This window comes from Amycolatopsis coloradensis, from assembly GCF_001953865.1.
Lineage (GTDB): Bacteria > Actinomycetota > Actinomycetes > Mycobacteriales > Pseudonocardiaceae > Amycolatopsis > Amycolatopsis coloradensis.
Genome location: NZ_MQUQ01000009.1, coordinates 111,508 through 226,850, shown reverse-complemented (window position 1 = coordinate 226,850; position 115,343 = coordinate 111,508). Strand labels below are relative to the sequence as shown.

General features: G+C 67.4%; 87 protein-coding genes, 1 tRNA gene and 3 pseudogenes (2 of these 91 only partly in view). 46 read left to right on the top strand and 45 right to left on the bottom strand.

The features are described from left to right. A protein-coding gene (ligD, locus tag BS329_RS18065) for a DNA ligase D (RefSeq protein WP_076162309.1) crosses the window boundary here: on the bottom strand, positions 1 to 25 show its start. It extends 2,030 nt beyond the left edge of the window; 25 of the gene's 2,055 nt are visible here — the first part of the coding sequence; it begins with the start codon at positions 23 to 25; the stop codon falls past the left edge of the window. Between the two features lie 216 nt (positions 26 to 241). Further along, positions 242 to 745 (bottom strand): annotated as a pseudogene (locus BS329_RS45655) (phage tail tube protein); the annotation flags it as partial. A 53-nt stretch (positions 746 to 798) separates the two neighbouring features. On the opposite strand from BS329_RS45655, the gene BS329_RS42640 reads away from it, so the two are divergent. Continuing rightward, positions 799 to 1,527, top strand: a complete 729-nt coding sequence (locus BS329_RS42640) for a hypothetical protein (protein ID WP_143253097.1) — start codon at positions 799 to 801, stop codon at positions 1,525 to 1,527. On the opposite strand, the gene BS329_RS18060 is transcribed toward BS329_RS42640, so the two are convergent. From BS329_RS18060 to BS329_RS18045, 3 genes are all read right to left on the bottom strand, one after another. Next, on the bottom strand, positions 1,520 to 1,909 hold the full coding sequence (locus tag BS329_RS18060; protein ID WP_076162261.1) for a phage tail termination protein: 390 nt from the start codon (positions 1,907 to 1,909) through the stop codon (positions 1,520 to 1,522). The genes BS329_RS42640 and BS329_RS18060 overlap by 8 nt on opposite strands. 1 nt (position 1,910) lies before the next feature. Next, positions 1,911 to 2,228, bottom strand: coding sequence for a hypothetical protein (locus BS329_RS18055; protein ID WP_076162259.1), 318 nt, complete (start codon positions 2,226 to 2,228; stop codon positions 1,911 to 1,913). A gap of 328 nt (positions 2,229 to 2,556) precedes the next feature. Beyond that, complete coding sequence (locus tag BS329_RS18045) at positions 2,557 to 2,772, bottom strand: hypothetical protein (protein ID WP_076162255.1); 216 nt, start codon at positions 2,770 to 2,772, stop codon at positions 2,557 to 2,559. A gap of 114 nt (positions 2,773 to 2,886) precedes the next feature. Here BS329_RS18045 and BS329_RS18040 point away from each other — a divergent pair, with 114 nt between their 5' ends. The 3 genes from BS329_RS18040 (at position 2,887) to BS329_RS43415 (ending at position 4,326) form a co-directional block, all read left to right on the top strand. Next, the gene (locus BS329_RS18040) at positions 2,887 to 3,729 is read left to right on the top strand and encodes a hypothetical protein (RefSeq protein WP_143253096.1); all 843 of its coding nucleotides are present in this window, start codon (positions 2,887 to 2,889) and stop codon (positions 3,727 to 3,729) included. 10 nt (positions 3,730 to 3,739) lie between these two features. Then, positions 3,740 to 3,907, top strand: coding sequence for a hypothetical protein (locus tag BS329_RS43895; protein ID WP_167480017.1), 168 nt, complete (start codon positions 3,740 to 3,742; stop codon positions 3,905 to 3,907). 248 nt (positions 3,908 to 4,155) lie between these two features. Further along, complete coding sequence (locus BS329_RS43415) at positions 4,156 to 4,326, top strand: hypothetical protein (RefSeq protein ID WP_158075806.1); 171 nt, start codon at positions 4,156 to 4,158, stop codon at positions 4,324 to 4,326. Between the two features lie 10 nt (positions 4,327 to 4,336). On the opposite strand, the gene BS329_RS18035 is transcribed toward BS329_RS43415, so the two are convergent. Further along, a complete protein-coding gene (locus BS329_RS18035; protein ID WP_076162251.1) occupies positions 4,337 to 4,615 on the bottom strand; it encodes a hypothetical protein in 279 nt (92 codons plus the stop codon). Between the two features lie 163 nt (positions 4,616 to 4,778). Continuing rightward, positions 4,779 to 5,249 (bottom strand): hypothetical protein, encoded by a 471-nt coding sequence (locus BS329_RS42635; protein ID WP_143253095.1) that lies wholly within the window; start codon positions 5,247 to 5,249, stop codon positions 4,779 to 4,781. Between the two features lie 206 nt (positions 5,250 to 5,455). Here BS329_RS42635 and BS329_RS18030 point away from each other — a divergent pair, with 206 nt between their 5' ends. The 5 genes from BS329_RS18030 (at position 5,456) to BS329_RS18015 (ending at position 11,775) form a co-directional block, all read left to right on the top strand. Then, positions 5,456 to 6,295 carry a DddA-like double-stranded DNA deaminase toxin gene (locus BS329_RS18030; RefSeq protein ID WP_076162249.1) on the top strand — a complete coding sequence of 280 codons (840 nt, stop codon included), beginning with the start codon at positions 5,456 to 5,458 and terminating at the stop codon, positions 6,293 to 6,295. After that, on the top strand, positions 6,283 to 6,696 hold the full coding sequence (locus BS329_RS18025) for an Imm1 family immunity protein (protein ID WP_076162247.1): 414 nt from the start codon (positions 6,283 to 6,285) through the stop codon (positions 6,694 to 6,696). The genes BS329_RS18030 and BS329_RS18025 overlap by 13 nt, the downstream gene beginning before the upstream one ends. After that, positions 6,693 to 7,031 carry a hypothetical protein gene (locus BS329_RS18020; RefSeq protein ID WP_076162245.1) on the top strand — a complete coding sequence of 113 codons (339 nt, stop codon included), beginning with the start codon at positions 6,693 to 6,695 and terminating at the stop codon, positions 7,029 to 7,031. Before BS329_RS18025 ends, BS329_RS18020 begins: the two co-directional genes overlap by 4 nt. Before the next feature lie 50 nt (positions 7,032 to 7,081). Beyond that, on the top strand, positions 7,082 to 7,573 hold the full coding sequence (locus BS329_RS42630) for a hypothetical protein (RefSeq protein ID WP_143253094.1): 492 nt from the start codon (positions 7,082 to 7,084) through the stop codon (positions 7,571 to 7,573). A 449-nt stretch (positions 7,574 to 8,022) separates the two neighbouring features. After that, positions 8,023 to 11,775, top strand: coding sequence for an nSTAND1 domain-containing NTPase (locus BS329_RS18015; RefSeq protein ID WP_084749900.1), 3,753 nt, complete (start codon positions 8,023 to 8,025; stop codon positions 11,773 to 11,775). A 1,094-nt stretch (positions 11,776 to 12,869) separates the two neighbouring features. Here the strand turns inward: BS329_RS18015 and BS329_RS18005 are convergent. Beyond that, positions 12,870 to 15,050 (bottom strand): hypothetical protein, encoded by a 2,181-nt coding sequence (locus BS329_RS18005; RefSeq protein WP_076162239.1) that lies wholly within the window; start codon positions 15,048 to 15,050, stop codon positions 12,870 to 12,872. A 490-nt stretch (positions 15,051 to 15,540) separates the two neighbouring features. On the opposite strand from BS329_RS18005, the gene BS329_RS18000 reads away from it, so the two are divergent. Continuing rightward, the gene (locus BS329_RS18000) at positions 15,541 to 15,747 is read left to right on the top strand and encodes a hypothetical protein (protein WP_076162237.1); all 207 of its coding nucleotides are present in this window, start codon (positions 15,541 to 15,543) and stop codon (positions 15,745 to 15,747) included. Between the two features lie 206 nt (positions 15,748 to 15,953). On the opposite strand, the gene BS329_RS17995 is transcribed toward BS329_RS18000, so the two are convergent. From BS329_RS17995 to BS329_RS17980, 4 genes are all read right to left on the bottom strand, one after another. After that, a complete protein-coding gene (locus tag BS329_RS17995; RefSeq protein WP_084749898.1) occupies positions 15,954 to 16,466 on the bottom strand; it encodes a DUF2690 domain-containing protein in 513 nt (170 codons plus the stop codon). Positions 16,467 to 16,572: 106 nt separating this feature from the next. Further along, positions 16,573 to 17,400 (bottom strand): helix-turn-helix transcriptional regulator, encoded by an 828-nt coding sequence (locus tag BS329_RS17990; protein WP_076162233.1) that lies wholly within the window; start codon positions 17,398 to 17,400, stop codon positions 16,573 to 16,575. Between the two features lie 518 nt (positions 17,401 to 17,918). Then, a complete protein-coding gene (locus BS329_RS17985; protein WP_143253093.1) occupies positions 17,919 to 20,234 on the bottom strand; it encodes an SGNH/GDSL hydrolase family protein in 2,316 nt (771 codons plus the stop codon). Positions 20,235 to 20,446: 212 nt separating this feature from the next. After that, entirely contained in the window at positions 20,447 to 20,743 is a 297-nt protein-coding gene (locus tag BS329_RS17980) for a hypothetical protein (RefSeq protein ID WP_143253092.1), read from the bottom strand. A gap of 223 nt (positions 20,744 to 20,966) precedes the next feature. Between BS329_RS17980 and BS329_RS17975 the strand changes: the two genes are divergently transcribed. The 3 genes from BS329_RS17975 to BS329_RS17965 are packed head-to-tail and all read left to right on the top strand — an operon-like array spanning position 20,967 to position 23,850. Next, complete coding sequence (locus tag BS329_RS17975) at positions 20,967 to 22,109, top strand: sensor histidine kinase (protein WP_076162227.1); 1,143 nt, start codon at positions 20,967 to 20,969, stop codon at positions 22,107 to 22,109. Continuing rightward, positions 22,097 to 23,218: a hypothetical protein gene (locus BS329_RS17970; protein ID WP_143253091.1), complete on the top strand. Its 1,122-nt coding sequence runs from the start codon at positions 22,097 to 22,099 to the stop codon at positions 23,216 to 23,218. The genes BS329_RS17975 and BS329_RS17970 overlap by 13 nt, the downstream gene beginning before the upstream one ends. Next, entirely contained in the window at positions 23,188 to 23,850 is a 663-nt protein-coding gene (locus BS329_RS17965; RefSeq protein ID WP_076162223.1) for a response regulator transcription factor, read from the top strand. The genes BS329_RS17970 and BS329_RS17965 overlap by 31 nt, the downstream gene beginning before the upstream one ends. 364 nt (positions 23,851 to 24,214) lie before the next feature. Here the strand turns inward: BS329_RS17965 and BS329_RS17960 are convergent, their stop codons facing one another. The 3 genes from BS329_RS17960 to BS329_RS17950 all read right to left on the bottom strand — a co-directional run bounded on the left by BS329_RS17960 (position 24,215) and on the right by BS329_RS17950 (position 27,418). Continuing rightward, on the bottom strand, positions 24,215 to 25,189 hold the full coding sequence (locus BS329_RS17960; RefSeq protein WP_244197206.1) for a sugar ABC transporter substrate-binding protein: 975 nt from the start codon (positions 25,187 to 25,189) through the stop codon (positions 24,215 to 24,217). A gap of 579 nt (positions 25,190 to 25,768) precedes the next feature. Then, positions 25,769 to 26,917 (bottom strand): hypothetical protein, encoded by a 1,149-nt coding sequence (locus BS329_RS17955; protein WP_143253090.1) that lies wholly within the window; start codon positions 26,915 to 26,917, stop codon positions 25,769 to 25,771. Positions 26,918 to 27,001: 84 nt separating this feature from the next. Next, positions 27,002 to 27,418, bottom strand: a complete 417-nt coding sequence (locus BS329_RS17950) for a DUF2690 domain-containing protein (protein ID WP_158075805.1) — start codon at positions 27,416 to 27,418, stop codon at positions 27,002 to 27,004. 268 nt (positions 27,419 to 27,686) lie between these two features. On the opposite strand from BS329_RS17950, the gene BS329_RS17945 reads away from it, so the two are divergent. From BS329_RS17945 to BS329_RS17935, 3 genes are read left to right on the top strand one after another with little or no spacing between them, the layout of a single operon-like run. Further along, positions 27,687 to 28,841: an ATP-binding protein gene (locus tag BS329_RS17945; protein WP_076162215.1), complete on the top strand. Its 1,155-nt coding sequence runs from the start codon at positions 27,687 to 27,689 to the stop codon at positions 28,839 to 28,841. Further along, positions 28,834 to 29,931 (top strand): hypothetical protein, encoded by a 1,098-nt coding sequence (locus BS329_RS17940; RefSeq protein WP_076162213.1) that lies wholly within the window; start codon positions 28,834 to 28,836, stop codon positions 29,929 to 29,931. Before BS329_RS17945 ends, BS329_RS17940 begins: the two co-directional genes overlap by 8 nt. Further along, entirely contained in the window at positions 29,901 to 30,599 is a 699-nt protein-coding gene (locus BS329_RS17935; protein ID WP_244197205.1) for a response regulator, read from the top strand. The genes BS329_RS17940 and BS329_RS17935 overlap by 31 nt, the downstream gene beginning before the upstream one ends. A gap of 335 nt (positions 30,600 to 30,934) precedes the next feature. Here the strand turns inward: BS329_RS17935 and BS329_RS17930 are convergent, their stop codons facing one another. Together BS329_RS17930 and BS329_RS17925 are read right to left on the bottom strand one after the other, a co-directional pair. Next, positions 30,935 to 31,183 (bottom strand): hypothetical protein, encoded by a 249-nt coding sequence (locus tag BS329_RS17930; protein ID WP_076162209.1) that lies wholly within the window; start codon positions 31,181 to 31,183, stop codon positions 30,935 to 30,937. 60 nt (positions 31,184 to 31,243) lie between these two features. Then, positions 31,244 to 32,473, bottom strand: a complete 1,230-nt coding sequence (locus BS329_RS17925) for a PDDEXK family nuclease (RefSeq protein ID WP_076162207.1) — start codon at positions 32,471 to 32,473, stop codon at positions 31,244 to 31,246. Between the two features lie 310 nt (positions 32,474 to 32,783). Here BS329_RS17925 and BS329_RS17920 point away from each other — a divergent pair, with 310 nt between their 5' ends. After that, positions 32,784 to 34,145 carry an FG-GAP-like repeat-containing protein gene (locus tag BS329_RS17920; protein WP_143253089.1) on the top strand — a complete coding sequence of 454 codons (1,362 nt, stop codon included), beginning with the start codon at positions 32,784 to 32,786 and terminating at the stop codon, positions 34,143 to 34,145. 89 nt (positions 34,146 to 34,234) lie between these two features. Here the strand turns inward: BS329_RS17920 and BS329_RS17915 are convergent, their stop codons facing one another. Both BS329_RS17915 and BS329_RS17910 read right to left on the bottom strand, forming a co-directional pair. Next, positions 34,235 to 34,501: a hypothetical protein gene (locus BS329_RS17915; protein ID WP_076162203.1), complete on the bottom strand. Its 267-nt coding sequence runs from the start codon at positions 34,499 to 34,501 to the stop codon at positions 34,235 to 34,237. Between the two features lie 461 nt (positions 34,502 to 34,962). After that, the gene (locus tag BS329_RS17910; protein WP_084749892.1) at positions 34,963 to 35,655 is read right to left on the bottom strand and encodes a hypothetical protein; all 693 of its coding nucleotides are present in this window, start codon (positions 35,653 to 35,655) and stop codon (positions 34,963 to 34,965) included. Between the two features lie 661 nt (positions 35,656 to 36,316). Here BS329_RS17910 and BS329_RS17905 point away from each other — a divergent pair. The 4 genes from BS329_RS17905 to BS329_RS17895 all read left to right on the top strand — a co-directional run bounded on the left by BS329_RS17905 (position 36,317) and on the right by BS329_RS17895 (position 39,767). Further along, a complete protein-coding gene (locus tag BS329_RS17905) occupies positions 36,317 to 36,844 on the top strand; it encodes a hypothetical protein (protein WP_076162201.1) in 528 nt (175 codons plus the stop codon). A gap of 349 nt (positions 36,845 to 37,193) precedes the next feature. After that, positions 37,194 to 37,814, top strand: coding sequence for a hypothetical protein (locus BS329_RS17900; RefSeq protein ID WP_076162199.1), 621 nt, complete (start codon positions 37,194 to 37,196; stop codon positions 37,812 to 37,814). Positions 37,815 to 37,960: 146 nt separating this feature from the next. Continuing rightward, on the top strand, positions 37,961 to 38,128 hold the full coding sequence (locus BS329_RS43890) for a hypothetical protein (protein ID WP_167480016.1): 168 nt from the start codon (positions 37,961 to 37,963) through the stop codon (positions 38,126 to 38,128). Positions 38,129 to 38,237: 109 nt separating this feature from the next. After that, positions 38,238 to 39,767 carry a hypothetical protein gene (locus BS329_RS17895; protein ID WP_076162197.1) on the top strand — a complete coding sequence of 510 codons (1,530 nt, stop codon included), beginning with the start codon at positions 38,238 to 38,240 and terminating at the stop codon, positions 39,765 to 39,767. Positions 39,768 to 39,832: 65 nt separating this feature from the next. Here the strand turns inward: BS329_RS17895 and BS329_RS17890 are convergent, their stop codons facing one another. The 3 genes from BS329_RS17890 to BS329_RS17880 all read right to left on the bottom strand — a co-directional run bounded on the left by BS329_RS17890 (position 39,833) and on the right by BS329_RS17880 (position 47,599). Continuing rightward, positions 39,833 to 41,071 carry a pentapeptide repeat-containing protein gene (locus BS329_RS17890; protein ID WP_158075804.1) on the bottom strand — a complete coding sequence of 413 codons (1,239 nt, stop codon included), beginning with the start codon at positions 41,069 to 41,071 and terminating at the stop codon, positions 39,833 to 39,835. A 247-nt stretch (positions 41,072 to 41,318) separates the two neighbouring features. Next, entirely contained in the window at positions 41,319 to 42,467 is a 1,149-nt protein-coding gene (locus BS329_RS17885; protein WP_076162193.1) for a hypothetical protein, read from the bottom strand. Continuing rightward, a complete protein-coding gene (locus BS329_RS17880; RefSeq protein ID WP_076162191.1) occupies positions 42,464 to 47,599 on the bottom strand; it encodes an ATP-binding protein in 5,136 nt (1,711 codons plus the stop codon). The genes BS329_RS17885 and BS329_RS17880 overlap by 4 nt, the downstream gene beginning before the upstream one ends. 1,051 nt (positions 47,600 to 48,650) lie before the next feature. On the opposite strand from BS329_RS17880, the gene BS329_RS17870 reads away from it, so the two are divergent. Together BS329_RS17870 and BS329_RS17865 are read left to right on the top strand one after the other, a co-directional pair. After that, complete coding sequence (locus BS329_RS17870; protein ID WP_076162187.1) at positions 48,651 to 48,869, top strand: helix-turn-helix transcriptional regulator; 219 nt, start codon at positions 48,651 to 48,653, stop codon at positions 48,867 to 48,869. Beyond that, on the top strand, positions 48,869 to 50,071 hold the full coding sequence (locus BS329_RS17865; protein ID WP_076162185.1) for a tyrosine-type recombinase/integrase: 1,203 nt from the start codon (positions 48,869 to 48,871) through the stop codon (positions 50,069 to 50,071). The genes BS329_RS17870 and BS329_RS17865 overlap by 1 nt, the downstream gene beginning before the upstream one ends. A gap of 537 nt (positions 50,072 to 50,608) precedes the next feature. Here the strand turns inward: BS329_RS17865 and BS329_RS17860 are convergent. The 4 genes and pseudogenes from BS329_RS17860 to BS329_RS17850 all read right to left on the bottom strand — a co-directional run bounded on the left by BS329_RS17860 (position 50,609) and on the right by BS329_RS17850 (position 53,533). After that, a tRNA-Pro gene (locus tag BS329_RS17860) sits at positions 50,609 to 50,682 on the bottom strand. Between the two features lie 139 nt (positions 50,683 to 50,821). After that, positions 50,822 to 50,986, bottom strand: a pseudogene (locus BS329_RS45525) (alginate lyase family protein); the annotation flags it as partial. Between the two features lie 58 nt (positions 50,987 to 51,044). Beyond that, positions 51,045 to 51,281, bottom strand: a pseudogene (locus tag BS329_RS17855) (beta-propeller fold lactonase family protein); the annotation flags it as partial. An 83-nt stretch (positions 51,282 to 51,364) separates the two neighbouring features. Continuing rightward, positions 51,365 to 53,533, bottom strand: coding sequence for a glycosyl hydrolase family 18 protein (locus BS329_RS17850; protein ID WP_143253105.1), 2,169 nt, complete (start codon positions 53,531 to 53,533; stop codon positions 51,365 to 51,367). 267 nt (positions 53,534 to 53,800) lie between these two features. Here BS329_RS17850 and BS329_RS17845 point away from each other — a divergent pair, with 267 nt between their 5' ends. Together BS329_RS17845 and BS329_RS17840 are read left to right on the top strand one after the other, a co-directional pair. Beyond that, positions 53,801 to 54,403 carry an RNA polymerase sigma factor gene (locus tag BS329_RS17845; protein ID WP_076162305.1) on the top strand — a complete coding sequence of 201 codons (603 nt, stop codon included), beginning with the start codon at positions 53,801 to 53,803 and terminating at the stop codon, positions 54,401 to 54,403. Beyond that, complete coding sequence (locus tag BS329_RS17840; protein WP_076162181.1) at positions 54,396 to 55,286, top strand: CU044_5270 family protein; 891 nt, start codon at positions 54,396 to 54,398, stop codon at positions 55,284 to 55,286. The genes BS329_RS17845 and BS329_RS17840 overlap by 8 nt, the downstream gene beginning before the upstream one ends. A 4-nt stretch (positions 55,287 to 55,290) precedes the next feature. Here BS329_RS17840 and BS329_RS17835 read toward each other — a convergent pair whose 3' ends face one another. Both BS329_RS17835 and BS329_RS17830 read right to left on the bottom strand, forming a co-directional pair. Further along, positions 55,291 to 56,070, bottom strand: a complete 780-nt coding sequence (locus BS329_RS17835; protein WP_076162179.1) for an enoyl-CoA hydratase/isomerase family protein — start codon at positions 56,068 to 56,070, stop codon at positions 55,291 to 55,293. 35 nt (positions 56,071 to 56,105) lie between these two features. Then, the gene (locus tag BS329_RS17830; RefSeq protein ID WP_208619226.1) at positions 56,106 to 56,996 is read right to left on the bottom strand and encodes a PaaX family transcriptional regulator; all 891 of its coding nucleotides are present in this window, start codon (positions 56,994 to 56,996) and stop codon (positions 56,106 to 56,108) included. A gap of 146 nt (positions 56,997 to 57,142) precedes the next feature. Between BS329_RS17830 and BS329_RS17825 the strand changes: the two genes are divergently transcribed. Beyond that, positions 57,143 to 58,780 carry an ABC-F family ATP-binding cassette domain-containing protein gene (locus tag BS329_RS17825; protein ID WP_076162175.1) on the top strand — a complete coding sequence of 546 codons (1,638 nt, stop codon included), beginning with the start codon at positions 57,143 to 57,145 and terminating at the stop codon, positions 58,778 to 58,780. 28 nt (positions 58,781 to 58,808) lie between these two features. Here BS329_RS17825 and BS329_RS17820 read toward each other — a convergent pair whose 3' ends face one another. From BS329_RS17820 to BS329_RS17790, 7 genes are all read right to left on the bottom strand, one after another. After that, positions 58,809 to 59,648: a carbohydrate ABC transporter permease gene (locus tag BS329_RS17820; RefSeq protein ID WP_076162173.1), complete on the bottom strand. Its 840-nt coding sequence runs from the start codon at positions 59,646 to 59,648 to the stop codon at positions 58,809 to 58,811. After that, complete coding sequence (locus BS329_RS17815; RefSeq protein WP_076162171.1) at positions 59,645 to 60,532, bottom strand: carbohydrate ABC transporter permease; 888 nt, start codon at positions 60,530 to 60,532, stop codon at positions 59,645 to 59,647. The genes BS329_RS17820 and BS329_RS17815 overlap by 4 nt, the downstream gene beginning before the upstream one ends. Before the next feature lie 7 nt (positions 60,533 to 60,539). Then, positions 60,540 to 61,817: an extracellular solute-binding protein gene (locus BS329_RS17810; protein WP_076162169.1), complete on the bottom strand. Its 1,278-nt coding sequence runs from the start codon at positions 61,815 to 61,817 to the stop codon at positions 60,540 to 60,542. A 115-nt stretch (positions 61,818 to 61,932) separates the two neighbouring features. Continuing rightward, the gene (locus BS329_RS17805; RefSeq protein ID WP_076162167.1) at positions 61,933 to 64,050 is read right to left on the bottom strand and encodes an alpha-galactosidase; all 2,118 of its coding nucleotides are present in this window, start codon (positions 64,048 to 64,050) and stop codon (positions 61,933 to 61,935) included. Positions 64,051 to 64,484: 434 nt separating this feature from the next. Next, positions 64,485 to 64,922, bottom strand: a complete 438-nt coding sequence (locus tag BS329_RS17800; RefSeq protein ID WP_076162165.1) for a PPOX class F420-dependent oxidoreductase — start codon at positions 64,920 to 64,922, stop codon at positions 64,485 to 64,487. 4 nt (positions 64,923 to 64,926) lie between these two features. Beyond that, the gene (locus BS329_RS17795) at positions 64,927 to 65,889 is read right to left on the bottom strand and encodes an RNA polymerase subunit sigma-70 (RefSeq protein ID WP_076162163.1); all 963 of its coding nucleotides are present in this window, start codon (positions 65,887 to 65,889) and stop codon (positions 64,927 to 64,929) included. A 100-nt stretch (positions 65,890 to 65,989) separates the two neighbouring features. Next, positions 65,990 to 66,937, bottom strand: a complete 948-nt coding sequence (locus tag BS329_RS17790) for a methionyl-tRNA formyltransferase (protein WP_076162162.1) — start codon at positions 66,935 to 66,937, stop codon at positions 65,990 to 65,992. A 137-nt stretch (positions 66,938 to 67,074) separates the two neighbouring features. Here BS329_RS17790 and BS329_RS17785 point away from each other — a divergent pair, with 137 nt between their 5' ends. From BS329_RS17785 to BS329_RS17775, 3 genes are read left to right on the top strand one after another with little or no spacing between them, the layout of a single operon-like run. Next, a complete protein-coding gene (locus BS329_RS17785; protein WP_076162160.1) occupies positions 67,075 to 68,418 on the top strand; it encodes a lysine N(6)-hydroxylase/L-ornithine N(5)-oxygenase family protein in 1,344 nt (447 codons plus the stop codon). A 39-nt stretch (positions 68,419 to 68,457) separates the two neighbouring features. Beyond that, positions 68,458 to 90,792 carry a non-ribosomal peptide synthetase gene (locus BS329_RS17780; protein WP_076162158.1) on the top strand — a complete coding sequence of 7,445 codons (22,335 nt, stop codon included), beginning with the start codon at positions 68,458 to 68,460 and terminating at the stop codon, positions 90,790 to 90,792. Next, positions 90,789 to 90,998 carry an MbtH family protein gene (locus BS329_RS17775; protein ID WP_076162156.1) on the top strand — a complete coding sequence of 70 codons (210 nt, stop codon included), beginning with the start codon at positions 90,789 to 90,791 and terminating at the stop codon, positions 90,996 to 90,998. Before BS329_RS17780 ends, BS329_RS17775 begins: the two co-directional genes overlap by 4 nt. Positions 90,999 to 91,217: 219 nt before the next feature. On the opposite strand, the gene BS329_RS17770 is transcribed toward BS329_RS17775, so the two are convergent. The 3 genes from BS329_RS17770 to BS329_RS17760 all read right to left on the bottom strand — a co-directional run bounded on the left by BS329_RS17770 (position 91,218) and on the right by BS329_RS17760 (position 95,846). After that, a complete protein-coding gene (locus tag BS329_RS17770; RefSeq protein WP_076162303.1) occupies positions 91,218 to 92,303 on the bottom strand; it encodes an iron-siderophore ABC transporter substrate-binding protein in 1,086 nt (361 codons plus the stop codon). A 103-nt stretch (positions 92,304 to 92,406) separates the two neighbouring features. After that, a complete protein-coding gene (locus BS329_RS17765) occupies positions 92,407 to 94,164 on the bottom strand; it encodes an ABC transporter ATP-binding protein (RefSeq protein ID WP_076162154.1) in 1,758 nt (585 codons plus the stop codon). After that, on the bottom strand, positions 94,161 to 95,846 hold the full coding sequence (locus BS329_RS17760) for an ABC transporter ATP-binding protein (protein WP_076162152.1): 1,686 nt from the start codon (positions 95,844 to 95,846) through the stop codon (positions 94,161 to 94,163). Before BS329_RS17760 ends, BS329_RS17765 begins: the two co-directional genes overlap by 4 nt. 107 nt (positions 95,847 to 95,953) lie before the next feature. Between BS329_RS17760 and BS329_RS17755 the strand changes: the two genes are divergently transcribed. Together BS329_RS17755 and BS329_RS17750 are read left to right on the top strand one after the other, a co-directional pair. After that, on the top strand, positions 95,954 to 96,997 hold the full coding sequence (locus BS329_RS17755; RefSeq protein ID WP_076162150.1) for a FecCD family ABC transporter permease: 1,044 nt from the start codon (positions 95,954 to 95,956) through the stop codon (positions 96,995 to 96,997). 23 nt (positions 96,998 to 97,020) lie between these two features. Then, on the top strand, positions 97,021 to 98,058 hold the full coding sequence (locus BS329_RS17750) for a FecCD family ABC transporter permease (RefSeq protein WP_076162301.1): 1,038 nt from the start codon (positions 97,021 to 97,023) through the stop codon (positions 98,056 to 98,058). Here BS329_RS17750 and BS329_RS17745 read toward each other — a convergent pair. Continuing rightward, positions 98,039 to 98,890, bottom strand: coding sequence for a DMT family transporter (locus tag BS329_RS17745; protein ID WP_076162148.1), 852 nt, complete (start codon positions 98,888 to 98,890; stop codon positions 98,039 to 98,041). The two genes, BS329_RS17750 and BS329_RS17745, sit on opposite strands and share 20 nt — an antisense overlap. A 92-nt stretch (positions 98,891 to 98,982) precedes the next feature. Between BS329_RS17745 and BS329_RS17740 the strand changes: the two genes are divergently transcribed. From BS329_RS17740 to BS329_RS17730, 3 genes are all read left to right on the top strand, one after another. Continuing rightward, positions 98,983 to 99,507: a DinB family protein gene (locus tag BS329_RS17740; RefSeq protein WP_076162146.1), complete on the top strand. Its 525-nt coding sequence runs from the start codon at positions 98,983 to 98,985 to the stop codon at positions 99,505 to 99,507. A 20-nt stretch (positions 99,508 to 99,527) separates the two neighbouring features. After that, positions 99,528 to 100,238: an MBL fold metallo-hydrolase gene (locus BS329_RS17735; protein WP_076162144.1), complete on the top strand. Its 711-nt coding sequence runs from the start codon at positions 99,528 to 99,530 to the stop codon at positions 100,236 to 100,238. A gap of 100 nt (positions 100,239 to 100,338) precedes the next feature. Beyond that, positions 100,339 to 101,442 carry an LLM class flavin-dependent oxidoreductase gene (locus tag BS329_RS17730; RefSeq protein WP_076162142.1) on the top strand — a complete coding sequence of 368 codons (1,104 nt, stop codon included), beginning with the start codon at positions 100,339 to 100,341 and terminating at the stop codon, positions 101,440 to 101,442. 4 nt (positions 101,443 to 101,446) lie between these two features. Here BS329_RS17730 and BS329_RS17725 read toward each other — a convergent pair whose 3' ends face one another. Further along, positions 101,447 to 102,214, bottom strand: coding sequence for an IclR family transcriptional regulator (locus tag BS329_RS17725; RefSeq protein ID WP_076162140.1), 768 nt, complete (start codon positions 102,212 to 102,214; stop codon positions 101,447 to 101,449). Positions 102,215 to 102,255: 41 nt separating this feature from the next. Here BS329_RS17725 and BS329_RS17720 point away from each other — a divergent pair, with 41 nt between their 5' ends. After that, positions 102,256 to 103,158 carry an acetaldehyde dehydrogenase (acetylating) gene (locus BS329_RS17720; RefSeq protein ID WP_076162138.1) on the top strand — a complete coding sequence of 301 codons (903 nt, stop codon included), beginning with the start codon at positions 102,256 to 102,258 and terminating at the stop codon, positions 103,156 to 103,158. Next, positions 103,155 to 104,189 (top strand): 4-hydroxy-2-oxovalerate aldolase, encoded by a 1,035-nt coding sequence (gene dmpG, locus BS329_RS17715; RefSeq protein WP_076162136.1) that lies wholly within the window; start codon positions 103,155 to 103,157, stop codon positions 104,187 to 104,189. The genes BS329_RS17720 and dmpG overlap by 4 nt, the downstream gene beginning before the upstream one ends. Here dmpG and BS329_RS17710 read toward each other — a convergent pair. Further along, positions 104,180 to 104,773 carry a TetR/AcrR family transcriptional regulator gene (locus BS329_RS17710; RefSeq protein ID WP_076162134.1) on the bottom strand — a complete coding sequence of 198 codons (594 nt, stop codon included), beginning with the start codon at positions 104,771 to 104,773 and terminating at the stop codon, positions 104,180 to 104,182. The two genes, dmpG and BS329_RS17710, sit on opposite strands and share 10 nt — an antisense overlap. A 104-nt stretch (positions 104,774 to 104,877) precedes the next feature. On the opposite strand from BS329_RS17710, the gene BS329_RS17705 reads away from it, so the two are divergent. The 10 genes from BS329_RS17705 (at position 104,878) to BS329_RS17660 (ending at position 113,172) form a co-directional block, all read left to right on the top strand. Continuing rightward, entirely contained in the window at positions 104,878 to 105,798 is a 921-nt protein-coding gene (locus BS329_RS17705) for an oxygenase MpaB family protein (RefSeq protein ID WP_076162132.1), read from the top strand. A 12-nt stretch (positions 105,799 to 105,810) separates the two neighbouring features. After that, positions 105,811 to 106,836 (top strand): LLM class F420-dependent oxidoreductase, encoded by a 1,026-nt coding sequence (locus BS329_RS17700; RefSeq protein ID WP_076162130.1) that lies wholly within the window; start codon positions 105,811 to 105,813, stop codon positions 106,834 to 106,836. 263 nt (positions 106,837 to 107,099) lie between these two features. Beyond that, the gene (locus BS329_RS17695) at positions 107,100 to 107,459 is read left to right on the top strand and encodes a neutral/alkaline non-lysosomal ceramidase C-terminal domain-containing protein (protein ID WP_244197203.1); all 360 of its coding nucleotides are present in this window, start codon (positions 107,100 to 107,102) and stop codon (positions 107,457 to 107,459) included. A 13-nt stretch (positions 107,460 to 107,472) separates the two neighbouring features. After that, positions 107,473 to 108,432, top strand: a complete 960-nt coding sequence (locus tag BS329_RS17690) for a sphingomyelin phosphodiesterase (protein WP_076162128.1) — start codon at positions 107,473 to 107,475, stop codon at positions 108,430 to 108,432. A 34-nt stretch (positions 108,433 to 108,466) separates the two neighbouring features. Then, entirely contained in the window at positions 108,467 to 109,771 is a 1,305-nt protein-coding gene (locus tag BS329_RS17685; protein WP_076162126.1) for an MFS transporter, read from the top strand. Continuing rightward, positions 109,768 to 111,168: a pyridoxal phosphate-dependent decarboxylase family protein gene (locus tag BS329_RS17680; protein ID WP_076162124.1), complete on the top strand. Its 1,401-nt coding sequence runs from the start codon at positions 109,768 to 109,770 to the stop codon at positions 111,166 to 111,168. The genes BS329_RS17685 and BS329_RS17680 overlap by 4 nt, the downstream gene beginning before the upstream one ends. A gap of 75 nt (positions 111,169 to 111,243) precedes the next feature. Beyond that, positions 111,244 to 111,675, top strand: a complete 432-nt coding sequence (locus BS329_RS17675) for an SRPBCC domain-containing protein (protein WP_076162122.1) — start codon at positions 111,244 to 111,246, stop codon at positions 111,673 to 111,675. Beyond that, complete coding sequence (locus tag BS329_RS17670) at positions 111,665 to 111,997, top strand: ArsR/SmtB family transcription factor (protein WP_076162120.1); 333 nt, start codon at positions 111,665 to 111,667, stop codon at positions 111,995 to 111,997. The genes BS329_RS17675 and BS329_RS17670 overlap by 11 nt, the downstream gene beginning before the upstream one ends. Continuing rightward, a complete protein-coding gene (locus tag BS329_RS17665) occupies positions 111,994 to 112,650 on the top strand; it encodes a DUF899 domain-containing protein (RefSeq protein WP_076162118.1) in 657 nt (218 codons plus the stop codon). Before BS329_RS17670 ends, BS329_RS17665 begins: the two co-directional genes overlap by 4 nt. Before the next feature lie 42 nt (positions 112,651 to 112,692). Next, on the top strand, positions 112,693 to 113,172 hold the full coding sequence (locus tag BS329_RS17660; protein ID WP_076162116.1) for a DinB family protein: 480 nt from the start codon (positions 112,693 to 112,695) through the stop codon (positions 113,170 to 113,172). A gap of 83 nt (positions 113,173 to 113,255) precedes the next feature. On the opposite strand, the gene BS329_RS17655 is transcribed toward BS329_RS17660, so the two are convergent. The 4 genes in view from BS329_RS17655 to mrf are tightly spaced (each overlapping or abutting the next) and all read right to left on the bottom strand, a layout consistent with a single transcriptional unit that may run on beyond the window. Beyond that, positions 113,256 to 114,329 (bottom strand): GTP-binding protein, encoded by a 1,074-nt coding sequence (locus tag BS329_RS17655; protein ID WP_076162114.1) that lies wholly within the window; start codon positions 114,327 to 114,329, stop codon positions 113,256 to 113,258. Next, the gene (gene rpmF, locus BS329_RS17650) at positions 114,326 to 114,499 is read right to left on the bottom strand and encodes a 50S ribosomal protein L32 (protein WP_076162112.1); all 174 of its coding nucleotides are present in this window, start codon (positions 114,497 to 114,499) and stop codon (positions 114,326 to 114,328) included. The genes BS329_RS17655 and rpmF overlap by 4 nt, the downstream gene beginning before the upstream one ends. Further along, entirely contained in the window at positions 114,499 to 114,756 is a 258-nt protein-coding gene (locus tag BS329_RS17645; RefSeq protein ID WP_076162110.1) for a type B 50S ribosomal protein L31, read from the bottom strand. The genes rpmF and BS329_RS17645 overlap by 1 nt, the downstream gene beginning before the upstream one ends. Beyond that, positions 114,753 to 115,343, bottom strand: the 3' end of a protein-coding gene (gene mrf / locus BS329_RS17640) for a ribosome hibernation factor-recruiting GTPase MRF (RefSeq protein WP_076162108.1). It continues 669 nt past the right edge of the window; only the last 591 of its 1,260 coding nucleotides appear in the window; the start codon falls outside the window, past its right edge — the gene reads right to left on this strand; the stop codon is at positions 114,753 to 114,755. Before mrf ends, BS329_RS17645 begins: the two co-directional genes overlap by 4 nt.

Genomic DNA, 115,343 nt, shown 5'->3' with positions numbered 1-115,343 from the left:
CGTCACGGCGTGGCTTCCGCGTCATCTCGCACCTCCCGTCGGCTCCACGACGAGGCCCATTCGCCGCATGCCCTATCGTCCCTCGAAGGGTCGCGGAGTGCATGTCGATTGTCCACATGTGACATCGGCTGAACAGCAGTGATGAGCCTTTCTGCAGGTGCGTGACGGCTGGGCGACCACGCCCTATCCCGACCGGGTCATCGGCGTCGGACCACTTCTGATCGCCGGGATCGGCGACGGTGGCTTTCGGTGCGAGCTTCGCGACGTAGATCGCGTCGGCGCCAACGCCGTCGACGAACAACCCGAAGGCGCGGAAGTAGCGCGTGCTCGGCCGGGCCGGGCGATCGAAGCGCACCTCACCAGTGGTCGCGTCCGGCGTGACAGCCGCGAGGTTCACTCCCTCGTACAGCTCCAGCGTCTTGCGTTTGGTCTCCTGCGCGGTGAACTTCAAGCCGTCGGTCTGCTTGGTGATGTCGGTCCGGGTCGGTTCGACCGCGCCCCAGGAGTCGACTTCAGAGGTGTCGACCGAGCGGCTCCAGGTCGCTCCGTCGCCCTTATCGACCCAGCCGACGTCTTCGTATCCGGGTGGCAGGGCGAGCAGTTTCCCGTCGGCGCCGGAGGTGAGCGCCGTGGGCAGGTCTGCGGAATGGTCAGCGATGAAGATGGACCCTTCGAGCGCCTTGCGGATCAGGTCGCTCTGCTTCTTCTTCAGGGCGTCGTAGGTGGTTGTGGCGGGAACAGTCACGTCGTCTCATCCTGGTCTGTTACAGATCGAGCTACTTGGCCGACTTATGCGGCATGACTGTTTATCGACGCGGGATCCCAGTAGGCAGCGAAGACAAGAAGGCGGTCCGATTAGGTTTAGGCCGTATCCTTGTCACTATCGATGACCTGGAAGCCCTTCTTGATCACATTCGCGAAGATGAAGACACGCCGTTTGTCGAATTTATTGGTGGTGAATTCAGTTCACCAGAGGATCTCCGACGATTAAAGCCCGACGAGCGCCGGAAACTTCACATAAAAACATCAAGACTTGAAGTCACCTTAAGTGGGGATATGGCGTCCGTTTTTGGCCAAAGGGAAGCCTGCAACTCTCTGGTTTCGGGGTGGGCTGCACGTCGCACCACGCGAGAATTTCCCCCCTGGAAGGAATCAAAGGCAAGGCGCGATAAAACATACTACAAGATCATGGCATTCATTGGACAAGTCATGTCTTTTATGATCCTGACCGGGATTTTGGCCATCACGGGCGTACTGGATGGCACTGGCGTCACATTGGCAGAGTGTTTTCTAGTTAGTCCGCTTGTGGCCATTATCGCCTTTCCGCTCATGATTTCGAATTGGTGGAAGTCAAAAGTTCTACAATTGGCGCCGTATATGTATTGCGTTATTGTGCCAACAACCCTGGAAGAATATTACCGAGACAGACAAGAGCATCGCCGACATCGGAACATTATAGTAGTTTCGACCGTCGGTTCGGTGATTGCCGCCGCAGGAGTTGTAGTGGCAATTATCGCACTTAAATAGGGACTGTGCGTCGCCGTGAAAAGTGAAAGTAGCCCACGACTCGCCGGACGTCTTCAGTCGTTGCGTACGGCACTTGCGTGGGCGGGTTGTCGGTGCGCGCGGTGTCGATGAGCACGCCGGCCACCCGTGTCCGGACACTGCCGAGGATCAGTTGTCGGCACTGCTCGGCGAGCTGCCAGGCGTCGGCGCGGTCGGTGCCGTAGCAGGCGATCTCCATGCGCGGGTAGTCGGTGATCTGATTGTCGGACCCGCCGACGCGCTGCACCCGGATCAGCGGCGGGGTCAGCGTGGCCGGGGTGGCGGTCACGGTGGGCGCGACCGGGTCGAGTAGCGCCATCACCACGGTCTCGGCGTCGGGGAACGGCGGCATCACCATGCCCACGTCAGCCCGCCTCCACGATGTCGATCGTGCGGGCGAGCACGTGGTGCGGGTGGTTCTGGTGATCGTTACCCCACTCCACTGCCGCAGAGTGCGGCGCCGTCGCCACGATCAGCCCGACCGGCCGATCTAGCCGTCGCCCGCCGAGTCCTCCGTCCTCGGCCTGGATTCCGGCCGCGTACTCCCCGGTCCGTCGCGGTGCGATGGTCTCGGCGAACTGCGCGCCGCCTCGGGCGCGATCCATGATCAGGCCGTGCACCTCAGTTCCGCGCAGCAGCTGCGCGAGGCCGCGGTGGTCAGGTACGAACTCAATGTCGGCCATCAGCCGGTCATCCTCTCCAACGCGATCACGCACACCCCGGAGTCCGCAGCGAAAGGGCTCGGAAAGCGCTCGGGGGTGCCGACGACCTGCCAACGGGTGCCGTCGGGCAGTGTCACGCGGTCTGCCGGCCCAACGTCGGCGCGCAGTCCTGTGTAGACGGTCATTCTGGCGGTCACTTGATCGGCTCGGTCGGTCGTTTCGCTCGAACCGCCGGGAGCGAGCACGCAGTCATCGAGGGGATGCTCGGTGGCGGGTAGTGGGTCGCCGTACCGGTTGGTGTCCGCAGGGCGGGAGATCGTGAGCCGCTGTCCGATCAGCCCTTCGGGGGTCACAGGCGGATCCGCGGTACGGGCACGACGGTGCCGATGCTGAACGCCTTCCCGCGTCCGGCAGCCTTGCGCAGCCGCATCCGCTGGTCGTGACTGAGCCCGTCGCCGGATGCTCGGCTGGCCGCGTAGGTCGCGGAGTACGGGCCGATGGTGGTCGACGTCGCGCCGCCGGGTGTTGGCACGGCCGCGTTGCCCCGCTCCAGCGCCACGGCCATGACTCCAGCCGGCGGGGCGTCTGAACCGGCCCGATCCCGAACGGGATCTCCGCCAGGCCCCATGGATCTCAGGCCGTACGGCGGATCGCGAGTACGGGCTGGCAGCCTGGAACGATGACAGACCCGGTGCTGCCCGATCTGTGGCTTGACTGGTGCGCGGTCACCGGAAATCCGGTCGACCGCCGGGACGAGGCGACGCTCGACCGCTTCTCCGAGCAGGTGGCACCGTCACGGAAGCTGCTCAACACGTTGCGTCCCGCGACCCCGGCCCCGGCCCCGGCATGGCCGTCCGTTCTTCTGGGCGACGTGACCGTGCTCAGTCGGCTTGTGCACGGCGGCACAAGCCGCATCAACGACCCGGACGTCGACTGGATCACGAGGTTGAGGCTGCGCCGGCTGGTGTTCGCCGCGGTGCTGCTGGCACCGCCAGACCAGGGAGGTCTGGGCCTCAGCCGAACCCTGGTACGAGGCCTCACACCAGAACGTCTGCAGAGTCTGCGCCCGGTCATCGGCCGGACCACCGACGAGGCGGATTGCCCGGCGTGCGCCGTGTGGTCGTGGCTCGAGGTGATCGGCACGAACAACGACTGGTCGCAGGATGCCGTCCGGGCCTTGGGCCACCAACGCGACACAGTCGCCGACGAGGAGCAGCACCGCCACGAGCGTGACGATCCGAGCCCCGGCTGGCTGGACTGGCCCGACTACCCGAACCTTCTGCCGGCGATCGACCAGTGGGGCTACCTCGACCGATATGGCTCGATGCATCCGTCGTCGCTGTCAGGTCTGGTGCACGCGATGGCGACCCTGATCGACAGTCCTGATGTTCAGCGGCGTCGTATCGAGCCTGAGCCGGTGGGCGGAAAACGCCATATCACCGCCGAGGAAGAAGCTGCGATCCTCACCCGCGCGGATGAGGTCAACGCCCGGGTCATCCGGATCCTCGAGGAGTACGGATAAAGTCACCGCCATGGGATTCGACTGGGAGAACGTCCTCGCCACAAGCGGAGCCGGGCTCGACGGCGCCCACGACGCCGCGGTGTCGGCCGTCATGTACCCAGAGTCGCCAGAGAGCGAGCCCGCTCGGCCGTTCCCGGTGGGAAGTGAGCACGACGACGCCGACGGACTAACCGTCTGAGACAGGTGTTGCGTTCTCCTGATCGGATGAGAGACTGACCTGATATCAGCTGCCAGGACAGCTCGTCTGCAACGCCGGCACTGAACACAGTGGCCGCGCACGTCGACCTGAACGATCGCGAAGTTCCGAGGGCACGAGCACGTCGACCTGCTCGGGACTGAGATCGCGACAATGATCGCCTGGCCTGAAAGACACGCTGCGCATGCCGAGTCTGTCGTGGGCCGAGGACGCTCACCCCTGCGGAGGGGATGCGGAACCCCTGCGGGCCTCGTCCCTGGCCGGACGGCCGCTACCAGGTCGTCGTCACGGACAAGATGGACGAATCCGCGACGACGACCTTCGCCGACGTCGAGGTCGAACTGTCCGGCAGGACGACGCCGCCGCCCAAGCCGAAGAGGCTCGACCGGCGTCGACCGTAGGGGGAGGCGGTCAAGCCTCGACACGAACCCAGGTGGGTTGGTCCCGCAGAGTCGAAGCCTTGATCAGCGCCTTGCGCGGCGACGCGTCAGGGGTCTTGCGGTACCAGACCTCGTTCTGGTCCTCGTCCTCGTGCTCTCCGACGACGAACCACCGCTCACCCCGGTCAGAGCCGGGTTCCTCCATCGCCACGATGTAGGCGTAGATCTTCGCTCCGGCAAGGTCAGGCTGAGCGGTCTCGGTGTCGGTCATCGTGATCATCTCCGGGTTGTGCGGGTGCAGCAGCCGCATCGTGTCACGAGGAACCGACAGTTTCGGTCAGCAGGGGTGCCACCGAGTTCGAGAAAGGTGGGGCGCCACGTGCGGCACCACCGGCGCGGTCTGGCGGACCTCAGGAGGTAGTGATTGCGACGCCCCACCCCAGGTCAGGGTGTAGGTCTACCCTTGACGACCCTTAATCACAAAATTCGTCGCCGATATACGCCACACAGGCGTCCAGCACCTCGTCATTGGGTCCTTTAAATATGAACTGAACCTTTGCTGCGCCGCCAGGAACATCGGCAGGTACGGTGAGGCTTTTTTCAGACGTCCCGCATTGGAGGCTGGTGCTTCGGGCGTCCAATTGCCGGGAGTCGGCGGTCATCGTCGCAGCCCAAACCCGTCGACAGCTGCCTGGCAGGGCGCGGAGCAGGCCATCGACTTGAACAGACCTGTTGAACCAGTGGACGTTGCCGATGAACGAGGTTGCGTAGTACGAAAGCTTGACTTGCGTAGGGTCTTCAGCCGCCGCGCTCGGTGCTCCTACCAATGCCGCGCTGCTGGCGATGGCGAGTGCGGCGACAGCTGCGGTCGCTCGCTTCGCTGTTTGTCCGGCGCCTACGGTTACCGCCGCTGTGCCTGTGTCTCGTCGTGTGAAGGTCTTCACCGTGTCGCCCTTTCCTCGCGCCTGCCTGGATCCGGCGGCTCGTCGAGAGGTACGCCACTCCGGGTTCTGCCGTTGTCACGTCGCCAGTTGTTCACTCGTTTGGCGGCGTAGAAGGTAGCGGTCACCGGGACGGGGTTCCGTGTCTTCTCGGCTGGGCACTCAACGACGGACAAGGTCGCCGAACGGTCGACTCAGGGTCGAAGCCGATGCTGGAGTACTTCGACCTGCGAGAATGCTCCCGCGAGTTGATCTCCGGTCGAGCGACGCTCTGGGGAGGGGCCGTGGGTTTGGTTGAGGAGATCGCAGCGGGGGTGCGGACTGCGGTCGTCAAGGCGAAGGCGGCTATCGCCGCTCTCAAGCTGGCTGATCAGGAGCTTGAAGAAGCTGGTGTGAAGTGGTCGGAGGTCGCGGCCGGTGTGTCTGATCCTGACTTCATCAGACTGCCGAACTTGCCCGGCGAGGTGAAGTCCTCGTCGGAGGTGGTCTCCGGCCTGATTGGCCAGTCGTCTGACCTGCTCGACGGGTATCTTCTCAGCTTGGGAGTGCCGGCGGAGTCCACTTCGGCTGGCGCTTCTGGACAGACCAGCCCTCCTGGTCCGGCCTCTTCGTCCGGTGATCGAGACGTGGACGAACAGGACGACGATGCCCTGGTCGAGCGGTTGCGGCGGGAGTTGCCGCCGGGGCCGACGCCCGGCGTTCGTGGGGTAAAGACCCAGGGACAATGGTTCTCGCCTGGTAAGGAGGCCGAGCCCATCACTAGCGGGCTGGATGACCGCACGGACCGGGTGGACGAGATTCTGAAGGAGTCGGGCTGCACGATGCGACCGGTGACGGCGGCCGCGGATGTCGAGCTGAAGCTCGCCGCCGAGATGCGCGATAGCGGTATCACGGAGGCGTCTGTGGTCATCAACAATGTCCCGTGCACGGGTAAGACGAGCTGTGACGGCCTGCTCGGGATCGTGCTGCCGGAGGGCAGCAAACTAACGGTCCACGGGACCAACGGGTTCAAGAAGATCTACGAGGGAGGCAAGACGTGGCAGTGGTGAAAGCCTGGTATGACCCAGGTCAGCGGGAGCCGTTCGATCTGGCTGACGCGGCCCAGGTGGATGCCCTGTTGGACCGGATGCTGGTCGAGGCGACGGCGGCGCCGGTGGGCGTGATCGCCGAGCTTGCCTGGGAAGGCGAGGAGCACAGGTCGATCCTCCAATTCGGTGTGCGTACCGAGCAGGTTGGGTTCGTCGGCTACATGGGCCGGGGCGAGACGAGCGTCATCAGCACGTCGGGCGCGACGTCGCCGGAGCCTGTGGCCTACGACTACCAGTCGCACGAACGCGTCGTGCAGAGCAACGCAGAGATCTCGTGGCCTGTCGTGCGCAAGGCTGTCCACGACTACGTCGCCTCGGGTGGTGCCCGGCCTGCTGGAGTGGGTTGGCGGGACGTCGAGTGAGCGGTTGGCAGATCGCGATCACCGCCGCTATCGGCGTACTGGCCCCCACAGCTGCGTTCTTCGGTGCCCGCCTGGGCTCACGGGCGAACGACCGGGCGACTGAGCAGCGGGAGCTAGCCGCACGTCGTGAGGAGTGGTGGCGGCGGTTCACCTGGGCTGCCGAGCTCGCCATGGACGAGTCGGCAGCGAAGCGTGCACTCGGCTTGAGTCTGATGATGAAACTTGCGAGGTCTGACCTTGCCCAGCAGGATGAGAACGACCTGCTTGACGTGTTCCACCAACGGGCCCTCAGTGACATACTGGAGCAAGCAGACCAGATAGGGCAGGGCAAATGACTCGATCGCGTCGCGTAACCGAGGAAGAGATCGCTGCAGCCCGGCTACGCATGATTCTTGACGAAAAGCAAGGGCGACAAACGCCGGAAATCGTCAAAGAAATTGCCAGTTCGGTACCTGGTCACGAGATCCTAAAATTCGAACCCGAAACACCGGATAAGTCAAACGCGCCAAAGGGAACCTCTGGTGGCGAACCCGATCAACGGGCGGAACTTCTGGAGTTCTTGCAGGAGCTTGCCGAAGGTCAGCCGACGATCGTGGAGGCCCTGCAGGAAGGATTCGATGCTCCGTCTCCGGTCATCGTTTTTGACCTGGCGAAACCAGGTAAGCATTTCCTCTTCGAGACAAAAGAGCTGTCGAGGTTGAGGCGCCGCGTGCGACAGGATGGCTTAATTTGGTTGCCTCATGAGATTCAGGCCGATGTTGTCGGTCCCAGCGGAGAGTCTGTGCACATCAAGACTCGTCGCGAGCAAATTGCAGAAGCTTTCGCAAAGTACTGGCTGGAGCACGAAGAGGCTGGCAAGAAGCCTGGCGAGAGATAAGGGAAGTATGGTCAAAGACCTGCACCGCTATTCCAGCCCCCAGGGCTTGTAAGCCCAGTGTGCCGGTCGTGACACGGTTTGCACAGTGGCCTGAGTCGGTGCCAGGCGTCGGGGTCGGGTATTCCGCGGGCGATGAGGGAGCGCCGGGTTTCGGGGTAGTGGTCGGCCACTGTGGCCGGTTGCGGGCATTGCGTGCAGAGTCGGTGTTCGCGGAGGTAGGCGGCGCGGTTCTTCTGTCAGTTTCGGCCGTAGCCGCGTTCGGCGGCGCTGCCTCGGGTCCCTGTTGGTGTAGCAACGCTGTTCTCGTCGGTAGGTCGGGCGGTGATGGAGCGGTTGACCTGGTGGCCGTCGTGAGTTGATGGTCATCGGCGACGGGGTGCGTTCGTGGGGTGACGTCGCGGACGTGGCGGGGCCGGTATCGCCGCCATGGTTGGACACGGTGGCTCGTAATGACAAGCCTGAAACGAATTGCCCCTGGCGAAGGACTGGTAGGTGTGGTGCGAATGTGGCCGAGGCGCCGAATGCGGCCAGTGCGGTCTTCCGGGCTCGGGTTGTTCCTACTAGGGGTCGGGATGGGGGTCCTTACGAACCTAGTGACGGCGGAACCGGAGCGCTGGCCGAGCTGGGCACAGCCGATTGTCGATTGGTCGTGGCTGATTGGCGCCGTCCTAGTCGGGGTAGTCGGTATACGCGCTGGATGGCTGCGGTGGCGTGGTCGGCTGCCGCGGCCGGAGTGGACGGGCAGGAACCCGTATCCGGGACTAGTCGCCTACAAGCGTGACCGGGCTGGGGTGTTCTTTGGTCGCAGGGATGATGTGCGCGAACTTGTTGGGCGCGCGCAGAGCCGGGAATCTAGACAGCGATTCATTCCGGTCGTGGGCCCCTCCGGCAGTGGAAAGTCCTCCCTTGTGCGGGCAGGACTGCTGCCGTTACTCGATGACGATTGGGCCGTCCTGCAAGTGATCACGCCTGGGAGTTCAGGGATCAACGAGCTTGAAAAGGTCTTCGGGACGGAGGTTCGAGGGACGGCACAAACTGTGTTGGCTGCAGTGTGGAACGGCGGCCCCGCCCCGGCGCCGGAAAAGGTGTTGCATGCGGTTGAGGCGGCGCGCGGGCCCCGGCAACGGGTGCTGCTTGTTGTTGATCAGTTCGAGGATGCCGCGATCCAGCATACCGAGCAGGAGCGGCACCTGTTCCTCGCGTTGCTGTACGCGTTGGTGGCGTGCGACGCTCGGCTGTGTGTGGTGGTGACCGTGCGGTCGGAATGGGTCGGGCTGTTCCAGCAAGGGCCTGGTGCTGAGCTATTCAAACTCCCACTCATGGTGAACGTGCTCAGCCCGCAGCAGATCCGCGAGGTCGTGGACGGTCCAGCTGCCCTGACCGACACGAGATTCGAGCCAGGACTGGTGGAGGAGATTGTGCGCGACACCGGCCGCGGTGACGCACTGCCCCTCCTCAGCTCACTGCTCTGCGAGTTGTACGACGGTCTCGATCGATACCGGTACATCCGCAGGAATGACTATCTGCATGCAGGCAAGGTAGGTGGGGCGATCACCGGCCGCGCGGAGGCTGCCATGGCCGCTATAACGCAGGACCTCGACACCGTACTGACTACACTCCTCCTATTCGTGAACCTTGACGGCGACGAGCCCACCCGTCGGTACGTGCAGGAGGATGCCCTGACGGTCAAGCAACAAGAGGTCGTCGCCGGGTTCGTGCAGGTCCACCTGCTCACCAGCGACGTCGACCAGGACGGAAGCACTACCTACGACGTGGCACACGAGGCGCTGCTGCGGCAGTGGCCGCCGCTGGCCGACTATATCGAGGCGAACCGCAGCACGTTGCGGCGAATCACCGAACTGCTGCCGCTCGCGCAGGCGTGGCTAAACTCGGGACGATCCACGAGCTACCTGGTCCCCGCCGAGCGACTCGCTGATCTGGACGCAACCAAAGTGGTGTTCCCCGATCCGCTCGCTGACTTCATGGCCGCTTCGAGGGAGGACGCCGCGATCGAGCGCCGGAGACGGGCGAGCGTGGCGGGCAACCGCGCCCTTGAAATTCTCGACAGCGATCCGGCGACGGCGATCAGCCTTTCGCTCGCCGCGTGCACCGAGCTGGCGCCCACGTCGACCGCTAGCACCGCGCTATACCGGTCGCTAGCCACATGTTTAAGGCACGTCCTCACTACTGGGGACGTAAAATGTGCTGCTCTTGCACCCGATGGCCATATCGCCACGGCCAACGCGAACACAATCCAGATCTGGGCGGAAGGCGGCGCCCTGCTGCATGTACTGACCGAACACGATGCGGACGTCCGCCAGCTCGCGTTCTCATCGGATGGCCGGCTGGCGTCGGGTGACGCTACGGGACGGGTCATCCTGTGGGGCGTTGATGGAACGATGCTCCGACAACTCAAGGGCGAGCTGGACACAATCTCCAGCCTGAGGTTCGGGGCCGATGGGCAACTTGCTGCTGCCGCCGAGTTTGCAGCATGTCTGTGGGACGCCGACGGGAATCTGCTCCGCCAGTTAGCGGGGGACGGCGAGCAGTTAGCGGGTGGATCGCGGACAATGGTCGCATTTACACCGGACAATTTCCTGGTCACAGCCGGTCCGGACGGAGTGGTTCGAGTCTGGGGCCGCAGCGGCCCTGAACTGTACTCTCTTCGTAGTAAAAGATTGGCGCCAGTCACCGCCTTGGCTGTGTCGAGGAGCGGACACATCGCCGCCGGACATCAGAACGGTACTTACTACGTCTCGAAGGGCGACCGCCCGCCGATCATGGAAAACTATCGTGCGGGCATTTCTGTGCTCGACCTCGCCTTGTCCGACTCAGGTTACCTAGCGTATGTCGAAAGCGGTGCCGTATACGTTTTTCGGCTGGACGATTACCGTAGTTTTCAGGTCGCCGGTATCCTTATTGAGGACAGAAAGCGGGTCTCGTTGGCGTATGGACCCGGCAGACTGCTGGCGCTTGCCGACTGCGGTGAGGTGCGGTTGTACGAGTCGAGTGACGAGGTTGCTCACGTCTGGACCATGAACACGAAGGATGTGCGCATCTTCGGCTTCAATGAGGGCGGTCGGCTAGTCGCAAGTGGACGCGACACACTTCATGTCTGGGACGTCGGCACACGTACGACCGAGTTCTTCTCCAATTGCGGGGTGGATGAGTATATTGCTGGGCATATTGCCGAGCTGGCGCACACGAACGATCCTGCAGGTCGAATGGGAAGATTTATAGTCAATGACCTAGGCGGACAGGTGCTCCAGTATTCGAACGGAGAAAGTTTCTGCGCGTTCGTTCCTGACGAGAGCTTCGCTACCACTGCTGATCGCGACGTGAAAATCTCGATCCAGGACGCCAAAGGTCGACTGCTCCGAACATTGACCGCGCCCAGCCAGAAGCGGTTGGAGTTAGTCACCTTCGCTGCGCACGAGCGTCTTGCCGCCGTCGATGCTGACGGCGCTATATTAATATGGGACGTCGCTGGCCAGTTGCTGCACACGCTCGTCGGACACGATGCACAGGTGCAGCAGATCGCATTCGCGCCGGACGGTCGGCTCGCGTCCGGCACCGAGACCGGCGTAGTCCGGATCTGGGGTACCGACGGCGAATTATTCCACCAGTTCAAAGGACACAAAGACGCAGTGAATGCACTCGCATTCGCCGGTGACGGGCGGCTTGCGACCGCATCGAAGGACTGCATTGCCCGAGTCTGGGACCGCGACGGGACGATGCTGTACTCCACCACCGAAGAGAAGCATCCTGCCGCGTCCCTGGCCTTCGGACCGGATGGACGCCTTATCACCAGCTCCTTTGACGGCACTGTTCGCGTGTACGGCCGGGACGGCTCGCTGCTACATGTCCTCGACATCCCTGGAGCGCCCTTGGCTCACCCGTTCGCCGTAACCACCGCTGGCCTAGTCATCGTCGGCGGTGGAGATGACGGGATCACACGGGTATGGGACTTCGACGGTCGACTGCTTTACTCATTGCCCGGCAACGACGGCCGCATCACCGGGCTCGTATTGGCCTCGGATGGCACCCTGATTACCTGCGGACGGGATGGCAAGATTATGAGGTGGCCAGCCCCACGTCCACTTCCCGATCTCATCGCGGATGCTCAACGGTGCACCCTGCCGCCGCTTACATCGGCAGTCCGCCACCGGTGGATGCTCCCGGCCGTCCCCAAAACGGGATGACGGCTGGTCGGTAGTCCTACCGATGGGGACCAGATGCCGCATGTGGTCCGTCGGAGATTACGTATTGTGGCGGTGTCGTGCTGCTGAAGTAGGGGAGCTTGGCGCCGCTCGGGGTCGTTTGATACAACGGCGGACCGCGGCTACCGTGCCGAGTCTTTGTTCGGGCTAAGGCCGCGAATGCCGCGGTCCGCACTTCGGCAGTGCGGCGCACCGCTCAATCTGCCAAGTAGGTCCGGACAATTCACCACCCACCGTCCACATCTACGGGGCGGAACGCAGTGCAGGGATGCGCTCCTACGCCAACTTCGCTCGGACCGGACACCTGAGACGATGCCCGCGCCTGGCCCACTCGGGTGAAGCGAGCACGAAGCGGTGGACGTGGCGGGTTCTGATGAGGCACACGATTAGGTCGATTTTGTGCGGCGAGCTGAAGTCGCCTCGCGCGCTGTAGCGGATGGGGTCGCGGCGCACGTTGGGACGGTCGGCTTCGGTCTGTACGCCGTCATGGTGTGCGTGGCCTAGTTGATCTTGGTCAGCGTCCGCTGCACGGTCGGACCTGCTTCGAGGCTGCGGCGCGCTCGAGGTGGGGGTCACCATCGCGTCCGTGTAGTCGAGCACGCGAAGGCCTGCGGTGTGCCCGTGCCCAAAGCACACCGCAGGCCGCTGTTACATTGCGAGGCCGGCGACCGGGTTTTCCATATCGATCACCGGGTGAGCCGTTCCTTCGATCGGTCCGAGCGCGAGGGCGACCCAGCCTTCGCACCGCCGGAGCATCTCCAGCGAGGTCGCTGTGAACACCGGTAGCACCGTGACCGCGGCCCAGTTGGCCCGCCTTTCCGGCCGTCGCCGAAGGTGTTCTCGGACCCGAGTACGTACTGCGGTCGCGTCCTGTAGCCGGCGGACGCTGCCGACGTACCGGCAATCGCCACGGGGGCCCCAGGTGACGTACACCGCGGCCGCCGGAGTCGATGACGCGCGGTCGAGACGGAGGACGGACACCGTGCACACCTCGAGGCCCCCCGCGGGAAGATCGAGTACCGGCCGCATCAGGCTGGCGGCGCCGGCGATGTGTGCCCGCATATCGGCGTCCGGTGTCACGAGATCGGGGGCGGAACGTCGCCGTCGCCGAACAGGGGACCGCCTTCCTGGCCGCCGTCATCGTCGGAGTCTTCGATGATCACCACCCGCTTCGCCGGACCGTGGCGAGCGAGCTCGTCCCGGCTCTCCTGCAGCATCGCCCGGATCGTCGCGACCTGGTCGTAGCCGCCGAAGACGGCCGCGCCTTGCTTCTGCGACAAGGTCACTAGCCCGTTCACCGCCTCGCGCACTGACTCGGCGCCCGTGAGTAGCTTCGCCCGAAGCGTGACGTCCTTGGGCTCGATACTGCCCTTGCCGGTCTTGCCGGTGTTGTTCTGCTGGGCCGTGGCGGCGTTGATCGCGTCCTGGGCCCGCTTCGGCTCAGCCGTGTAGACAACCTGCCACTCGGACACGATCTCTTGCTGCGTACCCACGGCGTCGACAACTTCGTCACCGTCGCGGAACTTGCCAGTCGGGTCATCAGCCGAGTGGAACTGCTTGGCCCACCGCTCCTCGATGTGCGCCGTCGCGAGGGAGTGCAGAGTCTTCAGTCCGCCCTTGGACTTGGCGAGCTCCTCGACTACCCGAAGGGCTCGCAACCGCAGCGGCACCGTGCGCACGGCGCCACCCGACGTCGGGTTCAGCTTGGACCCGCGGTCGCGGGTGATCAGCCCGTCGAGCATCGCCGCTGTACCACCGAGCACGCACAGCTCCGCGATCGCGGACTGGTCTCCACCCAGGGCGGCGTCAAGGATCCGGTCGAGGACCTCGACCGGCTTGTCACCCTTGGTCAGCTCGAAGGAGGTCGCCCACACCTGATCGCTGATCGGGCCACCGTCGGCGAAAGCGTTGACCGCCACGCTGTAGCCGTTCCACGACCGGTAACCAGACAACGCCGTCGACGCGATCTGCTTACCGATCACCGCCCGGGTCGCCCTGCGATTGTTGAACTCCTCCGCGAAGAGGGTCCGGATGCCGGAGCCCCATTGGTTCAGCACCGCCTTGAGCGTGACGGCGACTGCCCAGAGCCGATGCTGGGGGACCCCGAGTTTGGCGTGCATCTCTTCCGCAGTGCAGCGGCCTTCGATCACCATCCGTTCGTCGGGCGTGATCAGCCCCTGAGCAACTGCCCGGCGCAGGAGCCTGGCCATTCCCTGCTCCGCCTGTGCAACCTCGTCCCACGGCGTCGCGTCGGTGTGGATCGTTGCGATCAAATCCTCGCGCGCGGCGACCAGGTCGGTCAGCGGGCTCTGCCCGTCAGAGGCCAACCCTCCTACTAAGACCACGGACGGTACGGCGGTGGTGTGCCCAGCCCGGATCGTGGCCTCGCTGAGGACCGGCTCTTTCAGGCCCTTGTTCACGCGCTCGATACGGGACGTCAGCTGATCACGAGCGTGCTTGGCTGACGCCCGGCGCACCGACTTGCCGGTGATGATCCCGACGACCGTCTCGATGCAGGCGGTCGCTGCTTCATCGACCTTTCCGCCGGTCCTGCCCTTCCACGCCGAGACGAGGCGCGAGTTGCCGTCGATTGCGGCGAGGTAGTACTCGTCGGCGGAGCCGTCGGCGAACCGGATACGGATGGGGACCAGCAGCAGCGGTTCCTTGACGCCGGACTGCAGGATGCTGTCGGTGTAGTCGTTACCGGCGGTCGAGTTGTCCGGGCCGGTCTTGAGGAACGCCTCGCGAATCCGTGCCGCGAACTCCTGGTGGTTCTCGACTTTCAGTTCGAGCATCGCGTAAGGCCGTCCGGTCGCACCGGTCGCCGTCGTCAGCTCCGCCGCCCGCAGTTCGCCGGTGGCGGTGTCGAGCTGGTTGTGCAGCGTGTGGGCCCACCGGGCGCCAGCGAGGTCGGGGAGGATCCCGGCGTCGATGTACCGGTCGTGCTGCTGGGTGACGTACACGTCCCCTTCGCCCACCCGCTTGGCGTTGAGCAGCGACGTCTGCGCGCCGTCGTCCAGCTTGTGGACTTCGACCAGCATCTTGAACCGAGCAGGATCGGCCAGACCGCCGGTGATCACGGACGCGGCCTCGCTCGGCAGGTTCACCAGGTCGTTGCGCAGAAGCGCCGACCGAGCCGACCTGAGGCCGGTCGGAGAGGTCGGGACAGGAAGGGAGCGCGGACGGTGCTTGAGGGCGGGCATCGAGCCGCCGTCGTCAGGTTCCGGCGCCGCGGAAGAAGCGAGAATGGTGCTCACGGGTGTCCCTTTTGACACTCGCGCGCGAAGACCGAGAACACATGCCTCGACCCCGCCGCCTGACCCCGTACGCACACGGGCAGGCATCCAATCCTTCACCGTCCGGCTCTGTGGTCCGGTAGGTGTCGGGCCGGCTCGGAGTTGCCTTCTTTTCAGGGGGCAACCCCGGTCGGCCGGCTGATGCCGGGTGAACCGTCCCGCGGGACGGTGCCGGAGCCGCGCAACGCCGCAGCTCGTACGTCTGCGGCGCCCGAAGTTGAGGACCACCGAAGCGGTGCGCGATCGAGACCCGAAGACCTCGACGGTGAGGAGCATACACCTGGGTGTGGAGTGGCCGACCGGCGAAACTCGGCGCTGCCAGGGCTGCATGGCAATTGGCCGTGTTCGCCGGTGGTGAACACCCGATCCCGGTGGCCACCCATGTGGAGGGCAAACACCGGGATCAGGGTAGGGATCGCTACGCGCCGGGATCGGCCAGCTGGACGACGGGTTGACGGGCGGTGGTTGCCGCCCAGCCGACGCCGGCCGCGACGACTCCAAGGCCGGCGGACAGCTGAAGAAACTCGGCTGGCGCGCGGTCGCGGGCCACTTGGTGGACATCGCCTGGGAGGCGCTCGGCGCGAGCGGACCTGGACTCGACGACGACTACGACGCAGCGGTGTCGGGTGTCATCTATGCGGTCCAGCGGGAGGTCTGATTTGACCATCACCGCGGCCACCTTCGCCAGCCTCGCGAGTATCGGCATCTTCTCGGCGGCGCTGGGCGCGGCTCCTAGCTCGGATGACGGATCAACCCGGCTGTCACCACAGTCAGACGACTTCAGAAGAAGCCTCAGCAAGCCGCTCCCGTGCACAAGGTCCACAGGACGAGGGCCGCGCACGGGAGGGCTGCTGACATAGCGAATTACAGAGTGAAGGAGCCGCTTGCCATCCAGTTGTACTCGTTAATACCGGGTTCGTAGAGGCGCACCTCACCTTCGATGTGGGTGGCACCTGGCGCGTAGACCATCATCGTATAGCTTGAGCCATACCCGGGGTCCGATTCGTTGCTCCAGCCACCCAGATCTGAAGCGATGTACTTGTTCGCGTTGCCGCCGTAGCGGTTACCGGTGACGCGAAACCAGTTGGCCTGGCACGACCAGGAGTAGTAGATCTGAATGGTGGCAACGTTCTCGCCGGTGTAGCGGTCGTAGATGGGCCGGTTCGCGATGGGTGAGGCGTTGACGTTACAGCCGGTCACCGCCGGGTCCTTGCCGTCGTAGTAGTTGCTGCCGCCGCTGGCACCGTCCGCGTGTGCCAGGCCGCTCCCTGTCATCGCGGTGGTGAGTGCCGCGATGACCAGAGCGAAACTGCGGAAGAATTTCACCCATGGTCGTGTACGGTGTTGTTTCTCGGCGACATTCCCGTGAGCGTTCATTGCTGTGTTCCTTTCGCGTGGGGAAGTTTTTCCGGTCAGGCGAAAGTGTGCGCCGGCAGACGGCTCAGGGTAATCGGGCGAAGGACGAAATCCGAGGCAGGGGTTCTCATGCCGAGTCGTAGCCCAGTGGACGCAGCCGGGTGATGATCTCGGAGCGTTGAGCCACGTCGAGCTTCTGCATGATGTTGTAGACGTGTGTTTTCACTGTCGTGACCGAGATGGAGAGCGCGTCGGCGATCTGCTGGTTGCCCATGCGCCTGCAGATCAGGTCGGCGATCTCCTGCTCGCGCTGTGTGAGCAAGGACTGGGCCTCCAGAGCCTCGTCCTGCGGACGGGTCAGGACCGCGAAGGTCTCCTGCTGGACGCGTGTGCAGAGGGTGGCGAGCTCATCGACGTCGCTGGTGATGTCATGTCCCTCAGCGAGAGCGGTTTGCAGGCGCGTGATCGACACGCGGATCTTGTCCAGGCGATCGGACATTTCCACGACCAGATCCGTGAAAGAGCTGCCGGCAGGTTCCAGCAGCGGCTCTGCGGCGGTCAGCTCTTTTAGGGCCAGCGTGTCCTCATGTTCGCGTCGCAAGACCGCGACCAGAACACCGGCCAACCACTCGAACGCCCGAACAGCGTCGGCGTCGTAGGAAGACGGTTCGTATGACTGCATCGACGCAAGGCCGATCACGCGCGGGATCGTGTACCCACGATCGATGAGCGGGGTGATGACCGCGTCCCGGGAGACGCGTTCGGTGTCTCCGAAACGGTGGCCCATGCCGAGCAGCCGTCCGCCGTCTTGTGCGTATGTGTAGGTCTTTTTGTGCTGCAGCAGCCAGGCGCCGACTTCGTGCTTGCCGTAGGTGAGGACGCCGGGTGATTCGTATACGCCCTGGTCGTAGGTGTAGGGATAAGCCAGGACATGATTACGCCGGAAGAATCCCACATAGAAGGCCTCTCGCGGACAATTTTTCCCATCTTAGTGCGCAGAAAGTCGTAGAGCAGGTGGTAGTCGGCTTCCGGAAGGTTCCTCATTTGGCGTGCGGCATCCCGCAGGGTTTCCGCCGTTCTGTGAGAAAAGGCCATTCACCCGAGTTTACGGCGGTGTTGGCGTAAGCCCCGGCTCGCGCGTAGAGCAGATCGCCGAGGAAGTGCGCAGTGCTCGCGACCTGTTGGCGAAGGCTGTCGGGCGCTCGGTATGAGCTGCTGCTGCCTCGGCGTGGCCGACTTGGGCCGCTGGTCCGGCGGGAACAAGCGATTCTGAGTCGCTCGGCTGCTGGCCCTGGCGTCGAGGTGACTGCGGCGTCGGGGTGGGTCGCTGTCTTGTCAATTGACCGTCAGTCCTGCTGGGTTGCGACCGAGTAGACGCACTGGCCGGGGTGGTGGGAATCAGCAGGTCGGGAGTGTGGTAGTGCCTCCAGCTCGTGGTTGCTTGAGCTGGAGGTACCGGGTTGAGATGTCGGATCAGTTGCAGTTCTTGTGGTTCAGGCGGCAGTCCACGAAGACCTGCTTGTACGCCTCGGTTCCACGGTGGTTCGGGTGGTACGACATCGAGATGTTCTCCTTCACCGCGCTCGGGTGAGCGGCGTCGATGAAGAACCCGTTGAAGTACGGCGCCGCGGAGCACAGAGTATGCCCCTCGAACGGGCCTCCGGTGTAGTTGGCGCGGACGTAGTGGAACTTCGGGTCACGTCGTGCGGTGACGACGGATTCGATCTTGGCGTTCAGCTGCGTGGTGATGTTCTTCGCGATCGCTGCCTCGGACGCGTCGAAGGTCAGGGCGCCTCGGTCGGCGTCCGCGAGCACCTGTGTGGCCGACAGTCCCATCCCCGTCAGCCAGCTGGTGAGACTTGACGACCAACGGCTGTCCCTGAGTGCCGTGACGAACGCGTTCACACCCAGGTTGGCCGTGGAACACGAGGTGCTGGGTAGCACCAGCGGATATTCCATCACGTAGATGTCGGCATCTGGGCCGGCGGCGGTTTTTAGATCGTTGTAGAACGGAATCAGGCTGGTCTGCAGGTTCGGTTCGCTCAGCCGGCTGATGTTGGCGAGGGTCTGTTGCTCACGGGTCTTGCAGTTGGACACGATGCACGCGACGATCAAATCTCTGAACCCGATGTTGTTGCCGCCGGCCGACACCGCCACGACGCCGGACGGGCTGTTCAAATCCTGTGTGAAGAACTGCTGTGGCTGGTCCGCGCCGTTCCCTTGGCGGATGTCGGTGGTCGTGGCACCGGAACAGGCTGGGAACCACGTCAACGTCAGGTTGAGCCGGATATCGCCGGTGACCCGCGCAGGCCAGGCGGAGTTGCTGACGTGGCACGTGCCGCGTTCAGCGACGAAGCCGTTCTGGTTGTCGCCCTCCCCGGAGATGTAGGAGTCGCCGTATGCGGTGAACGGTCGTGCGGCGGTCACCAACGCGGCGTCCCAGAGCTTCCCCCTGGCGGCATCGACACCAATTCCGGCCACGGCGAAGGCGAACAAGACCTGCTGCCGTGTGCAGTTCGGAACCGAGTCACAAGAATTGTAGGTTGAAAGGTAGACTTGGCCGTTCCCGATGCCCAGCGTCGACGCGGATGGCGCGGCATAGGTCCCGGGGTGACCAGAATCGACCGTGTCGGCGACGACTGTCTGATGATTATTGCTTCCCGCGGCGTCGGTCACCTTGATGACCTGCACGTTGTTGCGCTGGTTCGGCTGGCCGTTGGTCACCCCGTACGAGTAGTGCCTGGCCAGCAGGATGTTTCCGGTGGTGTCGACGTCGATCAGGCGATCCTCGGCGGGAGCTGTAAGCGGCTGTTGCAAGGTGATGTACCAGGTTTGGTTACCGTCGGGCGTGTACCGGTGTACCTCGCTCTGGTAAACGTCGTATGGACTGGTGGTGCGGCGCCTGGCTGCGAAGACCACGAGTCCTCCGTCGGGCATGGCTTTGACCGCGATCTCGGCTGAGCAACCGATGTTCGCAGGCTTGTGCCACTTGCGCCCCCACGCCGCGTAGCTCTCGAGCGCGTCGAGCGTGTATCCCTCGACGCAGCCGTCTTGCGTGCCGAACTTGGCCAGTACGGCGGACCCGCTGGCGGTCACGGCGGACACGGTGGAACCGCCGTGCTCGCCGTTCAGGAACGACGACAGGTACTTGCCGTCGTAGCTGAAATAGCTCGATGAGCTGGGATGCACCAGCAAGAGCCCGCTCTGGTAAGGAAAGATACCGTGAACGGTGTTTACATGATCGTCCTGAGTGGCGAACCGCAGCGCCCCGCTTGTGTTGGTGAAGCTGACGAGCGAATTGTGCGGTACGCCGTCGTCGCCACAAGGATTAACGGTTCTGAGTGAGGCATAGATGTGCCCGTCACCGCCTACCGTCAGGTTGTCGAGGTAGCGTTCGGTGTCGCTCTGATCCGCGCAGAGCCGAGGCATGACAGCACGCCACCGCAGGACACCGGTCTTGGTATATGAGGTGACGACCGGCTGATGGTCGTAGGAGCCGGTGAAGACGAAACTGTTGCCGTCCTTGTCGACTTGCACATTCCCGCAGCCGTTCGGCGCGCCCGGTGTGCTGCCACTGGTACTGCCGTCGCGGGCATACGAGACGGTGGTGGCTGTGCCAGCACAGCCGAGTGTCACACCAGCTTTGCTGGTGAGCAAGTTTCCGCTCGTATAGGTATGCGTCCAAGCGACGGTCGTGGCTGCTTGCGCCGGTGCCGTGCCGACCAGCACGCCCAACAGCAGGATGGCGGCGACCGACATCGAGGCGCCGACGCGGTGAGATCTCGTCACGATGGTTCTCCTTTGCTGCAAGGTGGAACCGCGCCCGTAACAGGCCAGGGGCAGGCTCCGACTAGTGAGACCGGTGGGCAGATGGCCCGGTCCGGGAGGTTGGAATGTCATCCGCATTCGGAAACTCAGGACCGCACCGCGGCATCACGATCACGGGAGATGAGCGGCGAACCGGGGGCGGCCAGGTATCGGCGTGGCCGCCCCCGGACTGCTCACCGGTAGATGATCGACGCAGTGCGGGCACTGCCCCACGGGCACTTCACGTCCACGTGGCCGGGCCCCGACAGAACTGCGCTGGTGGCGTCGCCACCCCAGGTGCACGACACTTTGAGCTGCCACTGGCCGGATCCGCGGCAGTCGCCCCAGCCCCAGACACCACCCCAGGTGCCGGCGCTGCAGCTGCTCTGCGCGAACGCCGGCGTGGCGATCGCCAGCGAAACCGGGGCCGCTGCCGCCGCCGCCATCGTCACGATGGCCATTCCTTTTGCGATCTTTCGCATCTGGATCACGTCTCCTCTCCCGGGGCGGAGCCGCCGGAATCGATCGGAACATCTGGGCCGCCCACGCTAGAAGCCGCTGCCCCGCACTGGGTCGGGTCTTCGCCCGACAACTGCCTCGGCGGCCGAGATGAGGGGTGAACACCCCACAAGTCGTCCGCTGGGCACCGCCGATACTCCGGTCGGGCGGGAACGACCGGACGCAGGAATGCTGCGGCAGCGGAGGAGGAGACCGGTGGGTGGCGACGGTGAGGCGCTTCAGCGACTCACTCACCTCGGACGACGGTATGCCGCCTGGATCCGGATCTCCGCCCTGCCACCGATCACCGTGGTCGGAGTCGTAGCCGCGCCGCCCCGGCAGTTTCTCGTCACCGTGGTGACACTCGGCATCGTGGTGGCTGTCAGCCTCGCCTACGTCGTCGCCCAATTTCGTGACGGTCCTGCCTGGGTGAGCATGCTCGACGCGGCGGCGCTGGCCTCCTTCGGACTCGGCACGAAGTGGGTCGTCCCCGTCGAATGGCTGGCCGGAGGCAAGTCGTGGCTGGTGCCCTTGCTGACCGCTTCGTGCCTGGCGTACCAATATCACTTGCCGTGGCATCGAGGCGCGCTCTTCGCGGTCCTCGTCCACGGCGCTCTCGGCATCGGTCTGGCGCTCGGCATCCCGCCCGGTGCACCTCCCTTCGGTGTGATCTCCGTCGTCTGGTCACTGGCGATCTCGGTGCTGGCCCGGCTGCTTTGGAGCCTGGTCGAGTGGGGAGGGCGGAACGCGGACTCGGCCATGGCCGAAGCCGCGGCGGCGCGCACGGCGCAGCGAGTCGCGGCCGCGACCCGCGCGGACGAACGCGCCACCGCCGCAGCGTTACACGACACAGCCGCCACGACTTTGCTCATGGTGGGTCTCGACCGGTCCCTGGATGAAGAAGTCCTGCGCCGGCAAGCACGGCGGGACCTGGAAGTCCTCGGGACATTCGAGCAGCGACCACCGGAGCACCGGGACCTTCTGTCCAGCCTGCGAGACATCGCAGTCCTCGGCGACGCCACGCTGCATTTGCAGTGCCCGCCGGTCGTGCCCGTGCCCGGACAGGTCGCCGAAGCTGTGACCGGAGCGGTTCGGGAGGCGCTGACCAACGTGGGTAAACACGCCGCCGCGACAACGACCACCGTCCGGGTCGCCAGCGACGAGATGGGAACTTGCCTCGAGGTCGTCGTCACTGACGATGGCCACGGGTTCGACACGACCGCCGTTCCGCCTACGCGACATGGCCTTCGTCGCTCGATCCAGGGCCGGATGGCCGCAGTCGACGGGTACGCCGACGTGCAGTCGACGATCGGCACGGGTACGACAATCACTCTCCGGTGGTCGTCATGCCACAACTGACCGAGGAAACCTTGGAACTCACGACGCAGCGGTTCTTGCGGGGCCTGCGCATCGGGGTGCTGGTCATTTCGGTTGCCGTGTTGTCGACAGCGGCTCTGTTCCGCAACCTCGGCGCCTATCATTCGCTCGTTGCTCAGTTCGGTGCGTTTGCCGTCGCCTTCGCTTTGGTCATGGTCGAATTCGTACTACTGGTGCGGCGAAAGACCTGGCGCCGAGGCCGTTGGGCCGGGGTAACCGCGGCCTACGCGGCGGCCTGGGCATCCGGACTGACTCTCCCCCCGGGCGCTGTCACGACCGCCTTGGACTGGGTCTACGGGACGACCGGCTGGCTCGGAGCAATTCTGTTGTTGGATCTGCCCATCGGCTACCTTGTCGGATTCCTGCTCATCCACGAAGCTGACACTGTCGTGTTGATGATGCTGGGAGCGCCGACTGAGCTGTCGATCCTTAATGCCACGGTCGCGGCCGTCGGCGCGCTTGGATTCCCGTTCGGTACAGCTTTGGGGGCAACGGCCTCGCGGTCCCTCGCCCGGAAAGCCCACCAAGCCGCAGCGGACGCGGAAGCCATTCAGGCTGAGGAAGCCGTCGCCGAGGCCGTGCACGCCCGTCGTCGTGAACGGGTCGCGGATCTGGCCAATACCGCCGAACCCTTGCTGCGGGGACTCGCTGACGGGACCGCGAAGCCCGTGAACCCAGCGGTACGGCGAGCGTGTGCCATCGAAGCAGCCCGGATGCGCCGGTTGTTCGCCGAGACCGACGAGGTGGACAACCCGTTGCGACACGAACTTGAGCACTGCATAGACCTCGCCGACCAGCGCGGTGTTCTGGTCGACTTCGAGGTCCAGGGGGCCTGGACGGCCGTGCCGCTGCTAGTCCGCCGAGCGCTCACCGACGGACCGTTGCAGATCCTCGCCACCGCGAACAGCTGGGCTCGGGTCACTGTGGTCGGTAGCGCCGGACTCGTGGCGGTCGGCGCGGTCGGCGACTGCGCACCGGTGGACGTCGTCATGGACCCAGCTGTTCCTAACGTCTCTTTCCGGGCGATCTTTGATCAAAACGTGACTTGGGCGGAGGCAACGTGGCTGATCACTCCATCACAGCCGTCATAGCCGATGATCACAAGGTGGTGGCGGCAGGTGTGCAGAGCTGGTGCGCCGAAGCCGATCCGCCCATCCGCGTCATCGACGCCGGGGGATCGCCGGCCGGGCTGTGGACCGGCCCCGGCCGGGACGCCGACGTGGTGATCCTCGACCTGCAGTTGGAGCGTGGGCACCACGAGCTAGGCGAGCTGCGGCGGCTGACCGAGGTGGGCCGGAAAGTCGTCGTCTACACGCAGACAGCGGACAGCGCGACAGCCGTCCAGTGCATCGAGCTGGGCGCACTGGCCTACGTGACCAAGAAGGAGGGCAGTGAGCACCTGGTCACGGCGATCCGCGCCGCCGCGCGGGGCCAGGCCTACACACCGCCGTCCTTAGGCGGGGCACTAGCCGGCGATACCGGGCCCGACCGGCCACAGCTGACTCAGCGAGAAGCCGACGCGCTGCGCGCGTGGTTTGCGTCCTCTTCCAAGGTGCTCGCCGCCCAGATGCTCAACATCAAACCCACCACTATCGAAACCTACATCGAGCGCGCGCGGGTGAAGTACGCCCACGCCGGGAGACCGGCGCCGACCAAGAGTAAGCTCGTGGCCCGTGCTCTCGAGGACGGGCTGATCACGTTGGCTGAGCTCAGCGACTCTTGACGGTCCCGTCGCGTTCTCGGCGGACTCGGGATTCGCGCTCGTGATCCTGGCCGGATCGCGTTTGGTCACGGGCTCGGGCGGTTCCTGCGCTGGTGCTACCACGCCGGGCTGGTCCGGCAAGCGGGCATCGGCTACCAGTCCCACCACCGCGAACTCCAGGACCACCTGGCCCACCACCCTCAATCAGCACAGGTCAATTGCTAACCGATCGACCCTGATGCCGCCAAATGGATCCGGGCCACCACAGCGAGCTCGTCCGGATTTAAGCGGCGGCAGGCGGGCCAGCGGCGCCGCGCTCCGACAAGTTCGGCTACAAGCGACATCTGGAATCAGGCTTGCCGTTCTCCTGTATGCGAGGCGACGGTTATTTCGTTTCGTAGACCTCGGGGTCCAGGATGGTGCGTTTCGTTTTCTTGCGGCGCTTGTGCATCTTCTCCAGGACATCAACAACACTTTCTGCGAGGCGGTGGGAGTCCTGGACGACGGTGGCTCGCAGGGGGCTCGTGCCGGCGTCGATCAAGGTCCTTGCCTCGGTGGTTCCGTCTACGCCGATGACCACGGTGTCCGTCGTGACAGGGGAGTTGATCGTTCGGAGGGCATCGACGGCGCCCAGTGCCATCTCGTCGTTGGTGCAGAATACGGCGTCCAGACGACCGTGCCGTGAGGTGAGCAGGCGCGTATGGGACAGCACGGCCTCGTAGGCGCGTGCGCGATGGAAGGCGCACGTCTCGTCGATGGTGATCGACACGCCGGGCAAGTCGGCCTGGAGGACAGCCGCGCAGTGGCTTTGCCGGGCCTGATGTTGCCTGCTGGCCACGATCAGCACGTGTGGCCGCTGTCTGTCGTTTTTGCGTAGGTGGGTTACCAGCCAGCGGCCGGCGAGGGTCCCGAGGTCCGAACTGAGGTAGCCGACGAAGGCGGCGTTGCCCGGGTAGTGGTCCTCGTCGTCGAACGGTTCGATGTCGGTGAAAACCACCGGCAAGGTCAGGTCGGAGCAAAATTCGATGAGGTCCGGCCGGAGCCGGTGTACTTCGGTCGCGACGATGATTCCGCCGATGTAGCGCTGGCGCGCGGCCAGGATCCTGCGCAGGTGGTGCGCTTGCGCGGCGGAATCGTAGTCCAGGTCGGGTACCTTGAGCACCAGATCGATGTTGGCGCGGTCCAGCGTGCAGTGCAGGCGTTGCACCAAGCCCGCGATCCAGTACTTCTGCCGGAAGGCCGACGTCACCAGGAATGCCTGACGTGTGCGTCTGGTCGATGGCACCCGCCGCAGCAGAGGAGCTGCGGCCAGCACTCCTGCGACCAGAAGGGTCCATGCGGGCACCTTCGCGATCAGCACGTCGCTACGGATCATCGCGAGAACCCCGGCGAGAACGAGGCCACCGGTGACCGAGGTGAGGACGGCGAACCGTATCGGAGTGCGGTCGCGGTCCGGCAACTTCATCGTGGAGTCCTCCCGGGCCGATGAAACCGCGAGGAGCCGACATGCCCCCACTGGCACCGATTATGTGCCCGAGGACGACCGGGTGCCAGAGACAGAGAGGTGGTGTGTTCGCAGCAACGCAGTGCTGGCCGGCAGCGACCAACGGGACATCATCGGCGTAGGCGGCGGTCGTGTGGCGCGGAGACACGTCCCGGGATCACCGTGGTTGTGTCGCTGGGCAGGACGGTGGCGTTGGATCAGCCGTACTTCAGTATCAGGCGGTGCACTCCGACCTGGCGACGTGCCATCTCCAGCAGGGTCTCGATCGTCTTGGCATTGTGATAATCGTCGAAGTCGGCCGCGTTCTGATTCTGTGAAAGCGTCACTGGACCGGTCGCCGGTTCACGTACCGAAACTCGGGCGGCAGCGTCACCTCGTTCGGCACGCTGTCGGGGAGGTTGGGCTCATGTGTGGGGGGCGGTGCGGTTTTGTTGGTCAGGCATTGGCTTGGCAGGCTGCGCGGGCGAGTCGACCTGGATCGAAGCCGGTGAGGGCGGGTTGGGGTCGCGGTTCACGGGAGCTGGCTATGTCGTAGGTCGCGGTCCCCGCGAGTGTGGGTTCTGCGGGAAGGTTGGCGGAGATGCAGGGAACAGCCATGACCACCACGAGTGCCGGTGCTTTCGCTCGGTTAGGGCGGAGATTCTTCAGCAGCGTTTCCTTATAGGTCCACACGACGCTCTTCCCACCGTTCACCGTCGTGCCAGGGTTGTCGGCCGCCGGTTTCGACAGGCTGAAGATCTGGTGGTAGCCGTCCTCGTCGAGGAAACCTTGTCCTGGTGGCGTCCATGCGGCGAACCCCATGTTGACGGCATGTTCCGCTGTCGCGGTGAATTTTTGGGTTCGCGCGTCGAACGGGGACAGCGATGCCCGGCCTGGCGGTGTGAAGGATGCGGAACAGACGTCTGCCGGCGCCTGTGGAAGTTGTTCATACGATGTCGCGGGCACAACGGCGGCGTCTGCGACGAACTGCGGTCCCGCGGTCTCGCCGGACAACAACTGAGCGAGCCGGTCCTTGACACCACCATTCTGCTTGGCCAGCAGTAGCCACCGGCTGGCCTTCCACGTCTGTACGTCCGGGATCGTGGCTGCGGCTTCGCCAATGGGTTCACCGACGCAGTAGGCGGAGAAACCGAGAGAGCAGTCTTTGGCGAAGCGTCCGTTGGCGGCGTAGGAGCGGGCGGGACCGCTGCGGCTGTTGTTGCCGTCCGGTCCGATCGTGATGCCCACATAGGGCACGTTCGTGGTGTGCGCGCCGGCGCACGCAGGCTTCGCGATGCCCGGCCGTTCGGCAGGCCAGAACAGATTCACCGACGAGATGGCCAGGGCGGCGACGCTCCCGACGGCGGCGAGGGCGGCCGCCCTGTCGGCGAACGTGGCCGGGCCGTCCGGTGTGGCGGGTCGTCGGCTGAACGCCAATGTCGCCAGGGCCAACCCAAGCCCGAGACCGCTCGCGATGATGCCGTCGACACGCGCGACCGCGGCTGACCCGTACAGCACGCCCTCATTGACGGCATAGATGCGCCCGGCGAACGCGGACAGCGCAAGAGTTACTAGCACGCAGGCCATTACGCGCAGATATTTCACGTCGGCTCCGATGTAGTCGTGTTGGTGAACGAAGAGCTCGCCTGCGTGGGTGACCGGTCCCGGCGGGACCGGTCACCCCGCGGGTTACAGCGAGAAGAAGCCTTCGGCTTTCCAGTTCCACTCGTTGATTCCAGGCTCGAACAAGTAGACGTAGCCGTTGATGTGGGCCGCTCCCGGCGCGTAGACCATCATCGAGTAACTCGAGTCGTACCCGGGGTCCCACTCGCTGTTCCAGCCGCCCAGCGATGATTCGATGTACTTCGTCGTGTTGCCGCCGTAGGGGTTTCCCGTCACCCGGATCCAGTTCGCACCGCACGACCACGAGTAGAAAATCTGGATGGACGCAACTTGCTGCCCCGTGGTGCGATCGAGAATCGGCCGAGTTGCGATCTGTGACGCGTTGGCGTTACATGCCGGCGGGGCCGTGGGATCGCGGCCGTCGTAGTAGTTGCTGCCGCCACTGGTTCCCTCGGCGTGCGTGGCGGTCGCGGTGACCGTCACGGCGGCCACTGTGCTTGCGAGCGCGACGGCGAAACGGTACCGGCCGCGCCGGTTCCTGTTCAGAGTTTTCAAAGGATCCCTCACTTTCACCAGTTCGACGAGCTGTCGGTCTCGCCGGTCGGGATCCAGCGTCGGACATTTCCTCCGCGCCGTCACGACAGCCGAACAGCGGTCACTCGTCGCTCACGCGGTACTTCATGACAGCCGTTCGGCCGTCATGACAGCTCCGCCGGGAGCGCTAGGTTGCTCAGTGGAGGGGAGACCGCCAGTGAGAGACGGGCTGAGCAAGGGCGATGCCGGTCGCGCCACGGACCAGGTCCTGTTTCGGAGCGCGGCGATCGCGCGCGGCGTGCTCGGCATTGCCGGTGCGTTCGCCGGTGTGTTCGACGCGGGCAGTTCTCCGTGGACGGGAGTGGCACTCGTCGCCGTCGCGGTGAACCTGATCTGGTCGCTGTTCTTCGTGTGGCGTGCTGTCGGCCGTGGACTGACGCCGGCCGTGATGGCTGTCGACCTCGCAGAAGTCGCTGCTCTGTGCTTGCTTCAGCGCTGGGTGGTCTCACCCGAGGGCCTCCCGACGGGCGCGTCGTGGATTTCGGCGCTCGTGGGCGCCCGGGTCATCTACGGCCACATCGGAGTCCGGCCCGCCATGGGGTTCGTGGGTGGAATGGTGGTCGTCGCGGCCTACGTCACTGGCCAGGTTCTGGCGTCGGTGCCCGGGTCGGGAATCGCCAACGCCGGGGTCTACCTGCTGCAAAACCTCTGCGGACTGGTTCTACTGGCGTTGTTGCGCAAGGTGGGTCGAGCGGCGGACGCCGAGCTGGATGAATTCCACCGCAGCCGTGGCCGCGCCCACGCGGACCGAATCCGTCGAGCGGGGGAGCGCGAGGCCGACCGGCGGTTGCACGACACCGTGCTCGCCACCTTGACCATGGTGGGATCCGGGGCTATCACAGAATCCACAGCGCGATTGCGTTTCCAAGCACGCTCCGATCTGCGGGTGGTGTCAGATCTTCGAGGCGATGGAGCCGCTACTGGCGAATCGGTGCGGCTCGACAAGATGCTGCGGGAAGTACCCGGCCGTGTCGGGTGGTCTTCGGGAGTGCGCCTGGACGTCGTGTGCTGTGTGGTTCCCCCGGATGTCGCGGAGGCTTTCGTAGGAGCCGCCCACGCTGCCTTGGCCAACGCGCACAGGTACGCCGGGATTGATCACGCGACACTAACCCTGACGCAGGACGTCGGTGGGATTTCAGTCGTTGTCTCCGACTCCGGTCGAGGTTTCGATCCCGCCGCCGTTCCGGCGCACAAGTACGGGCTGCGGGAGGCCGTAGTGGGGAGACTGGCCGCGGTCGGAGGCCATGCTTCGGTGGATTCCGTGCCGGGACAAGGGACCGCGGTCACGTTGAGATGGTCTGGGCGTGACTGACAACTCGAGTGCGTCACTGGCGGCGCGATACCAGCGCGGGACGATCATCGCGACGGTGTGCATGGTCGGGTTGTGGCACGGGGGTTTCGACACCGCAGCGGTGCTGCTGAAATGGTCTGACTTCCGGTGGACGTGGGTCTCGCCCTCGATGTGGGCTCTGTTTACGGCGATGACCGTCCTGTGCGCTGTGCAGCTGCTCCGCGCCGGTGTCGTGCGCAGGCCCTGGGTCATTGTGGCCTTGACGCTGACGATCAGCGTGGTGGTCGCCCTCGATGCGAACGGGCGGGTCTTCGGCTTCGAGAACTGGGCGTTCGGCGCGGTGGGTTGGCTCGGTGTTCTGGCAAGCTGGGGGCGTTCGGCGGTGCCACTCGCCGTGGTGCTGGCGGGCAACGGTGCCGCGTCCGCAGCGGGGATGGTTCTGCTGGCAGATCCAGACCTTCAGGACGTGGCGTTGTTGTCGATGAGCCTGGCTGGCTCGGCGGCGCTGCAGGTGGCGCTGGCCTACGGAGTGCGCACGCAACGCCGGATCGTCGAAAGCGCGGTGGCCGCGGCAGCGGCACGGGCCGAAACCGAGAGGCATCGCATCGCCGCGGAGCAGGCGCACGCTGCACGCGTCCAGCGGCACGAGTTCTTGCAGGGCACCGCGGCCGCAGTGCTTACCGGTCTCGCCGACGGGACCAGCGACCCGGCTGACCCGATCGTGCAGCGACAATGCGCTATCGAAGCGGCCCGGCTGCGAAGACTGTTCCTCGAGGCCGATGAGGTCCCCGATCCGCTGCTGCACGAAGTGCGGGCCTGTCTGGAGGTAGCCGAGGTCAGGGGAGTGCCGGTACGGATGAGCGTGTCCGGGGAGATACCGCAGGTTCCGGGCGAGTACCGACGGGACCTGATCGAGCCGCTCGTCGAGGTACTGGGCACGGCCCGCACCCGTGCCCGTATCACCATCTGGGGCAGCGGGAGTGAGGTTCAGCTGAGCGTGGTCGCCGATGCCGCTGAACCGCCGTCCGCGCTGCCGGAAGGACGGGTACGGGTCGAATGGCATCGAGAAGGGAGTTTGCTGTGGATGCAAACCAGCTGGACCGGCAAGTGACCGTCGCGGTCATCGAAGACCACGAGGTCGTGATCGACGGCGTTCGGGCATGGGTCGACCGTGATCCCGGCAGACGGGTACGGATCGTGGCGAGCGGGGCAGACGTCGACGAAGTCCTCGCCGGCCCCGGCGGTGCCGCTGACGTCCTGCTGGTCGACCTCAACCTGCGAGGCACGCTCATCGTCGACCGGATCGCCAGCCTTACCGGGGCGGGGCACCGAGTGGTGGTGTTCTCCGCTCACTCTGAGTCAGAGAACGTGCTCGCGGTACTCGACGCGGGTGCGGAATTCCTGGAGAAAGACGAGAGCCGCGAGCACTGCGTGGAGACGATCGTCGCCGCCGCCACCGACCGCCCCTACGTCACCCCCACGACGGCCGGCGCGATGATCGCCGACACCCGGCCGGTGCGGCCTGCACTGTCCAAGCAAGAACTCGCCGTGCTCAAGCACTGGTTCCAGGGCATGTCGAAAGCCTCGGTAGGAGCCAGGATGGGCATCAGCGAGGCAACGGTCCGGCAGTACATCGACCGAGCCCGAACCAAGTACGCCGCCGTAGGCCGCCGAGCGTCAACCAAGGACGCCCTGCTGGCCCGCGCCATCCAGGACGGGCTCATCCGACCGGACGACATCACCGAGTACCGGTCCATGGCCAACAGACCCGAGAGCTGACTCCGATCAACGGGCCTGTCGACTATCGCTGTTACAGACGGGCGCTCTTTGCGCCATGAGCGTACGCCCGCAGTTATCCGACTTTGCGGGGCCACAAGAGTAGGTACTGTGGACATACATCTTATGCATGATAAGGATAGCTGTGAGTCGTCAGTCCTCTTGGGTGTTGATGTCAGGCAAGTAGCGCATCGTACGGTCAGGAGTCGTGTACGAGAATACCGGGTAGCCGTCTTCTGATGTCGCCTCGCCAACCAACTCGGCATCGGTGAATTCTGCAAGCAGCGTTCCGAACGTGATGAGCTGTTTGCCGACCGGCGCCTGAAGAGGCGATCGAATTACAAAGGTACCCGTGGGGCCGCGGTTCCGGGTGCCAGGACAAGCTGGAAGGCCACGCCTTCGTTGGCAGTGACGGTGACTGGTTCTCCTTTGAGTATTTTTGCGACGAAATGCCAGATCTTATGCTGGTCGTCGAAGTACGTCGAGAGGTTGGGTGTGGTGATGATGGTGTCGGTGTGCTGCTGGAGTTCGTGGAGTAGGCGCATATATTTTGCGAGCGACTTCACCCGGTCGGTCAGGGCTGTCACAGGCGATTCCGGGATGTCGGCTGTCTTGCCGAGATGACCGGGGGTGTTCCGGACGCTGATTCAATAGACGTTCGGGTGATGGAACTCGTCCAGGAATTCTAAAGCCGGCAGTGCTGTGAAGATTGGGATGCGCTCAATGGAGCGCAGGGCGAATTTGAGGTTAGTTGTGTTGCGCGTGAGGTCTCCACGGAAGGTCAGTTCGAAAACGTCGTGTGTCTCGGCGAAGACAACGCGGACGCCTGCGGCGCCCGAGCTTCGGTCGGTCCGATCGACATCGATTTGAGCGATGATAGTGCCGCTAGGATCAAGGATCTCGAGACGGAGTTCGGTGTTCGAGCCGAGGTCTACGCCCTCAACAGGGCCGGTACGGATGGTGGCGTTGACAAGGTCACCGCCGAGGCCGCCAGGAGCGTCGATCGTGCCGCTGTAGGCACCTTCAGGGCTCGTGAAGGGTGTACCGAACTCGGAGAACTCCTTGACGGCTGCCGCGAATTCCGGGTCATCCGCGATGTTGAGCGTGCCATTGATGGTGATGGGGCGTTCATCGACGGACGCTGCGCAGTAAGCAATAACGTCGACTGCCTGCCAGGTCGATGCCACCGGATCAACCCGATACTGGGTCATGACGAGGCCACTACGCTTCGGCGGTTTGGACGGTTGACCTCGACCGAAACGAAACTCGTAGAAGTAGTGCGGGTCGTGGTCAAGGACGCGGAGAGCTCGTTCGATGCGGTCCGTCACCTCGGGTACCGTCAGGTCGCCTTCGTTGCCGCTGCCCAACGACATCAGAGTCACCACTTCGCGATTGGCTTCCTGAATCGCGGATCTCCCGGCGTGGAGGTAGTAGTCAACAACGTCGGGGTACTTCGCGGCCAGCTGATCAAATACAGTCAGGCCGTCCCAGACGACCTTCACGCCGTATGGCCCCACCGTGTCTTGGAGCCATTTCTCGGCTTCCGGTGTCGGGTTCCATGGCGTAACCAAACGCCAAATGGTTACGTTCAGATCCTTCCACCGCGGGTCGACCACAGCAGGGTCCAGAAGCCTCTTGGCGGACTTGGCGACCTTGCTCTTTTGGCTGGCATCTAACGGAGCCGCATACCGCTTGACCTGGTAGATGACGTCACCGCCGTCGGCTGCGCCACGGTCGAGGATGTCGACGCCACCGTCGCCTCGGGACGGATTGATGCGCACCGAGTTGGGGTGCTCCCGGTTGAGCATCATGGCCACGACAGCCTCGATGTCATCGCCTTCGTACCGCCCCCACTCTATGCGGCCGAACACCAACACCAGCTCCCCTCATGCCTGCTGGGCCCGCAGGACGGGCACCTTTTGCTTCTACTACCTTACGCGGAGCCTGGGTCGAGACTGGCGTTGTGCCAGGTCAGTGCGGCAATCATTGCTTCGGAAGTATTCGCCGTTCGGCTCCGCCGTTTAGGACTTTGGTGTCGACTTCCTCGTGGCTCTCGGTGCGGTCGCTTGCGTGACCCACCTGGTCTGGGCTCGCTACGCCGATTGGCTGGTTTCAGGCGAGCAGTGTACGTCGTGAGGTCTTACGAGCGACTTGGTTCGGTCGGGTTTCCGTGGACTGGAGGATGTCGTGAGTCGAAGACGGATGCTGATTGTCCTGGCCATTGCCTTGTTCGCGGGGTTGGTTCTCGCGCCGGTGGCCAGAGCGGGTACGGACGATTATCCGGCGCAGTGGCGCAACACGGCCCAGGATTCGGCGATCGACTCGTGGGGTTACTACAACCGTGAGTGCACCAGCTTCGTCGCGTGGCGGCTGCACGCGCGCAACGGATTCGAGATGCCGAGGGCGATCGGCAATGCCGGAACTTGGGGCTCCTGGTTCTCGGCGCACGGGTACGCCGTGAACGGCACTCCGGGGGTGGGGGCAATCGCCGAATCGTCCGGGCACGTCGCCTGGGTCGAGGCGGTGAACGGCGACGGCACGATCACGATCGAGGAGTACAACTACAGCTACGACGGCACTTACAACGAGCGCCGGGTCGCGGCGTCGATGTTCCGGTACATCCACGTGCGCGACATCGCGAAGGTCGGCACCCGCCTGGTGGGAGACGTCAACGGTGACCACAGGGCCGACGCCGTCGTGATGTACCGCGATAGCGGGTCGGCATTCGTCGGCCTCTCCACTGGCTCCGGTTTCGGAAATCCCGGTCAATGGAGCTTCGGCCACTCGGTCGGCGCGAGCAGGTACTTCCTGGCCGACGTTAACGGTGACGGCATGGCCGACCTGGTGTCCTTCTCCGCCACCGCCGGACATTGGTACGTCTCGCTGTCGTCCGGAAGCGGTTTCTGGTCGCCGACACGGTGGGCCGAAGGTCAGGGGGTAGGCACCAGCAAGCAGTTCCTGGCGGACGTCAACGGCGACGGCATGGCCGACCTCGTCACCTTCGACGCCAATACCGGCGACTGGTACGTCTCGACCTCCTCGGGAAGTGGGTTCTGGCCACCCACGCGGTGGATTCAAGGCAACGGCTACGGAAGCAGCCAGCAACTGGTCGGTGACTTCAACAGCGACGAGAGGGCGGACGCCGCGGTCTATTTCGCCTCGTCCGGTACCTGGTTTGTGGGCCTGTCGAGTGGCAGCAACTTCGGCTATCCGGGGCAGTGGTCGGCAGGGCACGGCATGAACAGCGCGAACCAGGTTGCCGGTGACATCAGCGGTGACCATCGGGCTGATATCGCCTACTTCTACAGCACGGGCACCTGGGAAGCCGGGACCTCGTCAGGATCGGGCTTCTGGCAGCCGACTTACTGGGCCTACGGCCAGGGCGGCGGTTCCACGGACCAGTTCTTGGCCGACGTCAACGGCGACGGCATGGCCGACGAGGTGACCTTCTTTCGCTCCGGCGGAGATTGGTACGTCGACACGTCATCCGGCTCCGGATTCTGGGGACCGCCACAGCTCTGGATCCACGGGCTCGGCGCCGGTTCGTGAGAAGAAGTCAGCGGGCTTCCCGCGTCCCGGCGGGGCTGCGGGCCGCCGGCTACCGGAGGCCGGTCACCGGCGGCCTGATTAGCGAACTTTCAACAGAAGTACTGGCCGAGCACATAGCCGTTGTAGGGCGAAGTGATGTGCCACCAGGTACCGGCGCCCGAGTCGTGTTCGACGGTCTGGCCGTAGTAGACGATTCTGCCGGTCGGTGCGCCTCCTGCGGAGTAGCGCACGTCAACAGTGTCAGCCCCGCAAAGCCAGCGTGTGGTCTGCGTGGTGGCGCTCGCGGTGGTCTGAGCGCTGATGCCGATCCCGAGCACGGCGAAGATGGTGAAGCCGCTGGCGAGCAATTTTCGCATGGTGAGTCTCCCCTCAACAACCGGTTGCTGGACTGGTTGAAAGTTCCTTCCGGGATTCGAACCCGTGGAACGTTAGACGGGTTTTGGGGCGTGCGGTGCATCCAGCCTGGATAGTCACCGAAGAGCGCAACGGTGTCACGTATCCGAGACCCGGCGTGGAGCAAAGGATGCACAGATTGGGGGAATAGCCGACTCGATCGCCGATGCAGATGCACCGCTCCCGTCACAGTGCAGAGGTCGCCCAGCGAGACGGAGACGAGATCGCCGACGGCCGCCCCGGGGCCGGAGGTGGGCGTTACCGCGCCGGCGTCGGGACGGTGCCATGGGCTCGCGCGCGGTGTTACGGGTGAACCGGAGTACGAACGGCCCGTGGGTACCGTCGGCGACCATGCTGGCGACTCGGCGCCATGTTCGATGACGGTTTGCGGCCAAGAGGTGTGGGTCAGGTGGCCAACAATCCGCTAGTCGGCCTTCTTGAGTGCGTAGTCCGGTGCACTGTCCCAGCTGAGCTGCTGGCCGACGAAGCCCGCAACCAGGTTGGCCAGGTGTTGCGCCGGGTAGTAGTAGAGGCGGGCGCAGGAGAGCGCACCGGTAAGTCCCATCGAGTGCTTGCCGCCTGCCTTGGCGCGAAGCACGTCGCGGGCGGCCACGGCACCTGTGCCTTTCAACGGTGCGGGCCATACCTCGCTGCGCCAACCGCTCACCAGTCCGTGTGACAGGCAGTGTCGAACTTCCATCCAACCGTCAGCCCTGGTCAGAATGTCGCTCCACCCGATCGTTTCCGTGGCTGGTCGCTGGTTGACGCCAGGGATGTTCCAGACCTGGAGGGAGTAGCCGTTCCCAGCGGAGGTCTTGACCTTCGGGACTTCAGCGGTCAGAGCTGTTGCGAACTGTCGAGGTGTGGGGTTGTTCATCTTTCCGACAGCTTTGGCCACGTGGGCGTACCCGTGGCCATTCAACAGCAACAGGTTCGCCAGGAACTCTTCGCAGAAGCCCTCGAACGCCCCGATAGTGGACAACGCAATGGCGGGAGCCAGCGCGGCGTGGTTACCTGAACCACCTGCTGTGCGCGGATGCAGTGCGATGAGTCGCTGCGAGACCTCGAGCGCGCGAACGTATCGATCAACGGCGATCTGCAGCGAGGGGGTCGTCACGATGCTCCTCAAGGATGACTCTGACGTGCGGTGGTGTCAGCGCGTGGAATCGCGGCCTCCGGCTGCACAACCCTGCCGAACAATCTCGCAGCTACCGAACCACTGGAAGGACGGCAGATGATGCTACGCGAAGCCTGCTCCAGCGCCACCTCGGCATGCTCGGATGCGGGTGTCCGTCAAGCGGTAAAGGGGTGAATGATCAGCTGCTATGGCCTGTGGCGGCAGATCAGGGTTGTTCTATGGGGCCGGTGCTGTGGGATGCTTGGGTCTGGCAGTCGTGATTCGGCTGCGGCTGTTGCCGGGGGCGCAAGTTGGCGATGAGGACCTGGTGTAGGTGGTGTGCCCTGCTGACGCTGGCGGCGGCGTTGGTGGCCGGACTCCACGCGGTGCGGGCGACACGGATGAGGCCGGTGCCAGAGATGCCTGCCCGGACGTCGAGGTAGCCGCGGCAGTCGCCGTGCGTTGCAGAAGCTGCTCGGCCGCGAACACGCTGCGCACATGGGCACGCGCCGTGAAACTCTCCAAGCGCGAGCCCGACGATTACGGCCGCCCGCGGAACCGTCTCGGCGCCATCACGGACCTTGTGCTCGTGACCCGTGTGCGCGCGTCTGCGTAGAGCTAACGAGTTCCGTCACAGTCTGGCGCGGCTTACCGTGGCCGGATGACAACCGAGTTGGACAAGGGGTGCGAGGGCGAGACTGGTCCGATGCTGTCGTGCCACCTCAACGGAACGCATACCTACAGCAGTCTCATTTTGGCGCTTCGAGACATGCGGAGCGCTAACGACCGAGACCCGGCTACCGATGCAGGCGACGGCAACGATTCTTGGATTGGACTGGTGCTCGGTATGATCGTGTTGGATAACTTGTCCGGCACCGGCGGAGAGGTCGGGAGCCGATTTAAGGGCCTACTTACAGACCATGGCGTTAGCGAGGATGACGCCCGGTACATCTACAGGTTCCGATGCTCGCTCCATCACGAATACGGACTTCCGAGACCCACGACTGTCGATGACCGTAGGCTGGTCGTGATACCTGGGATCGACGCGTACGCAGTTGATACATCGCGACCCGACCGGATCACGATCAGCGTTCCCGCGTTCTGCGGTCGCCTGGTCGAGCGCATCGCCTACGAAGCGCCGAAGCCTGCCAGTTCGAGCCTGATCAACACTCGGCTAGTGCTCGACTGAGGTGCTGTCCCGACCGATCGGGGTGCGTGTAGCCCGATCGGTTGGGCCGGGACTTCGATACCAGCACCACTGCGGGGTTGGGCGGCTGCGGAAGACGTGGAGCCCACGATCGCCCGATGAATGGCGACCTTCTGGGGTTGTCATAGTCGAGGAGGTGTTCGACGGCAGTGTCTCGGACCGGCCAGGGGCGCAGCAGAGTTCGAGTCGGCGGGCAGGGTGACTTTGGCAGAATCAGGGCCCACTGACCGAACTGGCAGGCTGGAACGATGACTGACGCGGCGCTGCCTGATCTGTGGCTCGACTGGTGCGAGGTCACCGGCAACCCAGTCGACGTCCGGGACGAGGCTGTGTGCTTGAGATGTTCGCCCGGCAGGCCGCGCCGTCACAAAAGCTGCTCAGCGCGCTGAGGTCCCCGGCGATGGCCGCGCCCACCTGGCCGCCTGCCTTACGGAATGACGTGACCGCGCTGGAGCGGGTTGTGCACGGATGCACAAGCCGGGTCAACGATCCGGACACCAGATGGATCGCGCGGTTGCGGTTGCGAAGATTGTTGTTCGCCGCAGTCCTGCTGGCTCCGCCGGACCAGGGCGGCTTAGGACTCAGCCGCAGCCAGGCCCGCGGTCTCACAGCGCGACGGCTGAGCGAGCTGCGCCCGGACATTGGGCGGACCGACGAGGAAGCGTCGTGCCCGGCGTGTGCTGTGTGGTCGTGGCTGGACATCATCGGCACGAACAACGGCTGGTCGCCGGCGGCGCTCCGAGAGCTGGGGCACCGCCGGAACCCACCCGCGGGGGAGCGTCACCGTTACGAGTTCGTCGATCCGAGCCCGGACTGGTCGGCCTGGTCTGAGCAGTCGAATCTGCTGCCGGCGATCGACCAGTGGGGCTACGTCGACCGGTACAAGTCGTTGCACCCGTCCTCGCTGTCCGGCCTTGGTGCAGGCGATGGCCACTCTGGCCGAGAAGACTGATGCGCCGATTCGTCGTGTCGCGTGTGAGCCCGCTGACCAGGAATGCTGTATTACCGCTGAGGAGGAAGCCGCGATCCTCGTCCGTGCGGATGAGGTGAACGCCCGTGTCGCCCGGATCCTGGATGAGTACGGATAGAGTCCCTGCCATGGGATTCGACTGGGAGAGCGTGCTCGGCACGAGCGGAGCCGACCTTGAGCAGGCCTACGATGCCGCGGTGTCGGCCGTCATGTACCCGGATCCGATTGAGGCCGAGTCTGCCCTGCCGCTTCCGGTCGGGGCCGAGCACGACGAGATCGACAGTCTCCACCAGTGACGGCGGGCGAGTGCTCGGTGGATCGACTCGCCGGTTCGCCGTTGGCTCTCCTGCGTGGCGTGGTCTCAGGCGAACTCTCTGAGATGGCGAGTGCGTCGGCCGGTGTCCGGTGACCGCGCTCGGGCGACTGGTCCTCGCGCTGGCACGGCTGCTGGAGGATGAGGAGCGTGCGACCGTCGGTCACCGTCTCGCTGAAGGTGTTCACGATGTCGGCTCACGGAGTCCAAGTCGAGACGAGCACGCCGACGACGAGGTGGACTGGAGCTACCTGTGGCAGGCACTGCTGGACGCGTCCGACCACGCGCATCGGATCGTGACCCTGCTCGAGTCCGAGCGTATCTCGTTCGATGTCTCGGCCATCACCGAAGAGGCGCGGGTCCTTCGATCACAGATCAACGCGACGTATGAGCTGATGTGCGAGGCAAAGGCATTGGACGGGCTCGCGCTGGCAGCTCATGCCTCGATCGAAGAGATCTGGATGCAGTCCGTCCTTCATCGGGCTGCCCTGGTCGACGCCGATCTCGACTCAATGCACTGGGCTTCCGAGCCCGATGCACCGGCGTGGACGATCGACGTCGACGAGCATGGCGGCTTCGTCGCCACGACCTCAGAGGTCACCGACGCCGGCCCATGGAAGTTCTGGGGGAGTGCCGCGACCGCCGCGTCGGCGGCCCACACGCTGTTGTGGTTCTTCCACGACCGCCCGCCGAACATCATGTTCGACCCGCCGGCGTCGCGGCGCCCGCTGGTGTCGAATGTTGTGAATGCGGACCGCTCTCCCGAAGGCCCTACCGTGCCGGAACTCCTGGTTCGTCGCGACGCGATCTATGTCGAGCACGTGACCGCGGTCCAGCAAGCCCGTGACGCGCTTCACCGCCGCGGTCAAGATATCGAGGGGTTTCTCGCGGAGCGCGCCAACGAACTGAACGCTACCGACACCCAGCGCTTGCTTCACAACAAGGCGCTCACCGCGATCGCACCCGGCTCCAACCGCGATCATCTCGGCTTCGCCAGCACGGTGATGTGGGTGCCGACTCGGCTGGTGGTCGGCACCCGCCACCCGGTGTGGGGCGACTTCGGCGGGCACCGGGACGAAATACCCGTGGACATCGCTAGCGGGCTGCTTGATGCGGAGGATCTGGACACCTTCACTGCTAAGTTCTTCTCACCCAAGATCGACCTGATGATGGCGCCAGGCTGGACTGGCCCGCTCTATCACGTCGGCTCCGACGGCAACCACCGCGTCCACACCGCGCGGATGCTCGGCCTGCCCTGGCTTGCCGCCGCGATCAAGGTCCAAGCAATCCGGCCGTCGTCCGGAATCATTGACCTCCTCAACATGGACCCCGATGACGGCGCCAAGATCCAGTCGTTCGAGCGGCGTATGCGAGACCGCACCGAACTCGTCATCGGGTTGCTGCGCCGTGGGGTTATCGCCGGAGAGCTGACCGGTGATCGGGGCGAGACGCTGCGGTTTCGCCGCCTTCCCGCGGCGTGGTTGCTGCACCGTGCAGAGTACGCCACCGCCATCAACGCCATCTACGAGAAGTGCTATCCCGGAGCGCTGGCCCAGCTCGGGATCCCGCTCGAGGCCGGAACAGATCCCGTTGCGTGGCGATGCTGGCTCGCCGGAGCCTGAGTCACACGTCTCGTCCAGCAGCGTCGCTACTGCATTCAGGCAAGACACCGGGCGTCGGCGCATGGTCACCGCTTCGCACCGTCGAGATTGGCACCTGCCAGGTTCGTGCTACTCAGGTCTACGCCACGTAGGTCGACATCCCGTAAGTCGGCGTTGGATAGGTTCGCGCCGACGAGACTCATGCGCCTCATATCGCGTCCGGCGAGGGTCGCGCCGGACAGATCGGCGTAGTCGAACCGCACCTGTTCGGCGGGGAGTGGTTTGGGCGGCGGGCTAAAGTCGGCTTGCCGCAGGTCGCTTCGACTGAAGTCGGCACCCTCAAGGGCCGCAAAGAGGAAAGTCGCATGGGGGATGCGTGAGGCTGTGAACGAAGCGCGGGTGAGATCGGCCGAGGTGAAGTTAGGTCCGATCGAGATGGCAGGCGCCGGCACTGTCGCGTCTGCGTATGGTGTGCCGTCATCCGGACGACCGCCATCGCTCGACACATTGTCGAGTCGCGCTTCTAGGAGGTTCGCACCGGCAAAACTGCTGTTCCGCAATGCCGCACCCTGGAGCCTCGCCCTCGGGAGCTGGGCAAGATTGGCCAGAACACCTACCCACGTTGAAGCCTGCAGGTCCGCCCCGCCTAGATCCGCCTCCTGCAGTCGTACACCGCGCAGAAGCGTCCTGACGAAGCTCGTGTTGGCTAGCTTGGCGCGGCCTAGGTCAAGGTTGTTCAGGGTCTTCGCTCCGAAGTCGCGATGCTCCAAGCATGCGCCTGTGGCGTCAGCCCATGGAGCTGTCTGACTGATGTCGCGGACAGACAGCACTGTGAAGGCCGCAGAAACATCGGTTGGCGGATGCGATCGCGGTCCCGCAGCTGGTGCTGGGGCCCCGGTTGGGCATGTGTGCTCTCGGATGTAGGCGCCGAGCAACCGAGTGATCGTGTTGGCGTCCCGTGCGGAGTCCTTGGCCAGACGTTCGAGGGCGTAGATGCCGCCGAGGCGTATATCGATCTTGTCTGAGCCGAGCTGTTCGACGGCTTTGCCGAAGCGGTCGGTGTACTGGCCTTGTTCGCTGATCGCGATTTGCTGGCGGGTGGCATCGAGGGTTCGGTTGGTGACGTATAACGCGCCGACCGCCGCTAGTCCGGTTGCCAGCGTCGCGATGGTGGCGATCGCCTTCGCACTTCGCCCCCAGCCGTTCCAGCTGAACAGCCGACGCAGTCGATGCTGATGAGAACGCTTCGGACGGTTCAGCCGGGCAGCTCGCATACCTCGGGCTGGCACGGACACGGATAGCACACGCCTCGGATTCGTGGTCATCGACGACCCGCCTCGTGCGTGTTCGAAGCAGTGTCGTCGAGTAGGTACCCCGAGTTCGAGAGGGTTCGCATTGAAGCATCCAACCGCGCAGTAGTTCGGATGCGTTGCTCGGTACCCCAAAGCTTCTTGGTTTGGATCTGGCATCGGCGACTTCTGGTCGTTCCAGGAGGTCCGCCGGACTATGGGAGCGTCTGATGCGATAGCGCAGGCCCGCCCAGCGCCGATCCAAGGTTCCAGTCCTCCCCTCCTAGTCGACCTGGCCCGCATCTAGGTCGGACGACATCGAACGGAAGGAGACGTCGACCCCGACCTGCAAGCGACGCGGGGCGGCGAGCTCCTGGAGCTTGACCAGCAGGTCTGGGCGCAGGATCAGATCACACCCCTCGACCGCGGGCGTGAGCGGCTCGTAGTTGCCGTCGTGGACGAGGTGTTCTCGCCATTGGCGGCACACCACCCCGGGCCCGTCGCTGTCGCTCAAGCTGAAACCACTGAACGATTCCGACGTCGGGCGCAGGCCGAGTACGGGAAGTAGGCAGGGTGCTGGTGCCAGGAGGAATAGGGGCAGGCCAAGCCCATTGTTGCCGCCGCGGCGCGCGCTCCGGCCACCGTTCGTAACCGCAGCTGCGGGAAACCCGCCGGGTGGGAGTTGTTGTTCGGCGCCTATCCCGAGCTCATCCCATGGCACTGTCCACAGCTGCCACGGAGCGTCGGTGAACGGCGCCGATCCGGCCGGTGGTGCGGCGTCGACGACCTCGAGTCCGGCGATGATGAGGACCTTGCGCCCGGGCTGCGCCGGGTAGCTGCGAGCTGGCGTTTGGTGTGCCTCGGCCAATCCGATTTGGAGCCAACCGGCGTGCGGGCCGTCGGAGACTTCAGCGAACGGAGGTGGATCGCCCGGGAGGCTCCTGAGGCGCGTGACGGACTTGATGCCGGGGGGTGGCCATGCGTCGTCGGTGTCACGTTCGGAGAACCAGGGCGCCGATGTTAGTGACCATGTCAGCGCATCAGGTCGGGTCGCGGGTCGCGGTACTCGGGCATGCTCCGCGCGAACGGACAGGTGGTCGTCGTCGGACAGGAAGTCGGTCCAAGCCCGTTCGAAGTCGTGCGGGTCCGTCAGCGTGCTGGTTTGTGCCATCGCTGAGCGGAGGCCGGCGGCGGCATGCTGGAGGGAATCGTTGACTGCGGCTTCGCAGGCGAGGTACGCATCCGGGATGCGTTGGCTTCCCGGACCGCGGAGGTGGTCGAGTTGCTCGCTCAAGAGGTCATCGGCGAATTCAGCCAAGGCTGCCGCGGTAAGTTCGACTGTCGCCCGCCGAAGCACCGGAGCATCCGCGAGAAGATGTGCCAGGTGCTCCTGGACGAGGTATTCGGCGAAGTCCTCGTGGTCGGTGGTCATGACAACGGTCCAGTTCCTGTGTCGGTCAGAGCCTCGATTAAACGAGGATGGGCGGCTGTCGCCGGAACTGGGGGCGGCGTGTGACCGGCGTCGGCCAGAATCGAGGCGGCTTCGGTTCGAACGGACAGAAATTCTGCACCGGTCAAGTCGGTTAGCCTGGCGACAAGCTCGTCAGTGAGCGGTCCGTGCCGGACTTCCTCTCGCAGCAGTTTGAGCAGCCAGGTCACCGGCCCGGCGCCGATGGGCGCGGCGAGCACGCGGTCCGCCGCTGCCTGCAGGAGTTCCGGTCTCGTACCGAGCACTGCGGCGGCCACCAGTGCGCGTCGCCGATCCCCGCGGTCCGGCAACGCAACAGTGGCCAGCGCCAACGTGGCGAGCGCGGAGTCGACGTCAGCCTGGGTGGCTGCCTCCGGTTCGGGGCGGTACGTGCTGGTGCCGAGATCTACTTCTCCCGGTAGGCGGTGCTCGATCACGTCGAATGCTGCATCCCAACAGGAGAATGGATCAGCGTGTTCCGACCTGTAGACATGTGGTCGTTGCGCTGAGAACGCGGCGACGAGTGCCTGCGTGACGCCGACGGTGTAGTGGTCCTTACCCGAAATGGTTGCGACTACCTCCTCGGCGAGTACGGCGGATGCTGTTTCAGCGTCCAGAGCATGAGCGCGTTCCCACAGGTCGAGCCGGCCGCGTCCGGCAAAGGTGAGCCAGCCACCCCGGCCAGGCGTACGAGTGAAGGCGAGGGTGAAAGCGGTGGCGGCGAGCCTGTCGAAGCGTTCCGGGGCGATCTCCCGGCGCAGTGCGAGACCCTCGGCGATCTCGGTCAAGGCCGCGCTGTCGCGTAGCCGGTCGACTTCTTCGGAAATGCGATGCAGTTGCGCGACTACAACATCGTCGTGCCCCTCGGCGGCAAGCTCGAGCAGGCGCCAACCGAGCGCGGCGACCAAAGAATCGAGGGCCCGGCGACGTGAGTCGGGTCCGCTTTCGCGAGACGTCATCGCGTGATCGCCCAGCGCGGCTGGGATACCGGCGGTACCGGGGGGAAGGCAGGGGCGCTGCCACGAGCGGACCGCATCGATCTTGGACCGAGCATGGCGCCGACCGCTGAGCTGGTTCTTGGGCGACGGCACGTCGAGCGGGAGAGCCACGCCTTCCCCGCCGAGGAGCGTGGCGAGCTGGTTGAGGTCGCGTGTCGGTGCAGGGTCAGCGTTCAGCGTGTACCTGCGCTGCTGATCGTTGTAAGTGGAGGTGACGACGTTCGCGATGACGGGTAGGGCGCCGCGTGAGCGGGCCTGGTCGTCGTCGGGCAGGTCGGCCAGCCGGGCAAGTAGGGCGGTGTCGCGCTGGAGGTACTGGCCCTCCGCGCCGGCTGCGATCCTCAATGCGGCGAGTACCACCGTGTCCGCCGTGTCGCTCTGCTCGTCGAGCAAGGTGGTGTGGGCCGCGGCCGCACGGCTGTCCGGTAACCCGGGCTCGGTGAGCAGGATGTCGGCGGCCATGCTCGCGGCGGCCCGGGGGTCCTCAGCGGTGAGCCGGCGCCACCAGGCGAGCGGTGTGCCGGAGGTGTCGCGGCCGTCCGTGCGCGCCGCGACCAGGTGGGTGAAGGGTTGGATGCGGGCAAGGCAGCTGCGCGTGCGTCGGGAATCGACGGTGGCGAGCTCCGGCAAGGGGTCGAGCAGCTCGTAGATCGTCGGATCCTTGTGGCTTCCGTAGGCTGCGAGTAGGTGCGCGGCGCGTTCCCAGCTCGAATGAGCCTCGCTGACGTCACCTGCGTCAAGGCTGATCCTCGCCATCTCGAGCTCGAACTCTGCTTCCTGGCCGTAGATCGCGTTCAGGGCGCCACGCTCCTCCCGCAGCCGCCGCATGAGGGTGTGGACGGTCGCGGCGCCGGAGTGGTCGACTGTCCTGCTGAGAATTGCCAGCAGATCCGTGGTGTGGAGCGGGCCGGTCGTCGCCATGCCGGACAGGGACGTGGTCGTGCGGTCACTGATGTGCACGAGTGAACGAAGGGCTGGCTCCAAGTCTTCGCCGGACAGCAGTGCCACGGCGGCCTGGACGGTGTCGTGGACGTGGTGACGGATATCCCAGAGGTCGCACGCTCTGGGCTTTCCCGTGAACGGCTCGGCGGCCATCGCGAGCTGTTCAAGGGCCGCTCGGACCGCAGCGGAGGCAGCCCGAGGAGTGACAGCGCCGGCAGTCACGTCCTCGTTCAACCTGAGCAGCGCGATCGTGAAACGCAGCCATGCACGGTAGAAGCCGACGCCGTGAAGCCGGGGGAGCAATTTCTGTGGGAGCCCGTGATCGTGGTGTTGTGCGACTCTCAGCAGATCCAGCCAGTGCCCAATTGCGACCGCCCTGGCCGGGTGCCGATCGTTGAGGACGTCGGAAGTTGCGGCTTCGAGCGTTTGCTCGGCTTCTGGCCCGAGCAGCTCGCTGACGATGTCTTCGAGCGGCACACCGCGCCGGAGCATCTGCTGAGGTTGGAGACCGGGCGCGTCGGCCCAAGCTCGGACGGCGAGTTCGGTGGCGACGCCCGGATCCGTCGAGAGACCCGCGAGGTGCAGCAGGAACATCCCGCGGGTGATCGGGTTCTCGACAAGGGGAGCCGCTTCGAGCAGGACGTCGTAACCCACGCAATCGGAAAACACGGTGAGCACCCGGTCAAGTGTCTTGTATTCCTCGGCGTCGAGAACACTTGCCACACGTTCGGCAAGGGTCCGCTCCTGCACATCTTCGGTGGAGCGCCGGACAGCGATCCGGAGGTCTCCCCGCAAGGCGGCGATGGAAACGTCGGTGTCGGTTTCTTCGCCGTAGACGACGTTGCCGTCCTGTTGTTCTTGCCAGCCAGCGAGATAGGCCTCCCACGGCGCGGCCCCTCCTGCTCGGTCGACTGCCGCGCACAACAGCAACCCCCAGCGAGCCGGCATGGTCAGCTCGCCGTCGTAGAGCAGACCGGTGGCGATCGTGTCCGCGCCGAGAAGGGATACAAGCACGTCGCCGTAGTCAGCGACACCGTCGGGAAGGTTGTCGTCGTACGTACCGACGGCTCGCCGGAGTTCGACGCACCGGACGAGTAACGGCCAGTCGAGCAAGGCGGCAGCCCGTCGAGCCACGGTGCCCAGAACGGCTGTGAGAGCCGATGGCGGCTGGAAGCCAGCGATCGCCCGGGACACGAAGTCGACCTCAACCAGGGCCTTGAGCTCATCGTCGCGCCCAAGCTCCGCCAGCAGCTCAGGCAGGTGGCGGAAGGCCCTCGCGTCGGTGAAGAACCCCCGCCGCGCCAACCATGCCGCGGCGTACTCGCGAGCCGCTATCAGCATGGTGGCAGGAGTCGCGTTGCGGATGAAGCGGCTGAAACTTTCATGGTGGACCTTGAGACCGCCAATGCCTGGTTGCCGCGAGACGATGGGTGCGACCGTGCTCAGGGCGGCGTGAATCGGCGCGAGTGGGAAGATCTCCTGCAGTTCCTGGGCCGTAACTGCGAAGTCGCAGACGGCCAGCAGGCTCACGGCCATCCTCGGCTCGGCGGTGAGCCCGTCGAAGAGGTATCGGTAGTAGGAATCGAGGTCGTTCGCCGACTCGGGCACGGCTCGCAGCCGGCCGAGGGGATCCGGCCCTTCTGCCTCGCGACACAGATAAGTCGCGTACAGCGCGTTTCCCCGCGAACGAGTGTGGATCAAATCGACAACCGTTTCGGTTTGCTCGTGACGATCCGATGGCAGGACGCCGTGCCGATCCGCAAGCGCGAGGACGTCTTCGCGCGTCAACGGCGAGGCGATGATCGACTGGCCGGCGAGCGAGGCCAGGTGGTCCCCGGGCTGGCTGGCGATCAGCAGGACGACGTTCGCCGGGAGATCCACCGTGGCCAGCTCGTCAACGAGAGCACGCGCCGGGTTGGTCGAGACGCGGAACGCGGAACCAGTGACTTGGCCGAGCACGCGGGTGACATGGTCAAGTCCGTCGACGATCAGCAGGATCGGACGATCCGCAAGTGACCTCCGGACACCTTTGAGCGCTGCGCTGAGCGCGTCACTCGTAGCCGCGTACCGGGGCCGGATGCTTCTGAAGGCAGCGGGGCAGACGGCCTCCAACTGCTGGAGCAGGCTGCCGATGACGACCTCGGTGAGGACACGGGTGTCGCGCTCGATGTCCTCCGACCCCAGCCAGCAGTGGTGCCGCGCCACGATCCACTCTGGGCGGAGTTGATCGGCCACTTGTTCGCACAACCACGATTTGCCGGCCCCCGGTTCGCCGGTGAGCAACAGCGCTCCGCCTTCATCGGAGATGTCATTCGCAGCCTCCGCGAGGTCGGAGAGTACGTCCGGGCGAATGATCGCAACGGCCGGGTCGACCGGATTTCCTTCTTGGACGGCGCCGAAGTCGACGACCAACCCCATTCGTGGCGTCAGTGAGGTCAAGGTGACGGCGCCGGGTCCGCTGCGCGCCGCCTTCGCTGCCTCGATGAGCGACAGCGCGACCTCGGTAGGGGACACATCGCGGTTCGGAGGTCGGCCCGCGCCGAGTTCGGCGGAGACGCGGCGCAGCAGCACCGCCTCGACCGGCCCGGGGGAGTGGATGTCCAGCGAGATCCCCGGCATGTTTACGTCCACGACCAGCTGTGCGCACGCGCGCCGCACTAGGTCCTCGCTCGTGGTGGCCAGCTTCTTGCTCCAGCGGGGGTGATGGAGCAGTGCGTCGGGGTCGAACTTCATCCGTGTACTGGGCACGCCAGAGAAGGCGGGACCCGGGTCGTCGCGGGGGGAGACAGGCGTGAACACCGCGGTCAAGTCAGAAGCTTCTGGCTCGACGTCGGTCAAGACAAGTCGGTACTCGGTCCCCGGATAGTCCCGTAAGTCCTGGTCGAGAGAGGCGAACAGTAAGTCCACGCGCAGGCTTCGCCGCTCGGTGGTGAAGGTCTCGACGGTCAGCGCGCGCTCCTCGACGGAGTGCTTGATCTGGATCCGCTTCCGGGATCCATCGCGGCTCCTGCGCGTCACGTCGTCGAACCGGTCGCCGTTGAACAGCTTGGTGTCAACGACCACCTCGTCTGCCTCGCCGAGGGCGACGTCGACAAGGTAGATCGCTGTTAACGCGTCCTGGTACGCGTAGCCGCGGTGGGTCGGCCGCAAATCCACGGCATCTCCTCCTCAGCCGGGGAACGTGCTCGTCCGCAGTATGCGGACGGCGTCCGACATTCTTGCGCGGGCGGCTCCCGGCTATGTGCTTCGACTTGGGCCGTGTGCCCGCACTTGCCCAAAGGGGGCGCGGGGCAGCAGTTCCAGATCTGGCGGCGGCGCTGGAACACCTCAAGCCGAGTGCAGACACGTCGTCGACGGCAGGGCCGGGCGGGCTGGACCACGCCCGGTCGGCACATGATCCTGGCGATCGTATGTGGTCCTCGCGTAAGTTGCGCCCGCTACGGGTGACCGAGGCGGCACCGCTCCGAGGCGGTGCCCCCAATCTGCGGTAAGGCATCTGCAGATAGAGATCGATTTAGTGCTGAGCCTGGAGCCCAACGAGTCCGCATTCAGGCCCGCGAACCACGATCCGCCCCGGCGTTCTCTTCTGGCCTGTTGATGGTCTTCGAAGGAGCGCCGTAGCGCCCTGTAGGAGACCCCGGAAAGGCCATGGCCCGTCCAGGGCTCAGCTGCAGACCAGAACAAGACCACTCTCTGCGCTCGTAGGTCGTGCTGGAATCACACTGTGCGCGCGGATTCAGTGTTGCGAACGTAGTGCTGTCGCGTACCGTGGGAATCAAGGCGGCGCACGGATTGCGCCGCCGATCCAGGCAGATGCCAGACCGCTCGAAGACCCTTTGTGGTCTCGCGGGACGAGGGACGGACTCGGACGGGGCTCGCCGCGCTGGGCGCGGGAGGAACGAGACAACTCATCGCTATGTGAGAGGTCTCCCATGTCCATCCAGCCGTCCCACATTCGCGCGGCCGTGATGCTCCCCGTCGTCTGCCCGTCGCTCCGTCGCCACATTCGGGAACACCGGGCTGCCTCTGATCGGACGTCGGCCGAGGTCCCCGGTTTTGTGTTCACCGCGGCACCTCGTCCGGTCCCACGCTTCATCTTGCCTCCGCCGATCCTGCCTTCCCCTCGGATGCGCCCGGCCTTCGGCGGCGACACGGCGGCGTCCGGGACGTTCAGTGCTCTGGTTCGTGGCGGGACGGGGAAGTCGTGATGGAGCCGCGGCTGGTGGATGGGAAGTGGCTGTCGACGGAGGATGTGGCGGGGCTGCTGCATGTGGATCCGTCGACGGTGCGGCGCTGGCGGACCGCGCGGCCGCCACAGGGCCCGCCGTTCGTGCCGCTGTCCGAGCGGCTCATCGTCTACAGCGCCGCGGACGTCGACGCGTGGCTGCGCAGCCGGCGGGTGGATCCGGAGAAGGTGACGGCCTGATGGCGGGTGCGATCGCGCTGCCCATCGGAATCTCGCTGTCGTCGGACATCGAGTACCGCGAAGGCCGCAGCAAGCCGTACAAGGCGCGGGTGCGGTGGGTCGACCCGGTCACGAAGAAGCGGCCCAGCAAGTCGGAGTCGTTCGCCGAGGAGGCCGACGCCCGGAAATGGCTCGAGGGCATCGAGGAAGACGCCGCGCAAGGGATCGATCCGCGGATGGCGACGATGCCACTGACTGAGTACGGCGAGGCCAACATGCCGCTGATCATGCGGGGCCTGGAGGAGAAGACCCTGGACCCGTACATGGCGGGCTGGCGGCAGCGGGTCGTGCCAACCGTGGGGCACCTTCCGGTGCGGAGGATCACCAACGGTGTGGTCGACCGGGCGGTCCACACGTGGATCGCCGACGGCTGCAGCCGATCGGTGGTGAAAAACAGCATCGCGCCGCTGGTCAGGACCATGGAACAGGCACGCCGGGACGGCCTCGTCGACTTCAACCCGGCGCGGGTCACCGGGTGGCAGCAGGAGTACAAGCTGGCCGAAGACGAGCTGGAAGATCCGCGGTCACTCGCACTACCGGACTGGTACACGCTCACCACGCTGGCGGACGCGCTGGTCGCGCGATCCCACCGCGAATACCGCGGCTGGGGCGATGTGGTCGTGTTCGAGGCGTGCACCGCGACCCGGATCGGCGAGGTCTCCGGCTGCCGGGTCAAGGACATCGACACCACGAACTGGATCTGGAACCTGCGGCGCCAGACCACCCCTGGGCCCGGCGGGCTGCTGGACAAGGGCACCAAGGGCAAACGCGCCCGCAACGTGCCGATCATCGAGGACATCCGGGAACTCGTCCTGGAACGCATCGCCCTGACCGACGGGAACCCCGACGCCCGGCTCTTCCTCGGCCCACGCGGCGGCCGCATCACCACCGCGATCCTGCGGGACGCGACACACTGGGACGACGTCGTCACCCAACTCGGGTACGAGCACCTCCGCCGCCACGACCTGCGCCACACCGGGCTGACCTGGATGGCCGACGCCGGCGTCCCCGTGCACCACCTGCAGAAGATCGCCGGCCACGGCTCGCTGGAAGTCACCCAGCGCTACTTGCACCCGGACCACCAGTCGGTGACCGACGCGGGGGAGCTGCTGACCCAGCACCTGCGGGCACCACGTACACCCCGGCTGCTCGTCGTCAAATAACAACAGCCCGCTCCAATAAAACGCTCTGCCTTTTCGAAGGCAGAGCGTTTTCTTTTACGCGATTCCGTCTAGTCGAGCCGGTGCTAAGCCGCCCGTAGCGAATTGAGCGACCTGCCGTCGCGGTGTCCCCGCGACGTCGCGGGAAATCGCCACGGTGGCCTATTTGCGAGGCATTCTCTCGACGTCCTGCGTGCATTTTTAGGCCGGGTCGCGGAGGCACTCCCGGACATGTGCCAGTGGCGGTACGTCAGCACGCTGTGACAGTGTGTCGAAGGAGTTTCACCCGCGAGGGGGAGGTGGAGGCCTGTAGCTCGAATGCCTCCGCTCGCGCTCTAGCTGCCAGATTCACCTGAATGGCGGAGCGCGGCTGGCCCTCTTTCGCTTCGGTCAAGTGCGCTTCGGGGCCCGAAGAACCGGTGTGGTCCCCACGTGGTCCCCTAGCGGATGCTTCGGTGCCTGCCGAAAAATTGTCTTCGGTGAAACGAAAAAACCGCCTGACCTGAGTTTTCACTCAAGCCAAGCGGCTTTTCTGTCCGGTCGGGCTGACAGGATTCGAACCTGCGACCCCTTGACCCCCAGTCAAGTGCGCTACCAAACTGCGCCACAGCCCGGACCCGCGCTCCGTGGAGTGCGATGTGAGTACTTTAGCGGGTCCCGAAATCAGCCTTGCAGCCAGGGGTAACTGTGTGTTTGACCTGCGAAAACGGGCCGTGAGGGCCGCCCTGCCGCAATCGGGCGGTCCTCACGGGGTCACTGTGGGTTGTCCGCGTGCGTGAGGGTCTGCCAGGAGACGAACAGACTGTTGGTGCCCGCGGGGCGCTGGTGCAGCGTGAGGGCCTCCGTATTGCTCATGGTGTGCCCGAGACGGGTGTGGAGGTGGTTGTAGCCGACTTCGGTGATCGGGCCGAGGCCGATGGCATGGATCCGCTCCGCCGGCTGGCAGCGAGTCCAAGGCCGCCAGGGTGCCGTCTTCGGCGACCGACACGGCGGTGATCGTCCCTTCGGCCGTCTCGTTGACGGCGTAAAGCACCGGCAGCGTGGGATGCGGGGTCAGCCAGCTCGGCGAGTTCAGTTCGAGCGAGCCCGCCGGGGTCAGCTCCCCGGTCCGCCCGTCGCGCCAGAAGGTGCCGATGCCTTCGCCGTTGCCCTTGCTCGCGGCGGTGTAGGAGCCGACGATGATCAGGATCCGGTCGTCGTTCGCAGAAGTCACAGGCCCACTGTGCAGCAAACCGTGGACAAGGTGAAGGCCTCCTTGCCTGCCATCGAGGTAGGCAAGGAGGCCTTCACGGACTCTTACTTCAGCGAATTGTCCACTGTGGTCATGAGGGCGCCGGTGTCACCCGACATCTCCCATGCCATGACTCCCAGCAGTCCTCTGGTCTTGAGCCAGGCGACCTTCTGCTGGATGGACCAGGCGTCGTCGAAGGTCCACCATTGCCCGCCGTTGCCCGTGTAGCACGCGGTGGCCACGGCCGCGGTGTCGTGCTGGACGGTGCAGTTCGGGACACTGGCCAGGAGATTCGCGTAGCCACGAGTACCTGCTTCCTCGGGGAACTGGCCTGGCGCGGCGCCTGTAGCGCTCTGCCATTCGCCCTTCTTGCCGCCGTCCGCGACCCCTTGCCAGCCTCGCCCGTAGAAGGCGAGCCCGAGGGTCAGTTTCCGTGGATTGGCCCCCGCCTCGGTGTAGGCGTTGATCGCCGATTCCACACTGAACTTGAAGTTGTACGGATCGTCCGCGTCGGCGTAGAGGTTCCCCTGATGGCCGGTGCGGTTCGGCTCCCACGAGTTGTCGCTGCCCGAGCCGTGGAAGTCGTAACCCTGCACGTTCGCGACGTCGAGGTAGTCGAAGATCTTCGGGATTTCCCAACCGCCCTTCACCTTCGCCGGGTCGGCGGGGGTGAACGCCTGGAGTTCGTACCGCTTGCCGGTGGTGGCGCCATAGGCGTCCATCTGCGTGCGGAACTCGGCCAGCAGGGCGGTCAGATTCGTCTTGTCGTTGGCGCTCCAGTGGTTTCCGGGATGCCCGTCGGGGCTGCCCGGCCACTCCCAGTCGATGTCGATGCCGTCGAAGATGCCCGCGGCCGTGCCCGGCCCGCCGGCCCCGCCGTACGCCTTGACGTTCCCCTTCAGGTACGTGTCGATGCACGACGCGACGAACTTCTGCCGCGACGCGGCCGTGGCCGCGACATCGGAGAAGTACTTCGAGTAGGTCCAGCCGCCCAAGGAGATGAGGACCTTCAGGTTCGGGTTCTTGGCCTTGAGCTTCTTCAGCTGGTTGAAGTTGCCGCGCAACGGTTCCCAGCCGGTGTCGCCGACACCGTCGACGGACTGGGCGGCGGACATCGGCCGTGAGTAGTCGGCTTCCGCGTCGCCCGCGCCGTCACCCTGGTTCGGGTCCTGGGGGTTCGGCGTCGTTCCCTTGGTGACACCCGAAAGGCAGGTGTGGTTGACCGGGTCGATGTTCCCGAAGGCGTACAGCAGATGTGTCAGCTTGCTCGCGGACCCGTTGGTCACCAGGTTCTTGACGAAGAACTGGCGGCCGTAGATACCCCACTGGACGAAGTAGCCGACCCGGGCGTACCCGTTCACGATGTCGCCGGTGCGAGCGCTGACGGCGGCGCTCGCCGCGGAGACGTTGTCGTAGCCGTCACGGGCTTTCACCGTGAAACTGTACGAAGTGGACGGTGAAAGGCCGCTCACCGTCGCGGTCGTCCCGGTCACCGTGGTGGCGAGGGTCGTGCCGCGGTAGACGTCGTAGGAGACGACGCCGGTGTTGTCCGTGGAAGCGTTCCACGCCAGCGAGACGGAGCCCGACGTGACCGCCGTCGAGCGGAGGTTCGACGGCGCGGTCGGTGCCTGGGTGTCGTCGCTCGGGTTGTTCGTGGTCACCGCCAGGGCGGGGGTGGCCGGGGACTTGGCGTCCTTCCGGTCCTTGGCGACGACGGTGAAGCTGTACGCCGTGTTCGGCGTCAGCCCGGTGATCCGCGCTTCGGTGCCGGTGACCGAAGCCGCCAGCGTGGTGCCCTGGTAGACGTCGTAGCCGGCGACGGGCAGCGATCCCGGCGCCGACGCGTTCCAGGCCAGCGCGGCGGTCGTGGTCGTCTTCGCCACGAGGCGCAGGTTGGCCGGGGTCGACGGCGGGGTGTCGCCCGAACCGTCACAGTTGGCGTCGTCGATCCGGCACGTGGTCGGGTTGACCGCGGAACTGAGCCGGAACGACGGGCTGTACGGATAGGTCGAGCGGCCCGGCGCGAGGGATTTGATGTAGTACGCCGGGACGAGGGTCACCTGATTGCCCGCTTGGGAAACCGTGGCGTTGGAGCCGCTCGTGGCGGTCACGCCGGCGGGAACGGTGAAGGTGATGGACCAGTCGGCGACGGTTTCGCTGCTGGGGTTGGTGACGGTGTACTCACCGGTGGTGCCGGTCAAGGTGAAGGCGGCGCGGAGGCGGCCCGCCGCCATCGCCGGACTGCCCGCTGCCACGAGGAGCCCGGCGGCGAGGAGTAGCACGGTGAGTGCGCTGAGTAGTCGTTTTCTGGTGCGTCTCATGGCGGTTCTCTCCAAAAGAGGCGGCGAGACTGACCTGCTCGGAAATGGCGCGTGTGGTCTAGACCACACTTGAATGTAGCGCGACGCGCATAAAAGGTCTAGACCGATTCGTCGGTCATGAACCCCTTGGGCCCCGAATGCGGACAACGGGTGACACTGACGAACGGCGAAGGGCGGTTCATGAGTTCATCTCGGGCGGATCCGGGCGATCTGGAAGACGCGGAAGTGATCGCGAGGTCAGTGACCAGCCCGGACTGGTTTTCCGCGATCTTCGACCGGCATGCCGCGCACATCCACCGCTACCTGGTCAGACGCATCGGTCCCGCCGCCGCCGAGGACGCGCTGGGGGAGACGTTCCTGGTCGCCTTCCGCAAACGCGGGGGATACGACACCGAGCGCCGCGAGGCACGGCCGTGGCTCTACGGCATCGCGACCAACCTGGTGGCGCAGCGGCGGCGCGACGAGGTCAGAGAGCTGAAACTCCGGGAAGCCCTCGGGCCGCCGCCCGACGAGGAGGGCCATGCCGATCGCGTCGCGGAGCAGGTGACGGCCGAGGCGATGGGCAAGCTTCTCGACGGCGCGCTGGCGGAACTGGCCGTGGGCGACCGCGACACGCTGACGCTGTTCGCCGGAGAAGGCCTGAGTTACGAGGAAATCGCCGTGGCACTGGACATCCCGCTCGGCACCGTCCGCTCACGGCTCAACCGCGCCCGCCGCAAGGTCCGCGAGGCACTGGGACACCAGGACAGCACGAATTCGAAGGAGATCTCCAACCATGGATGAGCTGAAGCTGATCAGCGAGCGAACCAGCCCGGTTCCCCTCGCGGAATCCGCCGCGCTCGCCGCGGCCCGCGCGCGTTTGATGGACGAGATCGCCGCCGAAGGAACGGAAAACGTGGTGCCGCTGAGGAAACAGCGGCGCTGGGTCTGGACCGGGGTGGGTGCGGCTGGCCTGGCCGCGGCCATCACCGCCGTCGTGGCGCTCACCCCGGCCGGCCTGGAACCGCCCGCGGCCGCCGCGGATCCCGTGGCCGTGCTGCGCAGCGCCGCCGCGGTCGCGCTGAAAACGCCGGACACACCACCGAAACCGGACCAGTTCGTCTACACGAAGACCAAACAGCCCGACGGCGAGCGGGAAGCGTGGCTTTCGGCGGACGGCACCCACGACGGGTTGATCAAGATGGCGGACGGAAGTTCCTTCCCTGTTCCGGGCTGCCGGAACGGGCTGGCGCAGGCTTACAAGGGCGAAGAGCCGCTCAAGGGCGTCATGGAGCCGTGCACTCCGTCACCCGGCTACCGGCAGGATCTGCCCACCGACGTGGATGCGATGTTCGCTCACCTCAACGCCGACAATGCCGACCACAGCGGTAAGATGGGCAAGGACGTCGTCGCGCTGGCGAACGAAAACTACCTTCCCCCCGCCGTCCGGGCGGCCCTGTACGGCGCCGCGGCCAAGATGCCCGGGCTTCGCGCCGTCGACCACGCCACGGACGGAGCGGGCAGGCCTGGTGTCGGCATCACCTGGCCACTCAAGCCGGAGGACGATCCCAAGGTGGCGAAACCGGAGATGATCGTCTTCGCCGCTGACACGTTCCTGTACCTGGGCGGAAATGGGACGGCGGTGACCGCGTCCGGCGTGGTGGACGCGGTCGGTCAGCGCCCGTAGCGGTTCAGCGGCCGGTGAAGGTCGCCTTGCCAGGACCGTCGGCGAGGAAGGATTTCACCGCGCCGCGCAGGTCTTCGGTGTCGAAAAGGCCGGCGGCGATCGTCGTGATGTGCTCGTTCGCCTCGGCGACGCCGCCGTGCTCGTAGTGCTCGAGCACCTTCTTGGTGGCCGCGTGCGCCCGGGTCGGCCCCTGCGCGAGGTCGTTCGTGAAAGCGCGGACGTTCTCGTCGAAGCCGTCCACCGGGAACACGCGGTTCACCACGTTCCAGCGTTCGAGGGCCGCGGCGTCGTAGGTCGCACCGGTCATCACGAACTCCTTGGCCCGGCCGACGCCGGCGCGGGCGGCGAGACGCTGGGTGCCGCCCATGGTCGGGGTCAGGCCGACGACCCGTTCGACGAGACCGAACTTGGCCTTTTCGGTCGCGAGAATGATGTCACAGGCGACCGCGACCTCGAAGGCCCAGGTCAGGCACAGGCCGTGGGCGGCGAAGACGGTGGGGAACGGGAGGGCGGCGATCCGGTCGGGGATCGCCAGCATCTCGTCGAACAGCACCTTCGCCTCGGCCGCCGAGGACTGCGCGTCGAACAGGGAGACGTCGACGCCGCCGCTGACGATCTTTCCCTCGGCCCGGATGAGCACCGCGCGCGGCGGTGTGGCCTCCAGTTCGCCGATCGCCTCGCCCAGTTCCCGCTGGAGTTCCGCGGTGTAGAGGTTCAGCGGCGGCGAAGCGATGGTCAGGACGGCGACGTCGTCCTCGCGGTCGAGGCGGATCGAGGTGGCCAAGGCGAGTTCCCTCCGCTAGATCGTTTTCCGTGACCCTAGCCGGAGGTGTTCGCGAGTTCGTCCCATTGGCCCTGTGCTTCTGGTCGCCATTCGACGTGCTTGCGGTGGAACAGGTCCGCCGCGCGCACACCACTCCAACCGTCGGGCAGCAGTTTGAGCGGAAGGCGTGGATCGAGGAACGGAAAGCTACGCCATTCGTGGACGAGTTCGGTCTGTGCACGAAAGACGCCGCGTTCACCCGACGGCCTCGAACCGGTGAAACGGTCGATGAAGTCCTCGTAGCGGTCCTTGAGTTCGCTCAGATCCCAGGACCGCGCGACCATGGTTTCCTGATCGCCGATGTCGCCATAGGCGGCCGAGAACGACATCGCCTGCGCGTCGAGTCCGAGTTCCTGCACGATCTGCTGGGCTTCCCGCTGGCGGGAGAGGTCCGGGCTGACCCAGACGCCCGCCACCGGTGAACCGAACCCGGCCCACGTCAGGCGAGTGCGCAACCGGTGCCGCAGATCCCGCTTCGCCTCGGGCACCGAAACGATCAACATCAGCCAGTGGCCGTCCCAGGCCCGCTCCTCGTTGCCGAAGGCGTAGATGCGTTCAGCGCCTTCGGTCAGGAGGCGTCTGCCTGGTGGGGTGAGCGACCAGCGCACTCTTCGTCCGACACGTTCGGAGACCACCCAGCCCTCGGCGGAGGACCGGGCCAGCGCCTGCCGCGCGGATTTCTCCTCGATGTCCAGCACTCGCAGTGCTTCGACCAGGGTGGACGTCCAGATCGCCTGATCGCGGGGCAGCACGTACTCGCCGAGGATCGTCATCAACAGCGACCGCGCGCTGGCATGACTGACTTCCCGCCGCCTGCTCATCGTCGGCCTTCGAGTACCGCCTTTCTGCTGGTGGGCGACGGGGACCGGGGTGGCGGAGTCCGCCATTTGCTGTCACCGACCTCAATGCTCGGGAGTTCGTTCGGGTCCAGAAGAACAACCAGGTTACCCACGTTCCGTGATCGCTTGGATACTTGCCACTCTTCCGAGGGACCACGAGTCGTTCAATCGGTCCCCGTAGACTTACTGATCTCATGAGCGCCACACTCGTTGCCAAGGATCTCGCCGCCGGCCACGGCGACCGTGTTCTGTTCTCCGGTCTCGGCCTGGTCGTCGCCCCCGGCGAGGTGATCGGTCTCGTCGGTGTCAACGGCGCGGGGAAGTCGACCCTGCTCAAGACTCTCGGCGGCCTCGTGCCGCCGGAAGAGGGCAGCGTCCGGCTGAACCCGCCGACGGCCACCGTCGGTCACCTCCCGCAGGAGCCGGAACGCCGCGAAGGGGAGTCCGTCCGCGGGTTCCTCTCACGCCGCACCGGTGTCACCGCCGCGCAAGCCGCGCTCGACGCCGCCACCGAGGCGCTCACCGCGGGTGAGCCCGGAGCGGACGACGCCTACGGTGCCGCCCTCGAGCGCTGGCTCGCGCTCGGCGGAGCCGATCTGGACGATCGGGCGGGCGAGGTCGTCGCGGACCTCGGGCTGACCGTCAATCTCGACCAGCCGATGCTGTCGCTGTCCGGCGGGCAGGCGGCGCGGGCGGGGATGGCTTCGCTGCTGTTGAGCCGATACGACATCTTCCTGCTCGACGAGCCCACCAACGACCTCGACCTCGACGGCCTGGAACGGCTGGAGCGGTTCGTGACCGGGCTGCGCGCCGGGACGGTGCTGGTCAGCCACGACCGGGAATTCCTCGCCCGCACCGTGGATCGCGTCGTCGAACTCGACTTCGCGCAGCAACAGGTGCGGACCTACGGCGGCGGTTACGAGTCCTATTTGGAGGAACGGGCCGTCGCGCGGCGGCACGCCCGCGAGGAGTACGACGAATACGCGAACACCAAGTCCTCGCTCGAAGCCCGTGGTGCGATGCAGCGTTCGTGGATGGAGAAGGGCGTCAAGAACGCCCGGCGCAAGGCCACCGACAACGACAAGGTCGGCCGCAAGTTCCGGAGCGAGGCGACCGAGAAGCAGGCGTCGAAGGCCCGCCAGACGGATCGCATGATCGAACGGCTCGACGTCGTCGAGGAACCCCGCAAGGAATGGGAACTGCGGATGGAGATCGCCGCGGCGCCCCGGGCGGGCGCGGTCGTGGCGACCCTGCGCGGCGCGGTGGTGCGGCGAGGCGAGTTCACCCTCGGTCCGGTGGACCTGCAGATCGACTGGGCGGACAAGGTCGCGATCACCGGGGCCAACGGCGCCGGGAAGTCGACGCTGCTCGCCGCCCTGCTCGGCCGGATCCCGGTCGACGAGGGCGGCGCGTCGCTCGGTTCCGGCGTCGTGGTCGGAGAGGTCGACCAGGCGCGGAAGCTGTTTCTCGGCGACCTTCCGCTCTTCGAGGCCTTCGCCCGCGAGGTCCCGGAACTCGCCGACGCCGACGTGCGGACGCTACTGGCGAAATTCGGGCTGAAGGCCGCGCACGTGCTGCGGCCGGCGGCCACGCTGTCACCGGGGGAGCGGACCCGGTCGGCGCTGGCACTGCTCCAGGCGCGCGGAGTCAACCTGCTGGTGCTCGACGAGCCGACGAACCACCTGGACCTGCCCGCGATCGAGCAGCTGGAGTCGGCGCTGTCGGAGTATCCGGGGACGCTGCTGCTCGTGACGCACGACCGGCGGATGCTGGACGCGGTGGCAACGACGCGGCGACTGGAAGTGGCCGACGGGAAGGTCACCGAACTCTGAGCAACCAGAGGACTACTTGCGCCAGGCTTCAGCCCTTGGTCGCCCCGCCGGTCAGCCCCTTCACGAACTGCTTCTGCAGCGCCAGGTAGAAGATCAGCACCGGCAGGGTCGCCAGGAACATCAGCGCGAACACACTGCCGAGATCCGCCTGGTACTGGCCGATCGAACGGTAGATCCCGGTGGTGATCGTGGTCCCCTGGCTGGGGCCGAGGATGATCAGCGGGTCGATGAAGTCGTTCCAGATCCACACGCCGAGGAAGATCAGCACGCTCGCGGTGGCCGGGCGCAGCAGCGGGAACACGATCCGCCAGAACACCTGCGCCCGGCTCGCGCCGTCGAGGAGCGCGGCCTCCTCGAGTTCCACCGGCACCCCGCGGATGAATCCGGTGAACACGAAGACGCCGAACGGCACGTAGTACCCGACGTTGAACAGCACCAGGCCCTGCAGTGTCGCCATCATCCCGGTCAGCCGCAGCACCTCGGTGACCGGGATCAGGATCACCTGGGGCGGGATCATCAAGCCCGCCAACAAGAACAGCGCGAGCACCTTGGTCCATCGGCTGCCCGAGCGCGCGAGGTAGTGGCCGAGCATGGCCGAAAGCACCGTCAGCACGATGATCGACAGCAGCGTGACGAGCATGCTGTTCGCCAGGCTCACCCAGAACAGGCCGTCTGGCCGGGTGAGCACGGCGTGGATGTTGGTCAGCGTCGGCGGCAGCGGGACCGACGCCGGCTCTCGGGCGATCAGCTCGCCGGGTTTGAAGACGTTGACGAGCACGTAGTACAAGGGCACGAAGAAGATCGCGCTCACCAGGATCGCGACCACAGGCCGCGCCCACGACCGCCGCCCACTGTCCTTTGTGGTCACAGGTCGACCTCCCGCCGTCGCAGGAACCGGAGCACGATCGTGGTCAGCGTCGCCACGATAACCAGCATCACCACGGCCATCGCGGACGCGTAGCCGACGTGGTTCGCGTCGAGGCCGGTGGCGAGGACGTTGAACGCGATGGTGGCGGTGGTCCCCGAACCCGGGCCGCCGTTGGTGACGACCTTGACGTAGTCGTAGGTCTTGAACGCCGAGATCAGCAGGACGACGGTGTTGATGGTCAGCGACGGCGCGAGCAGTGGCCAGGTCACCGCGCGGAACCGCCGGACCGGTCCGGCGCCGTCGATCTCCGCCGCTTCCAGCAGTTCGGCCGGGACGCCCTGGAGGCCCGCGAGGTAGACGACCACGCAGAAACCCAGCATCTGCCAGCAAACGATCGACGCGACCGAGTACAGCGCGAGGTCCGGGTCCGACAGCCAGCCCGGCGGCTGCTCGACGCCGAGCGCGCGGAGGACGTCGTTGATCGGCCCCCGGTCGTCGAGGAGTTTCGTCCAGACGATGCTGACCACGACCGAGCTGAGGATCACGGGCGTGAAGAACACGCTCCGCAAAGCGTTGTACAGCCAGCCTTTCCGGTCGAGCAGCAGGGCGACGCCGAGCCCGAGCACGTTCGGCACGACCACCACGATCACGGTCAGGATCGTGGTGACCTCGAGCGCGGTGAGGAACTGCTCGTCTTGGAAGAGCAGCTTGTAGTTCTCGAGTCCCACGAATTCCGAGGGCGGGGTGAACGGGTTGTGGTTCGTCAGGCTGTAACCGAAACTGATGAGGATCGGCGCCATGACGAAGCAGAGATAGATGACGACGCCGGGTGCGCCGAACGACGCGAAGTGCCAGACCCGCGGCAGGATCGGTTTTCTCCCCATCGTGGCGTCAGCGCGCCTTCGCCCACTCGGCGTCCAGGAACGCGCACGCGTCGGCCACTGTCTTGCGGCCGGTGATGACGTCCTGTGCGGCCTGGTAGACCTTGTCCTTCATGCCCGGCAGCAGCCCGTCGTCCGCGGTCTCCCAGCTGAAGGCGTTCACGACCGCGTTCTTCGACACGGCTTCCCGGTAGAGGTCATAGCCCGCTTTGAACACCGGGCCGACGTCGGACGGCGGCGTGTAGCCCTTGATCGCGGGGAACAGGCCGTCGGCCTTGACCGAGGCGTCGATCTGCCCTTTGTCGAGCTGGAACGCGAGCGCGAACTTCCTTGCCGCGTCGAGGTTCGCGGACTTGGCGTTGACGACGATGCCGCCACCGGTGTACGCGGGCACGACGAGTCTGCCGTCCTCGGAGGGGAAGTTGAAGACGCCGATCTCGAACGACGGCTTCTTGGCGTCGGCGCTGGCGGCGAACCAGTTGCCCATCGGGTACATCGCGCCTTCGCCGTTGAGGAAGGCGGCTTCGGTCGCCGAGTAGTCCCGCGAGACCTGTGTCTTGTCGAGGTATCCCTTGGCGACCAGGTCGGCGAACTTGCCGAACGCCTGCTGGAAGGCCGGATCGCTGAACTTGACCTTGTCGTTCCGACGCTGGGAAAGCCAGTCCGGGGTCTTGCCGTAGACCTCGACGCTGACGAGACCGTCCAGCAGCATCGCGGACGGGAACCCTTCCTTGCCGCCGCCGATGGTGAACGGCGTGATGCCCTTCGCCTTCAGTTTCTCCGACGCGCCGAGCAGTTCCGCCCAGGTCTTCGGCGCCGACGCGATCCCGGCGTCGGCGAAGAGTTTCTTGTTGTAGTAGATCGGCGGGATGGTCTGGGTGTTGGCAGGAAGCTGATGGTGCCCGCCCTTGATCGGGTTGGCCGCGGGGAACTGGAAGTCCTTGAGCTCCTCGGGCGTCCACGCGTAGAGGGTGCCCGACTCGGCGAACCCGGCCGAGTCGATGGCGATCGCGACGTCGGGGAACTGACCCGACTGCAGCAGTTGCTTGGCGTAGCCGGTGCGGTCGGTCGAGGGGGCGACCAGCTTTTTCACGCTGAGGCCGGGATTACGGTCCGCCACCCGGTTGATGGCGGCGTCCCAATAGGACGGTGGCAGGTTCGGCGTTTCGAAGGTCAGGAAGGTGATCTCCGAACCCGTGCCGGAGCCACTCGCGCCGCCGCCGACGGTGCAGCCGGTGAGGCTCGCGGCGAGGAGCAGCGCCGCTCCCCACGCGAAAGTCCTTCTCATCCCCAGTCGCCCTTCTCGCGGCGTCTCATATACGACGGCATTCGATCGGATGTCTAGGGGGATGTCAAGCGGCTGTGCCGGGCGAAAACCCCGCAAAACCGGCGATTCATCTGATCTATCCGGGTGTCTGGAGCTTGACCAGCCGGACCGCCGCGCTGGCGAAATCGCCGTCCGGCAGACCGGCGAACAGGCCGTGTGCCAGCAGCGAGGCGCCGTGCCACACCTTCCCGGTGTCCTCGTCGCGGTAGCGGGCGGCGGGGTCGAGCCCGTCGAGCCGGACCGGTCGTTCGGGGGTGTGGAAATGTGCCGCTTGCCGGAACACGAACACGACCACGCGCTTTCCGTCCGCCGCCACGTACTGCGACGCGGAGACGCCGTCGGTGGACGGCGGCACGAGCCGATGGAGTCTGCCGTGCTGGACGACCGGCCGGATCTCCTTGTACAGCGCGATCTGCTCGCGGGCGTAGGCGAGGTCTTCCTCCGGCCACTTGACGATGTCGCCGCCGACGCCGAGCACCCCCGCCATCGCGACATGGAACCGGAAGCGCAACGGCGTGGACCGCCGGGTGACGAAGTTCGGGTCGTCGGTGACCCACGCCGACATCGCCCGCGCCGGATACACCTGCCCGTAGCCGTGCTGGATGACGAGCCTGTCGAGCGCGTCGGTGTTGTCGGAGGTCCAGACCTGGTCCGTCCTGGCCATGATCCCGAAGTCGATCCGCCCGCCACCGCCGCTGCACGCCTCGATCCGCAGCCCGGGGTGGGCGGCGCGCAGGCGGTCCATGATCGCGTAGACCGCCCGGGTGTGCTCCACCCACAGGCGGTCCGGGTCGCCGTCGGCGGGCCAGCCCGCTTCGCTGAACGGACGGTTCATGTCCCACTTCAGGAAATCGATCCCGTGCCCGCCGACGAGCGAGTCGAGCGCGCCGAACGCCCACTCGGCGACGTCCGGACGGGCGAAATTGAGCACCAGCTGGTGTCGCAGCGCCGACCGTGTCCTTTGTGGATGATGCAGGATCCAGTCCGGGTGGGCCCGGTACAGCTCGCTGTCCGGGTTGACCATTTCGGGTTCGACCCAGAGCCCGAACTTCATCCCGAGCCGGTGCACTTCGCCGACCAGGGGTGCCAGGCCGTCCGGGAACTTCTCGCGGTTGACGTGCCAGTCGCCGAGCCCGGCGTGGTCGTTGTTCCGGGCGCCGAACCAGCCGTCGTCCATCACGAAGAGTTCGACACCGAGCGCCGCGGCTTTCTCGGCCAGCGCCCGTTGTCCGGCTTCCGTGACGTCGAAACCCGTTGCCTCCCAAGAGTTGTAGAGCACCGGACGGAGTTCGCCGGGATGCGGGAGGACATGGTCGAGGGTGTATGCGTGCCACGCGCGGCTCGCGGCGCCGAACCCGCCTTCGGAGTACAGCCCGGCGAAGACCGGCGTGGTGAGGGTGGTGCCGGGGGCGAGCCGCGGGACGACGCCGTCCTGGCCGAAGCCTCCGGTCACCGTGAGGCGGCCGGTGGACGACCGGGTGGTGGTGATCCGCCACGAACCGCTCCACGCGAGCACGGCGCTGTAGACCTCGCCGTGCCGCTCGGTCGCGTCGCCGTCGTCGAGCATCACCCACGGATTGGCGTGGTGGCTGGTGATGCCGCGCCTGCTGCCGAAGGTGGTTTCGCCGTGGGGCACCGATTCCCGGAGCAGCTGGCTTTCCGCGGCCCAGCGGCCGGTGACATGGCTGATCCGGTAGTCCGGCCGGACCGGCACGACCCAGGTCGCCGAGTCGGCGCGGAGGACCTCGATCGGGCCGTCCGTGCCGTCGTGGCCGAGTTCGGTCCAGCGCTCGATGACGTCGGTGCCCGCCGGGGCGCGGTAGCCGAGCGTGACGCGCAGCGGGTAGTGGCGATCGCGGAAATGGACGCGCAGCCGTCCGCCGTCGATGTCGTGGGAAAGGTAGCGCCATTCGAGGGCCCGGGTCCCGTCGGCGAACCGGAGCTGGAGGGCGGGGGTCCAGTAGCGGGTGCCGCCGTCGGCGGCGAGTTCGTCCAGCCCCTCGTTGGGATCGTTGAAGGCGTCCCAACGTGCCTGGGTGCGGGGGAGTACGTCGGCGAGCTGGTCCGGGGTGAGCGCCGGGCCCCAGTAGACGTGGGCGGGCGTGTCGTCCTCGGTCAGCCTGAGCGCGTAGCTCGTGGCTGCCGTGCGGATGAGCCAGGAACGGGTGCTTTCGTCGAAAACGATCTCGGCCACCGGGCCATCCTGGTCCCGAACGGCGGTGGGGGCCAAGTGAAGCCCCGCTCGCCGGTACATCGGGTGGCTTCGTGTCGGGCCAAGAGTGTTTTGGGTAGCTACGGCCGGGTCGGGACGACCCGAGGGGTGACGATGGGGGAATCGGGACGTTCAGTGCCCAGATCCCTGCATCGTCGCGCCGGTCGTTGATCAAGCTCAAGCCGTTCCTGGCACAGTCGAGCGGAAAGGATTGAGGTTCAACGTCCTTGGCGGCGACCAGTGGTCGGGCAATACCGGTCTACCAGAACCCGAATCGCCACCCGCGCCTCACGAGAGCCGCTGTCCCCTCTGCTCCCGAAGGCTGGCGCCCCGGTGTCGCGAAAGCCACTTTGGGGACATCAGATGTCCCGAAAGTGGCTTTCGCGACACCCGGAAGGGCTGGTGGTGCCCGTGCTTCAACCGCCCACCTTCGCGATCGCCACGAGATGCTTCGGCCGCACCCGCACCAGCACCTTCCCCGGTGACGTCGCGTAGGCCAGCCAGCCGTCGATCGTCTCCTGCCCGGCTTCCCCGAGGTACCGCTCGGCGATCAGCGCCGAACCGCGGCGGACCTCGTCGGGATCCGAAACGATCTCCGCGACACCCTCGACACTCACGAACGAATACGGCGGACGCGGGTCGTCGGCGACCACCGACACGCACGGATTCTCCTTGAGCGCCTTGCCTTTGACGGTGTCGGCGCCCAGGTTGACCAGTACGTCGTCGCCGTCGAGGGCGAACCAGACCGGGACGGCGTGCGGCCTGCCGTCCGGGCGGACCGTCGCGAAGACGGCGGTGCGGGTGCCTTCGGTGAGAAAGGCGCGGCGCTGGTCGTCGGTCATCTTCTCCGGCATTGCTTCATCCCCTCAGGGTGGCGTCCAGGCCGAAGGCCGGGAACAGGTGGCTGTCGAACGTGGTGAACTCCGCGGCCAGCTCGCCGACGACGCGGACGACATCGAGTTTGAAGGCGCGGAAGACCGTGTCGCCGGGGCGCCGTAGGTACGAGGCGAAGGCGGGCATTCGGTTCGCGTCGACCGCGACGGCACGCCATTCGCCCATCTCTTCAGCGATCCTGCCGTGCCTGGCGAGGTGTTCGAGTCCGATGTAGCAGTGCGGCTCCGGGGGCATGGTCACGCGGACGTCGTCGCGGACCAGGCGGCTCAGCGTGCTGAAGTCGCCGCTGTCGTGCGCGTGGACGAGCCGCCGGACCAGCGCTCGTTCCTCTTCGGACGGCGCGGACGCCGACCAGTCGCCTCGCCGCCGCGGAAGGCGTTCGCGCAGGGTCGCCCGGCCGCGTTGCAGCGCGCTGTTCGCGGCGGGGACCGACAGGTCCAGCAGACCGGCGGTTTCGGCGGCCTGCCAGCCGAGCACGTCACGCAGGATCAGCACCGCGCGTTGCCGCGGGGGCAGCAGCTGGAGCACCGCGAGGAAGGCGAGTTCGATGGTCTCCCTGGCGACGGCGAGCGCGTCCGGTTCGGCTTCGGACGGCGCGATCTCGTCCAGCAGCCGGTCCGGATACGGCTGGATCCAGGGAACTTCGGCGAACGAACGCAGCGACGGCACCCGCCGTTCGTTCCTGCGGATCGCGTCGAGGCAGGCGTTGGTGGCGATCCGGTACAGCCACGCGCGGAAGTTCCCGCCGTCGAACGTGTCCAGTCCGCGCCAAGCGTTGAGCAGCGCTTCCTGGACGACGTCTTCCGCCTCGTCGAACGAGCCGAGCATCCGGTAGCAGTGGACGTGCAGTTCCCGCCGGTGCCGTTCGGTGAGCGCGGCGAAGGCGGTTTGGTCTCCCGCCTTCGCCGCGGCGATCGTGTCGGTCATGGCGCCTCCCATCGAGTGTTCCTACCCGATGTAACGGCGCCCTTCGCGAGAACTCATCGGTCTCGCGATGACTTTTTTCCTGTGACCGTGAAACCGCAGATCAGGGGCGAGTTGTGAGGTAGCCGCCCATGGTGCGGAAGTAGTCGGTCGCGGCCAGTTCGGTGCCGTCCTCGGTCCGGACCCGCTCGATGACGAGCCCGTGCGACCGGCCGCGGCGCGCTTCGGGACCGGCGACGATCACGACGCCCTCACCCTCACGGATGAAGATCCGGCCGGGGGTGCCGCCGTAGAGGCCCGCCGAAACCGACGAGCGGACGACGCGCAGCTGCTTGCCGCGGTGGTAGGTGAAGGCGTTGGGGTACGGGTCGGACTGCGCGCGTACCAGCCGCTCGATCTCGTCGGCCGGCCACGTCCAGTCGATGAGACTGTCTTGGAGGGCGCGCTTGTGGAAGAAGCTGGCTTTCGACCTGTCCTGCTTGACCGGTGTGAAGTTCCCCTTCGCGATCAGCTCGATGGCGTCGGTGGTGATCGGCGCGATGAGATCGACCGTCCGGTGGAAGAGATCGGTCGTCGTGTCCTTCGGCCCGACCTGGACGGATCGCTGGAGCACGATGTCGCCCGCGTCCAGGTCGGCGTCCATCATGTGAGCCGTGACCCCCACTTCCGGCTCGCCGTTGATGAGCGCCCAGATCAGTGGCGAGAAGCCGGCGTAGGCGGGCAGCAGCGAGTCGTGCACGTTCAGCGTGCCGTGGCGCGGCATCTCGAAGATCTCGGGCGGCAGCCAGGTGCGCCAGTTGTTGGCCACGATCAGATCGAGGTCGGCTTCTTTCAGCTCCGCCAGCAGTTCGGCGTCGTCGGGACGCTGACGCAGCAGCGCCCGGATCCCGTTGGCCTCGGCGAGATCGGCGACGGAATCGGACCAGATCTTCTCGTAGGCGTGGTCACTCTTCGGGTGGGTGACGACGAGGGCGACATCGTGGCCCGCGTCGATCAACGCACGCAGGGTGCGGTGTCCCCAGGTCTGGTATCCGAACATGGCGACCCGCATGGGACCGGCCTCCTCCTGGTCGAGGGATGAACATCACCACTGAAAGTACTAGTTGAGCCTCACCTAACTTAGGTTAGGGTTCCCTGGTCTTTGTAACGAAGTACCGAGATGCGGCCGAGCCGCGCTAGGGGTTCAAGATGGCACGAGCAGTGGTCGGTGAACGGGTTCCGGTCTACGACGTGGTCGGGGTCGGGTTCGGGCCGTCGAACCTGGCGCTCGCCATCGCGGTCACCGAGCACAACGCCGCGCCGGGGGCCGAGACCGTCACGGCCCACTTCCTCGAGCGCCAGGTCCGGTTCGGCTGGCATCGCGGGATGCTGATCGACAACGCCACCATGCAGGTCTCGTTCCTCAAGGACCTCGCGACGATGCGGAATCCGACGAGTTCGTTCAGCTTCCTGTCGTATCTGCACAGCAAGGACCGGCTGGTCGATTTCATCAACCACAAGAACCTGTTCCCGTTGCGGATCGAGTTCCACGACTACTTCGAATGGGCGGCGGAAAAGGTCGACGACCTGGTTTCCTACGGCACCGAAGTCCTTTCGGTGACGCCGGTCTTGGACGGCGAAGAGACCGTGTTCTTCGACGTCCACGCCCGCACCGGCGGAGAACTGGTGAACCTGCGTGCCCGCAATCTGGTGATGGGCACCGGGTTGCGGCCGAACCTCCCCGACGGTGTGACACCGGGTGCCCGCGTCTGGCACAACAGCGAACTGCTGCACCGCGTCGAGGGCATGGCCGCCGAAGAGCCGCGCCGGTTCGTCGTCGTCGGAGCCGGCCAGAGCGCGGCCGAGGTCAGCGCGCTGCTGCACGACCGCTTCCCCTTGGCCGAGGTGTGCGCGGTGTTCGCGCGCTACGGCTACAGCCCGGCCGACGACAGCGCGTTCGCCAACCGGATCTTCGACCCCGAGGCGGTCGGGCGGTTCTACGAGGCGCCGGAAGCGGTCAAGGAGCGCCTGATGCGTTACCACGGCGCGACCAACTATTCGGCCGTGGACATCGATCTGATCGACGAGCTGTACCGCCGTGTCTACCGCGAGAAGGTGCAGGGCATCGAGCGGCTGAAGCTGATCAACGTCTCCCGTCCCACCGAAGTCGTCGACACCGGCTCCGGAGTGCGGTTCACCCTCGAGGCGCTGGAGACCGGTGAGCAGACCCGGCTCGACGCCGATTTCGTCGTGTACGCCACCGGGTACAGCCCGGCGGACCCGACGCCGTTGCTCGGTGAACTCGCCTCCGCGTGCCTGCGTGACGGCGAGGGCAGGCTGCGCGTCGAACGCGACTACCGGATCGTCACCGAACCGCCGCTGGGCGGCGGGATCTACCTCCAGGGCGGCACGGAGCACACCCACGGCATCACGTCGTCGCTGCTGTCCAACACCGCCGTCCGGGTCGGCGAGATCCTGCGGTCCATTGTGGACCGGCGGGCTGCCGGCGTGACGCGGCCCGAGTACGCGGTGAGCGGCACCGGAACGGCCTGACCCGCAGACGACGCTCCTGAACGGTGGAGGCAGAACCCGATGAACCGCGGCTTTCCCCTGACCCCGGCGCAGCAGGGGATCTGGTTCGCTCAGCAGCTCGACCCGGCCGATCCGGTCTACACGATCGGCTGGGTCGCGGAGCTTCGCGGCGACATCGACATCGTCCGCCTGGGTGAAGCCATCCGGAGGGCGGTCGCGGAGGCCGAGTGCCTGCACGTCACGGTCGATTTGGACGGAAGCACGCCGGTTCAGCGCCCCGTCACCCCGGGCGAGGTCGCCGTCCTCGACTTCACCGCCGAGCCGGATCCGGCGCGGGCGGCCGACGAATGGGCGCGGGCGGAACTGGCCGTTGCGGCCGATCTCGGTCGCGGCCCGCTCACCGGGCATACGTTGCTGATCCTTGGCGAAGACCGGGTCCGCTGGTTCCAGCGTTACCACCATCTGGTGATGGACGCGCACGGGCAAGCCGTCCTGACCCGCCGCGCGGCCGCCCTGTATTCGGGCACCGCCGAAGAGGTCGCGTGGCCGCTCTCGGGACTGGCCGAGGCCGTCTATGACGACAAGGCCGACCACGCCTACTGGCTCGGCGAACTCGCGGGCAGGCCGAACCCGGTGCGGTTGCTCGAACGCGCGTCGTCCGGCCCGGTCCGGCTGCGGCGGCACTCGTGGGAGCTGCCCGCGGCGAAGGCCGGTCGCCTCCGGAAGTTCGCGCTCGACACGGGAACGCGGCTGTCGCGTGTCGCGATCGCCGCCGTGGCGGCCTACGCCCACCGCGTGACCGGCGCCGAAGACCTCGTCCTCGGCCTGCCGGTCACCGCGCGCACCACCCGCGCGCTGCGTGAGCAGCCGGGCATGGTGTCCAACGTCCTGCCGTTGCGGCTGTCCGTACGGCCGGAGACGACGCCGGCTCTGCTGGTCGCCCAGGTCGCGGAGAAGGTCTCCGCGCTGCTGGAGCACAGCCGGTACCGCGGCGAGGACCTCGCCCGTGAACTCGGCGCGAGCGGCGGGGTGCACGAACTCGTCGGGCTGAGTGTGAACTTCATGGCCGTGGACGGTGAACTCGCGTTCGGCGACGCGAGCGCCACGGTGCACAATCTCGAACTCGGGCCGATCAGTGACATCGCCATCGCCGTGTACGACGCCGGTGAAGGCCGGGGTCTCCGGTTCGACTTCGATGCCGACGCGGCCTCCTCTTCGGACGAGGAACTCGCCGAGCACCGTCGCCGGTTCGCCGCGGTGCTGGACGCGCTGGTGGAGCGGCCCGAGCCGCCGCTGGCCGCGATCGACCTGCTCTCGGCCGAAGAACGGGCCCGGGTGCTGGAGTTCGGGACCGCCGTGGCGAATTCGCCGGAGGTGTCCTGGCCCGAAGCGTTCGACCGGGTCGTGGCGCGGCGACCGGACGCCGAGGCCGTCGTCTGCGAGGACGTCCGGCTGACCTACGCCGAAGTCGACACCGCCGCCAACCGCCTCGCCCGCCTGCTGCGGAATCGCGGTGTCGGTGACGAGGACGTCGTCGCCGTGGCGATGCCGCGTTCGGCCGAGCTCGTCGTCGCACTCCTCGCCGTCATGAAAGCCGGTGCCGCGTACCTCCCTCTCGACCTCGACCACCCCGAAGACCGCGTCGCGTACATGCTGTCGCACGCCGGTGCCGGGATCGTGGTGTCCACAAAGGACGATTCTGCTCGGCTTCCGTCCAGTGTGGACACTGTCCTTCTCGATGATCCGGCGATAGCCGCGGAACTCTCGGTACTTGACGCGTCCACCGTGGACGTGAGCGGGATCGCGCTGAGCCAGGCCGCGTATGTCATCTACACGTCGGGTTCGACCGGGAAGCCGAAGGGCGTGGTCCTTTCCCACGACGGGATCGGCAGCCTGATCAGCACGGCGACCGAGCGGATCGGCATCGGCGAGGACAGCCGGGTCGTGCAGTTCGCCTCGACCGGCTTCGACGTCACGGTCTGGGATCTGGTCATGTCCCTGTGCGTCGGCGGGACGCTGATCGTGGTGCCGTCGCACCGCCGGGTCGCGGGTGCCGAGCTGACCGGTTACATCGCCGCCAACGTGGCGACGCATATGATCCTGCCGCCGTCGCTGGTGGCGGCTCTGCCCTCGGACTGTGAGCTGCCGAAGGGCGCGGTGCTGATCGTCGGCACCGAGACCGTGCCGCCGGAACTGATCGCGCGCTGGGCAGAGGACCAGAAGGTCGTCGCCGCGTACGGGCTGACCGAGGCGACGGTGAACTCGACGCTGTGGGCGGCCGAACCCGGCTGGACCGGGCCCATCCCGATCGGCGGGCCGGATCCGAACACCCGCTGCTACGTCCTCGACACCGCGCTGCGGCCGGTCCCGGCCGGCGTCGAAGGGGAGTTGTACGTCGGCGGACGAGGGCTCGCGCGGGGCTACGCCGGACGTCCGGGGCTGTCGGCGGAACGGTTTGTCGCCGATCCTTTCGCCGGTGGCGGAGAGCGCATGTACCGTACCGGCGACCGGGTCCGCTGGCGCGCGGACGGGAACCTCGACTTCCTGGGCCGCACCGATCACCAGGTCAAGATCCGCGGGTTCCGGATCGAGCCCGGGGAGATCGAATCCGCGCTCGCCCGGTATCCCGGGGTCGAGCGGATCGCCGTCGTGCCGCGCGAGGTCAAGCCGGGGGATCGGCGCCTGGTGGCGTACGTCGTCCCGGCGGCGGGTGGATCGACGTCGCTGTCGAAGGAGCTGCGCACCCACGCGGAATCGGCGCTGCCGCATTACCTGGTGCCGTCGGCGTTCGTGGAACTCGACCGGCTCCCGATCATGCCGAACGGCAAACTGGACCGTACTTCATTGCCCCTGCCCGATTTCGGCGCCGCGGCCACCGGCCGCGCTCCGCGCACCGAGCGGGAACGGATCCTGTGCGACGTCGTCGCGCGGGTCCTCGGGCTGGACTCGGCCGGCGCGGACGACGACTTCTTCTCCCTCGGCGGCGACAGCATCCTGTCCATCCGGCTGGTGCTCGGCGCGGCGGAACACGGCCTCGCGATCACCCCGCGTCAGGTGTTCCGGCACCGGACGCCCGAGGCGCTGGCCGCCTGCGCGGGCAGCGTGGCCATCGAGTCCACTGTGGACGAGCGGCCGCTGCTGGAGCTGACCGATGCCGAACGCGCCTCGCTCGCCGAGTACGCCGACGTCCTGCCCGTGACGCCGTTGCAGGAAGGGTTCTTCTTTCACGCGGAGTTCGAAGGCGGCCCGGCCGCTGACATCTACACGGTCCAAGAGGTGCTCGACCTCGAAGGACCGGTCGACGCCGACACGCTGCGCCGGTCGGCGCAGGCACTGCTGGACCGGCACGCGTCGCTGCGATCCGGTTTCCGGCAGCTCGGCGGCGGCCGGGTCGTCCAGCTGGTGACCCGGCACGCCGAACTTCCCTGGCGTGAGGTGGCCGCCGATGAGGCCGCGGAAGCCTTCGATGCCGACCGCGCACGCCGGTTCGACTTCGCACGGCCGCCCCTGGTACGAGCGACGTTCGCCAGGATCGGCGAAGACCGGGTCAAGCTGGCGCTGACGTTCCATCACATCATCGCCGACGGCTGGTCGGTCGTGGTGCTGCTCCGCGAACTGCTGGCGGGATACGCGGGGGCGAACGCTCCGCTCCCGGAGCGGGACACGCGCGCGGATCACCTGCGACGGCTCGCGGCGCGCGATCACGAGGTGTCGAGGGAAACCTGGCGGGCTGCCTTGTCCGGAGTGGACGAACCCACCCGGCTGGTCGACGGGCGGCCTGGAGCCGAGCGGCGGCCGTCACGGGTGCACCTGAACCTCGGCGAGCAGGCGACGGCGGGGTTGTCCGCCATGGCACGCGGGCACGGACTCACCCTCGGCACCGTCCTGCACGGCGCGTGGGGGCTCCTGCTCGGCGGGCTCACCGGCCGGGACGACGTGCTGTTCGGCAGCACGGTTTCCGGTCGCGACACCGGCGCACCCGGCCTCGAATCGGCGGTCGGCCTGTACATCAACACGGTGCCGGTGCGGTCGCGCTGGTCCGGGTCCGACACCGTCGCCGCCGTGCTGCGGCGGTTGCAGGACGAGCGGGCGGCGTTGCTGGACCACCAGCATCTCGGTCTCGGCGAACTGCGACGGATCGCCGGAGCGGGACAGGAAGAACTGTTCGACACCCTCGTCGTCGTGGAGAACTTCCCGCGTGACGACGAGCGCGCCGACCCTTCGGCAACCGTGCGCCTCGCGAACGTCGAGGTCACCGACGCGGTGCACTTCCCGGTCGCGGTGATCGTGACGCCGGGCGAGGACCTGGGCTTCAGCCTCAAATTCGACGCCGCCCGGATCGACGCGGTCGCGGCCGGGCAGCTCGCGGAACGGTTCGCCCGGCTGCTGGAGACGCTGACCGGGAACCCCGGCCTGCCGGTCGCCGCGCTGGACCTGCTGTCGCCCGCCGAACGCGGCCGCCTCGCCGAACTCAACGCGACCTCGCATCCGGTGCCGGAGCGCACGCTGGCCGAGGCCATCGCCGACCAGGTCGCCAAGACGCCGTCCGCGACGGCGGTGGTGTTCAAGGACACCGAACTGTCCTATGCGGACCTCGACGCCCGCGCGGAAGAACTGGCCCGCAGGCTGCGGTCGCTGGGCACGGGTCCCGACCAGGTCGTGGCCGTCGCCGTACCGAGGTCGGCCGAGTTGATGGTCGCGCTCCTGGGCGTCCTCAAGGCCGGAGCCGCCTACCTGCCGATCGACCTCGACTACCCGGCCGACCGGCTGGAGTACATGCTGGCCGACTCCGGCGCACGGCTCGTGGTCTCCGAACCCGGGACGGCCTCGCGGATCCCCGCCGTCACCGGGCTGACGCAGGTCTCCGTGACCGGCGAGCCCGCCGTGGACGACGTCCCGGGCGTTGCCGCGGGACCGGACGACGCGGCCTACCTGATCTACACCTCCGGCTCGACAGGGCGGCCGAAAGGCGTGGTGGTCACGCATCGCGCGATCGTCAACCGGCTGGCGTGGACGCAGCACGAGTATCGGCTCACGGCGTCGGACCGGGTGTTGCAGAAGACCCCGTCGAGCTTCGACGTCTCCGTATGGGAATTCTTCTGGGCGCTCTGCGAAGGCGCCGCGGTGGTGCTGGCCGAACCGGACGGCCACCGCGACCCGGCGTATCTCGCCAGGGTGATCCGGGAGCGGGAGATCACCACCCTGCACTTCGTCCCGTCCATGCTCGCCGCGTTCCTCGGCAGCGACGAAGCCACCGGCGGCCTGGGCTCCCTGCGTCAGGTGTTCTCCAGTGGCGAGGCGCTGACCGGCGAAGTCGCCGCGCGCTGGCGCTCGCTCACCGGTGTCCCGCTGCACAACCTCTACGGCCCGACCGAGGCCGCCGTGGATGTGACCTTCTTCGATGCCGGCGGATCCGAGGGCGCCACTGTCCCCATCGGGCGTCCGGTGTGGAACACGCGGGCGCACGTCCTCGACGGCTGCCTTCGCCCGTTGCCCGACGGCGTCGCGGGAGAGTTGTACCTCGCCGGTGTCCAGCTGGCCCGCGGCTATCACGGGCGGCCAGGGCTGACCGCCGAACGCTTCGTCGCCGACCCGTTCGGCGAACCGGGACAGCGGCTGTACCGGACCGGGGACCTGGTCCGCCGCCGCGCCGACGGTGAACTCGAGTACCTCGGCCGCACCGACCGCCAGGTGAAGATCCGCGGCAACCGGATCGAACTCGGCGAGATCGAAGCCGTCCTCGCCGCGCAGCCGGACGTCACGGCCGCCACGGTCGTGGCGAAGGACGGCACGCTCATCGGTTACGTGGCCGGTGGCGCGGACCCGGAACGGTTGCGGGCCGCTGTCAGCGAAGCCTTGCCTGCCCCGATGATCCCGGTCTCGTTCGTGGTCCTGGCCGAGTTCCCGTTGACCCCCAGCGGAAAGCTCGACGTCCGGGCACTGCCCGCGCCCGTGATCGGACAGTCCGGGACCACACCCGAGAACGACCGGGAACGCGCCTTGGCGCGGATCTTCGCGGACGTCCTCGGCCTGGACACCGTCGGCGCCCACGGGGACTTCTTCCTGCTGGGCGGCGACAGCATCTCGTCGATCGCCGTGTCGAGCCGCGCCCGGCGGGCAGGATTCGAACTGAGTCCCAAGGACGTTTTCGCACTCCGGACCCCGGCGGCGCTCGCCGCTTCCGCGACGCCGGCCGAGCCGGTGGCCGACGCGGACGGTGTCGGCGCGCTCTCTCTCCTGCCCGAAATCCTCCGGCTGCGGGAGCTGGGTGACGCGGTCCAGCCGGAGTCCGTCCTGCTGACCCTGCCGGCCGGGGCCGACGTCGAGACGCTCGCCGCGGCCCTGCAACTCGTGCTTGACCACCACGACGGTCTGCGGCTCGAACTGTCGAAGGTCGCTTCGGTGCTGTGGTCGCTCGAAACCCGTCCACAAGGGACGGTTCAGGCGGCCGAGCTGCTTCGTCGCGGGACCGGGTCCGTCGAGGCCGAGCACCGGGATGCCGTGGGCAGGCTCGCGGACAACCTGCTGCAGGCCGTCTGGTTCGAAGAGCCGGGCAGGTTGCTCCTGGTGGCGCATCCCGCGCTGCTGGACGCCCGGAGCCGGACAACGCTGGCGGCCGATCTCGCGATCGCCTGGCAAGCCGTGACCGGCGGCCATCCGCCGGTGTTCACGCCGGTGAGGACTTCGCTGCGGACCATCGCCCGCCGGATCACCGAGCGTGCGCAGGACCCCGGACTCCTCGGTGAGATCGAGCACTGGGCCGAGACCTTGGCGCCCGGCTTCGCCGAGATTTCCGGTGACGTCGCCGAACGCCGGATCACCTTGTCCATCGAGGACACTCGCACACTCATCGGCCCACTCCCGTCCGCCGTTCACGGTGACGTGACCGACGTCCTCCTGACGGCTCTGAAAGCCGCTGTCGACGACGATCTCCTCGTCGACCTTCACGGACCCGTGGACGCGGCGGACACCGTCGGCGCGTTGACGTCGGTCCGCCCGGTCCGGATCACCGCGGCCGGCGAACCGCTCGCGATGCTGAAGGCCGTCAAGGAAACCGTCCGGGAGACGCCCGGGGGCTACGGTGCGCTGCGTTACCTCAACCCCCAGACCGGACCGCTGCTCGCCGGGCTCGCGAAGCCGCGGATCGCCCTGCGGTACGACGGCCGGGTCCCGGCCGGATCGGGGGAGTGGCAGGTCGCCGGGTACGCGGCGGTGCCGCCGCCGGGTGACCATGTCCTGCGGATCGGGGTCGCCTGCGAGGACACCGACAACGGGCCGAGGCTGACTGCGACGTTCGACGGTCCGGCGGGAACGCTCGCGGACCGCTGGGCCGCCGCCTTGCGCGACCTCGCGGCGGCGGACCTCGACGCGCCCGTGGGGCTCACGCCGTCCGACCTCGAACTGGTGTCGCTGAGCCAGGAGGAGATCGTCCGCGTCGAGCGGTTCAGCCCGGTGCCGGTCGCCGACGTCTGGCCGTTGTCCCCGCTCCAGGAAGGCCTCTTCTTCCACTCCAGCTACAACTCCGACCGGGTCGACATCTACACGATCCAGGAGGCGATCGACTTCGATCACCGCCTGGACGCCGGACGGGTGCGGTCGGCGGTGTCCGCGTTGCTCCGCCGGATCCCGAGTCTCGGCGCCGGTTTCACCAGCGAGGGGCTGCGAGGACCGGTTCAGTTCGTGGCGGCCGCCGTCGAACCGCCGGTGTCCGAAGTGGACCTTTCGGCACTGTCCGAAGAGGAACAGCGGGCACGGCTGGACGCACTGATGGCCGAGGACCGCGCGACCCGGTTCGACCTCGGCGCCCCGCCGCTGTTCCGCCTGAAACTGGTGCGGCTCGGGGAGGGGCGCGACCGGGTGGTGCTGAACCGGCACCTGCTGCTCTGGGACGGCTGGTCCGCCTGGCTCTTCATCGAACAGCTGTTCGCGCTGTACGACCTCGGCGGCGACGACCGGACGCTCTCCGCGGCCGGGTCCTATGCGGACTTCCTGCGCTGGCTGGACCGGCAGGACATCGAGACCGCCACGAGCGCGTGGCGCGACGCGCTGTCCGGGCTCGCGGAGCCGACCGTCATCGGGCCGGAGGGCCGGGACCTGGTCCCCGCCACGCCGGTCAACCTGGACACCGTCCTGTCCGGTGACCTGGGCCGCGGGCTCCGGGAACAGGCCCGGCGGCACGGCCTGACCGTGAACTCCGTGCTCAACGCCGCCTGGGGCCTCGTCCTGTCGACCATGACCGGGCGGCACGACGTCGTGTTCGGCACCGCCGTCGCGGGCAGGCCCGCCGCCGTGCCCGAGATCGAGAACACCATCGGCCTCTTCCTCAACACCGTGCCGACCCGGGTGCGGCTCGATGCCGGTGAATCCGTGCTGGACCTGGTGCGGCGGTTGCAGTCCGAGCGGATGGACCTGACTCCGTATGAGTTCATGAGCCTCGGCGTCCTGCAACGGGAGGCCGGGCACCGCGTCCTGTTCGACACGCTCTTCGTACTCCGCAACGCCGACGGTGAGGAACGGCGTGACGGCCTCCGCCACCGGCACGGCATCACCGGCCTGCTCAACATCGACGCGACGCACTACCCGCTGACGCTGGTGGTGACGCCGGGCGAGGAAATCCGGGTCACACTGTCCTATCGAGACGACGTGATCGACTCCGACGAGGCCGCGTCGGTCCTGGGCCGGTTCACCTCGCTGGTCGAGCAGATCGTGGAAGACCCGGCGAAACCCGTCGCGGCACTCGCGACGGTGTCCACTGAGGACCGTGCCGCACTGGAAGCGGGCTGGGCCGAGGCCGAGCACCCGGTGATCGAGGACACGATCGCGGATCTGCTGGCCGTCCAGGCCGAGCGGACACCCGACGCGATCGCCTTGGTCTGTGTCGATTCGCCCTCGGCGGGAAAAAGTACCTCGGGCGGTGGCGGAGAACAACTGACGTACGCGGAACTCGACGCGCGTATCAACCGGATGGCCAGGCTGCTGCTGGCGAAGGGCGCCGCGCCGGAACAGGTGATCGCGCTCGGCCTGCCGCGGTCGGTCGACATGGTCGTCGCGTTGTTCGCCGTGCTGCGGACCGGCGCCGCGTACCTGCCGCTGGAGCTGGACTATCCGGCCGACCGGCTCGCGGTGATGCTGGCGGACGCCAGGCCGTTGTGTCTGGTGTCCACAAAGGACGTCTCGGCGACGCTGCCCGGTGGCACGCCTCGGGTGCTCGTCGATGACCACGAAGACAGCGCGTTCGGTGACGGCCCGGTCTCCGACGCCGAACGCCCGCTGTTCGCGCGCGGCCGGGCGGATCGCCTGGAGCACCCGGCGTACGTCATCTACACGTCGGGCTCGACGGGCGAACCCAAGGGCGTCGTGACGCCGTACCGCGGCCTGACGAACATGCAGCTCAACCACCAGGGCGCGATCTTCGCCCCGGCCATCGCGTCGGCGGGCGGGCGGCGCCTGCGGATCGCGCACACCGTGTCGTTCGCCTTCGACATGTCTTGGGAAGAGCTGCTGTGGCTCGTCGAAGGGCACGAGGTCCACGTGTGCGACGAGGAATTGCGGCGGGACGCGCGGGCGCTCGTGGCCTACTGCGACGAGCACGAGGTCGACGTCGTCAACGTGACGCCGACCTATGCCCACCTGCTGATCGAGGAAGGGCTGCTGGAGGGGCACCGGCCCGCGCTCGTCCTGCTCGGCGGCGAGGCGGTCTCGGAGTGGGTGTGGAACCGGCTGCGTGACACCGACGGGACCTACGGCTACAACCTGTACGGCCCCACCGAGTACACGATCAACACACTCGGCGGCGGCACGACCGACAGCGACACCCCGACCGTCGGCAAACCGATTTGGAACACCCGCGCCTACATCGTGGACGCCTGGCTCCGGCCCGTGTCCGACGGTGTCGCGGGTGAGCTCTACATCGCGGGCGAAGGGCTGGCCCGCGGCTATCTCGGGCGTCCCGGCTTGACGGCCGAACGGTTCGTCGCCGATCCGTTCGTCACGGGTGGAGACACCGCGTCGCGCAGCGACTCGATGAGGGGTGGTGGTCGGGCGACGGGTGGGAGGATGTACCGCACCGGCGATCTGGTGCGCCGCCGCACGGACGGCAATCTCGACTTCCTCGGCCGGACCGACGACCAGGTCAAGATCCGCGGCTACCGCGTCGAACTCGGGGAGATCGAGACCGCGCTCAGCCGGTATCCGGAGGTCGCGCAGGCCGCCGTCATCGCGCGGCCCGATCCGTCGGCGCCGGGTTCGCAGCGGCTCATCGGCTACGTCGTCCCCGCCGAACTGAGCGGGGACGCACGGGCCGAGGCGGAGGCCGACCAGGTCGGCGAATGGCGGCAGATCTACTCCGACGAGTACACCGAGATCCCGACCGCCCTGTTCACCGAGGACTTCGCGGGCTGGGATTCCAGCTACGACGGCGATCCGATCCCGATCGAGCATATGCGGGAATGGCGGCAGGCGACCGTGGACCGGATCGCCGAACTGAAACCGGAGCGGGTGCTGGAGATCGGGGTCGGCACCGGTCTGCTGATGGGGCGGATCGCGCCGCTCGCCCGGGAGTACTGGGGCACCGACCTCGCCGCGCCGGTGATCGCGAAACTGAACCGGGAGCTGGACCGGGATCCGGAGTTGGCGGCCAAGCTGAACCTGCGTGCTCAGCCGGCGCACGTGTTCGACGGCCTGCCTGCCGGACGGTTCGACACGATCGTGATCAACTCGGTCATCCAGTACTTCCCGAGCGTCGACTACCTGACCGACGTCGTCACCCGGGCGATCGGCCTGCTCGCGCCCGGCGGCGCGCTGTTCGTCGGCGACGTCCGGAACCTGCGGCTCGCCCGCGCCTTCCAGACCGCCATCCAGCTGACCCGCGCCGACGCGGCGTCCGACGTCGCCCAGGTGCGGCGAGCGATCGAACGCGGGGCCGCGCTGGAGAAGGAACTGCTGATCGACCCGGACTATTTCACCGCGCTCGCGCGGCGGCTTCCGGGCGTCGCGGCGCAGGTCCGGATCAAACGGGCCAGGCTGCACAACGAACTGAGCCGGTACCGCTACGACGCGGTCCTGGTGAAGGCACCCGCCGCGACGTTGTCGGTCGCGCAGGCGCCGCGGCTGTCCTGGGAGGAGGTGGGCTCGCTCGCCGCGTTGGAAGAGCAGCTCACCGGCGTGGAAACGCTGCGGCTGAGCCGCATCCCGGACGCCCGGCAGGCGCCGGAGGTCGAGGCGACCCGTGCGCTGGGCTCCGGGGCGCCGCTCATCGACGTCCTTGAGTTGTGCCGTGGTACCGACGGCATCGAGCCGGAGGACGTGCACGAACTCGGTGACCGGCTCGGCTTCCGGGTGCACTGCACCTGGTCGTCCGACGGGGCCTTCGACGCGGTGTTCGTCCACAAGGGACAGACGAACGCGCTGGTCACCGATGTGCACGTGCCGGTTTCGGTCGGCACCAACCTGGCCGAGTACGCCACGAGCCCGACCGCGGCCCGCGGTGGCGGCGAACTGGCGCAGCGCCTGCGCGAGCGGCTCAAGACGGAACTGCCGGACTACATGGTCCCGGCGGCGTTCGTCACGCTCGGCGCGTTGCCGCTGACCGACAACGGCAAGCTCAACGTGCGGGCGCTGCCCGAAGCCGATCAGGCGGTGCGGCTCACCGAGAGCCGCCCGGCCGAGACCGCCGCGGAGGAGACGCTGTGCGCGCTCTTCGCCGAGGTCCTCGGGCTGGACGAGGTCGGTGTCGAGGACAACTTCTTCGATCTCGGCGGCCATTCGCTGCTCGCCACCCGGCTCATCAGCCGGGCCCGGACCGAGCTCGGCGCCGAACTGGCCATCCGTGACCTGTTCGAGGCGCCGACGGTCGCCGAACTGGCCGCTCGCGCGGGCGGCGGCGAACCGGCGCGGCCGGCGGTGGTCCGTGCCGAGCGTCCCGGACGCGTCCCGTTGTCGTCCGCCCAGCGAAGCCTCTGGCTGGTCGACCGGATGGAACCGAACGCGGTCGCCTACAACTTCCCGCTGACCTTCCGGTTGCGCGGTGGCCTCGATTTCGAAGCCCTGCGTGCCGCACTGGGTGACGTTCTCGGCAGGCACGAAGTCCTGCGGACCGTCTTCGCCGAGCACGATGGGGAGCCCTGCCAGCGCGTCCTCGACGCGCCGGAGATCCCGTTCGCCGTCGAAGACTGTGACGAGGCCGGGCTGGCTGCCCGCGTCGCCGAGCTTTCGAGGACGCCGTTCGATCTGGCGCGGGAGATCCCGGTCCGGCTGCGGGTGCTGCGGCTCGGTGCCGACGACCAGGTGGTCTCGCTGGTCCTGCACCACAGCGCGACCGACGAATGGTCCGACCGCCCGTTCCTCGGCGACCTGACCTCGGCGTATCGAGCCCGTCTCGACGGCGAGAGTCCGGTGTGGACGGACCTCCCGGTGCAGTACGTCGACTTCGCGTTGTGGCAGCGAGACTTCCTCGACCAGCGTGGTGCCGGTCAGGTCGCCTTCTGGACGGAGTCCCTGCGCGGTGCGCCGGAGGAGCTGACCCTGCCGCTGGACCGCCCGCGTCCGCTCCGGCCGACCGGCCGCGGCGGGAAGGTGAAGTCCCGGCTGTCCGAAGAGTTGTCGGCCGCTGTGCGCGAGCTGGCGGCGAAGGCGGGAGCGAGCCCGTTCATGGTGCTCCAGGCGGCGGTGGCCGCGCTGCTGCACCGGACCGGCGCCGGGGACGACATCCCGCTCGGCGCCCCGATCGCGGGACGGACCGACGCGGCACTCGACGATCTCGTCGGGTTCTTCGTGAACACCCTGGTACTGCGGACCGATCTCTCCGGCGAGCCGACGTTCGCCGCACTGCTCGACCGGGTCCGCGAGGCGGATCTCGCCGCGTTCTCCCACGGTGACCTGCCGTTCGAGCGCGTGGTCGAGGAGCTGAACCCGCCCCGGGTGCCGGGGCGCAACCCACTGTTCCAGGTGATGGTGGGCTATCACCGGCAGAGCGGTGTCCGCGACGTGCTCGGCCTGCCCGCCGAGTGGTTCGAGATGGACACCGGCATGGCGAAGTTCGACCTGCACTTCACGATGGTCGACGCCGGGGACACCGCCACGCTGATGCTGGAATACGCGGAAGACCTCGCCGACGCGGCGACCGCCGAGCGGTTGCTGGCGCGGCTCGCGTCCCTGCTGGAGCAGGTCACCGCCGAACCGAGCCGCCCGGTCGCCACGCTCGACGTCCTCGTCGGCGGCGAACTCGCGCGGATGACCAAGTGGAACGACACGTCACGCGAGGTCCCGGCTACGACGCTGCCGGAGTTGTTCGAGGCGCAGGTGGTGCGGACGCCGGACGCGCCCGCTGTAATGTTCGGGGGCGCCACGGTGTCCTATGTGGAGCTGAACGCTCGGGTGAATCGACTGGCCTGGTGGTTGGTTGAGCAGGGTGTCGGTGCGGAGTCTGTGGTGGCGGTTTCGCTACCGCGGTCGCTCGATCTGGTCGTCGCGTTGTACGCGGTGCACAAGGCGGGCGGGGCTTACCTGCCGGTCGATCGCGACTACCCGGCCGATCGCATCGCGTTCATGTTCGAAGACGCCGCTCCCGCGGTGGTTCTCGATGAACTGCCCATTTCGGACGGTTACCCCGACGAGAATTTGGGCCGGGTTGTCGACCCGTCGTCTCCGGCGTACGTGATCTACACGTCGGGTTCGACGGGGCGTCCGAAGGGTGTTGTGGTGCCTCATGAGGGCATCGTGAACCGTCTGCTGTGGATGCAGGATGAGTACGGTCTCACGGCGGATGATCGGGTGTTGCAGAAGACGCCGTCGAGTTTCGATGTGTCGGTGTGGGAATTCTTCTGGCCACTGATCACCGGCGCGACGCTGGTGGTCGCGAAGCCCGAGGGACACAAGGATCCGGCGTACCTGGCGGAGCTGATCCGCACCGCCGGGATCACGACCGTCCACTTCGTCCCGTCGATGCTCGCAGTGTTCCTGGAGACGGCGAACTGCACAGGGTTGCGGCGCGTCATCTGCAGTGGTGAGGCGTTGCCGTCGGAACTGGCCGCCCGCGTGGACGTCCCGCTGTACAACCTCTACGGGCCCACCGAAGCGTCGGTCGACGTCACCGCTTGGCCCGCCGGAGCTGAGACGACGCCGTCGGTCCCGATCGGCCGTCCGGTGTGGAACACGCGGACGTACGTGCTGGACGCCCGGCTGAACCCGGTCCCGCCGGGTGTCCCCGGTGAGCTTTACCTCGCCGGTGCGCAGCTCGCACGCGGGTATCTGGCCCGTCCCGGGTTGACCGCCGGGCGGTTCGTGGCGAACCCGTTCGCGGTGGGGGAGCGGATGTATCGCACCGGTGACCTCGCGCGCTGGTCCGCCGACGGTGTCCTGGAGTTCCTGGGCCGGGTCGACGACCAGGTCAAGATCCGCGGCTTCCGGGTCGAACTGGGTGAGGTCGAGGCGGCTCTGACCGCTTCGGGGTCTGTCTCGCGCGCTGTGGTCGTCGCCCGTGAAGACCGGCTGGTGGCGTATGTCGTCGGTTCCGGCACCGGATTGCGGGACGCAGTGGCGGCGAAACTGCCCGAGCACATGGTGCCGTCGGCGTTCGTCGTACTCGATGAGATCCCGCTGACCCCGAACGGCAAGCTCGACCGCAAAGCGCTCACCGCTCTCAAATACGCATCACCCGAGTTCGCGACCAGCGAAGGCCGCGAACCGCGGAACGCGAGGGAAGAGGCGCTGGGCGCGTTGTTCGCCGACGTGCTCGGCGTCGACCGGGTCGGGATCGATGACGACTTCTTCACGCTCGGCGGGCATTCGCTGCTGGTGATGCGCCTGGTCAGCCGGATCTCGGCGAGTCTGGACGCGACGGTGTCGGTCCGTGACGTCTTCGACGCCCCCACCGTCGCGGCGCTGGCCGAACGGCTCACGGGACCGTCGGCCCTGCCGCTCTTGAGCGCCGGTACCCGGCCGGCCGTGCTGCCGCTTTCGCCCGCGCAGCAACGGTTGTGGTTCCTCTACCAGCTCGGAGGGATCACGCCCACCTACAACATCCCGCTCGCCTGGCGCCTGTATGGCGAGCTGGACGCGGACGCGTTGCGTGCGGCCATCGGTGACGTCGTCAAGCGGCACGAAACACTCCGGACCGTGTTGGTGGAGGAGGACGGCGCTGTCTCACAGCGAATCCTCACGGACGCGCGACCTGAAGTCGTGTTCACCGAAGCTGGGGACCTGCCCGCCGAATCCGCTCGCGGATTCGCCCTGGATGAGGAACTCCCGATCCGGGCGACGGTCTTCGCCGTGTCGGAGCGGGAACACGTTCTGCTGCTGGTGCTGCACCACGTGGCGACGGACGAGTGGTCGCGAGGGCCGCTGATGGCCGACCTCGCTACGGCGTACGGCGCCCGACTCGCCGGGAATGCTCCACAGTGGACATCCCTGCCGGTCCAGTACGCGGACTACGCCTTGTGGCAACGGGAACTGCTGGAATCGACGGCCGCCGGGCATCTGAAGTTCTGGCGGGAAGAGCTGGCGGGACTGCCGGACGAGCTGGCGTTGGCGTCGGACCGGCCGCGGCCCGCCGAGTCGAGCCACCGCGGTGGCCTCGTCACCTTCCCGATCGGCACCGCCCTCACCGGACGTCTGCGCGAGGTCGCTCGGCGGTACGACGTCAGCATGTTCATGCTGGCGCAGGCCGCGGTCGCGGTGCTGCTGCACCGGCTCGGCGCGGGCGACGACATCCCGCTCGGCGCACCGAGTTCCGGCCGCACCGACGAACGGCTGGAGCCGCTGGTCGGCTTCTTCGTGAACTCGCTCGTGCTGCGCACCGACTTGTCCGGCGACCCGGCGTTCGGTGACCTGCTCTCTCGGGTGCGTGCGGCGGACCTGGCCGCGTTCGAGCATCAGGATCTACCGTTCGAGCGGCTGGTCGACGCGGTCAACCCGGAACGTTCGCTGGCCCGGCACCCGTTGTTCCAGGTGATGGTGGTCTACCTGCCCGAACCCGGGGAAGGCCTGCGGCTGCCCGGCCTTCGCGCGGAGCAGGAGGATTTCGCACAGGGCGTCGCGAAGTTCGACCTCGAATTCGGGTTCCTGGAGAATCCCGACGGGATCTCGGGCGCGATCGAGTACAGCGCCGACCTGTTCGACCATGCCTCGGCCGAAGGATTCGCGCGGCGGCTGGTCGCCGTCCTGGAGCAGGCGGCCACCGACCCCACACTCCCGGTCGGCGCGTTCGAGGTCATCGAAGAGGACGAACGCGCTTTGCTCGAGCACTGGAACGACACGGCTCATGAGGTCCCGGCGGTGACGCTGCCGGAGTTGTTCGAGGCGCAGGTGGCGCGGACGCCGGATGCGCCCGCTGTGGTGTTCGAGGACGTCACGGTGTCCTATGTGGAGCTGAACGCGCGGGCGAATCGCTTGGCCCGGTGGCTGGTCGAGCGAGGGGTTGGCGCGGAGTCGGTGGTGGCGGTGTCGCTGCCGAGGTCGATCGAGCTGATGGTCGCGTTGTACGCGGTGCACAAGGCCGGCGCGGCCTACTTGCCGCTCGACACGGATTATCCGGCCGACCGGCTGACCTTCATGCTCGAAGACGCCGGTCCCGCGGTCGTTCTCGACACCTTGCCTGACGTTGACGGCTACTCCGGAGAAAACCTGGGGCGGACCGTGGATCCCGCGTCTCCGGCGTACGTGATCTACACGTCGGGTTCGACCGGTCGTCCCAAGGGTGTCGTGGTGCCTCACGAAGGCATCGTGAACCGTCTATTGTGGATGCAGGGCGAGTACGGTCTCACGGCTGAAGATCGGGTGTTGCAGAAGACGCCGTCGAGTTTCGACGTGTCGGTGTGGGAGTTCTTCTGGCCGCTCATCACCGGCGCGACCCTGGTGGTCGCCGAACCGGACGGCCACCGGGATCCGCGGTACCTCCAGGCGCTGATCCGAGGCCAGGGGATCACGACCCTGCATTTCGTCCCGTCGATGCTGGAAACGTTCCTGGCCGAGGATCCTCAGTGGCACGGTGTCCGCCGGGTCCTGTGCAGTGGCGAGGCGCTGCCGCCGGAACTCGCCGCACGAGTGGGCGTCCCGCTGCACAACCTCTACGGCCCCACCGAAGCTTCGGTGGACGTGACCTCGTGGGAGGTCGTCGACGACACCGTTCCCATCGGACGCCCGGTGTGGAACACGCGGACGTACGTGCTGGACGCCCGGCTGAACCCGGTACCACCGGGCGTGGCGGGCGAGCTGTACCTGACCGGTGCGCAACTCGCGCGCGGCTACCTCGGTCGCCCGGGGCTGACCGCCGAACGGTTCGTGGCCAATCCCTTCGCCGAGGGGGAGCGGATGTACCGCACGGGTGACCTCGCGCGATGGCGGACCGACGGGGCGCTCGAGTATCTCGGTCGCATCGATGACCAGGTCAAGCTGCGCGGTTTCCGGATCGAGCTGGGCGAGATCGAGTCCGTGCTGTCCGCGCGGGTGGTCCTGCGAGAAGGCAGGCTCGTGGCCTACCTGACCGGTGGGGCCGACATCGAGGAGACCCGGCGGTTGGCGGAGTCCGCGCTGCCGAAGTACATGGTGCCGTCGGCGTTCGTGGTGCTGGACGAACTCCCGCTCACGCCCAACGGAAAGCTCGACCGCGAGGCGTTGCCCGCCCCGGACTTCGCCGGTGCGGTCTCCGGCGACGCTCCGCGCACCCCGCGTGAAGAACTCCTCGCTTCGCTCGTCGCCGGAGTCCTCGGGCTGGAGAAAGTCGGCATCCACGACGACTTCTTCCGCCTCGGCGGCGACAGCATCGTCGCGATGCAACTGGTCGGCCGCGTGCGGAGTGCCGGGCTGCTGCTCAGCCCGCGCGACGTCTTCCGGCACCGGACTGTCGCGGCGCTGGCCGAGGTCGGTTCGGTGCGGCTCGACGCTCCCGCCGCGGCGAGCGGGAAGCCGTTGGTGGACCTCGATCCCGCCGAACGCGCCGAGATCCTCGACGTCGCACCGGACACGGCCGAGGTCTGGCCACTGACGCCATTGCAAGCGGGGCTGCTCTTCCACGCGACGATGGACGGCGACGGGCCCGACGTCTACACCGTCCAGGTGTCCTTCGATCTCGACGGGCCGCTCGATCCGGCTCGGCTGCGTGACGCCGCTCAGGCACTCGTCGACCGGCACGCCGTCCTGCGCACCGGCTACCGCTACCTGACCTCCGGCCGTCCGGTCGCGCTGGTGGCGCGTTCGGTCACGGTTCCGTGGCGGTTCGTGGACTCGGCTGACGCCGTCGAAGCGGAAATGGCCCATGACCGGCGCCGGTTCGATCCGGCGTCCGCGCCACTGCTGCGTTTCCTGCTGCTGGCCCTGCCGGAGGGGCGGTACCGGCTGGTGTTCACCCATCAGCACGTGCTGCTCGACGGCTGGTCGGCGCCGCAGCTGTTCGCGGAGCTGTCCCAGCTGTACGCGGGCGGGGACCTGGCACCCGCCCGGCAGTACCGAGACCATCTCGGCTGGCTCGGAGACCAGGATCACGAGGCGGCCGCAGCCGCTTGGCGGCAGGCGCTCGACGGGCTGGCCGAGCCGACCCACGTCGTTCCGCACGACCCTCAGCGGGTCCCGGCGCTGCCGGAACGCCGTTCGCTGGAACTGCCGGAGCAGGCGACCACGGCGCTGGCCGAACTCGCCCGCTCGCGAGGGCTGACGCTGAACACACTGGTCCAGACCGCGTGGAGCGTCGTCCTCGGCAGGCTGACCGGCCGGTGGGATGTCGTGTTCGGCGCGACGGTCGCCGGGCGCCCGCCCGAACTGGCCGGGGTCGAGCGGATACTCGGCCTGTTCATCAACACGCTCCCGGTCCGGATCGCGTTCGACCCGGCCGAAAAGCTGGGTGCGCTGCTCCTCCGGGTCCAGGACGAGCAGTCCGGCCTGATCGCGCACCAGCACCTCGGTCTCGCCGACATCCAGCGAGAGGCCGGGCTGGGCGAGCTGTTCGACACGCTCATGGTGTTCGAGAGCTACCCGGGTGCGGAAGACGACGAGACCGGAGCGGGGCTGCGCGGGGAGATCGTGCGGCACGACGACTCCACGCACTATCCGCTCACCTGGGCGGTGGAGCCCGGCGCCCGGCTGAAGCTCACCGCCGAGTACCGCGCCGACCTGTTCGACGCCGGCCTGCCGGAACGGCTTCTCCCCGCGATGGAGCGGGTGCTCGCCGCGATGGTGTCCGATGTGGACGTCCCCGTCGGCAGGGTCGACATCCTGACCGAGGCCGACCTTCACCGGGTCGTCCGCGAGTGGAACGGTCCGGCGCTCGACGTCGCACCGTCCACTGTGGCCGGTTTGTTCGAGGCGCAGGCCCGGCGTTCGCCCGGCGCGACGGCGGTGGTGTCCGGTGAGGTCGCCCTGACCTTCACCGAGCTGAACGAGCGCGCCAACCGGCTCGGCCGGGCGCTGGTCGCCCACGGCGTGGGCCCCGAGGACTTCGTCGCCTTGGCGTTGCCGCGTTCGGCGGACGTGTTACTGGCGATCCTCGCGGTCCACAAGGCGGGGGCGGCGTACCTGCCCCTCGATCCGGACCACCCGGCCGAGCGGCTCGCCGCGATGCTGGCCGACGCGCGGCCCAAGCTGATCCTGACCGAGCCCGAGCTGCTGGAATCGTTGCCCAGGAACGAGATCGAGACGTTGGTGCTGTGCGCGCTCGTCACCGAAGATCGCCTGGCACACGACCTGACCGATCGGGACCGCGTCCGCCCGCTCAGTCCGGACCATCCGGCGTACGTGATCTACACGTCGGGTTCGACGGGGACGCCCAAGGGGGTCGTCGTCCCGCATCGCGGTGTGGTGAACCTGTTCCACAGCCATCGCGCCACCCTGCACCGGCCCGCGGTCGAGGCCACCGGCAAACCGCATCTGCGGGTGGGGCACGCGTGGTCGTTCTCGTTCGACGCCTCCTGGCAGCCTCAGCTGTGGTTGCTCGACGGGCACGCCGTGCACATCGTGGACGAGGAGACCCGCCGGGATCCCGAACTGCTGGCCGCGATGATCGAACGGGACGGCTTCGACTTCATCGAGGTCACGCCGTCGTTCTTCGCGCAGATGGCCGACGCGGGCCTGCTCGACGGCGACCGGTGCCCGCTGGCCGTGATCGGCGTCGGCGGCGAGGCGGTGCCCGAGAGCCTGTGGCGCCGTCTGGCCACTTTGGACGGAACCGAGGCCTTCAACCTGTACGGGCCGACGGAGTCCACAGTGGATGCTTTGGTCGCGCGGATCGGTGACAGCGGGAAGCCGCTGGTCGGCCGTCCGGTCGCGAACACCCGCGCCTACGTGCTGGACGCGGCGCTGCGGCCGGCGCCGCCCGGCGTGACCGGTGAGCTGTACCTCGCCGGTTCCGGTCTCGCCCGGGGCTACCTCGGGCGGGCCGCGCTGACGTCGGAGCGGTTCGTGGCGGATCCGTTCGGCCCGGCGGGCGCGCGGATGTACCGCACCGGCGACCTCGCCCGGTGGACCGCGGACGGACGGCTGGACTTCGGCGGGCGCGCCGACGACCAGGCGAAGATCCGCGGCTTCCGGGTCGAGCCGGGCGAGGTCGAAGCCGTGCTGGAGCGGCACGGCGAGGTCACGCAGGCCGTCGTCCTGGTGCGCGAGGACCGCCCGCGGGTCAAGCAGCTGGTGGCTTACGTGGTGTCTACTGTGGACCTCGCGGAACTTCGGCGGTTCGCGGCCGAGACGTTGCCGGAGTACATGGTCCCGGCGGCGTTCGTCGCACTCGACGCGCTTCCGGTTCTGTCCAACGGGAAGCTGGATCGTAAGGCGCTGCCCGCGCCGGACTACGCGGAGTTGGCCGGTGGCCGGGCACCCGAGACCGCGCGAGAAGAGACACTGTGCGCGCTCTTCGCGGAAGTGCTCGGCGTGCCGGAACTCGGTGCCGACGACGACTTCTTCGCCCTCGGCGGGGACAGCATCGTCGCGATGCGGCTGGTCAGCCGGGCACGTGCGGCCGGGCTGAAGATCACCCCGCATGAGGTGTTCGCGCGTCGGACGGTCGCCGCGCTGGCCGAGGTCGCCGAGGACCTGGAGGCCGACGACTCGGTTCCGCTGACGCCGATCATGCACGCGCTGCGTGAACTCGGCGGCCCGATCGCCGGATACCACCAGGCTGCCCTGCTGCGGACGCCGTCCGGGATGACCGGTGACCGGCTCGCGACCGTGCTCGGCGCTGTCGTCGCCCGGCACGACATGCTGCGCGCGCGGCTCGACCGGTCGAGGGACGGCTGGGCACTCCGGGTGTCCGAATCCGTCGACGTCCGCATCGAGCGTGTCGACGTCGAAGACGGCGACCTGTCCGCGGTGATCGAGCGGCACGCGGAGCCGACCAGGGACCGGCTGGACCCGGACGCAGGCGTGATGCTGAGCGCGACGTGGTTCGACGCGGGACCGTCCGCGCCCGGACGGGTGCTGCTGATGATCCACCATCTGGCCGTCGATGGTGTCTCGTGGCGGATCCTGGTGCCCGACCTCGCCTCGGCGTGGGAAGCGGTCGCTCTCGGCCGGGCGCCCGAACTGTCCTCCGTGGACACTTCATTCCGGCGGTGGTCGGAGGCGTTGTCCACCCAGAAGCGCGAGGGCGAGCTGGACCGGTGGAAGTCGGTGCTGGGCGGCGGCGATCCTCTCCCGCTGGACCGGCCGCTCGACCCCGCTCGGGACGTGCTGGGAACCGTGAGGAAGGTGTCGCTGACGTTGCCCGCCGAACGCGCGGCCCCGCTGCTGTCGCACGTGCCGTCGGCGTTCGGCGCGACGGTCAACGACGTCCTGCTCGCAGGCCTCGCGCTCGCCGTCGCCCGGTGGCGCCGGGACGGGGGCAGGGCGATCCTGGTCGACGTCGAAGGGCACGGCCGCGAGGAGGACCTGGCCGGTGGCGCGGATCTTTCGCGGACCGTCGGCTGGTTCACCAGCGTCGTCCCGGTGTGCCTCGACCTCGGCGACCTCGACCTGGCGGACGCGTTCGCGGGCGGTGCCGCGGCCGGTGTCGCGCTCGAACGGGTGCGGGCGCACCTCGACGGCCTGCCGGACGCGGGGATCGGGCACGGCGTGCTCCGGTATCTCGACCCCCGCACCGGTCCTGAGCTGGCGGAGTTCGCGAAACCGCAGATCGAGTTCAACTACCTGGGCCGGATCGGCGTCCCCGAGGCGACCGACTGGTCGTACGCGGCGGAGGCCGAAGCGGCCGAAATCGGCGCGGACGACGAGATGCCGGTCTCGCACGCGCTCACGCTCAACGCACTGACCGAGGACCGCCCCGGTGGTCCCGAATTGGGCGCACACTGGTCATGGCCGGAGGCCGTGCTGACCGAAGAGTCGGTACGGGTGCTGGCGGAGGACTGGTTCGCCGCACTGGACGCGCTCAGGCGCCGGGCGGACACCGTGGATACACAGAAGGAGAACAAGGCATGACGAACCCGTTCGAGAACCCCGACGGCACGTACCTGGTGCTGGTCAACGACGAGGGACAGCACAGCCTGTGGCCCGAGTTCGTAGAGGTCCCGGCGGGCTGGACCACGAAGTTCGGCCCGGCTTCGCGCCCGGAGTGCCTCGAGTACGTCGAGACCAACTGGACCGACCTGAGGCCCACTTCGCTCATCAAGGCCATGGAGTCCTGACCACGTCCGCAGCTTCAGCGGTGACGATGGAGGAATCGGGACGTTTCAGCGTCCCAATTCCTCCATCGTCCGTGCAATCACGCGTGTCGTCCGTCTGATCACGCGAGTTCGCCGTTCAAGCACGAGTGTTCGCCGTCTGATCACGTGAGTTCCGGGCCACCACGCACGAAACAGGGCCGCGAGCGTCACACTCGCGGCCCTGTTCTCCGCTGCGCCTGGTCAGGACGCAGGCTTGACTTCGGTCTTCGGGTCGCCGTCGACCGCGGCGGCCAGCTGCGGGACGATCCGGTCGATCACGTACGGCAGGCTCAGCACGGTCACGAACGAGACGGCGCTGCCGTAGGTGCCTTCGTTCTCGATGAAGACCTCACGCTTTTCCTTCGCCACCTTCAAGCCGGTGTAGAGCGCGTCCTTGCCGAGAATGTCCTGCGCCTTGGCTGGGGTGTCGATGAGCCACACGAGCGCGTCACGGTCGAGCAGGTCGGTCCGTTCGGCGCTGAGGCTCTTGCCGAACTTGTCGCCGATGATGGTGTCGAGGTCGGCGGGCAGGTTGAAGCCGAGCGATTCGAGGATGTGCGAACGGCCGTCTTGGCTGCCGTAGACGAAGTAACCCTCGTAGGTCGAGGCCATCAGCGCCGACTTGCCCGCGAACTCCGGGTGGTCCTCGCGGGCCTGGGCGAACTTGTCCTCGACGCCCTTGACCAGTTCGTTCGCCTTGGTGGCGCGGCCGACGGCCTGGCCGACCTTCTTGGTCGCCTCGTTCCAGGGGATGCCGTAGTCGTTGTACTCCTTGGGCTGCGCGACGACCGGGACGCCGATCTGGCTCAGTTTGTCGTACTGCTCCTTGGTGAGCCCGGAGTACAGCGCGATGATCAGATCCGGCTTGAGCGCGGCGATCTTCTCGTACTGCGGACCGTCGACGTCCTTGAGGACCTCGGGCAGCGCGGCGCCGCCGAGCTTGTCGGTCGCCCACGGGCCGATGGTGCCGGGGAACTTGCCGAGCCAGTCGGTGACCCCGACCGGGACGACGCCGAGGGCGAGCAGCGCGTCCTGTTCGGTCAGCCCGACCGTGACGACGCGTTTGGGCTCCTGGGTGATGGTGGTGCTGCCGTACTTGTGCTCGATCGTCGTCGGGAACGCGTTCGCGTCGACCGCGGAGCCCGCGGAGTTCTGCGCGGCCGGGGTGGCCGACTCGCCGCCGCCTCCGCACGCGGTGAGCGAGGCAGCCAGCACCAGGGTGGACGCCAGCACGCCGGCGGTCCGCAGGCGCCCGCGCACGGCGGAGAGGGTGGGGATTCGGGCCATCATCCGTCCTTCTTGATCGGCGGTCCAGCGAAATGCCGGATTCAGGTATGGCTAACCTAAGACTCGCACCAGTCGATGGCAACCGGCGGCCCTGCGTCCCGGGTCACGTCCGTGAACGGTTGCCCGACCAGGCCGCCCAAAGCGTTGCGTACCGACCACCGGAGGCCACGAGTTCGTCGTGCGTCCCGCTTTCGACGACCACGCCCGCGTCGAGCACGACGACGCGGTCCGAAGCCGCCGCCTGGGTCAGCCGGTGCGCGACGACGAGACCGGTCCGGCCTTCGAGAGCGGCCGCCGCGGCGGCTTCGAGGGTCTTCGCGCCCGCGCTCCCGGCTTCGGCGGTGGCCTCGTCGAGGATCGCGATCGGCGGATCCGCGAGGACCAGCCTGGCCAGTGCCAGCTGCTGGGATTGGGTGACCGTCAGCTGGTGACCGCCTTCGCCGACCACGGTCGCGAGACCTTCGTCCAGCGCTTCCGCCCAGCCTCGCGCGCCGACTTTTTCCAGCGCCGCCAGTAGTTCCGCGTGGGACGCGCCGGGCCGCGCGAGCCGGAGGTCGTCCGCCAGCGAACCGGCGAAGACGTGCACCTCCTGGCTGATCAGCGCGACAGCCCGCCGGGTGGCGGACGGCCCGAGTTCGTCGAGCGGCACTCCGCCGACGGAGACCGTGCCGGAGCCCGGGGTGTGGATCCCGGCGATCAGCTTGGCCAGCGTCGTCTTCCCGGCGCCGCTCGCCCCGACCAGTGCGACCCGCTCGCCGGGGGAGAGGCTCAGGTCGACGTCGCGCAGTACCGGGTGTCCGTCCACATAGGAGTGAGAGATCCCGGCCGCCTTCACCGAGGCGTCAACGGGTTTCGCGGGCAGCCGGGGCTCCTGTGGCGCGGGCAGGTCGGCGACACCGACGAGCCGGGCCAGGCTCGCCGCGGCCGCCTGCGCGTCGTCCACCAGCGCCAGCGCGGTGTTGATCGGGCCGAACAGGCTGTGGAAGTACAGTGCCGCCGCGGTCGCCGCGCCGACGGTCACCGCGTCGGCGCCCACCAGCAGGAACCCGGTCGCGAGCACGGCGGAGAGACCGACGAACTCGGCGAGGTTGAGCCGGGCGAAGAACCTCGTCATCAGCCGGACACCGCGCAGCATCAGGTCCATCGCGCCCTCGGACCGCTGCCGGACGCGCTCCACGTGGGCGTCGGCGAGGCGGAACGCGCGGACGGTCTTCGCGCCGCCGATCGTGTCGAGCAGTTGCTGCTGCTGCGAACCCGTCGCGATCCGCTGCTTCGCGTACAGCGGGACGGCGTTGCGGACGTACCAGCGGACGGTGTGCGACTGGATCGGCGTCGCCAGCAGCGCGGCGAGGAGGAACCGCCAGTCGAGGACGGCGAGCGCGCCGAGGGTCAGCACGATCGTCAGCACCGAGCGGCCGAGTTCGGGCAGCGCGTCACGGACCGCCCTCGCGACCACCGTGACGTCGGTGGTGACGCGGGCGGTCAGATCACCGGAGCCCGCGCGTTCGACCTGTTCCAGCGGGAGGCTCAGCGCCCGGTCGACGAACCGTTCGCGCAGTTCCGCCAACAGCGTTTCGCCGAGTCTCGCGGTCAGCGAGACACCCAGCGCCGTCGCGATCGCCTGCGCGACGGCGACCAGGACCAGTCCCACCACGGGGGTGGTCAGTTCGGTCGCGGGCCGTTTCTCGATGACGAGATCGACGATGTGGCCCAGCAGGCGAACGGTGAGCAACCCGATCGCGGTCGCGCCGACGAGCATCGTGAGCGCGCCGGCGGCACGGGCCTTCGAGGTGCGGAGCAGTTCGCCGAGGACGGCGAGGATCCGCTTGCCGTCGGCGGTGGGGAGGAGTTCGCGGGTCATGACAGCACCGCCGCGCGGTAGTCGGCGCGATCGCGGGCGAGTTCGGCGTGGACGCCCTCGGCCGAGACCCGGCCGCCGTCGAGGACGACGACGCGGTCGGTGACGGCGAGCAGGGCGGGACTGGTGGTCACCAGGATCGTGGTCCGTCCTTGTCGTAACCGGGCGAGCCCGGTGGCGATCCTCGCTTCGGTCACCGTGTCCACCGCCGTCGTCGGGTCGTGGACGATGAGCACCGGGGGCTGGGCAGCGAGCGCGCGGGCGAGCGCGACGCGTTGCCGCTGGCCGCCGGAGAGGGAGCGCCCGCGTTCGGTCACCGCGGTCGCGGTCCCGTCGGGCAGGGCCGCCGCGACCTCGTCCGCCGCCGACGCGGCCAAGGCCTCGTCGTGCGCGTTGCCACCGGCGTGGACGTTCTCCGCCAGCGTTCCTTCGAAGAGGTCCGCGTCGTGCGCGGCGACCAGGACGACTTCCCGTACCCGCTCGGGGTCCACAGTGGACAGATCGACGCCGTCGACACGGACCTCGCCGCCGGTCGGATCGCCCGCGCGGCCGAGGCAGTCGAGCAGATCGGTCGCGGTGGCGGGATCGGTGGCGACGACGCCGACCAGCTGCCCGGCCGGGATGTCGAGGTCGACCCCGCGGAGGCTGCCGTACGAGACGTCGGTGAACCGGACGTCCCCGGTGGCGGGCAGCGGAAGTTCGCCGTCGCCCGCTTCGACCTTCGGCGGGGTGTTCAGCAGGTCGGCCACCCGGGACGCCGACGCGCGGCCCTGCGCCAGTTCGCCGTTGACCCACGAGAAGATCAGGAACGGGGTGAGCAGGAACTGGGCGAGACCGACGGCCGCGACGAGGTCGCCGACGCTGATCGCTCCCGACGACGCGAGGTGCCCGCCGACGAGGGCGACGATCGCGATGAAGATCCCGGTCAGCGCGAGGACCGCGCCGTCGTGCCAGGCCTTGGCCCGTGCGGCGCGCAAGGTCGCGGCGAGGGAGTTCTGGCTCGTGTCGCGATAGCGGGCGACGGCGGCCGGTTCGGCGCCGATGCCCTTGAGAACCCGCAGGCCCGAGACCAGGTCGGTGGCGACGCCCGAAGCGTGCGCGGAACGTTCCTGCTCGGCCTCGCTGCGCCGCTCCAGCGGCTTGCCGATGAGATGCGCGACGTACAGCAGCGGCGGCGTGCCCAGGAGGACCAGCAGGCCGAGCGGGACGGACATGCGCAGCAGGGCGACGGCGCTGACCAGCACTCCGGCGAGCGCGGCGATCCCGAACGGCAGCACCGCGTTCACCACCCCGACCCGCTGTGCGTCGCTGGTGCCGATGTTGACCAGTTCACCCGCGAGCTTGCCGTTTTCGGCGCCACCGCCGGGATGCAGGACCCGCCTGCTGATCGCGATGCGGATGTCGTGCGCCGCCCGCAGCGAGGCGCCTTCGGCCGCGCGCGCGGCGAACCGATAGCTGTAGGACAGTCCCGCGAAGACCACGCCGAGCACGGCGAGCCAGAACAGGAGCGTGCCCACCGAGCCGCCGGCGACGGCCTGGTCGATCACCACACCGATGATCACCGGGACGAGGGCTTCACCGCCTTGATGTCCGGCGGCGAGCACGGACGCGAGGGTGACCTGCCGTCGCTGGCCGGAGATCGCCTGCCGCAGGACACTCCGGCTGGTGGTGGCCGTTGCGGTCACCCGGCGCCTCCGTTCGTGATAGAGAAAGGTAAGGCTAGTCTAAGTAAGTAGCTCGTTGAGGTGAACTCCGGCGTTCGGTTGCCTCGCCTCATTGCGAAGGAGGTTCCGTGGCCGTCACCGAACGCCCGTCCGTCGCGGCGTCCCCGCCGAGCGCCGCGGCGCGGAAGTTCCGCGCCGTCGGTCTGGTGCTCGGGCTCGCCTTGCTTGCGCTCGTGTTCCTGCTCAGCGTCTGGGTGGGGTCGAAGAGCATCCCGTTCACCTCCACCTGGTCGGTGCTGTGGCACAACGACGGCTCGACCGACGCGGTGATCATCCACGACCTCCGTATCCCGCGAACCCTGCTGGGCCTGGTGGTCGGCGTGGCACTCGGCCTGGCGGGCGCGGTGATGCAGGCGCTCACCCGGAACCCGCTCGCCGACCCAGGCCTGCTCGGGGTCAACACCGGCGCCTCGGCCGCGGTCGTGTCGGGCATCGCGTTCGTCGGGGTCTCCGGGGTGCTCGGCTACATCTGGTTCGCCTTCGCCGGGGCGGCGATCGCCTCGGTCGTGGTGTACGTCCTCGGCTCGGCGGGCCGCAGCGCCACCCCGGACCGGCTCGTGCTCGCCGGTTCGGCCGTCATGGCGGTGCTTCAGGCCTACATCGTGGGGGTCCTGCTGCTGATGCCCGAGACGTTCAACCAGTTCCGCTTCTGGAACGTCGGCTCGCTCAGCGGCCGCAAATGGGACGTGTTCTGGCAGATCTCGCCGTTCGTGGCGGTCGGCGCGGTCATCGCGCTGCTGCTCGCCCGGCCGCTCAACGTCCTCGCGCTCGGCGACCAGACCGGCAAGGCGCTCGGCGCCCACCTCGGCCGCACCCGCGTGCTGGGCGCGATCGTGGTGACCCTGCTCTGCGGGGCGGGCACCGCGGCCATCGGACCGGTTCTGTTCCTCGGGCTCGCCGTGCCGCACGCGGCGCGCATGCTGGTCGGCCCGGACCAGCGCTGGGTCCTGCCGTATTCGATGCTGCTCGCGCCGATCGCGCTGATCGGCGCCGACGTCGTCGGCCGGGTGCTGAACCCGCCGGAGGAACTGCAGGCGGGCATCGTCGTCGCGTTCCTCGGCGCGCCGGTGTTCATCGCGCTCTGTCGCCGCGGGAAGCTGGCCCGCCTGTGACCGCGATCAAGGAGCGCCCCCCGATGAGCACCCGCGTCCTGCGCACCCCGGGCGGCGGATTGTCCCTGCGCGTCACCCCGCGGGCGACGATCGTCGTCACCCTGCTGGCCGTCGCCGTGTTCTTCGTCGGCGCGGTCAGCATGACCACCGGCGACTACCCGTTGTCCGTCGGCGAGGTCATCCGGACGCTGTTCGGCTTCGGGGACCGGAGCACCGAGTTCATCGTGACCACCCTGCGCCTGCCGCGGCTGCTGACCGCGTTGCTGGTCGGCGGCGCGCTCGCGGTCAGCGGCGCGATCCTGCAAAGCCTGTCCGGAAATCCCTTGGGCAGCCCCGATTTCATCGGCTTCACCGAAGGCGCCGCCGCGGGCGCGCTGCTGACGATCATCGTGGTGCACGGCGGCATGCTCCAGGTGTCGTTGGGCGCGCTGGTCGGCGGCGTCGTCACCGCGGCGTTGATCGCGTTGCTCGCGCTGAAAGGCGGCGTGCACACGTTCCGGCTGATCCTCGTCGGTATCGGGGTGAACGCGATGCTCCTCGCCTTCAACTCCTACCTCATCACCAGGGCCGCCTGGCAGGACGGCCTGGCGGCGCAGGCGTGGCTCGTCGGCGGGCTCAACGGGCGCGGCTGGGAGCACGTCGTCCCGGTCGCGATCGCCATCGCCGTCCTGCTGCCGCCCGCCTTGGTCTACGGCCGAAGGCTTTCCCTTCTGGAGATGGGTGACGACTCGGCCAAGGGGCTCGGCGTGCCGGTGCAGCGGAGCCGGATCGTGCTTCTCGGCGTCAGTGTGGGGCTGTGTTCGATCGCGACGGCGGCCGCCGGTCCGATCGCGTTCCTGGCACTCGCCGCGCCTCAGCTGGCGAAGCGGCTCACGCGGTCTTCGGGACCCGGGCTCGCCGCGGCCGCGTTGATGGGCATGCTCCTGCTGGTGACGAGCGATCTGATCACCCAGCAGGTGCTCGCCGGGCTGCCCGTCGGGCTCGTGACCGGCGCCATCGGCGGGCTGTACCTGGCCTGGCTGCTGGTGTCCCGGCGCGGGGTCAGCCGAGCGGCGCGCTGACCGGTTCGATCGGGGCGGGCTCGCCGAAGCGGGCCAGCGCCAGCGCCGCCGAGACCGCGAGCGCGAATCCGGCCACCGCCACCGCCGCGAACCCGGGTCGCGTGGTGTCGCCCAGCACGAGAACCCCGATCAGGGAAGGCAGGACGGTCTCGCCGATCACCATCATCGCGGTCGAGGTGGTGACACTGCCGCGTTGCAGCGCGGTGGCGTAGAACAACATCGCCAGCGCGCCCGCCACGGCCAACGTGTAGGTGGCCGGGTCGGCCAGCAGGTCCAGCGGGGCGAGGCTGGTGAGCACGCGGCCGGACAGGGCGACCACGCCGAAGCACAGTCCGGCGATCAGGCCCAGCGCCGGTGTCCGGATTCGCCGTGGCGCGCGGCCGGCGAGCATCCCGGCCGTGCCGAGGACGATCACCGCGCCGATCAGCACGAGCCGGAAACCCAGCCCGGTCGGCGAGGAGCCTTCGCTCTCCGCCGACAGCCCGAGCAGCGCGAGCCCGGCGCAGACGACCGCGACCGCTGTCCACTCGCGACGTCCCAATCGGACACCGAGCGTCCGCGCCGCGACCGCGGTCACGGCGAGGCTTCCCGCCAGCGCCGCCTGGACCACGAACAGCGGCAACACCCGCAGGGCGACGAGCTGGGCGACGAACCCGACGACGTCCAGCGCGAGGCCCGCGACGAACTTCCACTGCCGCAGCACCCGCACGAGAAGCTGGGGATCTACCCGGTCTTCGGCACCCGAAGTCGCCTTCGCCGCGACCGCCTGCATCACCGAAGCGACGCCGTACGCACAGGCCGCGAAGAACGCACAGACCAATCCCCACCACATGACGCGTCAGCCTAGTGGCCAGCCGTGTCCACCCGGCGATCTCACGCGTTCCGCGCCAAGCACGCGAGTTCGCCGCTGGGTAAGGTGGTCGCATGTCGAACACGAGTTCGAGAGCGGTCGAGCCGGTGGACCGGGCCTGGCCCGACGGGATCGCCGAAGACGAAGCCGGGATCCAGTGGGACTTCCTGCGGTTTCTCCGTGCCACCGCGGTGAACAAGGTCGCGGGGCTGACCAGGGAACAGGCGGTCGCGACACCGCTGCCGTCGTCCCCGCGGATGAGTGCGCTGGGGGTGCTCAAGCACTTGACCGCGGTCGAACGCTGGTGGTTGTCGATCGAGGCGAGTGGCGCCGGCCTGCCGTCGCTGTGGGAAGGCTCACCGGATCCCAGCTGGGACCTGACCGAGGACGACGACCCGCGCTCGGTCGTCGAGGCCTACCGCGCGGAGTGGGCGCTTTCGGAGTCGTCGCTGGCCGGGGTGCCGCCGGGTGAGCGGGCACGCCGGTCGGGGAAGTTCACCGTCCGCTGGGTGCTGGCGCACGTGGTCCAGGAGACCGCGCGGCACACCGGGCACCTGGACGTCCTGCGAGAGCTGGCCGACGGCACCGTGGGGGAGTAGCGCACCGTAAGGTGTGCGCCATGGCTGACAGGCTGTACTTCCGGCAGTTGCTCGCGGGCCGTGACTTCGCGGTGGGGGATCCGGTCGCGACGCAGATGGTCAACTTCGCCTATCTGATCGGCGACCGGGAGACGAACGAGGCCGTCATCGTCGACCCTGCGTACGCCGTCGGTGATCTGCTCGACCTGCTGGAAGCCGACGGCATGCGGCTGACCGGCGTCCTCGCCACGCATCATCATCCCGATCACGTCGGCGGCGAGATGATGGGCTTTTCGCTGCCGGGGATCGCGGAACTGCTGGAACGTGTCCAGGTTCCGATCCACGTCAACGGCGCGGAAGCCGACTGGGTCCGCCGGATCACCGGGGTCTCCGGAACCGATCTGCGTTCGCACGAACACGACGAAGTCGTCGAGGTCGGCGCGGTGCCGATCCGCCTCCTGCACACGCCGGGACACACCCCCGGCAGCCAGTGTTTTCTCGTCGACGGACGGCTCGTCTCGGGGGACACGCTGTTCCTCGAAGGCTGTGGCCGTACCGATTTCCCCGGCGGTGACGCGGAAGCGATCTACCGGAGCCTCGAGTGGCTGGCCGGGCTGGACGGGGATCCGGTCGTCTACCCGGGACACCAGTACTCGGCCGAGCCGTCGGCGAACCTTTCGCGAGTGAAGGACACGAACTTCGTGTTCCGGGCGAAGTCGCTGGACGAATGGCGGCTGATGTTCGGCGGCTGAGCGCGCGACTGGAGGACTGCTTGCGGTGGAGGCGTCCAGATCGCGGGACGCGAGGTTCACCGATTGACCCGGGCCGTCCCGGAAGCCGAAGCTCGGAAGCGTGACGCTCACGCTGCATTGGTTCCTGCCCACCACCGGTGACGGCCGGACGATCGTGGAGCACTTCCACGCCAGTCGTGCCGCCGGTGCGACTGCCGCCCGCGAGCCGAGCCTCGACTACCTCGCCCAGGTCGCCCGCGCCGCCGAGGCCAACGGTTTCGAAGGGGTCCTGACCCCGACCGGGACTTGGTGCGAGGATGCCTGGCTGACAACGGCCGCGTTGATCCGCGAGACGAGAACCCTCAAGTTCCTGGTCGCTTTCCGGCCGGGGACCGTCTCGCCGACGCTCGCCGCGCAGATGGCGGGCACCTTCCAGCGGATCTCGCAGGGTCGCGTGCTGCTCAACGTCGTCACCGGCGGGGACGCGGTCGAACAGCGCCGGTTCGGCGACTGGCACGATCACGACCAGCGTTACGCCCGCACCGGCGAGTTCCTCGAGATCGTGCGGGGAGTGTGGAGCGGCGAGCCGTTCGACTTCGACGGCGGACATCTCAAGGTCGAGGGCGCGACCACGAGGGCGGTGCCGGATCCGGTGCCGCCGATCTACTTCGGCGGTTCGTCCGCGGCCGCGCTCCCGATCGCCGCGCGGCACGCCGACGTCTACCTGACCTGGGGCGAGCCACCCGCGCAGGTCTCCGAAAAGATCAACAAGGTGCGGGAACTCGCCGAGGAGCAGGGCCGGAAACTCCGCTTCGGCATCCGGCTGCACACCCTGTCGCGCGACACGGCAGCCGAAGCGTGGGCAGAGGCGGGCAAGCTGCTGGAGGCGATCGACCCCGACCGGATCGCCCACACGCAGAAACAGTTGTCCGCCAGTGAATCCGTGGGCCAGCAGCGGATGGCGGCACTGCACGGCGGCAAGACCGACGGCGGCGTCCGCGGGCTGGAGATCCATCCCAACCTGTGGGCGGGCATCGGACTGGTACGCGGTGGTGCGGGTACGGCGCTCGTCGGCAGCCACCGCGAGGTCGCCGACCTCATCGAGGAGTACCACGCGCACGGCATCGAGGAGTTCGTCCTCTCCGGATATCCGCATCTGGAAGAGGCGTACTGGTTCGGCGAAGGCGTCCGGCCCGAACTGGTCCGGCGAGGTCTTCTCGCGTAGGTCCTCAGAGAGTGCGGGACAATGCCAACGCGGCCGTCCGTACCGCGGGTGCGACCCGGTTGGTGTGCATGCGATTCGCCCAGCCGGAGATCGACAACGCCGCCACCGCAACGCCTTTCGCGTCGAGCAGCGGGCTCGCAGCGCACACGACACCGACGCCGGACTCCTCCCGTTCGAGCGCGATCCCGTCGCTGCGGACCTTCGCGAGCTGACGGCGCAGCAATCCGGCGACGGTGATCGTCCGGACGCTGACCCTGGGCAACCCGGCGTCGATCACCTGTGTCACCAAGGATTCCGGAGAAAACGCGAGGATCGCTTTTCCGACACCGGTGGCGTGCGCGGGAAAACGGCCGCCGATGCGGGACGGCAGCGACGGCGCGTCGGGTCCGCGCAGGATGTCGAGGTAGACGACTTCGGTGCCTTCCAGCACCGCGAGATGCACGGTGTTGCGGGTCGCCTCGCGGAGATCGGCGAGATATGGGCGCGCCGCCTCGACCAGTCCGCGACGCCGTATCGCCAGCTGGCCTATCTCGAACAGCTTCAGCCCGAGCCGCAGCGCCACACCTTCGCGTTCGAGCAGCCCGGTCGCGACCAGGTGACCGGTGAGCCGGTGGACGGTCGACTTCGCCAGTCCGGTCCGCCGAGCCAGTTCGGAAACGCCGAGCGCGTCGTCGCCGGGCCGGAAAGCCGAGAGCAGCGCGGTGACGCGGGCGGCGACGAGGCCGTCCGCTCCGGTTCGTTCCGGGTCGTCGTTCCGCCCAGCGGCACGCATGGGTTGATTGTGCCCTATCCGCTCGGGGAGCGTCACCTGACATGGCGCAACGGAAAGCGGTGGCCGCGATCGTCGGTCCCGGCAACATCGGCACCGACCTGCTCGCGAAGCTGAGGCGCAGCGAACACGTCGAGGTGCGGTACATGGTCGGCGTGGACCCGGACTCGGACGGGCTGGCCAAGGCCGCCGGGCTGGGACTGGAGACGTCCGCGGGCGGTGTCGACTGGCTCCTTTCCCGTGACGAACTGCCGGACCTGGTCTTCGAGGCGACCTCGGCGAAGGCACATCTGGCGAACGCGCCGCGCTACGCCGCCGCCGGGATCCGCGCGATCGACCTGACCCCGGCCGCGGTCGGCCCGTTCACCTGCCCCGCCGTTGGCTTGCCCGACCGGCTGGACGTGCCGAACGTCAACCTCATCACCTGCGGCGGCCAGGCCACGATCCCGATCGTGCACGCGGTGTCCCGGGTGACGCCGGTGCCCTACGCCGAGATCGTCGCGTCCGTCTCGTCGCGTTCGGCCGGTCCCGGCACCCGGGCGAACATCGACGAATTCACCGCGACGACGGCACGCGGGATCGAACTCGTCGGGGGAGCGAGCCGAGGCAAGGCGATCATCATCATCAACCCCGTCGAGCCGCCGATGATCATGCGTGACACGGTGTTCTGCGCGATCGACCCGGACGCGGACTCCGACGCGGTCACTGAATCCATCCACCGGATGGTCGAAACCGTCCAGGCCTACGTGCCGGGTTACACGCTCAAGGCAGATCCGCAATACGACCCGCCCCGGGCTGGCTGGAGCGGGCAGGCGCGGGTCGCGGTGTTCCTGGAAGTCGCCGGGAACGGGGACTTCCTGCCGGAATACGCCGGGAACCTCGACATCATGACGGCCGCGGCCGCCCGCGTCGGCGACCTCCTGGCGACTCAGGAGGTGGCGGCGTGAAGTGGGACGAGATCGACCGTGAGGTCCGGCTGGTCGACACGAGCCTGCGCGACGGCAGTCACGCGATGGCGCACCAGTTCACCGAGAAGAACGTGCGCGACACGGTCCGGGCACTGGACGAGGCCGGGGTCTCGCTGATCGAGGTCAGCCACGGCGACGGACTCGGCGGCTCCACGTTCAACTACGGCTTTTCCCTTGTCGATGAACGAAAACTGATCGCCGCGGCGGTCGACGAGGCACGCCACGCGAAGATCGCGGTGCTGCTCCTGCCGGGACTCGGCACGGTCGGCGACCTGCGGGTGGCGGCCGACCTCGGCGCGGGCGCCGTCCGGATCGCGACCCAGTGCACCGAGGCCGACGTTTCCGTCCAGCACTTCGGCGCGGCGCGGGACCTCGGGCTGGAGACGGTCGGCTTCCTGATGCTGTCCCATATGGCCACGCCCGAGGACTTGGCGAAACAGGGCCGGATCATGGTCGACGCCGGGTGCCAGTGCGTGTACGTCGTCGACTCCGCGGGCGCGCTGATCCTGGAAGACGCGGGCGACCGGGTCGCCGCGTTGGTGGCGGAATTCGGGGACCGGGCGCAGGTCGGTTACCACGGGCATCAGAACCTGAGCTTCGGCGTCGCGAACTCGGTGCTCGCCTATCGCGCGGGCGCCCGGCAGATCGACGGTTCGCTCGTGGCGCTCGGCGCCGGCGCGGGCAACTCGCCGACGGAGGTCCTCGCGGCGACGTTCGAACGGCTCGGGATCCGCACCGGCGTCGACAAGGACGTGCTGATGGACGCGGCCGAGAACGTCGTGAAGCCCTACATCACGCGACTGCCGGTGATGGACCGGTCGTCGATCGTGCAGGGTTTCGCCGGGGTGTACTCGAGTTTCCTCCTGCACGCCGAACGCGCGGCCGAGCGCTACGACGTCCCGGCGCACGAGATCCTGTACCGCGTCGGCGCCGCGAAATACGTGGGTGGGCAGGAGGACATGATCATCGACATCGCCCTGCAGTTGGTCGCCGAACGGGATCAGGGCTGACGGTCCGCACCGAGCACGAGGCGAACGCAATGGTCGATCAGGCGCTCGCGGCTCACCTTGAGCGAGCCGTCGAGGTAGGCGATGAACACGTTGCTCAGCGCGCCGACCAGCCCGATCGAGGTCATCTGCCGCGTCGCCGCGTCGCCGTGGGACAGCTGCCCGCTGACCAGTTCGGCGAACGAGGGGAGGAGCGCGATCCCGCGCGTGGTCAGCGCGGGATCGGTGATCGGCGCGAGCAGGAGCACGCGGCCCTTGCGCGGGTCGTCGAGCATCAATTCGACGAAGGCGCGGACGGCGGCCTTCGCCCGTTCGGCGGGTTCGGCCGTGTCGCTGACCGCGTCGACCAGAGCCTGCCGCGCCTGCTCGCCGATGTGCTTGTAGACCGCGACGACCAATTCCTCGCGGTCGGTGAAACTCTCGTAGAAGTACCGCTCCGTCAGCTTGGCGTGACGGCACACCGCGCGGACGCTCACCCCGGCGCTGCCCTGGGTGCCGAGCAGGTCGAGGCCCGCGTCGACAAGCTGTTCCCGTCGCGCGGCCTTGCGGTCGTCCAGGGTCGTGCCTGCCCAGCTCCGGCCGGCCATGATCGGCTCCTCGTCCTGAATACGACAGTTGACTACGGCTGTTGTCAACTTTAACCTGACAACAGTTGTGGTCAATTTAACCAGCTCAGCTGAGGAGACCGGGGATGACACAGCCGCGGCCACTGGGACCGGATTCGCTGACCTGGAAGTACTTCGGCGACTGGCGTGGGCTGCTCATCGCGCTCTGGGCCGGATCCATGCAGAACATGCACCCCGAGCTGGGTGCGGGCGTCGAGGAGCATTCGCGGTTCTTCGAGGAGCGCTGGCAGCGGCTGTTCCGCTCGTTGTACCCGATCGGGGGAGTGATCTACGACGGGCCGCGCGCCCGGCGGACCGCGCTGGAAGTGCGCGGTTACCACGATCGGATCAAAGGCGTCGACAAGCACGGCCGGCGCTATCACGCGCTCGATCCGGACACCTTTTACTGGGCGCACTCGACGTTCTTCATGAGCGCGATCCTCATCGCGGACAACTTCGTCGGCGGTATCGGCGAGGCCGAGAAGCGGAAGCTGTTCGACGAGCACGTCCAGTGGTACGAGATGTACGGCATGAGCATGCGCCCGGTGCCGGAGTCGTGGGAGGACTTCCAGCTGTACTGGAAGCGCATGTGCGAGGACGTCCTGGAGGACAACAAGGCGACCCGCGACGTGCTGGAGATCAAGGACATCGCGAAGCCGCATTTCCTGCCGTGGCTACCGGATTTCGCCTGGAACCTCGTCCGCGGGCACGTCGCGCGGAACTTCGTCTGGCTGACCGTCGGCCTCTACGACCCGCCGATCCGCGAGCGACTCGGCTACACCTGGACCGACCGTGACGAGCGACGGCACCGGCGGGCGGGGAAGCTGATCAACGCGGTGTTCAAGCTGGTCCCGCGAGACCGGCGCTACCACCCCCGCGCCCGTGCGGGCTGGCGCCGGGAGCGCGGCGAACTGGCCCCCGGCGTCCCGTTGGCCGAGACTCCCGCGAGGAACCTTCCGCCGCTTTCGGAGCGGGGCAAACCCGAGCACTACTCACCGAACGTCTGACGAGGAGCCTCGATGAAGCTTGGTCACCACCTCGGTTACTGGTCCTCCGGCCCGCCCGAGGGCGCGCTGGACGCGGTCTTGAAGGCCGAAGAACTCGGCTTCGATTCCGTGTGGACAGCCGAGGGCTACGGTTCGGACGCGTTCACCCCGCTCGCCTGGTGGGGTGCGTCGACCAGCCGGATCAAGCTCGGCACCAACATCGTCCAGATGTCGGCGCGCACCCCGACCGCCACGGCCATGCACGCGCTGACCCTGGACCACCTGTCCGGCGGCCGGTTCGTGCTCGGGCTCGGCGCGTCCGGCCCTCAAGTGGTCGAGGGCTGGTACGGGCAGCCGTATCCGGGGCCGCTGGCCCGCACACGCGAGTACGTCGACATCGTGCGGCAGGTCGTCGCGCGTGAGGCGCCGGTGACTCACGACGGTCAGCACTTCCAGTTGCCGCTGAAAGGCGGGACCGGGCTCGGGAAGGCGCTCAAGTCCACAGTGCACCCGTTCCGCGAGGAGATCCCGATCTTCCTCGCGGCCGAGGGACCGAAGAACGTGGCGCTGTCGGCGGAGATCTGCGACGGCTGGCTCCCGCTGTTCTTCTCGCCCAAGAGCGACGCCTTCTATCGGACTGCGCTCCAGGAGGGCTTTTCCCGCCCGGGTGCCAGGCACGGCTTCGGCGATTTCGAGGTCGCCGCGTCCGTCCCGGTGTTGGTCCACGACGACGTCGAGGAGGCCGCGAGCTGGATCAAGCCGTCGCTGGCGCTCTACATCGGCGGCATGGGCGCGAAATCGGTCAACTTCCACCACGACGTCTTCGCCCGGATGGGGTACGAGGACGTCGCCGACAAGGTCCAGGAGCTGTACCTGGCCGGCCGCAAGGACGAGGCGACCGCCGCGATCCCGACGTCGCTGGTCGAGGACACGTCGCTGATCGGACCCGCGGAGAAGATCCGTGACGAACTCGCCGCGTGGGAGGAGACCGTGGTGACCACCTTGCTGCTGCGGGGTGACGCGGCGACGCTCGCGAAGGTCGCGGCGACCCTTTCGTAGGTGGGTGGGCCACTTGCGATCACCCCCGCGCCTCTCGGTGTCAGTGCTCGGGTCGCTTGTAGTACGTGAAGGACCCCTTCATTGCGTCTAGCGCAATGAAGGGGTCCTTCACGTACCTGGGAAAGTGTGAAGCAAGTCGCGAAAGCCACTTTCGCGACGTCTGATGTCCCGAAAGTGGCTTTCGCGACATCCCCCGTGCGCCGGGCCGAGGTGGTCGTGAGTGGCGATTCGGTTCTGACCGACCTGTCACTCACGAGGTTCTTTTGTCCTTCGGTGACGTCCTGGTCGACGCCAAGAGCACCTACGGCCGCGGCGAGCAGGTCGCCGTCGAGTTCGTCACCGGGCATCCGAAGAACGATCTCCGGCGCGGTGGCACGTTCCTGGAGATCCAGCGGCTGGCCGACGGCAAGTGGGTCCGGCACGCCGACGACGGCGACTGGGACACGAAGTACCACTGGGCACGGACTTTCGTCGCCGAATCGAAAGCCGTCGTCCACTGGAAGATCCACCCGAACGCCCCGATCGGCAAATACCGCGTGGTCCACTTCGGCAACTGGAAGAACGGCTGGAACGGGGCGATCTCCGCGTTCAGCGGGACTTCGCGGACGTTCGTCGTCTCCTGAGAAAGGGTCTTTCGTGCGGAAGCTCGCCGTACTCGCCATCGCCGCCGCCCTGTTCGCCGGAACCACCGTCCCCGCCCAAGCCGCGGTTTCGGTGAAGGTCATGGCGTTCAACATCTGGCAACTGCCGTGGATCGCCGGTCCGAACACCTCGGACAGGCAGGCGAGGGCTCGCGCGGCGGAGGCCGTGATCCGCGCGAACGACGCCGACGTCGTCGTCCTGGACGAGGCGTTCAGCGCGCAGGCGGAGGAAATGCGGAACCGGCTGAAGGACCTCTGGCCGCACCAGACGCCGCTCGTCGGCCAATACTGCAAGACCTCCGCGGGCTGGAACTCGGTGAACGGGAACTGCTCGAGTTCCCCTGTCGTGGTCAACGGCGGGGTCACCGTGCTGAGCAAGGCGCCGGTGACCGAACAACACCAGCTGGTCTTCCGCAATTCCTACTCGGGCACGGCCGATCACCTGTCCAACAAGGGCGCCGCGCTCGCCAGGCTGGTCGTGAACGGGAAGCCGCTCTGGATCGCGGGCACCCACATGCAGGCCGACGAAGGGCCGGAGACCCTGCCGAAGGCGCACGAGATCCGGATGGCGCAGCTCGGCGAGATCCGGGAACTGGTCACGAAACACGCGCCCGCGGGGGAGCCGGTCGTGATCGCCGGGGACCTGAACATCGAGTACTGGGCGGGACAGGCGCGCAAGGACACCCAGGGCCGGACCCAGGTCCAGCAGGGAGAAGCCGCTCTCGGCGGTGTCCTCCGCACGACCGGCGAAGGCGCGTACACCTTCGACACGGCGACGAACCCGAACGCCGCGAAGTCCGTGCCGGGGACCTACCGTGACTCGCTCGACTATGTCGGAGCCGTGCTTGCGGGCGGCCGCCCACTCGCCGCTGTCGGCCCGGTACAGCTCGTGCATTACGACGGTGGCACGATTCCCTCCGACCACTACCCGGTGGTGGCCAAGATCCAATACTGAGGCCTTCATCGGGAGAAACGCCTCGAGGAGGATCATGGCAGCCCTGCCAGCACGGACGAGGTATCGCTACTCGCTCGGCTCGTTCGTCACCGGCGCCTTCGGCACGGTTCCCGGACTGCTCCTCCTGAAATACCTCACCGACACGATGGGCGTCGCGGCGGGCGTGGCCGGCTTGATCGTCTTCGTTCCCAAAGCGTGGGACGTGCTGTTCAACCCGATCGCGGGCAGGCTGTCGGACGCGGACATGGTCCGCACCGGTAGCCGCCGCCGATTCCTGCTCTACGGCGGTATCGGTGTCTCGATCCTCTTCGCGGCCCTGTTCGCGCACCCGGGCTTCGGCGCGCCGGTGCCTGACGCGATCTACGTCGTCGTCGTGTTCCTGTTGTGCGCCACCGCGTACGCGTTTTTCCAGGTGCCGTTCAACGCGCTGCCCGCCGAACTGACCGATTCGGCGGAAGAGCGCACGAAGCTGACCAGCGTCCGGATCGGTTTCCTCGCGGTCGCCATCCTGATCTCCGGCGGCGGCGCGCCCGCGATCACCGACCTCGTCGGTGGCATCGCCGGTTATCGGGTCATGGGCGTGTTCATCGCCGTGGTCATCCTGCTGGCGACCCTCGGCGTGTACTTCGGGCTGAAGGACGCTCCCGTCGGCGCGCTGCGGCCGAACACGGTGAGCCCGCGCGAGCTGCTCCGGACACTCGCGGGGTGGCGGCCGTTCCGCTGGCTGCTCGGGGTCTACTTCATCCAAGCGCTCGGCATCGGCACGGTTTTGGCCGCGATCCCGTTCTTCGCCGAGCGGATCCTCGGCAGCTCCGGCTACTCGACGGTCCTGTTCGTCGGTTTCGTCGGCCCGGCGCTGCTGACCATGCCGCTGTGGCCGAAACTCGGGGCGAGCCTGGGGAAGCTGGCCGGTTTCCGCATCGCCACCGCCGCTTTCGGCGTCGGCCTGCTGGGGCTTCTCGGTGCCCAGGTGTTCCCGTTCGTGGTGACGATGGTGTTCGTCGCCTTCTGCGGTGTCGGGTACGCGGGGATCTCGGTGTTCCCGCTGGCGATCCTGCCGGACCTGATCAGCGACGAGGAGGAGCGGACCGGTGAGACCAGGGCCGGGGTCGCGGCCGGTGTCTGGACGGCGTCGGAGACGCTCGGACTCGCGCTCGGGCCGGGCATCTGGGGATTGGTGCTCCAGTTCGGCGGCTATCAGTCCAGTCTCGACGCCAAGGCCGCGCAGCCGGACAGCGCGCTCACGGCGATCCTGCTCGGCGCGTCGATCCTCCCGGCCGTGCTGATCGTGCTGGGCATCCCGCTGCTGCGGAAGTCGGTGCTGGAGCGCCGGTCATGACCGCCGAAGACGTGCTCCGGGAGTTGCGGGAACTGCGCGCGGGAGATCTGCCGACGCACGGCGGCCGGACACTCGCCTACGTCTACGACAGCGGTCTGTCCGAAGTGGACGAACTCGGTGCGGCGGCGCACGCGCTGGCGTCGTCGGCCAACGGCCTGGACCCGACCGCGTTCCCCAGCCTGCTGCGGATGGAGAACGATCTCGTCGGCACCGCCGCGCGGTTGCTCGGCGGCACGGCGGAGACCGTCGGTTCGGTGACGTCGGGCGGCACGGAGTCGTGCCTGCTCGCCGTCCTGGCCGCCCGCGACGCGCGTCCCGAAGTGACCTCGCCGAGCATCGTGCTGCCCACGACCGCGCACGCCGCGTTCCACAAGGCGGCGCATTTCTTCAGTGCCCGCGTGGTTTCGGTGCCGGTCGACCCGGTGACCTTCCGCGCCGTTCCCGAGGCGATGGCCGCCGCGGTCGACGACACCACGGTGCTCGTCGTCGCGAGCGCGCCGTCCTACGCGCACGGCGTCCTCGACCCGATCCCGGAGATCGCGGCGCTCCTGGACGGCGTCCGGTTCCATGTGGACGCCTGCATCGGCGGCTGGGTGCTGCCGTACCTGGATCCCGGCCCGTTCGGCTTCGACGTCCCCGGTGTCACCAGCGTCTCGGTGGACCTGCACAAATACGCCTACTGCCCGAAAGGCGTGTCGGTTCTCCTGCACGCGGACGCGGGACTGCGCCGGACGCACTACTTCGCCAGCGCCGACTGGCCCGGCTACACGATGCTGAACACCACGGTGCAGAGCACGCGGTCCGGCGGCCCGCTCGCCGCCGCGTGGGCGGTCGTGCGTCACGTCGGCGACGAGGGTTACGCGAAGCTGGCTTCTGCCGCGCGTGAGGCGGCCGTGGAGATCCGCGCCGGAGTCGAGGCGCTGGACGGGCTGCGTGTCCTCGGCGACCCGATCTCGACGTTGCTCGCTTTCACCGTGGACACCGGCGCGGGATTCGACCTGTTCACCGTCGCGGACGAGATGCGGGAGCGCGGGTGGTACGTCCAGCCGCAATTCGCCCACGGGTCCTCGCCCGCGAACCTGCACCTGACCGTGACGGCCGCGAACCGGGGCAGCGAAAAGGAATTCCTCGTCGACCTTGCCGCGTCGGTCGAGTCCGCGCGGGAATCCGGTCCCGTCGTCATCGACCCTCAGGTGGCGGAATTCGTGGCCGCGCTGGACCCCGCGACACTGACGCCCGAGCAGTTCGCCGGGATGCTGGCAACCGCGGGTCTCGGCGGCGGCGCGGGTCTGCCGACCCGGATGGCGGAGATCAACGCGCTGCTGGCCACCGCACCCGGTCCGTTGCGCGAACGGCTGTTGCTGGAGTTCCTCGGCGCGCTGTACACGGCTTCCTGAGTCACACTTGACGCAATCATCTGGTTGCTATACAAAGATATGGCAACCAGTTGATTGCTACTTGAGGAGGTTGTCGTGGGATTCCCCGACCGCATCGAACGCACCGTCGAGATCGCCCATCCGCCCGCGAAGGTGTGGGCCGCGCTGACCACGGCCGAGGGGCTGGGCACCTGGTTCGGGAACCAGGCCAGCATCGACCTGCGGCCCGGTGGTGACGCCGAGATGAAGTGGGACGAGGGGCACAAGGCGCAGATGCGCGTGGAGCGCGTCGAGGAGCCGGAGATCTTCGGCTTCACCTGGAACATCTACGGCCTGCCCGACGATGACCCGCGCCGCACCTACGTCGAGTTCACCCTCGAACCGGTCGATGCGGGCACGCGGCTCACCGTCGTCGAGTCCGGCTTCTCCCAGCTTCCGGACGACGCCCACGGTGTCGCGTTCGAAGGGAACACGAAGGGGTGGGCGGCCGAGTTGGGCGAACTGATCGAATACCTCGATGCCCTCTGACATCGAAGCGATCGCCGAACAGGTCTTCGTGGCGCTGGCCGACCCGAGCAGGCGGAGCATCCTCGCCACGCTCGCCTCGGGAGGCCCCGCCACGGCGACCGATCTGGCCGAGCGGCTGCCCATCACCCGGCAGGCCATCGCCAAACACCTCGCCGTGCTCACCGACGCCGGCCTGGTGACCCCGGAACAGGGGGAGCGGCGGCGCGTGCGCTATCTGCTGCGCTCGGGCCCGATGCAGGTCGCCCAGCGGTTCCTCGCCGCGCTCGCCCGCGATTGGGACGGGCCGCTCGCGGCTCTGAAAGACCATCTGGAGAGATCATGAAGATCAGCACAGTGTCCCCGGCCGAATGGGAAGAAGCCCGGCTTCGGCTGCTGGTCAAGGAAAAAGAGCTGACCCGCGCCCGCGACGCGCTCGCGGCCGAACGGCGGCGGATGCCGTGGGTCGCGGTCGAGAAGCCGTACGACTTCGAAGGCCCGTCCGGGACGGTGAACCTGCTGGACCTGTTCGAGGGGCGCCGCCAGCTGATCGTCTACCGGGCGTTCTTCGATCCCGGCGTGGAAGGCTTCCCCGACCACGCCTGCCAAGGCTGCTCGCTGGTCGCCGACCAGGTCGCGCACGTCGCGCATTTGAACGCCCGCGACACCACGCTGGCCTTCGTCTCACGCGGATCGCAACCGGATCTCGCGCGCATGAAGGCGCGGATGGGCTGGACGATGCCCTGGTACACGATCACCGGTGACTTCGACGTCGACTTCGGGGTCGACGAATGGCACGGCACCAACGCCTTTATCCGCGAAGGCGACCAGGTCTTCCGGACCTACTTCGTCAACAATCGCGGCGACGAGGCGATGGGGAGCACGTGGAGCTACCTCGACATCACCGCGTTGGGGCGGCAGGAGGAGTGGGAGGACTCGCCGGAGGGGTATCCGCAGACGCCGCCGTACGAATGGTGGAATTGGCACGACGCCTACTGATGGACTTGGGGCGACAGTGGTGACACGTGGCAGGAGATCTCGATGGGTTCTTTCGATGTGCCGTTGGACGACGAACGCACACAGCTCGACGCGTTCATCGAGGAACATCGCGGCGCCATCGAGATGACACTCGACGGGCTCACCGAGGAGCAGGCCCGCCGACGGCTCGTCACGTCGGCGACGACGTTGCTCGGGTTGCTGAAGCATGTGACGTGGATGCAGCGGGTGTGGTTCGAGGAGGCCGTCGGGGGCAAGTCCCGCCGGGCGCTTGGTCTGGCCCGGAACCCGGACGAATCCTTTCGCCTCGCCGAGGATGACACCGTCGCCTCGATCACGGCGGCCCATCGGGAAGCCTGTGCCACGGCCCGGGCGCTGGTCGCCGACCTGTCGCTGGACACGGTCGTGACCGGGCACCGGATGGGGCCGCGGACGCTTCGCTGGGTGTACCTCCAGGTCCTGCGGGAGCTGACCCAGCACTGCGGACACGCGGACATCCTGCGCGAACAGGTCCTCGCCGACTGACCGCAAGTCGTCCTCTGGTTGCGGTAGTTGCACACGCAAGGATCGCAACAAGAGGACGACTTGCGGTCGGGTAGCGGCGCACCTCAGTGAGCGTGCACCGCTTCCCAAGCCGGAAAAGGATCCGCACCGGCGGAACCGGTGTCCAGGCAAGAACGAAGTGAGTCCAGCAGGGCGTCCTTCTCCAGCCCCACCCCGATGAACACGAGTTCCTGCCGCGGCGCGTCCTCGACGCCTTGCGGCTCGAACCGGGCGACCGAACCGGCCTGCGACCACAACCCGGTCACCCCGGGCCGCGAAGCCAGCGAGAAGAACCCCTTCGAGCGCAGGACCGTCCCGAACTCCCCGGAATCGAGCCTGCCGACGAAGTCCCACAACCGTTCGGCGTCGAAGGCCCGCCCGGCGCGGAAGACCACGCTGGAGATCCCGTATTCCTCGGTCTCGGGGACGTGATCGCCGTTGAGTTCCGCCACCCAGCCGGGTGCTTCCTGTGCCCGCTCGACGTCGTACCGCCCGGTGCCGAGCAACCGATCGAGCGGAACCCGGCCGTGCGTCGAGACGATCACCTCCGCGGCCGGGTTCAACCGCCGCAGCACCGCCGTCAGCCGTTCGAGGGACGACGCCGGCACGAGATCCGCCTTGTTGAGCAGGAGGACGTCCGCGAATTCGCTTTGGTCCATCAGCAGGTCGCTGACTGTCCGCTCGTCCCCGTCGTACTGGTCCAGCCCGCGTTCGGTCAGCGCGTCACCCGCCGACAGCTCCCGCTCGAAGTTCACCGCGTCGACCACGGTCACCATCGTGTCCAGGCGCGCGGAGTCCAGGAAGGAGAACGTCGCCGCCACGGGCATCGGCTCGGAGATCCCGCTGGATTCGATGAGCAGGTAGTCGAACCGGCCGTCCGCGCAGAGCCGCGAGACCTCTTCCAGCAGGTCGTCGCGCAGGGTGCAGCAGATGCACCCGTTGGTCATCTCGACGAGCCGTTCCTCGGTACGGGACAGGCTGTTCCCGTCCCGCACCAGTGCGGCGTCGATGTTGACCTCGCTCATGTCGTTGACGATCACCGCCACCCGCAGCCCCTCGCGGTTGGCGAGGACGTGGTTGAGCACGGTCGTCTTGCCCGCACCGAGGAATCCGGACAGCACCGTGACCGGCGTCGTCACTCTCCACCCTGATGGCCGTGCTCATTGAAGAAGTGCTTCATGAGCTTGCGCGGCACCAGTTTCGTCTCGCCGTTCACCTTGATCGGCACCAGATCCGGCACGGCCGCCTTCCACTGCGAGCGCCGGGACCGGGTGTTGCCGCGCGACATCTTCCGCTTCGGGACGGCCATTACTTCACACCTCCGCGACGCCCGTAGCGGCGGTGGAACTTCTCGACCTGACCGGCGCTGTCCATGATCCGCTGGTTGCCGGTCCAGAACGGATGCGACCACGAGCTGATCTCGACGTTCACCACCGGATAGGTGTTGCCGTCGCTCCACTCGATGGTCTGCTCGGACGTGGCGGTCGACCGCGTCAGGAAGGCGTCCCCGGTGGAGAGGTCCTTGAACACCACGGGGTGGTAGCCGGGGTGGATGCCGGGTTTCACTGCGTTTCGTCCTTTCGGTTCGACACGTTCGCGTCGTGTTTCTCGGGGTCGATTTCCGTGTCCTCGCACGGTTCTTCGTGCCATTCGCCGAACGGATCCGGGTAGCGGAGCCATTCCCGCTCCCCGGCGGCGAGTTCCTCGTCGGTCAGCAGTGCCCCGTTCAGGGCGGCTTCGACCTCGTCGGGGGTGGCCTGATCGGTGACGACGACCAGTTCCTGCGCGCGGTCGCCGTATCGCGGGTCCCAGCGCAGGGAGGCGAGCGTGCGGCTGCGGCGTTCGGGGGAAACGTCGGCCCAGTCCGGCCCGCCGGGGGCGGCGAGCCACGGCCCGGCGTGCCCGATGCCGAGCCCGCCGCCCGCCGACTCGATCCACAGCGCCATGTCCGGCTGGCTCGCCACCCAGAGCCGCCCCCGGCTCCGGACGACGCCGTCAAGCAGGACGTCGATCGCGTCGTGGAGGCGCTCCGGGTGGAACGGGCGTTGCGAGGTGAAGGTCAGCAGCCCGATCCCGCAGTCGGTGTGCAACGGCGGTTCGCCGCGCAGCAGCGGCCCGTGCAGGTCGGTGACCTCGCCGCGGCGGGCTCCGGC

Bases quoted from the DNA above. Each gene is read 5' to 3' on its own strand.
- BS329_RS42640 (WP_143253097.1), top strand. From the start codon at position 799: ATGACTGTTTATCGACGCGGGATCCCAGTAGGCAGCGAAGACAAGAAG.
- BS329_RS18055 (WP_076162259.1), bottom strand. From the start codon at position 2,228: ATGGCCGACATTGAGTTCGTACCTGACCACCGCGGCCTCGCGCAGCTG.
- BS329_RS18045 (WP_076162255.1), bottom strand. From the start codon at position 2,772: ATGGCCGTGGCGCTGGAGCGGGGCAACGCGGCCGTGCCAACACCCGGC.
- BS329_RS18040 (WP_143253096.1), top strand. From the start codon at position 2,887: ATGACAGACCCGGTGCTGCCCGATCTGTGGCTTGACTGGTGCGCGGTC.
- BS329_RS43895 (WP_167480017.1), top strand. From the start codon at position 3,740: ATGGGATTCGACTGGGAGAACGTCCTCGCCACAAGCGGAGCCGGGCTC.
- BS329_RS43415 (WP_158075806.1), top strand. From the start codon at position 4,156: ATGCGGAACCCCTGCGGGCCTCGTCCCTGGCCGGACGGCCGCTACCAG.
- BS329_RS18035 (WP_076162251.1), bottom strand. From the start codon at position 4,615: ATGCGGCTGCTGCACCCGCACAACCCGGAGATGATCACGATGACCGAC.
- BS329_RS18030 (WP_076162249.1), top strand. From the start codon at position 5,456: ATGCTGGAGTACTTCGACCTGCGAGAATGCTCCCGCGAGTTGATCTCC.
- BS329_RS42630 (WP_143253094.1), top strand. From the start codon at position 7,082: ATGATTCTTGACGAAAAGCAAGGGCGACAAACGCCGGAAATCGTCAAA.
- BS329_RS18015 (WP_084749900.1), top strand. From the start codon at position 8,023: ATGACAAGCCTGAAACGAATTGCCCCTGGCGAAGGACTGGTAGGTGTG.
- BS329_RS17995 (WP_084749898.1), bottom strand. From the start codon at position 16,466: ATGAACGCTCACGGGAATGTCGCCGAGAAACAACACCGTACACGACCA.
- BS329_RS17970 (WP_143253091.1), top strand. From the start codon at position 22,097: ATGCCACAACTGACCGAGGAAACCTTGGAACTCACGACGCAGCGGTTC.
- BS329_RS17915 (WP_076162203.1), bottom strand. From the start codon at position 34,501: ATGCGAAAATTGCTCGCCAGCGGCTTCACCATCTTCGCCGTGCTCGGG.
- BS329_RS17905 (WP_076162201.1), top strand. From the start codon at position 36,317: ATGACAACCGAGTTGGACAAGGGGTGCGAGGGCGAGACTGGTCCGATG.
- BS329_RS43890 (WP_167480016.1), top strand. From the start codon at position 37,961: ATGGGATTCGACTGGGAGAGCGTGCTCGGCACGAGCGGAGCCGACCTT.
- BS329_RS17890 (WP_158075804.1), bottom strand. From the start codon at position 41,071: ATGACCACGAATCCGAGGCGTGTGCTATCCGTGTCCGTGCCAGCCCGA.
- BS329_RS17885 (WP_076162193.1), bottom strand. From the start codon at position 42,467: ATGACCACCGACCACGAGGACTTCGCCGAATACCTCGTCCAGGAGCAC.
- BS329_RS17870 (WP_076162187.1), top strand. From the start codon at position 48,651: ATGGAGCCGCGGCTGGTGGATGGGAAGTGGCTGTCGACGGAGGATGTG.
- BS329_RS17865 (WP_076162185.1), top strand. From the start codon at position 48,869: ATGGCGGGTGCGATCGCGCTGCCCATCGGAATCTCGCTGTCGTCGGAC.
- BS329_RS17850 (WP_143253105.1), bottom strand. From the start codon at position 53,533: ATGGCGGCGGGCCGCCTCCGCGCCGCCTTCACCTTGACCGGCACCACC.
- BS329_RS17845 (WP_076162305.1), top strand. From the start codon at position 53,801: ATGAGTTCATCTCGGGCGGATCCGGGCGATCTGGAAGACGCGGAAGTG.
- BS329_RS17840 (WP_076162181.1), top strand. From the start codon at position 54,396: ATGGATGAGCTGAAGCTGATCAGCGAGCGAACCAGCCCGGTTCCCCTC.
- BS329_RS17830 (WP_208619226.1), bottom strand. From the start codon at position 56,996: ATGGCGGACTCCGCCACCCCGGTCCCCGTCGCCCACCAGCAGAAAGGC.
- BS329_RS17825 (WP_076162175.1), top strand. From the start codon at position 57,143: ATGAGCGCCACACTCGTTGCCAAGGATCTCGCCGCCGGCCACGGCGAC.
- BS329_RS17815 (WP_076162171.1), bottom strand. From the start codon at position 60,532: ATGGGGAGAAAACCGATCCTGCCGCGGGTCTGGCACTTCGCGTCGTTC.
- BS329_RS17810 (WP_076162169.1), bottom strand. From the start codon at position 61,817: ATGAGAAGGACTTTCGCGTGGGGAGCGGCGCTGCTCCTCGCCGCGAGC.
- BS329_RS17800 (WP_076162165.1), bottom strand. From the start codon at position 64,922: ATGCCGGAGAAGATGACCGACGACCAGCGCCGCGCCTTTCTCACCGAA.
- BS329_RS17795 (WP_076162163.1), bottom strand. From the start codon at position 65,889: ATGACCGACACGATCGCCGCGGCGAAGGCGGGAGACCAAACCGCCTTC.
- BS329_RS17790 (WP_076162162.1), bottom strand. From the start codon at position 66,937: ATGCGGGTCGCCATGTTCGGATACCAGACCTGGGGACACCGCACCCTG.
- BS329_RS17785 (WP_076162160.1), top strand. From the start codon at position 67,075: ATGGCACGAGCAGTGGTCGGTGAACGGGTTCCGGTCTACGACGTGGTC.
- BS329_RS17780 (WP_076162158.1), top strand. From the start codon at position 68,458: ATGAACCGCGGCTTTCCCCTGACCCCGGCGCAGCAGGGGATCTGGTTC.
- BS329_RS17775 (WP_076162156.1), top strand. From the start codon at position 90,789: ATGACGAACCCGTTCGAGAACCCCGACGGCACGTACCTGGTGCTGGTC.
- BS329_RS17770 (WP_076162303.1), bottom strand. From the start codon at position 92,303: ATGGCCCGAATCCCCACCCTCTCCGCCGTGCGCGGGCGCCTGCGGACC.
- BS329_RS17765 (WP_076162154.1), bottom strand. From the start codon at position 94,164: ATGACCCGCGAACTCCTCCCCACCGCCGACGGCAAGCGGATCCTCGCC.
- BS329_RS17750 (WP_076162301.1), top strand. From the start codon at position 97,021: ATGAGCACCCGCGTCCTGCGCACCCCGGGCGGCGGATTGTCCCTGCGC.
- BS329_RS17745 (WP_076162148.1), bottom strand. From the start codon at position 98,890: ATGTGGTGGGGATTGGTCTGTGCGTTCTTCGCGGCCTGTGCGTACGGC.
- BS329_RS17740 (WP_076162146.1), top strand. From the start codon at position 98,983: ATGTCGAACACGAGTTCGAGAGCGGTCGAGCCGGTGGACCGGGCCTGG.
- BS329_RS17735 (WP_076162144.1), top strand. From the start codon at position 99,528: ATGGCTGACAGGCTGTACTTCCGGCAGTTGCTCGCGGGCCGTGACTTC.
- BS329_RS17725 (WP_076162140.1), bottom strand. From the start codon at position 102,214: ATGCGTGCCGCTGGGCGGAACGACGACCCGGAACGAACCGGAGCGGAC.
- BS329_RS17720 (WP_076162138.1), top strand. From the start codon at position 102,256: ATGGCGCAACGGAAAGCGGTGGCCGCGATCGTCGGTCCCGGCAACATC.
- BS329_RS17710 (WP_076162134.1), bottom strand. From the start codon at position 104,773: ATGGCCGGCCGGAGCTGGGCAGGCACGACCCTGGACGACCGCAAGGCC.
- BS329_RS17705 (WP_076162132.1), top strand. From the start codon at position 104,878: ATGACACAGCCGCGGCCACTGGGACCGGATTCGCTGACCTGGAAGTAC.
- BS329_RS17700 (WP_076162130.1), top strand. From the start codon at position 105,811: ATGAAGCTTGGTCACCACCTCGGTTACTGGTCCTCCGGCCCGCCCGAG.
- BS329_RS17685 (WP_076162126.1), top strand. From the start codon at position 108,467: ATGGCAGCCCTGCCAGCACGGACGAGGTATCGCTACTCGCTCGGCTCG.
- BS329_RS17680 (WP_076162124.1), top strand. From the start codon at position 109,768: ATGACCGCCGAAGACGTGCTCCGGGAGTTGCGGGAACTGCGCGCGGGA.
- BS329_RS17670 (WP_076162120.1), top strand. From the start codon at position 111,665: ATGCCCTCTGACATCGAAGCGATCGCCGAACAGGTCTTCGTGGCGCTG.
- BS329_RS17665 (WP_076162118.1), top strand. From the start codon at position 111,994: ATGAAGATCAGCACAGTGTCCCCGGCCGAATGGGAAGAAGCCCGGCTT.
- BS329_RS17660 (WP_076162116.1), top strand. From the start codon at position 112,693: ATGGGTTCTTTCGATGTGCCGTTGGACGACGAACGCACACAGCTCGAC.
- rpmF (WP_076162112.1), bottom strand. From the start codon at position 114,499: ATGGCCGTCCCGAAGCGGAAGATGTCGCGCGGCAACACCCGGTCCCGG.